This is a genomic window from Ureibacillus yapensis (genome assembly GCF_003515775.1).
Taxonomy (GTDB): Bacteria; Bacillota; Bacilli; order Bacillales_A; family Planococcaceae; genus Ureibacillus; species Ureibacillus yapensis.
In genome coordinates this window covers 1-115343 of the sequence record NZ_QWEI01000007.1, presented here as the reverse complement: position 1 = coordinate 115343, position 115343 = coordinate 1, and the positions used below count along the sequence as shown (strand labels likewise).

Below are 115343 nucleotides of genomic sequence, written 5' to 3'. Positions count from 1 at the left end.
GATGATATTGATTAAATCTTCTTTATAAAAGTACATGGATTTTCCTCCCTTAAAAGTGGCTCAAGGGACAGTATTGGTTTAATTTTGATTTCTATTCGGCAAAAATCAGGAAGGGAAACAAGGTAAGAGAATATTATTTATTCGATTAACATCAATTACACAGTACATACTACTAGTACCTATGTGAATTCAGAAAGAGGTGTTTCTCTTTGCCTTTCATCACGATAGACAAGATCAGGATGTTTTATGAAATAAAGGGAAAGGGGATTCCAATTGTATTCATTCATCCGCCCTTATTAACAAGTGCAAACTTTAGGTACCAAATGGAGCACCTATCCAAGAAATATCAAGTCATTACGTTTGATATTCGGGGGCACGGAGGAAGCAGTCCCTCTATGGAACCAATCACATTTCCGTTGATTGCACAAGATATCCTAGCTTTAATAGACCATTTAAAGATTAATAAGATTTTCTTGTGCGGATATTCAGCAGGAGGGAATATTGCACTGGATTTTTTGCAGCGTTATTCCGAAAGAGCATTTGGAGGCATTGTAATCAGTGCATTGTCCGAAGAAAAAGATTTCTACTTGAAGCTAAGATTAAAAGCGGCTAAAGCCCTTTCGAATCCAACAACCATGAATATTCTCAGTTCCATGGTTTCAAAAAGCAATTCGGAGTCCAAGTCTAGCTTTGATCAAATTCGTAAAACTTCTCGTCAGGGAACGGCACAAAATATAAAGCAATACTATGACTATACTTTGAATGGGAATTTTGGCAAGGAGCTTCGTTCAATAGAAGCGCCTGTACTGCTTCTATATGGGGCGAAAAATACAACATTCCACAAACATGCTTATGAGCTGCATGCGCATTTGGCGAATAGTGAACTTATTTTCCTGGAAAGTGCGAAACACCAAATCCCTACAAAGGAGCCGCAAAAATTGCATGATGCCATCCATAAGTTTATACAATCGTATAAAAGGGAAAATCCTTTTATGATCTGAATGTTGCTAATAATGAAAGGATTAAGTCCGATGATTTATTTTATAGGAATAACAAATGATAACCATTTAGAAAAAAACATTTCAATCCATAATGCAGTTTTGTCCGATTATAAATGGTTCTGGGTGGATTTTAGTGAGCCTACGGATGAAGAATTAAATCTTCTTTCGGATAAGTTTCATTTTCATCCGCTTGCAATTGAAGACTGTGTGCAAGAATTCCAGCGGCCGAAACTGGATTATTATAAAACGTATACTTTCTATGTTACCCACATTTTGCACGAAGAGAATGAAGCGATTTTTAAAGATGAGCTTGATTTTTTTGTTGGGGAATCGTGTATCGTCACTTTTCATAAAGTACCTTTGATGGAAGTTAACATCGTATGGGAACGGCTGGTGGCACAAGATTCACTCACAGACTGGGATCCCTATTATGTTTTTTATGAAATTTTGGATAAAATCGTCGATAACTATTTTCCCCTCATTTATACAATAGAAGACAAACTGGAAAAAATGATCGACAATACAAGGAAGAAAGCCATGAATCAACTAATGGATGAATTATTTGAAACAAGAAATCGTTTGTTGGCCCTATTGCATTCAGTAAATCCCATGCGTGATTTGCTTTATCGCATGCTGAATTCCCATCATCTCAATCTAAACCGAATCAGTGAAAGAAGAGAGTATTTTTCGGATATATATGATCACCTTTTAAAGCTTTCCGAGATGGTGATGAGCAACCGGGAAGTAACGGCTGATATCAGGGATAGTTACTTATCGCTAAATTCCCATCAAACCAATAATGTGATGAAACTATTAACCATCATTACATCCATCTTTGCTCCGTTAACGTTCATTGCTGGGATTTATGGAATGAACTTTGACAATATTCCCGAATTATCATGGAAATATGGCTATTTGTTTTCTCTGGTATTGATGGCAGCCATCGGTGGTTTTATGCTTCTATGGTTCAGGCGGAAAGGTTGGTTTAGATAGGGTGAGGTTGGTTCATTTCATTTTTAAACTCAATAATATTAAAATAATGCCGCCGAAAAGACAAAGCATCTTTGAATAGGAGATTTTGTCTCCGAGGCCCGCTATACCCAAACTTGTTGTGACAATCAGGATGGTTGGCCCCACTAAAGCCAGCATGGAATTGATGGCCAGCGCTTTTTCAAGGTCATGGGATTTGAACATCAATCCTGCAGCGGTAATCTCAATTGTTCCGGAAAGCAGCCGCAATAAAACCATATAAAGTAAAGCGGATTCCAAAGCATTCTCCCTCTCATTTCAGATATAGGAGTTTATGTTTGTCCCGCCTAAAATATAGCTGACATAAAAAGAGCCGCCCGATTTAATGGAGCGACTCTTTTATAACTATAATTTGTTGATAACACCGTGTAGAGTTTCTGTCAACTCTTCATCGTAATCAGCAAGCTCGATCAAGTTTGCTAAACGTTCACGTAAAATGTGGCGTTCGATTACTAATGCTTCATCTAGTACATTTACCAATAATTCGATAATCATGTTATTGCGAATAGCCAATGCTTCACTCTCACGCTCTGGAGCAATTTTGGCATTTGGTTTTAATACTGAACTACCCATAATATATTCCCCCCTAATGTTTATCCTGCAAAAGTTGCTGCTTGCAGGTTCACTTCATCCACTTGATTTTATCATATAATGTTTTAATTTTAAATGTTTTGGAAATCCGCGAAAGAGAAGGAAATCGAAAGATGTATTTAAAATATATATTTTAGAATGGAAAATAGAGCAAGAAAAAAGCCGGAGAAACATTCTCTGGCTTAAATCATTTTCAACAATGCATCAATTCCGATTGTTCCTTTTACTATTCCTAATTTTTCTGCTTCATATGTGACGGACTCAAGTGGCGCTTTTAATAATTCATCAATTGTTTTGACCCCAACGGCGCGGCCGGCAATAATTTTACGGTCTGATAATTTGGTGTTTAACAGCCCAACATCCAATGCACCGCACATAATGTAGCCATTTTCGTTCGAAACCGTTAGAAGCGTGGTTTTAGGTAACCGTACAGTAACAGCCGTAAACATATGTCCGCTCAATTCGATTGGCTCAATTGAAACCACATTGATCGCCCCTTTCCTTTATAAAATATGGAAATGGGCAAAAAGTGTTCCTTTACAGTTTGGGTTTATACCAGCAAATGATTGGTCCGTTTCTTGTAGGGAAAATAGGTGGGTATCGTCCGTGAATGATTAACAGCAATTGCGCATCCATTCAATAAATTGAGTTTGTATGATATGAAAAAAATGATTAATACTAAATAGGATTTCACAAAAGAAATCGACCATGATGAACAGGGGTGTGACGAATGGATAAGAAGGGATTGCTTAATCCTCATACTTCAAAGACTCACCATAACTGGGCAAAACCAAAGTTCCAAAAATCTCAAATGAATGGTCAAACAGAGGTCTCTCTCAATAACCAGATTTTGAGAATCAACGCAAAGGCGAGACATTGGTAAATCATCATCTAGATTTCAGTGAATCAAGGCCCGGGCAATCCGGGCTTTTTGTGATGTTCAAAGATTAAAATACAAATGACGTATATGAAAAAAACGAATCGCCATACTAAAGGAGATTTCACTTAACAATTCCGTGTATGTTCGAGGAGGGTGTTGCGTTCATGCAAAACGCGAAAGAAGACCCAAAGTCCGACCATCCGCCCAAACTTTCAAGGAAAAGCATACATTCTTTATTGAAAAATATTGAAGCTGCATGATCCTGAAGTTTAACATCATGTGGAGATAGTGAATATCAACCCGGAGAGCCTTTCTCCGGGCTTTTTTGTGTTGTAGAGAAACAGTTGATTTTTTTAGCTGAATTCCTTCCGATTTCATCATAATCAAAGATTCTCCGCATATATCCTAATGTAAATCAAAATATGAACCGTTGATTGAACTAGGTCTACAGACTGATTGCAGAATATTCCCCGAGCCGGTTAACAAGCCATGGTTGGGACTTTATGATAAATAGTAACAATAAATGAAGGAGTATGCGCCGAATGGAGCGGAAGAATGTTTATTTATTACTGACCGATACAGGCACAATGTTTACAAGGATGATTAAGCTTTATACAAAAAAGCCATATAATCATGCTTCTATTGTTTTTGATAAAAATTTTAATGAAGTATACAGTTTTGGACGCAAAAGACCCCGAAATCCTTTTATAGGCGGATTTGTGAATGAAGACGTAAGGCAAGGATTATTTAAAAATGCAAGATGTGCCATTTACCGGTTTGAAGCAACCGATGCCCAAATTGGAAAGATGAAAATGTTTGTTAGGGAAATTGAAACAGAAAAGCATCTTTACCGGTATAATCTGTTAGGTGTAATAACATTCATGATCAATAAACCATCCAACCGGAAACATGCCTTTTTTTGTTCGGAATTTGTCGCCCATGTATTAAATGAAGGGCAAATCATTCAATTTCAAAAACCGATTTCCTTAGTGGCGCCTTCTGACCTGCAAAACATGGAAAACCTTCATTTGGAATTTGAAGGGCAATTGGCTGATCTGCTGGAAAATAATCCGAAAACGATTTGTCCCGTGACCAATTGAGGGGAGATACACCAGATCGTTGTAAACGGTTTTGGTATTTTTATTTTGGGCAATAAGGAAGTTTAAGTATAAACAAATAAGGAATAGAAAGACTAATAGCAGCGAACGAAAACGAGGTGAACACAGTGGAAAATAGAATGCCGCGCGAGGAAGGGATCGACCATAGTATTAGCCTTTTGAAAGAAGGATATCAATTTATCCTTAATCGAAGTGAACAATTTGACTCCAATGTTTTCGAGACACGCATTTTGGGAAGAAAAGCAATTTGCATGATCGGGGAAGAGGCAGCGCAAATTTTTTACGACCCGTCAAAATTTAAAAGAAACGGTGCTGCGCCAAATCGAGTAAAAGAAACATTGTTCGGCGAGAACAGTGTACAGACGTTGGATGATGAAGAACACCGCAACCGCAAAGCCATGCTGATGTCGGTGATGACCCCGGAGAAACTGGAATCTATGATAGAGCTTACAAAGATGCAGTGGGAAAAGTCGCTCGATCAATGGAGCAAGATGAACAGCATCCTTTTTTACGAAGAGGTCAAAGAGCTCCTGTGCGAAGTGGCATTTAAATGGATTGGATATCCTTTAAATGAACAGCACGTCCCGAAAATGACAAAAGAGCTGTCCGCCATGTTCGAAACTGCTGCAGTAGTCGGTCCGAACCATTGGATGGGAAGAGCCTTGCGAAATAACGTTGAAAAAACAATCCATCAACTTATCATTGATATGCGGGAAGATAAATTGAAAATTTCAAAAGATACTGTGTTGCATCAATTTGCTTTCCATAAAGACGCAAACGGCCATTTATTGGATGAAAAAACGGTTACGGTTGAAATCATCAACATGCTAAGGCCGATTGTCGCAATCTCCATCTATATTAATTTTTCACTTTTGGCATTGCTTCAATTTCCTGAACAGAAGGAAAAACTAAAAACGTTTCCAGATTACTCAAAAATGTTCGTGCAGGAAGTAAGGAGATTTTATCCATTCTTCCCTTTTGTCGCAGCGAAGGTAAAACAAGATTTTACATGGAATGGGTATCAGTTTGCGGAAGGAACGCTAACATTGCTGGATCTTTACGGGACAAATCATGACCCGGTAAAATGGGAAGACCCCTATGTGTTTAACCCGGAACGATTTGCACATTGGAAAGGAACGCCTTTCAGTTTTATCCCTCAAGGGGGAGGAGACTACTATTTGGGACATCGTTGTGCAGGAGAGCAAATCACGATTGATGTAATGAAAGTCAGTCTGGATTTCCTTGTCAACCGAATGGAATACAATGTGCCGGAACAAGATTTGAATTTTAGTTTAGATGATATTCCGAGCATTCCCCAAAGCAAAATCATTCTCGATCAAGTAAAACGAAGCCGAAGTCATTCATGATTTCGGCTTTTTTTATGGTCTTCAAAAGGTCATCCCAATGCCATGGGTATTTACAAAGCATTAATATTCTAGTCATGTTAAATTAACAAAAAAAGCATATTATAGGTAATAATCCCCTTTTTCTAACAAGGAGCTAATATGAATTCAGTACCATACACAAGAGGCTATTCTCTTAATTTATTCTCGTATTTAAGATATTTATATAATAAAAGGCATGACGACATTTTGTATTATAAACGATATAAAGAATTAAAAAAGTTTATGAAAAATGAGTCGATTAATACGTTATTTCAACCGATTGTTAATCTTCAAACGGGAGATACATTTGGTTTTGAGGCATTGAACCGCCCTGGACAGTCACAATTGTTTTCAAGTGTAGATCATTTCTATGAGTTTGTCGGTCAAACCGATATGGTATTCGAGTTTGAAAAATTTTGCAGGAATTTATCATTGAAGCGTTACATTTCCCGGTTAAAGGATTATGCCCAAAAGAAAGATTTTATTCTTTTTCTCAATATCCATCCGCATATCCTGCTGGATAAAAACTATCATTCCGGAGATACTTTGCAGTTTATAAATGAGATTGGCATCCACCCGGAACAAGTGGTGTTTGAGTTGACAGAAAGAAGTGCCTTAACGGATTTTCATGAATTTAAACGCGTTCTATCGCATTATCGATCGCAAGGCTACCGAATTGCGGTGGACGATGTTGGTTCGGGCTATAATAGCTTAAAAACATTGATCTATCTGAAACCGGAATTTATTAAATTAGATCGATCGCTCATTCAATACATTGATGAAACGACGGCTAGCCAACAGCTTGTGTCATTAATTTACGAGTATGCCGAACAATCCAATACCAAGATTATTGCAGAAGGCCTTGAACGAAAAGAAGAAATCAAGTTTCTGAAAGAGATGGGCATTCATTACGCACAAGGCTATGCAATAGGAAGGCCCAATCACGATATATTGTTGGGTGAATTGCCGGATTTATCATAGAAGAGCAGAAAGGTTATGTTTTTTTAAAAGAGTGTCCAGTGCAAGCGTGTTTCGGGCTATCCCGGCGCTTGCGCTTTTCGTGGGACTGTATATAAAACCGAGTCAAATAGGTGAGAAAATGATGACGAAATCAGGTGAAAACGATGTCGAATATTGGACGGATTGCCAAAAAAGTCCCGTATATTTCTCCGTCTTTAAAAAATAAAGAAGTGGACAAATTATTTACCGAAAAACCGAATTTGCGAGGGATTGTAGTCGTACATCAAGAAAAGCCAGTTGCTCATATTACAAGAACACACTTTTATCAAAAAATCGGGACTTTATATGGTTATAATTTGTATATGGGCCGAGAAAGTAATTTGTTGGCAAAAACAAATCCATTGATTGTAGATTTCTACCAACGTATTACAGAGGTCAGTAAGCTTGCAATGGAAAGACAAGAAGAAGATTTATATGATGATGTGATTGTGACAAAGGATGGCAAGTTTTTTGGGGTAGTCAGCATTCGTGCGTTGTTAATGGAATTTGTGGATATCCAGGTACAATTTGCCAGCTTTTTGAATCCTTTAAGCAAATTGCCTGGCAATCACTTGATCGACCAAAAACTTGGCGAAATCTTGTATCTGGATCAGTACAGCATTATCTACTTTGATTTAGATTATTTTAAAACATACAATGACATATATGGATTCAATAAAGGCGATAAAGTCCTTCTGCACTTAAGTGAAATTCTAAAAAGGAATGTGGCGCAGGCCGGTTACTTTTTAGGGCATATCGGAGGAGATGATTTTATGGCTATCCTCCCGCACTACAACATCAACGCCATCTGTGAAAATATCATTCGCGACTTTGATGAAACCATTCCTCGCTTTTATGATACCAAGCATTTGAAAAACCCGGATTTCAAAGTAAAAGGAAGATCGGGAACCATGGAAAACTTTACGATTATGTCTTTATCCATTGCCGTATTGACCAATGCCAAACGAAAATTCAAAAAAGTAGAGGATTTATCCGATGCATTGGCTTCCGTGAAGCGAACCTGCAAAAAAGTGAAAGGCAGCTGTTACATGATTGATGAGGGCGATTGTGCCTCCTCTTTAACAAATGAATAACCTTTATAATCGAATGCAAAAAATGCTCTTTTTTGGTTCGATTTTTTTATTCTTCTGTATAATAAAGACATCATGATCTATTTTTTAAAGGATGTGACGAAATGGCTCAACCGAATGTGCCGCTTACTGGAAAATCCCATGCAAAGCCAATGAATAATGCGGCGATACTTTGTATGGGGTAATGGATTCCATCGCCTAAGGGTTCGTCATGTTATTCATTATCGCTTTGCCCTTCACTTTGAATCAGAAAAGTAAAGGAGCGTTTTTTATGCGTTATATGAATGCACATGATGTTTTGCCAGAGGAATTGTTAAAAGAAGTTCAGAAGTATGTTCAAGGAGATTTAGTCTATATACCAAAGCCGGAAAAGCAACGCCTTCAATGGGGGCTGTTGACCGGTGAACGGCAGCGGCTGCAAGAAAGAAATAAGAGAATCAAGCAACATTTTCTGCAGGGAACATCTCTTCGAGAATTAGCGGAACAATATCATTTATCGATAGAAACAATTAAAAAGATTGTTTACAAAAAGGAATGAGCTAGCCCCGGCTCGCTTTTTTTTATAGGTAAAAAATAATTATAATAATAAACCCCAATTGCTGGTTGCATCACTTTTGTGTATCTTATCCATAGAAGGAGTGGGGAACATGCAATTCATGACGGTAGAGCAGTATCAATTGGTAAAAAAGCAAGCCAAAAAAATATTGAATACGTATACGACAACGAAAGATCAAAAAGTGATACAAGCAATCCAAGCGCTCGTGCAGGAAAAGATAGATGAAAAACTGACTTTCACGGAAATAAGCCAGCAGCTGCAGCTGCAGCCGATCTTTAATATCGAAACAAAAGAACAACTGCATTATTTTTTGAATGACATTAAACCCTATGTGATTCCTTTCCAAGCACCAACTGCAAATGAGCTGAAAAAATTGTTTCCTAAGGAGAAGAAATTAAAGTTGCCAAACCTTGATTCTTACGATTGGAAAGAAACATCATATTTAAGCTGGTTTGATGCGGGAACAAATCGAAAATACATCGTGTACAGAGAAGAAGGAACCCTTAAAGGGGTGCGCGGCGTATTCAGCCATTCGGAGAAAGTGGGAATTTGTACAGTATGCAATCAGCACGCAAAGGTAGGCATGCTGCTCGTAGCGAAAAAAGGAACAGATCTAGGCACCTATACGAAAAAAGGGAACTATCTTTGCCAAGATAGTAAAGCATGCAATGAGGCATTATCCGACTTATCGAAGTTCGAGGATTTTGTTGAGAATTTAACGTAAAGATGAAAAGAATCGAGGTGCGGTTAAAGCGCAGCCTCGATTTTTTGTTTAGGAAAAATAATCATATGTATTTTTGGCAAGCAACAGAATCGTAACTACAATAAATAAAATGCGAACATAATTGCTTCCTCGTTTGATGGCAAATCGAGAACCGCAGATGGCTCCGATGATTTGTGCCACCCCCATAATAAGACCGTAAGCGAAATTGATTTGGCCCAAGAAAAGGAACATAACAAGCGCCCCGATATTGCTGGCGAAGTTTAGAAACTTGGCATTTCCCGCAGCTTTCAGGAAGTCATGGCCAATCATCAAAAAGGCGAAAATCAGGAATGAACCGGTACCGGGTCCTAGAAAGCCATCATAAAATCCAATGATTGAAACCAAAGCAATAAATCCTATGTACTTTTTGGGTGTGAGTTTTTTAAAGGTCGAAATGCTCCCCCAGTCTTTTTTAAATATAGTATAAACAGCTACGGCTGCCAACATGATCAACATTAAGGGCTTCAATAAGTTGGGATCCATTAAATGAACAGTCCAAGCTCCTGCCATTGCGAAGATGAAGACAATCGGGAAAATCTTGGCGATGCTCTTGAAATCAAGCTTGCCGGACCGGTAGAAAGTAATGGTACTTGTTAAAGAACCCATAGTTCCAGCGAGTTTGTTTGTTGCCACGGCAGCGGAAGGACTTAATCCAGTAAACATCAATGCTGGCAGAGAGATTAATCCCCCACCGCCAACCACGGAATCGATAAAGGCTGCCAAAAATCCAAAGACAAATAAGATGATAATCAGAGATGGGTCTAAGTCGAAAAACATATACTGTAACTACCTTTCAAGATGTGATTGAAAATCGATTAAGTAGATCGGCTGCAGATAAAGCTTGAACCTACTAAATGAGAGTCTTCCATATATTAACTTTGTTTTGGGGATTTATCAAGATGTACCGATTCCTGTTCTGATACACACGGCATCACAAAAAATTTACATAAAAGAATTTTTAGTAGCAAAATATTTTTAAAAGAGACTAATAAGTATTTTGAGTAAATGAAAAAGGGGACAAGGAATTATATCAATAGTCAGAAAACAGACGGAATACTTAAAGGGTCCTTTCGCACTAATGCTTTCAGTTGGATTGATTATTTAATTAACCAATTTAATTACTTTAATATTTTAATAAGTTAAAGTAGAAATATTTGTAAATGTTGATATATCAAGGATTATATTAAAATAATTAGTTACTGAAATTTTCGTAGGAAAGTGAATTTTTTGTTTATTTTGTAAATATTATTTGCTATGATGATGATGTTGCTCCTATTTTCAGAAAATAGGGAAAAATCGAAAAACAAGGGGGTCTTGCATTGAAAAAACGAAATCTATTTTTAATGCTTATGTTGCTAGCTTTAACTTTGATACTGGCGGCTTGTAACTTCGGCGCTGAAGAAAAGCCGGCATCTGAAGAGGAAACAACAGAAGGCACAGAAGGCACTGAAAGTCCTGAAGGTACAACAGAAGGCGGTCCAAAAGAACTTAATTTGGTTGTTACATCAGAGCCGCCTTCCATGCATCCGCAATTAGCAACGGATAACACGTCAAGTGCGGTTTTGAAACAAATTTATGAAGGATTAACAACTTATAAAGACGGCGAAGTAATCGCAGGTGCAGCAGAAAAGTGGGAAGTCAGTGAAGATGGCCTAGTATATACATTCACATTACGCGATGCAAAATGGTCAAATGGAGATGCTGTTACTGCTGAAGACTTTGAATATGCTTGGAAATTTGCATTAAACCCAGAAAATGCATCTGAGTATGCTTCAATCCTTTACCCAATTAAAGGGGCACAAGCTTACAATGAAGGTGGAGGTACTGAGGAAGATCTAGGAATTAAGGTTGTTGACGAAAAAACGTTGGAAGTTACGCTTGAAAATCCAACACCTTATTTCTTGGAATTAACAGCATTCAAGACATATTTCCCAATTCACAAAGCAACAGCTGAAGCAAACGAAACTTGGTATGCAGAAGCTGGTGACTTATTCATCACGAATGGACCATTCACTTTAACAGATTGGCAGCACAGTGGTTCCATGACTTTAGAGAAAAACGCAAATTACTGGGATGCAGAAAACGTAGCGTTGGATAAAGTAAATATTGGAATGGTTGAATCCGAGACAACTGCTGCAACAATGTTTGATGCGGGCGAAATCGATTTCGTAGGTTCGCCATTCCAGACTGTAGCACTGGATGTAATTGATCGCTACAAACAAGAGGGCATTTTAAAAATCGCTGATTATTCAGCTATTTACATGTATAAATTCAACACAACGGATAAAATTATGGGCAATGCCAACATCCGTAAAGCGTTGACTCTAGCCATCAACCGTCAAGGGTTGGTCGACAATATTACGAAAGGTGAACAAACGCCTGCTTTAGGTATGGTTCCTTTAGCGGTTAATGGGTTCAATGAAGATCGCGGGTATATTAAAGACAATGATATCGAAGAAGCAAAAAAAGCATTGGAAGCTGGATTGAAAGAACTTGGTTTAAGCGATCCAAGTGAATTGAACCTTAAATTATCCTTCAATACAAGTGAAGCACATGCTGCGATTGCTCAATTTATCCAAGAGGGATGGCGCACAAATCTAGGGATTGAAGTTACTCTTGATAACTCTGAGTGGCAAGTATACTTGGATAAGTTAACGAACCTGGATTACCAAATTGGCCGTTTAGGCTGGATTGCCGATTATAATGATGCTTATACATTCCTGGAACAATATGATTCAGCGAAGAACGGCAACAACGATACTGGATGGGAAAATGCGGAATACACGGCGTTATTGCATCAATCAAATGCTGAAACTGACCAAGAAAAACGGATTGAGTTACTAAAACAGGCAGAAGGAATTTTAATGTCCGAATTCCCTGTTGCACCAATCTACTACTATACAAACCTTTCTGTTAAGAAAGATTATGTAGAAAACATGGAATTGGATCAACTTGGCAACGTCTACCTTAAATATGTGGACATCAACAAATAATCTATACCCTTAGAAAAAGGTGCTATCTAGGCTGCTTATATCGAGTAATCGATTCGAGCAGCCTTTTTCTAATCAACATTCAAAAGAGGAGGGGCTTGAAGTGCTGAGGTATATATGTAAGCGTTTAATTTATATACTCATGGCTTTATTTATCATCGTCACTGCGACATTCTTTCTGATGAGGCTGGCGCCAGGAAGTCCATTTGCCAGCGAACGAGCTTTCCCGCCGAAAATTGAAGCGCAATTGAATGCAAAATATGGATTAGACAACCCTTGGTATATCCAATATAAGGATTATTTAGTGGATACAATTTCCTTTGATTTTGGTGAATCGATGAAATATAAAGGGCGTTCGACAAATGATATTATTTCTGAAAGTTTTCCGATCTCTTTAACGCTGGGAATCGAGGCCATGATTCTGGCCGTTGGAATAGGAATATTGCTCGGTGCCATTGCGGCTCTTTATCATAACAAGCTCCCTGATTATCTAGCGTCTACCATTGCAGTGCTTGGAATTTCCGTTCCCTCCTTTATATTGGCAGGGTTGATGCAGTATTTCCTGGCGTTTAAATTTGGCCATTTCCCTGTAAGTGGGTGGAAAGGGTTTAACTATAGCATTCTGCCTGCGTTGGCGATTGCCATCACGCATGCAGGATTTATTGCAAAGCTTACAAGAGCGAGTATGCTTGAGCAATCCAATAGTGACTATGTCAAGATGGCGCGCTCCAAGGGCCTTGGCAAGTGGACGATTGTGATTCGCCATACGTTGCGGAATGCCCTGATGCCGGTGATTACCTATTTAGGGCCGCTAACAGCCGGTGTAGTTACAGGAAGTTTTATCATTGAACAAATTTTTGCGATTCCGGGATTGGGCAAGCATTTTGTAACAAGTATTACCAATCGTGATTATACAGTCATTATGGGCACAACCGTCTTCTATTCAATTATTCTTTTATTTGCAGTATTGATTGTTGATATTTTATACAGTGTCATTGATCCTCGAATAAAACTGAAAGGAGCGAAAAAATAATGGCAAGGACAGATTGGCAACCACAAAAAATACCGTCCGAAAAGTTCGAGATTGTCGGAATCAAGCAAGAAGAAACCGAAAAACTGGCAGACCAATCCGTCTCTTTCTGGAAGGAAGTATTTCTTCGGTTTTCCCATAACAAGCTTGCGATTTTCGGAATCATTGCATTGGTCATAATTACTTTGCTTGCCATTTTCGTTCCTGTTTTTTCGCCATATAGCTACCGCGAACAATTGGGCATCTACAATGCAGCACCAACTGCCACCCATTGGTTTGGAACGGATGACCTGGGTCGTGATGTGTTCGTGCGTGTTTGGCAGGGAGCGCGCATTTCTCTCTTTATCGGGATTACCGCTGCGATTATTGATTTGATCATTGGTGTGTTATGGGGAAGCATTTCCGGGTTGGCTGGCGGACGAGTCGACAATGTGATGATGCGTATTGCCGACGTATTATCGGCCGTGCCTTATTTGCTTGTTGTAATTATCCTGCTGGTTGTGCTGGAACCGGGGCTGCTTCCGATGATTATTGCCTTATCCATCACGGGATGGATCAATATGGCCCGGATTGTTCGTGGGGAGGTGCTCTCCATAAAGAATCAAGAGTATGTGCTGGCAGCCCGTACACTGGGCGCAAGTACATGGCATTTGATCAAAAGGCATTTGGTTCCCAACGCACTGGGTGCAATCTTGGTCACAATGACTTTAACGATTCCGACGGCCATCTTCACTGAATCTTTTTTGAGTTATTTAGGCCTTGGCGTTCCTGCACCGACAGCGAGCTGGGGAACCATGGCAGCCGAGGGCAATAAAGCGTTGACTTCAGCACCATGGCGACTGTTTTTCCCGGCGTTCTTTATTTCGTTAACCATCTTCTCGTTTAATGCGGTTGGCGATGGATTGCGCGATGCATTGGATCCGAAATTACGAAAATAAAAGAAGGTGAAAACATGACAAGGAAACTGCTGGAAGTCAATGATTTGAAAATTCATTTCAAAACATATGCCGGTGTGGTTCAAGCAGTCCGGGGGGTTAGCTTTGATTTGTATGAAGGTGAAACATTGGCGATTGTAGGAGAGTCGGGATCAGGCAAAAGCGTAACAAGCAATGCCATCATGAAGCTTATCCCCCAGCCACCAGGCATATATGCCGGTGGGGAGATAAAACTCGAGGGCCGTAATCTGCTGCCTTTAAGCGAAAAGCAAATGTCCAAAATCCGGGGAAACGAAATTGCGATGATTTTCCAGGACCCCATGACCGCATTAAATCCTACAATGCGCATTGGCCGCCAAATTACGGAGGTGATATTAAAGCATCAAAAGATCCCGGCAGCAGAAGCAAGGGAAAGAGCGGTAAAATTATTGAATTTAGTTGGCATTCCTATGCCCGAGAAGCGCTTTAAGCAATACCCGTACGAATTTAGCGGAGGAATGCGGCAGCGTGTCGTCATTGCCATTGCCCTGGCGGCAGATCCAAAATTATTGATTGCGGATGAACCGACCACGGCGCTGGATGTGACAATACAGGCTCAAATTTTGGAATTGATGAAGGATATCCAAAAGAAAAGAAAAACTTCCATTATCTTCATTACACATGACTTGGGTGTTGTAGCAAATGTGGCGGATCGTGTAGCGGTAATGTATGCAGGCCAAATTGTTGAATATGGGACCGTGAATGACATTTTCTATAACCCAAAGCATCCGTACACATGGGGGTTGCTGGGTTCAATGCCTGACTTGAGAAATAATGTGAATGAAGAATTGCGCACGATTCCCGGCTCGCCACCCGATTTGATTCACCTGCCAAAAGGGGATGCTTTCGCACCTAGAAATGAATTTGCCATGGCCATTGATTATGAAGAAGAGCCTCCAATGTTTCAGGTTTCCGAAACGCATTTTGCAAAAACATGGCTGCTGCATCCCGATGCCCCGAAAATAGATATTCCGGAAGCAATCTCCCGAAGAATTGAGGGCTATCTGAAGGAGGCGCAGGTCAATGGCTGAAAAATTATTGCAAGTCACCAACCTAACACAGTATTTTGGCACCAAGAATAATCCCATTAAAGCGGTGGACGGAATCAGCTTTGATGTATATGAAGGAGAAACTTTGGGATTGGTGGGAGAGTCGGGTTGCGGAAAGTCAACAACCGGACGTTCCATTATTCGTTTATACGATATTACCGATGGCGAAGTTCTATATAAAGGAAAAAACATCCACGAGACTAAATCCAGAAAAGAAGTAAGGGAATTTAATCGGGAAATGCAAATGATTTTCCAAGATCCCTATGCTTCCTTGAATCCCCGCATGACAGCAGGGGAAGTCATTAGCGAAGGGTTTGATATTCATGGATTGTATAAAGATAAGAGGGAAAGAAAAGAACGAATCGCTGAGTTATTGGAATCGGTTGGCTTAAACCGTGAGCATGCTAACCGCTATGCCCATGAATTTTCCGGCGGTCAGCGCCAAAGGATCGGGATTGCGCGCGCTTTAAGCTTGAATCCCAGCTTTATTATAGCCGATGAACCCATATCGGCTTTGGATGTATCCATTCAAGCGCAGGTCGTAAATTTATTGAAGAAACTCCAAAAGGAACGCAATTTAACTTATCTATTTATTGCCCATGATTTATCAATGGTAAAGTATATCAGTGACCGAATTGCGGTCATGTACAGAGGAAAGATTGTCGAACTGGGGGAAGCGGAAGAAATTTACCATAATCCGATTCATCCTTATACAAAATCATTGCTGTCAGCCGTGCCTTTGCCGGATCCTTTGTCGGAAAGAATACGGCAAAGAATTCCGTATCGTCATGAGGAAACGGATCATACCGCTAAATTGCATGAAGTGTTGCCGGCCCATTTTGTCTACGGATCGGATAGTCAAATAAAATCATGGTTGTAAAATAGAAGGAAATTAGATGGTAATTTGCCCTGCAAGAGGGGAGATTATCATCTTTTTTGTTCCGAATATAGCTTTCTATACTTTAAAAACCAGACAATTCAATAAAATGGATATTGGATTCATTTATTATATTCATAAAATAAAATTAGCTATCTTGTTTGTTACATACAGTAAATAATTTACAATTAATTTAAAAAATGGAATAGTTATTAAGGCGTTTATGGACAAAATTTAAAATTTAGTGTCAAATATAAATTTTGTATTTATTTCGGGAAAACTTTTTGTTAATATAGTAAACGTTAGCTAAAATATTTTCAGAAAAATGAAAAATAGAAGCGAAGTTTTCTGAAAAATGGGAAATATATTACAAAATAATGTTAGGAGGATATTTATGAAGAAAAATAATTTTCTGCTTCTTTCATTGTTATTGGCTCTATCGGTAGTATTAGCAGCTTGTAACTTTGGAGGAGAAGAGGGTGGCTCTACATCAGAAGATGGTACAAGCGCTAAAGAACTAAACTTGGTCATTCCTTCTGAACCGCCATCATTGCACCCGCAATTAGCAACGGATAGTACTTCCAATGCGATTTTGCAAAACGTTTTTGAAGGTTTAACAACGATTAAAGATGGAGAACCAGTAAACGCTGCTGCAGAAAACGTGGAAGTTAGCGAAGATGGTTTAGTTTATACATTTACTTTACGTGATGCAACATGGTCAAATGGTGATCCAGTCACTGCCGAAGACTTTGCATATGCTTGGACATTCGCATTGAATCCGGAAAATGCATCAGAATATGCATCTATTCTTTACCCAATTAAAGGGGCAGAGGCTTTCAACTTAGGTGAAGGCACTGAAGAAGATCTAGGAATTAATGTAATTGACGAAAAAACATTGGAAGTTACGTTGGAAAATCCGACTCCTTACTTCCTGGAATTAACAGCATTCAAAACATATTTCCCAATTCACAAAGCAACTGCAGAAGCTAACGAAACTTGGTATTCAGAAGCTGGTGAAACTTACGTAACAAACGGTCCTTTCACATTAGCTGATTGGCAGCATTCAGGATCGATTACTTTGGAGAAAAACGATACTTACTGGGATGCTGAAAATGTAGCGTTGGACAAAGTTAATATCGCGATGGTAGAAAATGAAGCAACTGCTTCTACAATGTTTGATGCAGGGGAAATTGATTTCCTAGGAGCTCCATACCAAACTATAGGTTTAGATGTGATTGATCGCTACAAAGAAGAAGGCATTTTGAATGTTGAGGACTTTGCAGCAATTTATGTTTACAAGTTCAACACTACGGGTGAATTTACTTCAAACGCTAACATCCGTAAAGCATTAACGCTTGCAATTGATCGCCAAGGGTTAATCGACAATGTTGTAAAAGGTGAGCAAACGCCTGCTTTAGGTATGGTACCTCCCGCAATTAAAGGCTTTGAAGATGCTGAAGGTTATTTCAAAGATAATGATATCGAGGGAGCAAAGGCTGCTCTAGAAGCTGGTATGGCTGAACTTGGTATTACTGACCCAAGTGAAATCTCGATTGGACTTTCTATTAATACAAGCGAAGCGCATGCTGCGATTGCTCAATTTGTACAAGAAAGCTGGCACAAAAACTTGGGTATCGAAGTGACAATCGACAACTCTGAATGGCAAGTATACTTGGATAAAGTCAATTCTTTAGACTATGATGCTGCTCGTATGGGTTGGGTTGCTGATTACAACGATGCTTCTACATTCCTGGAACAATATGATTCTGCGGAAAATGGCAACAATGATACTGGTTGGGAAAATCCAGAATACGCAAAACTGATGGAACAAACAACTACAGAAACGGATGCAGATGCTCGTACCGATTTATTTAAACAAGCTGAAGCAATTGCAATGGAGGAATTCCCAATTGCACCGATTTACTATTACACAAATCTTTACGTTAAAAAAGACTACGTTGAAAACATGCAACCAGATGCATTAGGAAACGTACATCTTAAATATGTAGATATTAACAAATAATATACTAACATCAATTTAAACAAGTTGCTGTTTACCCGTAATAGTACATAGGCTGCCTCATTCGGATTTATACGATGACAAGCAGCTCTATGTACTGTTATTTTTTTCTATTAATCCAAAAGGAGGGAATGCAAATGGTTACATATATATTAAAAAGATTGGTCTATATCTTGATTGCGCTCTATTTCATTGTCACAGCTACATTTTTCTTGATGCAGATAGCACCAGGTAGTCCTTTCGCAAGTGAACGAGACTTTCCGCCGCAAATTGAAGCGCAGTTAAATGCAAAATATGGATTAGATAATCCTTGGTACATTCAATATAAGGATTATTTAATCGATACTGTGACGTTTGATTTCGGGGAATCGATGAAATACAAAGGTCGCTCAACGAATGATATGATTGCAGAAAGTTTCCCTATTTCATTGACGCTGGGAATCGAAGCGATGTTGTTGGCAGTGGGATTCGGTATTTTATTGGGAGTTATTGCCGCGCTTTACCACAATAAGTTCCCTGATTATCTATCTTCTACTATTGCGGTATTGGGGATTTCCGTCCCATCCTTCATCTTGGCTGGTTTGATGCAATATTTCTTGGCATTCAAACTGGGAATGTTCCCTGTAAGTGGTTGGAGAGGCTTCATCTACAGTATCCTGCCTGCTCTTGCCATTGCGATTTCGCATATGGGATTCATTGCAAAACTAACGCGTTCAAGCATGTTGGAACAAAGCAGCAGCGATTATGTAAAAATGGCTCGCGCCAAAGGCCTTGGAAAATGGACAACTGTTTTTAAGCACACATTAAGAAATGCTCTGCTTCCGGTCATTACATACTTAGGACCACTAACTGCAGGTGTTGTGACAGGTAGTTTCATTATTGAACAGATTTTTGCGATTCCGGGTCTCGGGAAGCACTTCGTAACAAGTATTACAAACCGTGACTATACGGTTATTATGGGGACCACTGTTTTCTATTCAATTATCTTGCTATTCGCAGTATTGATTGTTGATATTTTATACAGTGTGATTGACCCACGAATTAAATTGAAAGGAGCGAAAAAATAATGGCGCAAAACAAGTTGGATAAGATTTCGCCGGATCAGTTTAAATTTGTAGGCATCCGTCAGGGCGAAAGCGAAAAGTTGGCTGATAAATCTGTATCGTTTTGGAAAGAAGTTATTCTTCGCTTCTCTCAAAACAAGTTGGCTATTTTTGGGATCATCGCATTGATCATCGTTATTTTGGCAGCGATTTTTGTACCTATTTTTAGCCCATACAGTTATCGCGAACAACTGGGCATCTACAATGCAGCGCCATCAGCAGCGCATTGGTTCGGAACGGATGATTTGGGCCGTGATGTCTTCGTCCGTGTATGGCAAGGGGCACGAATTTCGTTATTTATCGGGATTACGGCTGCTATCATTGACTTGATCATCGGTGTTTTATGGGGCAGTATTTCAGGTCTGGCAGGCGGACGCTTGGATAATATCATGATGCGTATTGCAGATATTTTATCGGCTGTTCCATACCTGCTGGTCGTAATTATCTTGCTGGTAGTATTGGAACCGGGATTATTGCCGATGATTCTTGCGTTATCGATTACAGGCTGGGTGAACATGGCCCGTATCGTCCGCGGTGAAGTATTATCCATTAAAAATCAAGAATACGTATTGGCTGCAAGAACATTGGGGGCAAATACGTGGCATTTAATCATGAAACATATTGTGCCAAACGCACTCGGCGCTATTTTAGTGACAATGACCTTAACCATTCCGACGGCTATTTTTACAGAATCGTTTTTAAGTTATTTGGGACTGGGTGTGCCTGCTCCGACAGCAAGTTGGGGTACGATGGCTTCTGAAGGAAATAAAGCACTGACTTCGGCACCGTGGCGCCTATTCTTCCCGGCGTTCTTTATCTCGTTGACGATTTTTGCATTCAATGCTGTTGGCGACGGATTGCGAGATGCCCTGGATCCAAAACTACGTAAATAGAAGAAGGTGAGAAAAAATGAGAAAAAAATTGTTGGAGGTTAATGATTTAAAAATTAACTTTAAAACATATGCAGGAATCGTCCAAGCTGTTCGTGGAGTGAGCTTTGAACTGTATGAAGGCGAAACGTTGGCGATTGTTGGCGAATCGGGTTCGGGAAAAAGTGTAACGAGCAACTCGATTATGAAATTGATTCCTCAGCCACCCGGTATTTATGCCGGTGGGGAAATTCTATTTGAAGGCCGCGATTTGATTCCATTGACGGAAAAGGAAATGTCAAAGGTGCGAGGAAATGATATCGCGATGATCTTCCAGGATCCGATGACGGCCCTAAATCCGACAATGCGTGTTGGACGTCAAATTACGGAAGTAATCTTGAAGCATAATAAAAAAGTTTCAAAAGAGGAAGCAAAGCAGCGTGCCATTAAATTGCTGGATCTTGTTGGCATCCCAATGCCGGAAAAACGCTTCAAACAATATCCGCATGAATTCAGTGGCGGGATGCGACAACGTGTCGTTATAGCAATTGCTCTTGCGGCAGATCCAAAATTATTGATCGCCGATGAGCCGACAACAGCCTTGGACGTAACGATTCAAGCTCAAATTTTGGAGCTGATGAAAGATATTCAAAAGAAAAGCAATACGTCTATTATCTTTATTACTCATGATTTGGGAGTCGTTGCAAACGTTGCAGACCGAGTGGCGGTTATGTATGCCGGACAAATCGTAGAATACGGGACGGTCAATGATATCTTCTATAATCCAAGACATCCCTACACATGGGGATTGTTGGGATCCATGCCTGATTTGAAAAATGATGCCGAAGAAGAATTGCGCACGATTCCAGGTTCACCGCCGGATCTTATTCACCCGCCAATCGGGGATGCGTTTGCTGCGCGCAATGAATTCGCGATGGCAATTGATTATGAACAAGAGCCGCCAATGTTTAAAGTATCCGAAACGCATTATGCAAAAACGTGGCTGTTGCACCCGGATGCACCGGAAGTTCCGATTCCTGATGTGATTCAACAAAGAATTGAAGGTTATTTGAAGGAGGCTGGAGAAAATGCCTAATAAGTTGTTGGAAGTAAAAAACTTAAAACAATATTTCGGCTCTCCGTCCAATCCGATTAAGGCGGTTGATGGAATCAGCTTCGATGTTTATGAAGGAGAAACACTTGGTCTCGTAGGGGAGTCGGGTTGCGGTAAATCGACAACCGGCCGCTCGGTGATCCGCCTTTATGACATTACGGATGGGGAAGTCATTTTCAAAGGAAAAAATATTCACGCAAGCAAATCACGCAAAGAATTGAAAGAATTCAATCGTGAAATGCAAATGATATTCCAGGATCCCTATGCATCACTAAATCCACGTATGACAGCTGGCGAGATTATTAGTGAAGGCTTTGACATACATGGTTTGCATAAAGATAAAAAAGAACGACGCGAACACATCGGAAACTTATTGGAAGCAGTTGGCTTAAACCGCGAGCATGCCAACCGCTATGCGCATGAGTTCTCCGGCGGTCAGCGCCAGCGTATCGGAATTGCACGTGCTTTAAGCTTGGATCCAAGCTTTATCATTGCCGATGAACCGATTTCCGCATTGGACGTATCGATCCAGGCGCAAGTGGTTAACTTGTTGAAGAAACTTCAAAAAGAGCGCAACTTAACCTATTTGTTTATCGCCCATGATTTATCCATGGTAAAGTATATTAGTGATCGCATCGCTGTTATGTACCGAGGGAAAATTGTTGAACTTGGCGAAGCAAATGAGATCTACAACAATCCGATTCACCCGTATACAAAATCGTTGCTTTCAGCTGTACCGCTTCCAGATCCGCTTACGGAAAGAAAGCGCCAAAGAATACCTTATGTTCATGAAGAAACAACGGAACAAGCAAGTGTTCATGAGGTTGTGCCAAATCATTTTGTATATGGATCGGATAATCAAATTAAAAAATGGACAAAATAAGATTGTAAATATGCGAGTATAACAATGAAATACATCCATTTATAGGAGGGCCATTCTTTTTAGAAATGGTTCCTCCTAAATTTTTGCGAAAAATAGGCAGCAACAAATCCTTTGGAACCTAATTCGTTCAATAGCAGTCAAATGATAGTAAGTTATTTGCTTATATTGGGGCAACATTTTTATGCATGTGCAAAACATTATTTGAATAGGTTAAAATAATAGAGTAGCATTAGAATGAATAAAGCAAGTGATTGATTTTACGGATTTTATTTTTTTACATAAGGAGAATATGAATGGAAACCTGGATTACTAGCGTCATGGAGGATTTTGGATACATCGGTGTGTTTCTGCTGATTATGCTTGAAAATTTATTTCCTCCAATCCCTTCTGAAGTCATTTTAACTTTTGGCGGCTTTATGACAACTCATACCGATTTGACGGTGACAGGCGTTGTCATTGCTTCAACTTTAGGTTCGGTTGCTGGAGCAATCATTCTTTATGGCGTCGGGGCTGTTGTTGGCATACGCCGCATTGAACGGTTTGTGGACAAGTGGGGGAAATTCTTGCGTTTAACAAGCAACGACATTCATAAAGCCAATTCATGGTTCGAAAAATATGAAGTTTGGACAGTTTTCTTCTGCCGATTCATTCCCTTAATTCGAAGTTTAATTTCATTGCCGGCTGGACTAGCCAAAATGAATTTCTGGATATTCCTATTGCTTACAACCTTGGGTACATTAATCTGGAATATGGTGCTGGTCAATGTAGGAGCGGCCGTTGGAGAATCGTGGGAAACGATTGTCGGCTACATGGATGTATATTCTAATTTCGCCTATACAGCAATCGTCATTGTCTTTTTGATTATTGTCATTCGATTTTACCGTAAAAAGAAAAGAAGTTAATGGAAAAGGAGGGGTCTCATAAGTGTTGAGACCCCTCTCTTTCTTAAGGACAGCTTATTTTTTATGATGAACTCTTTTCAACATGATCTTTTGGCAGTAAAAATGCGACAATCAATAAGATTGGCAATAAGGAAACGATTTTGATGGTCGTATCTATACCAATAGAATCCAACAGGAAACCGATTACCACTGCCCCGATTGCCCCCATTCCAAAAGCAAATCCGGTAGTTAAGCCGGCCATCGTCCCAATTTTGCTTGGCACCAATTCCTGTGCATACACCACAGTTACGGAGAAACTAATCATGATTAACGTACCGATGATAATCAGGAAAACCAACACCAGCCAGATAGGCATGTAAGGCAAAAGCAAGCAAAATGGAAGCGGGCCTACTACTGATAGCAGGATCACATTTTTTCTTCCAATGCGATCCGATAGCGAACCCCCAAAGAAAGTACCTACCACACCAAAAGCCATAAAGAGAAATATAAATACTTGGCCCATCTTTAATGTTAAATCATAGTGATCCATTAGATAAAAAACATAGAAATTGGTAATGTTTGTTGTGTAAAACGATCTTGCGAAAATAATGATCAGCAATAGGGTTAACGCAATCCCAACCTGTTTTTTTGTTAACGGAGGCAATGAGGAAACGAGTATCTTCTTCTTTTTTTGCTCTGATTTTTCCTCACGCAGCTGCTCTGCATACCATCTTGAAATCTTCAACAATATTGCAATTCCAATTGAGGTTAATAGCAAGATGATTGCGGCACCATGCTGTCCATAAACATCCAGTATAAAGGCGCTGATTAAAGGGGCCAGCGCTTGGCCTGAATTTCCGCCCACTTGGTAAATGGATTGTGCAAGACCTCTTCTATTTCCCGAAGACATAAAGGAAACTCTTGAGCCTTCTGGGTGAAAGATGGCAGAGCCAAAGCCCAAAAATAGAACGGCGATTAAAATAAGCCAATAAGATTGAGCCAATACAAGCATCAGTATTCCAATAAAGGAACTCATCATTCCGATTGGCAATGCATACGGCATTGGTTTCTTATCGCTGACAAACCCTACGACTGGCTGCAGGGTAGAAGAGAACATATTTAATACAAAGGAAATCATCCCTAGTTCCGTAAAAGATAATCCCAGGTCGCGCTCCAAAAGAGGGAACATCGCCGGAACAACGGATTGCATGGTATCGTTGATTAAATGGGCTACACCAATCGCAATCATCACAGGGTAGATTGGATTGTTTAGCGCAGATTTTGCATCACTCATGTCGAAGTTTCCCTCCTTTATCCATAGCTTGTAGTTTCAATTATACCCTTTTATTTACAAAATCAAAGAGGGATTTAGCAAGGGGGCAATAAGGAGCAGAGCATGGAAGGGAAAACAAAAAAAGATTTCGGTGCTTGACCGAAATCTTTTTTTAAAATTAGTATGCTAATCCATATAATGCTTTGATGTGTGTTAAGTAACGGATATGGCTAGCTTCTTTCATTAATGATGCAGGAAGCCCTTTTAATGGAATGTTGTTGCCGCCAACCGTTGCTACACCGTCTTTGCGTCCAAGACTTGCAAGTGTTCCGGAGTTGATTGGGTTGAACTCTTCAAGTTTTTGGCCTTCGATTGTTGCGAATAAGTTGTATCCGCAAGTTTCTCCCATTTGCCAAGCGTTTTGAGCAGTTGGCGCATATAGAGGACGGCCTCCATCCGGTGGAAGAGCGACAGAAGCATCACCCACAACGAATACGTCAGAATGAGAAGTAGAACGCAAGTATTCATCAATGATTGCTTTTCCGCGGTCACATGCAAGACCTGATTCTTGTACCAATGGCAATGCCGCAACACCGCCAGTCCAGATGAATGTATTGGATTCGATTACAGAACCGTCTTTAAGCGAGATTTTGTTGCCTTCAACGCCTGTTACAGGAAGTCCTGTCAAGAATTCCACGCCGCGTTTAGACAAGCTTTCAGAAGCGCGGGAGATTAAATCATCAGGCAATACCGGCAAGATTTTTGGACCAGCTTCAACTAGTTTGATGTTCAGGTCTTTAAAGTCAACGCCATATTTTCTGGCAACTTCAGGGAAGTGGTCAACGATTTCGCCAACTAGTTCCACACCAGTTAAACCACCGCCGCCAATAACGATAGTGCCATCAGCCGGATCTTTTGTTTTAGCAAAAGCCGCGATTTTATTTTCGATATGCGTGTAAATGCGATTCGCATCTTCAACAGATTTCAGTACGAAACTATTTTCTTCAAGGCCTGGGATGCCGAAGAAACCAGTTTGGCTTCCAAGTGCAACTACCAAGTAGTCATACTCAAGTACAGAGCCATCATTTAAGTAAACTTCTTTATTATCGACCGAGAAAGATTTTACTTCATTGATGATCACATTTACGTCTTTGTTTTTAAACAGTTTTGTTAATGGGAAAGAAATTGCGCGTTCAGTAGTTGTCCCACCCGCAAGGCGGTGCAATTCTGTAATCAGTTGGTGAGTTGGGTATTTATTCACTACTGTAACATTTGCATCTTCTTTTTTTAGATATTTACGCAACGTTAGCGCAGTGAGCAAACCACCATACCCTGCGCCTAAGATGACGATTTTTTTTGACATGATAAATCCTCCGTCCATACTAATTATATAAAGGGATATTATTTTTGATTATTATGTTGTGCTTGTACTTCTAAATATGCGTTAGCAAAACGTAGAAGTTTTTGCGTTTCAGGATTTTTCAATATTTTCAGCATACCGAAAATGCCGATTGATTCATTTGAAGCTTCAGCGCGATCTTTTGCTTCAATTGCCGTTTGGGCGATTCCTTTAACAGAACCAACAACAGGGTCGGCCATTTCTTTAATGGCACTTACTGTATCGCCTTTCAATACATCATCCGTTGCCACTAATTGTGCCAAGTCATAAGTTTTTGTTAACAAATTTACCACTTCAGTTAACTTTGGCAATTGTTCCACTAAAGTAGTTAGTGATTCTTGAACTTCAGGCTTTAATAATTGATCAAGTAGATCTTGTCTTCCTGTGTCCACAGATTGTTGAGCTTGAGTCAATTCTTCTGACATATCCAATTCTCCTTTACTTGTGCATCTTGTGCATACTAATAGGTTTGATAAATAATTCACAAATAGCTACACTATAATAATGAAATTCAGTCGAACTTCTCATTGGTGTGAAGTTTATACACTTACCATGATAAACTATATACGCTTCTAATCCTATACTTCTTTATAAAAAGATATGGGAATAAAGAAGGTCCAAAAGTTTTTTAAATAAAAACGTTTTTAAAATTACCGAAAGTGAAAACGAAATGTATAACTTTAGATGCTATTAATAGAATTATACGCCTAACTCTTCATTATTTCTAATAAATCTATATAAGACGAAATTTAATAAATGTTCTGAATTTAGTCGTGTGTTTTTGTATAATTTACGGCCCTTATTCGACAATGTCGGAAGTTTTCCCTTTTTTAAATTGCATTCTGTAATTTGTGGCCTCCTCCAATGCTTTTTCTTCCGTTGGAATACGGACGGCAAGCATGGCAAAGTTCAGTATTGTAAAAACGATCGCCGTAAAATAAGCCTGGAACATCAACGGCAGGAGCAGTATTTCAGTGCAAACCACAAAGTAGTTTGGATGGCGAATGATTTTGTAAGGCCCTTTCTTAACTACGTTCGCTCCCGGCAAAATAATGATCTTTGTATTCCAGAATGGTCCCAGGGAAGCCAGGCACCAAACTCTTAATCCCTGGACTAGAAGAAATAACATAAAGAGCCATAAAAACCAGGGAGAAATGGGTCGCTCAAAAAGCATCACTTCCGCAATTAAACTAATAAAAAAAGCAACATGCAGAGCAATCATAACAGGATAATGGGAGGCTCCCGCCTCATAGGCACCGGCAGCCAACATTCTTTTTTCATTTTTCTTGGCAATGGCCACTTCTCTGATGCGTTGCAACATTACAATTGATACAAACAGCAAAAAGAACATTATTTATCCCTCCACTGCAGTAAAACTGCCTCACCGCTAAAGCCCGGGCCCAGTGCCAGCATTAGCCCGTAGACTTTAGGAGCGGATTTCCTTTTCATGAATTGTTCCAGTACATAATGGACTGTAGGCGAAGACATATTTCCGTGATCCTGGAGAACCTCTCTTGATATAGCTGTATGCTCTTTGGTCATCATTAATGTTTCTTCATAAGCGGATAGCACTTTTTTTCCTCCAGGATGGGCAATTAAATAATCGATTTTCTCCTTTGTTAGGCTTTCTTCCCCGAGAAAGTCATCTATAAACGGACCTAGCCACTTACCAATAATGGTCGGTATATCACGCGAAAAAATAACGTGAAGTCCATCATTTTTCACGTCCCATCCCATCACATCCTCGGAATCCGGCATCCATTTCGAAGCGGTATTCACGATATAGGGGACAGGCTTCACATTTTGAAGATCAACTTGATCACCGCATACCAATAGGCAAGAAACGCCATCGGCAAAGAGGGAGGCACCCACTAAATTGCTTTTCGAATAGTCGTTTTGCTGGAAGGTCAGACTGCAAAGTTCAACGCAAACAACCAATACTTTTTCCTGGGGGTGTGCTAGACAATAATCAAAAGCGCGACTCACACCAGAAGCCCCTCCTGCACATCCAAGGCCCCAAATCGGCATTCTTTTCAGACGATCCGAAAAAGGGAGCTTATTCATAATGCGAGCATCGAGGCTTGGGGTGGAAATTCCTGTACTTGATACAAAAATAATCGCATCTATCTCACCTGGAGCGATTGCGCGGTCCAGGAATTCTGTATTGGATAGGCAAGCCTCAATCGCTTTGACGCTATAATTAACGGCTAATTCAATATACAAATTATTACGTTCTTCAAAAGTATGCTCCTCGCGATGCCATTCTAACGGGACGCAAAAATGGCGCTGCTTGATTTCACCATTTTCAAAGACTTTTAGCAGGCGTTCTAATTGTGGGATTTTATTGTCAAAGAGTTCTTTTGTTAATTGTTCAATATTTGCTTGTTCTAGCGTGTACGGAGGATTGTAAGTACTGACGGAAGCGATTTTCGGCATGGCGAAACATCCTTTTTTTGAATTATATTCCCCGTTTGTTAGCAAAGTATGCAACATGAAAAAGAAGCAAAGAAATTAAAAAAACCCAACGCGATCTTTTGGCGTTGGGTCACTTTCTAGGATTGATTGACATATAGGTGAATGGCATCTCTTAGGAATTCCGCGCCGCCTTTAACTGCTTTTTCATAGTAGGCTTTAAAGCGTTCGTCATTCACATACATATCGGCAAGCCCTTTATGCGCTTCTTTTGAATAGGATGGCCAAGTAAAGGTTAGCCATTCTTTATGCTTGTTTGCCACTTCTTGTGCAAGAGGGGATGCAGGATCTCCTGTTTGCAAAGCCTGGGGCAGAAGTTCAAGAATTTCTTCTCCCAGCTGAGTCATCTTCTCGAACTGCTCTTTGGACATGTTTTTAAATTTGGCGTTAGATTCGTTAATCGTTTTTTCGCCGTATTTTTCTCGCGTTTCCTCTCCGTATTTTGCCTCATTCTCTGCAAGTAGATTATCCTTAAACGCTTCGAATTTTTCATCATTCTTCATTTGTATTTCCCCTTTCTCGTGGGCGATTGTTTTTTTCACCATTTCAATTAATCGATCCAGGCGGTCACGTTTTCGTACAAGTTCCTGATAATGATGGGATAGAGCTTCTATGTGATTGAAGTTTGTGTCATTTATAATGGAAGCGATCGTTTCCAAATCAACATCAAGCTCCCTGAAAAAAAGAATTTGCTGCAGCCGATCGATTTCTTTTTGTCCATATATTCGGTAACCTGCACTATTTACTCGTGAAGGCTTGAGTAAATTGATTTCATCGTAGTAGCGTAATGTACGTGTGCTCACACCGGCTATGTTGGCGAATCTGCTAATCGTGTACTCCATCGTCATCCCTCCCGATAAATTCATCATACAGATTGACGCAACGTCAATGTCAACCCTATATAAATTTTTTTGCAAAGCACAATACTGTTTATGTTAAAAGGCTACCGGCATTCTTGCTTCGGGGCTGGCTTGTCTTTTGCTGAAACAAAAGCATTAGCGTTATGTATGGACATGGTTTAAGATAATCATAATGAAGAAAGAATTAACTTCATTTAGTATAAGTTTTCCAACTCATCAAATGTATGAGACTATTTATGTTATTGAAAGGTAGTAATACTGTGGAAAATAAGCAAATGCAAGTAAAACAGCCGAAGTATCAAAAAATAGCGGCCGATATTGCAGCTAAAATTGTGGAGAAAAAATATTTGGTAGGGGAGAAAATCTACGCAAGGTCTTCCTTGGCAAGCCAGTACGGTGTATCCTCGGAAACGGCCAGAAGAGCCATTGCAGTACTTCAAGATCTTGAAATCGTAGAGACGACAAAAGGCAGCGGCGTTATGATTAAATCGTATGAAAAAGCCGCGCAGTTTGCACATCAATTTTTGGAAGTACAGTCCGTCTACCAAGTGCAGCTGGAAATGCTTGAAAGCATCAAAAGGCAAAAGGCGGAATTAAGTGTGTTGGAAGAAACAACGAAAAGGCTCGTGAATCGAACGGAAAGGTTTAAATCGGTGAATCCTTTTGTTCCCTTTCAAGTGGAAATTCGCCAAGAGTCGCCCTTTATTTCCCAATCCATTGGTTCCATAAACTTTTGGCAAAATACAATGGCCACAATTGTGGGCATAAGAAAAGGGGTAGAACTTATTATTTCCCCTGGTCCTTACGCTACTTTTGAGCAAAATGACATCGTTTACTTTATTGGAAATGATGAATGCCTGGAGCGCGTACAAAACTTTTTATATCCGAATCAGTAAAGGTTATAGATACCCTTAACAAGGTGTCTATAACCTTTTTTATTAGAAAAATAAGCATAAGTCTTTTACTGGAATCATAAAATTGAAAGTTGACACAAGTAACAACCCTTTGTTAACATTAAGTTGTTGCTTTGTTGTTATCTAATAAGAAACAGAAATGGGAATTAAAGGGAAGGGGAATGGTATGGAGAAAATAAAAGTAGAACATGTTACTAAAATATTCGGTAAGCATATTGGGAGTGCCCTGAAGCTTGTCGAAGAGAATAAAAGCAAAACGGAAATATTGGAGAAAACAGGTGCCACCATTGGTGTGTATGATGCAAGTTTTACTGTAAACGAAGGTGAAATTTTCGTCATCATGGGTTTATCAGGAAGTGGCAAGTCTACGCTAGTCCGCCTATTAAATCACCTCATTGAGCCTACAAATGGAAGTATCTACATTGATGGAGAGAACATCTCACAAATGAATAAGCAGCAGCTTAGAAAAATAAGACGTGAAAAAATGAGTATGGTGTTTCAAAACTTCGGTTTATTTCCCCAACGAACAGTTCTAGCAAATACTGAATACGGATTAGAAGTGCGCGGCATTTCAAAGGAAGAACGAAGATTGAAAGCAGAAAAGGCTTTAGAAAACGCGGGATTATTACCGTATAAAGACCAGTATCCAAGTCAGCTTTCGGGTGGGATGCAGCAGCGTGTCGGGTTGGCGCGTGCCCTAGCTAACGATCCGGATATTTTACTGATGGATGAAGCTTTTTCTGCCCTCGATCCATTAATCCGTAAAGATATGCAGGATGAACTGCTGGAATTACAACAAAAAGTAAGAAAAACAATCATCTTTATTACCCATGACTTAAACGAAGCATTACGTATCGGAGACCGAATTGCCTTAATGAAGGATGGCAAAATCATTCAAATTGGTACTGGTGAAGAAATTTTGACCAATCCAGCAAATGATTACGTTAAAACCTTCTTGGAAGACGTAGACCGCTCAAAAGTAATTACGGTGGAGAATGCCATGATTCGCCCAATTACGGTAAATATTGAATTGGATGGACCCAAAGTGGCGCTGCAGCGTATGCGGGAAGAAGAAGTTAGTGTATTGCTAGCTGTAGACAAAAAGAAAGAATTTAAAGGGTATATCACAGCTGATGACGCCCTGGAAGCTTCAAAGCGCGGAGAAAAAAATGTATTAAGTTCCATAAGAACAGATATGCCAACTGTACAGCCGGATATGCTCATTCAGGATGTATTGGGAATGATCTCGGAATCCCCAACACCGATTGCCGTTGTACAGGAAAACAGATTGTTGGGTGTATTAATTCGTGGAGTGGTAATCCAGTCGCTTACTACACAACCGGAAGGGGTGACTGCACATGAGTAAAATACTAGATAGCATCCCAAGTTTGCCCGTAGCAGAGTCAGTTGAAAAGTTGATGGATTGGGTAACGGGCAATTTCTCCGCTTTGTTTGACTTTATACAAACCGGCGGCAAAAATTCGATGGACTTTATCACGGATATGCTAATTGCCATTCCTCCGGTGATTTTTATTTTACTTGTAGCAATCGCTGCATTTTTTGCAACAAGAAAGAAGTTTGGTCTTGCCATTTTCTCACTTGTTGGATTGCTGTTTATCTATAATCAAGGTTTATGGGAAGAGTTCATGAATACAATAACGCTTGTCATTTTTGCAAGTATTATTGCCATAATCATTGGTATTCCATTGGGAATCTTGATGTCAAAAAGCCAGGTTGCGGAAAACATCATCAAACCGATATTGGACTTTATGCAAACAATGCCTGGGTTCGTTTATCTGATTCCAGCGGTTGCGTTCTTTGGTATAGGTGTTGTTCCGGGTGTATTTGCATCCGTCATCTTTGCTCTGCCTCCAACGGTGCGGTTTACAAACCTGGGAATTCGCCAAGTTCCTAGAGAGTTGGTAGAGGCAGCTGACTCGTATGGCAGTACAGGGAGACAAAAACTTTTTAAAGTTGAATTGCCTTTGGCGAAATCAACAATCATGGCAGGGATCAACCAAACGGTTCTGCTTTCCTTATCGATGGTTGTCATTGCATCGATGATTGGCGCGCCTGGATTAGGCCGTGAAGTATTGTCCGCATTGCAGCGCGCACAAGTAGGGAACGGTTTTGTTGCGGGGCTTAGCCTTGTTATCTTTGCCATTATCGTGGATCGTTTAACACAAAGTTTAAATAAAAAACAATAAGGGAATAGGAGAGATTCTGATGAATTTCAAAAAGTTAAAAATGACAGGCTTGGCCCTCGGAATGGGCGCAATATTGGCTGCGTGCGGCAGTTCAGACGAAGGTCAAACTTCCGGCGATTCCAATAATTCGGCAACAAATGAAGAATCCAAAGAAGTGAATCTGGCATATGTAGAGTGGGATACTGAAGTTGCTTCAACACATGTCGTCGGCAAGGTTCTGGAAGATCTGGGGTACGATGTAAATTTAACGCCATTGGATAACGCCATCATGTGGGAAGCTGTATCCACTGGTGAAGCAGATGCCATGGTGGCCGGCTGGTTGCCAAATACGCATGGTACTCAATATGAACAGTACAAAGATAGTTTAGTAGAATTGGGAGAAAACTTGACAGGCGCTAAAATTGGGTTGGTTGTCCCTGAATATATGGATGTTGATTCGATTGATGAGCTAGCGGAAGAAGCGGATATGACCATAACAGGCATCGAATCTGGAGCGGGAGTCATGGCTGCAACAGAACAAGCTCTAACGGATTATGAAAATCTGGAAGGGTGGGAATTGCTGCCTTCATCTTCAGGAGCGATGACGGTTGCATTAGGCCAAGCAATTGCCAATGAGGAAGAGATAGTAATCACAGGTTGGTCTCCACACTGGATGTTCTCATCTTATGATCTTAAGTACCTGGAAGATCCGAAAGGCGTTTATGGTGGGGAAGAGACGATTAATACATTTGCACGCCAAGGGTTAGACGAAGATATGCCGGAAGTATACAAAGTACTTGATGCATTCAATTGGACGGTCGAAGATATTGAAAGTGTGATGCTTGAAATTAACGCCGGTACAGATCCAGCTAAAGCTGCCGCAGACTGGGTTGATGCAAATCCGGAAAAAGTGGCTGAATGGACAGAGGGTATAGAATAATTTCTCGGAAGCTTAAATTGGATTTCAAATAAATTTTATTACAGCTATTTAGAATTACTATCAGCAAAAATAAAAAAGGGAGTTATCTAAACTATGGATAACTCCTTAAATTTTAAGGAGAGCAAAATGGTAAAACTAAAATCATTTGGAATTACTCTAGGCCTTGCTGGTTCATTAATATTAGCCGGGTGTGGAAATGAAGAAGGAAATCAAGATGCAGCAGCAGAGAATGTTAGTTTAGGTGAGCAATTGGATTATACGATTACAGGTATTGAACCAGGAGCGGGAATTACTGGTCTTTCACACAAAGCTTTAGAGGAATACGAAAACTTGGAAGGTTGGGAACTTCTAGAGAGTTCAACAGCAGGTATGATAGGTTCACTGGAAGAGGCAATAAATAATGAAGAACCTATTATCGTAACAGGCTGGACGCCGCATTGGAAATTCTCGGCATATGATTTGAAATTTCTAGAAGATCCCAAAGGCATATTAGGCGGAAGTGAAAACATCAATACAATAGCAAGAAAAGGCTTAGAAGAAGACATGCCTGGCGCATACCAAATTCTTGATCGTTTCTATTGGGAAACTGCAGATATGGAAGAGGTAATGTTAAATGCACAAAAGTCTTCTTATGAGGAAGCAGCCATGAATTGGATCGAAGATAACTCCGATAAAGTTAATGAATGGACTGACGGTGTAGAGAAAGTTGATGGAGAAGAAATAGAATTAGTATCGACCCAATGGGATACAGAACTTGCTTCAGGCTATGTAATGAAGGCAGTATTGGAACAGCTGGGGTATGTGGTAACATTGACGCCGGTTGATCCAGCAATTGTATTCCAAGCAATTGCTACCGGTGAAGCGGATGCATCATTAGCACCATGGCTGCCGACGACACACGCATCTTTTTATGAACAACACAAGGAAGATATTGTGGATTTAGGCGAGAATTTGGAAGGTACGCAAAATGGCTTTGTAGTACCAGCCTATATGGACATTGATTCAATTGAAGATCTGCAGCCAAAAGAATAAAATTGGTCATATTGAAAAGGAGAATCCCCTAGTGGGAGTTCTCCTTTTTAATTGAGTATTAGATTTTACAGTCGCATTCGATTTCGAGAAAAGGTGTTTAATCCGATTATTTTAGTTTTTTGACAAATCATGCGGTTCCTCTACTTGTGGATTGAAATCGTATTCTTTTGCCTGAACCGGGAAGATTATATTGTTATAGATGTCTGGCGATTCAAGCTCCATTTGCAGCTGGGTCGATTCGAGAAATGCCGGAATTGCATTTGCTTCAATAATGTCCACAGTAAAAACCTCCGTCTTTATTAGGGATTGTTAAGACATTACCGTTATTATTTACAAAAGATATTTTTTTACACGTATAAGAGAGATTAATTTTTTAAAAAACAAAGAGGACATCATTTTTCGTGATAAAACGTGTTTAATTATGAACACTGGTTAATATTAAAATTTCTCTATAAAATCCAATGGTTGTGGAATTGAAAATTTTATGTTGGATGGTGTCACAATATATTCAAATCGTCCAACTAAATTTCCCAGGAAATTGTACATCTCCCCAAAGTTCGTTTGGATTCGACCAGTTTTACTTTTTATAAAGGTTCAAGTTGGATTGAAATTACTTGAACCTTAGCGCCATTCATCAATTATTTGATAGGAATCCAAATTTCAGAGTAGTAATCGGGACTTGAAGGATTGCCGTTTGTGTAAACTTCCAACTCGGCAGTGCCAGCCGGTTTGTAGGGATTGGACGGAAACCATTCTGAATAGATTTTTTTCCAAGTTTGCTGCATGGCATCCGGCATCGCTCCGTGAACTTCAAAAACAACCCATTTTGATGCGGGGATTTCTCTAGTTTCCAGCCCCTCCGGCACCACACCTTCATAGGCGCACGCAATCCAATAATCCATCAGACCTTCACTTTTTTGATTTTCCTCGACAATGCATACGCCAAGAATACCAGCTGCTTCACTGTTATTTAGGCCAACTAAGCGATTATTGGTTCCGTCAAGATGCGCTTCTTCCCAAAACTTTGGAATACCGCTTAAATTCTCACCGATTTGGCAATTGTAAGTTCTTTTAACTCCCACCACTTGAAAAGCATCTTTTTCGATAATTTTATAATTTATCGGTATTGCTCCTTCCAATTTAATTTGAATAACGAGGCGATTATAGGATTGAAGCGGACCCCTTTTTTTGCGTGCATCCCGCGGGGCGATTTGATGTTGTTTGCGAAAGGCCTTTGTGAATGCTTCAGGTGTTTCATAACCGTATTTATAGGCAATATCAATGATTTTATGATCCGTATTCACTAATTCTTCTGCGGCCAAAGTTAAACGCCTTCTACGTATATAATCGCCAACAGTCATATCGGTTAAAATAGAAAACGTGCGTTGAAAGTGGAAAACGGAAGAATTGCAAGCTTTGGCAACATGTTCAACGGATAAATCCTGGTTCAATAAATTTCTTTCAATATAATCAATGGCTCTTTGAAGGGATTCCACCCAACTCATAATCATCACCTCTATCGTTATCATAATTGGTAGCAAAGCCGATTTCCTGTCATCGTGTGCTTTCATTGGACAGTTTTCATGTCCGAAAGAAGCTTTCTGGAATGTTCATCCTTTTTGAACTTTGGTAGAATAAAATTACGATTATGTAATTGGGAGGCAGCTTTGTGATGATGTTAATCCTTTTCTTCTTAGTGCTGATGGGAATACTTTTTGCCATCGCGCTTTATGTATATGAGAATAGTCCATTCAGCAGATTAACAGGAAATTCCTTTAGTACAATCTGGACAGATCAAGAAATTCGTTTTTTATATAGAGTGTCTCAAAAACTTAAAAAAATCAATGGACAATATGAGGTATTATTTAATATTGCGTTTCCGCATAGCGATCGAAAAATAGATGCACTGCTCATTCTTCGGTCCGGGCTGTATATCATTGAAGCCAAAAGAATGAGGGGATGGATTTATGGGAAAGAGACAGACGTTCAGTGGGCCGAGGCATTAGAGCGTGGGGGCATGACTAAGTTTCAAAATCCTGTTGTTGAAAGCAAGCTGGAAATCATGCGGCTAAAAGACCACCTTCCTGAGGTAAGCAAGGAACTCTTTCATTCGTTGATTGTTTTCAATGACCAATGTTCTTTTAAAAATATTGAAATCCATTCCAGCGATGTTGACGTCATCAAGCTGAATGAATTACCCGAGTATTTTAGTAATATAGGCCATATAAAGGATGATTTACTGACAACAGAAGAAATGAAAGGGATTGCGAATACGTTGAAGCCCTTTATGGAAAAGAATCCAAAAGAAAAAGCTTCCGTAAATAACGTCACTTCGCTTTGAATTGCCAAAGATTATCTCATAGAATCGAGGTAGTCTTTTTTTCTTTTTCCTGAGCAATGCAGTATGTGAAGGAAGAAAGGCGATGATAATCTTCTATGAATATTACAAGCTTCCTTGTACAATATAGAAAAAGAAGTTGGGGAAGAGAAATGCGGAAAATTCATTATAGCTGGGTTGTGCTGTCGGTTACTTTTATTGCCATCATAGTAGCCGGTATTATTCGTTCCTCTTCCGGGGTGTTTATAGCTCCCTTTGAAATGGAGTTTGGATGGGAGAGGCCAACGATTTCCTTTGCTTTTGCAGTATGTCTCTTGTTATATGGTCTTTCGGGGCCGTTTATGGCTGCTTTTGTAGAAGTGTTCGGATTAAAGCGAATGATGCTTTATTCGATGGGCATCATGACGGTAGGTCTCGGTTTAACGTTTGCCATGAAGGAAGAATGGCAGTTGGTCTTGATTTGGGGCGTAATGCTTGGCATTGGTTCCGGCCTTTTCCTGACCGTCCTAAGTACACAAGTAGCCAATCGGTGGTTTGTTAAAAGAAGGGGACTTGCGGTTGGAATATTGACTGCAGCCACGGCAACGGGCCAATTAATCTTGCTGCCGGTTTTAGCCGGGATTGTAGAAAATTATTCATGGCGAATGGCTATAGGCTTAATATTTCTCCTAAGCATAATAATGCTTGTCGTAATAGGAATCTTTATGAAAAGTTGGCCGAAAGATATTAACCTTGCACCGTACGGACAGGAAGAAATGGCTGCAGAAGAGAATTCTTTCGAGGGAAGCCGCAATCCTTTTAAAATAGCCATCTCCTCATTGGTTGAAGGGGTAAGAGTAAAGGAGTTTTGGCTGCTGGCAGGCAGCTTCTTCATCTGCGGATTATCTACAAGCGGCCTCATTGGTACGCACTTTATCTCCTATTGCATCAGTTTTGGAATTCCATTGGTAACAGCGGCATCCTTATTATCCTTTATGGGGATATTTGATTTGATCGGAACAACGGTCTCAGGGTGGCTTTCCGATCGATTTGACAATCGTTGGCTATTGTTCTGGTATTACCTGTTAAGGGGAATATCGCTTGTTTTTTTACCTTTTGCATTGGCGCAAGGTTCTTATACATGGCTGGTCATTTTTTCGATTTTTTACGGACTTGACTGGATTGCAACAGTCCCACCAACCATAGGATTGGCAAGGCAGAGATTCGGGCTCCAAAAAAGTGCCATGATGTATGGCTGGATTACGGCGGCTCACCAGGTTGGAGCAGGAGTAGCGGCCTATTCGGGCGGTGTCGTTTACAAAGTCTTTGATTCTTACATGTGGGCTTTCCTTTTCGCGGGAGGTTTTTGTTTATTGGCAAGTTTGTTCGTCATTCTGATAAAGAAACAAAACTGACAATATAAAAATTGTTCCGTTTCTCATTCCAGAAGATAGATGATATGATATTTTTAGCAAATATAAAGGAGCATCAGTGTGGGCAAACTATCCAAAAGAGCGGCAAGTATAATATACATGAAAGAATATGAATCGCTGTTTTCCTGTCCGCTTTGCAAAGAAAAGATGCATGTCAGCGAGGATGGCCAAATAACATGCGGCAATCTTCATACATTTAATATTGCCAAACAAGGGTACGTGAACTTCATGATTAAACCTTCTAATTCGATGTATAGCAAGAGTTTATTTGAATCACGTCAGGAAGTTATCAATAGTGGGTTGTATAACCCGCTTCAACAAAAAATTGCAAAATCGATCGGACCTCATGTAAAGACCGTATTGGATACAGGTTGTGGAGAAGGGTCCCATTTAGAGCGAATCGGCAATTTGCTGGAACACGAGGTAGTTGGTGTCGGAATTGACATCTCCAAGGAAGGCATTCAGGCTGCTGCAAAGTTTTATGAGCACAAAATCTGGTGTGTGGGTGATTTGGCAAACAGCCCTTACCAGGAACAATCGTTTGACTGCATTTTAAATATATTATCGCCGGCAAATTACGAGGAGTTCAGCAGGCTGCTTAAACCTGGCGGGATGGTCATTAAAGTGGTTCCTCAATCGGGCTATTTGAAGGAAATACGAAAACAGGCTTTTGCGAATTCCGAGAAAGAGAGTTATAGGAATGATGGGACAGTCAATCGTTTCAAAGAACATTTTGCGAATGTCAAACAAGAACGGATTACATACACGGTTCCACTAAACACAGATCTTGTACCCAAGCTGCTTGAAATGACGCCGCTTGGCTGGCATATAGAGAAAAACGTGTCTTTCAGCAATATTACGATAGATTTGGATGTTTTAATTGGAGAAAATACAAAATAATAATGCAGGGTAAATAAAATAGAACAATATAAAAGGTAGGAATGTAGCAGTGTTATATGATTTTGGTGCAAACTTAGTTAATGTTTTTTTAACACTAAATGGCTCAAAGGCAAAAGTATTCGGGAAAGAAAACTTGCCAAAAGAAGGCGGTTATGTTATCGCATGTACCCATAATGGATATGTGGATATCTTGAACCTCGGGGTATCCTTGCATCCACGGCCAATTCATTTTATGGCGAAGAAACAATTATTTGAAGGGAAGATTCTTGGACCGCTGCTTCCTGGGTTGAATGCATTTCCTGTAGACCGGGATAATCCAGGCCCAAGTGTCATCAAGATTCCCCGCCAGCTGATAAAGGAAGGAAAAGTGGTAGGAATTTTCCCGAGCGGTACACGTTCTACTGAAAATGCGGAGTTAAAGCAAGGGGCCATTACTATTGCCCAGCTTTCAAAGGCGCCAATCGTACCGGCAGCTTATGTGGGTCCGCGCAATGTAGGAGAAGTGCTAAAACGCCAAAAAGGATATCTGATCTACGGGGAGCCTTTCAATGTGGGCGCCGGAAAAGAAGCGCGCGATGAAGCGGCAATCTTCCTCGAAAAGGAATTGTCGCGCTTAACGGAAGAGCTGAAACAAAAAATAAAGTAATCGATTGACACTTTCCTGAAAATTGGAAAGTGTTTTTTCAAAGGGAGGAACACCTTGGAGATAATTGATGTAAAGAATTTGACAGGGCGATTTGATGAAGCGGTCGATCTTTTTTGGGGATATTGGGGAACAGAAAACAACCGTCCGTTTTATGAACAATGCATGAGAAATGCACACGGTCCTGATGGAATTCCAAGTTTTCATGTTGCCGTGATAGAGGGTGAGCTTGTTGGCACCTATGCATTATTAAGAAACGATATTAATAGTAGACATGATTTGTATCCGTGGTTTGCATGTCTTTATGTAAAAGAGGAATACCGAGGAAAAGGATTAGCCTCAAAACTTCTGGGGCATGGTGTAGAACAAGCAAAAAAGCTTGGTTTCAAGACCTTGTATTTAGAAAGTAATTTAAACGGATTTTACGAAAAACTGGGATGGGTGGAAGAGGGAGTGACCTACGATCCATTCGGGAAACACGCCAAAATCTATAAAATTGGTTTGGAGGAGTAAAGATGGTACAAGTACTTTTTGTTTGTCTCGGGAATATTTGCAGATCGCCAATGGCCGAAGCGGTCATGCGTGATTTAGTAGAGAAAAAGGGACTGGAAAGCAGGATTAAGGTAGACTCTGCAGCAACAAGTTCCTGGCATATAGGAGAGCCGCCGCATAAAGGTACGCTGGCAAAATTAAAAGAAGTTGGAATTGCAACAACTGGCATGAAAGGACGCCAGCTTGCCCGGGAAGATTTCGAGGAATTCGATTATATTGTTGGGATGGATAGCAGCAATGTGCAAAACATACGTCAAATGCTTGGACAGCCGGATCATCCTAAAATTTTCAGGTTCCTGGATTTAACTGATCATCGAAAAGATGTGCCGGATCCATATTATACTGGCGATTTCCAGGAAACATACGATTTGGTCATGGAAGGATGCGCTGCATTGCTCGATAAAATTCTTGGTGATTTAGAGGAAGTTTCTTTTAGGTAAACTTCTCTCTTCTCAGGTAAATCTTTCTGAAAAAAACGGGTAATAATGAAGAAACGGTATTTTTTCAGGAGGAGACTTATGCGCATAAATGGAAGAAGAAAGAGCAGCAATGTGGAAGACCGCCGAGGAATGAGCAAGGGAGCAATCGGCGGAGGCATCGGAGGAATTGGAATTATAATCGCCATTGTTTTTGCATTTTTAAGCGGCGGCAATATGGGGGATATATTCAACCAGGTCAGCCAATTGGAAATCCAGGATGGAAGTGGTGCTGAGTACGTGCCAACAGCCGAGGAAGAGGAGCTGGCAGAGTTCGTTTCGGTTGTGCTGGCGGATACCGAGGATGTCTGGCAGCAGCTATTTGAGGAAAACGGGCTAACCTACGAAAACCCGACACTTGTCCTATTCACGGACAGCGTGCAATCGGGCTGCGGTGTTGCCGGTTCGGCTGTAGGTCCATTTTATTGTCCTGCAGACCATAAATTATATATAGATCTAAGTTTTTATAATGAGCTAAGAGATCGGTTTGGTGCACCGGGAGATTTTGCAATGGCCTATGTTGTTGCCCATGAAGTGGGGCATCATGTCCAAACTTTGCTGGGCACCTCACAGAAGGTTCATGCATTAAACGGAAAGGTGAGTCCGGCGCAATATAACAAAGCGACCGTAAAGCATGAACTGCAAGCAGACTATTATGCCGGTGTTTGGGCCAACCATGTACAGGATTTGGGGTATCTGGAAGCCGGCGATATTGAAGAAGCATTGACGGCGGCGAACGCCATTGGGGATGATACGCTTCAGCTGAGGGCAAGAGGATATGTTGTTCCCGATACTTTTACCCATGGTACAAGTGAGCAGCGAATGAGATGGTTTAAAAAAGGATTTAACACCGGAACTATTGAAGGTGGAGACACCTTTAATGCGAAGCAGCTGTAATTTTTTTCAATTCGTTGCTTCTTGCATCTTTTTCTTTCGTGATAGAATGGTGTATAATATTACAGTCTTGTTTACTTTATAGGGTTATGGGAGCTCTAGCTTTCAGACCTTTATTTTAATATATGCATATTATCGAAAGAGAGTGGAACTAATGGGTCGTAAATGGAATAATATTAAAGATAAAAAAGCCGAAAAAGACAAAAATACCAGTCGTATTTATGCAAAATTCGGTACGGAAATCTATGTGGCAGCCAAAAAAGGCGAACCGGATCCAGAATCAAATACAGCATTGAAACAAGTATTGGAACGTGCGAAAACTTATAACGTCCCAAAACATATCATCGACAAAGCGATCGATAAAGCGAAGGGTGCAGGCGGGGAAGATTACGATGAGCTGCGCTATGAAGGATTTGGCGTAGGCGGAACGATGGTCATCGTGGATGCATTAACAAACAATGTAAACCGTACAGCATCGGATGTACGCGCGGCTTTCGGCAAAAATGGCGGAAATATGGGCGTAACAGGTTCTGTTTCATATATGTTCGACTCAACAGCGGTATTCGGGATTGAAGGGAAAACGGCTGACGAGGTATTGGAACTATTATTGGAAGCAGACGTGGATGCGCGCGATGTTTTTGAAGAAGAAGGTACAACGATTGTGTATGCTGAACCAGATCAGTTCCATGCGGCACAGGAAGCCTTTAAAACAGCTGGCATTACCGAATTTACGGTGGCGGAGTTAACGATGCTCCCACAAACGGAAGTATCTTTATCGGAAGAAGATAAAGCAAAATTCGAAAAAATGGTCGATGCGCTAGAAGACCTGGACGATGTTCAACGCGTCTACCACAATGCGGATCTTGGCGAGTAAACCCATAAAAACATTATTGCAGAAAACCCGGCAGTGTCTATCGCTGCCGGGTTTTTATGTGCTTAATTTCCATTTTTTAATTAGTTATACAATTTTGCTGTCCAACATGCTTTTCTCTATTGAAATGCGGAGTAATTTGCCGATATATGGAATTGGATAGAACATAACGGTAAAGGAGTCCTCGTAAGTGAATAAAGAAAAAAAGTTATCCAGACAGATTCTTTCAATTATTGCAGTCATTTTTATTCTTCTAATGGGTATATACGTTTTTTCGATGCATTATAATTCCAAAGAATCCGTTAAGGAAACGATTGGGGAAAGAACGGTTGAAATAGCCGAGAATATGATCAATTTCATCGATGTGGAACAATATAAAGAGTTGGCTGAAAATCCCGTGGAAGATGAGCTGTATTGGGAACTAAGAGATCAATTAAATGAACTGAGGGAGATCAATGGCGTTTTGTATGCCTATACCTATGCAGTTCCAAAAGAAGGAGAAGACGTTACGTTTTTAGTAGATGGGATGCCGGCAGATGACACCGAAAATGCCGCTGCTTTAGGTGAAACTTCGGGTTCCACAACTTATGAACATCTCCAAAATGTACTAAATGATGGTTTCTATTATTCGGATTTATTAAGCAGTGATTTCGGCGAATATATCTCGGGTACAATTCCAATGAAAGATGCCAATGGTGAAGTGGTTGCTTTTTTGGGAGTTGATATTGATGCTTCTTATGTCGATGAAGTTAGTTCAAACGTTGCAAGTAACATTGTTCCGAAAGTTAGCATTGGCTTCTTGATTATTGTAATCATCGGATTGTATTTGACATATCGCTATTTAAATAACTCGTTAAGACCGCTGCAGGTGTTAAAAATGGCTTCGGAGCAATTAGCCGATGGAGATTTAAAAGGAGTAAACGAATCCCTCTCTTCCCTGGAGTTGAAAAATCGAAATGAAATCGCATTATTCGTACAAACATTCTCCAAAGCGCTTCATAGTTTAACAAATTCCTTATCGAACTTACATACAAAATCTAAAAATTTAGAGCATGCTGTAACAGATATAGAGCGTGCTGCCGTTGGAGTAGGGGAATCCAACCAGATTATTGTTTCAAGTATTATCGATATTGCTTCGAGCAGTGAGGAACAGGAAGCGAGCAACAATGAAGTAACTCAAGCAATGACGGAAATGTCTGCAGGTATTCAGCGATTGGCTGATACAACATCGGGAATGGCAGAAGCTTCATCCGATATGAATAACTTGGTGGAAATTAGTGTGGATGATGCCAAAAACGTTGTCTCCCAAATTCAAAACGTTGAGAATTCCGTTTTGCATACAGAAGAATATGTGCGTGAAATGGGAGAAAAGTTCAAGTCTATTCGTGAGATGGTAATGGTTATTACAAACATTGCGGATCAAACAAACCTATTGGCTTTGAATGCGGCAATCGAAGCTGCACGTGCTGGGGAGGCCGGAAAAGGGTTTGCGGTTGTGGCGGATGAAGTTCGTAAACTTGCGGAAATGTCCAGAAGCTCTGCGAATGAAATACAAAGCTACCTGGATAACTTCTTGTTAATTAGCGATAAAGCGCTGGAGGAAATGCGGAAAAGTTCCGAAGAAGTAAAGGTAGGCACAAGAGCTGTTATGGACATTGGGGACAAGCTGCATCAAATTTTAACCGTAGTTGAGGATGTAAACGCTAAAATTCAAGATGATTCAGCGGTTATTGAGCAAATGTCTGCAAGTTCCGAGGAAATCCTGGCACAAACAGAAGCGATGAACAAGCTTGTAATGGACACAACAGGCCAAACAAATGAAGTAGCCAGTTCTTCGGATGTTCAAGTAGAGATGGTTCACCAATTGGAGGAAGTTGTGAAGCTGCTTGATGCCACATCCAAAGAGATGATTGAAGAAATAAATAAATTTAAATATTAGACATCATAAAATGCGCATTCATCATCTTGCATGGTGTATGCGCTTTTTTATTTCCTCCGCTTTAATAGAGTTGCCAAAAGGTAGGTTAAACACAGAAAGAGCGCTTTCAAGCAGAAAGTTATTTCAAAACTATTAAAAAGGTGCTATATAATTTGTAAAATGTGGTATAAAATTGTAGGAAAAGAGGCATCTAGAAGGGGTGGGGTTTATTGAAGAATTCAATAAGGGGAAAACTATTTTTGCATTCTTTTATACTATTGCTGGTACCAACCATTGTAATTGGGCTAGTTAGTTATTTTGAAGCTAAAAATAGTATGGATGATTTAGGGGAACAAGTTATAAAAAATAGTGTGGAATCAGCCATGCAATTGATTGATTCCGTTAACAATGAAGTGGAGAATGGGGCACTTTCACTTGAAGAAGCGCAAGAACAAGTGAAATCCACTTTAATTGGACCCAGAAATGAAGATGGTACACGTAAAATCTCTTATCCAGGCGACCTTGGGGAAAATGGATATATCTATATTTTAGGGCATGACGGAACCTTGCTTGGGCATCCCACTAGAGAAGGGGACAGCCTTTGGAATGACCAAGACAGCTCGGGGCAGTATTTTATTCGGGAAGTTAAAGATAGGGCATTGGAAGGTGGGGGATTTACCTACTATGAATTCGAACTTCCTGGACAGGATGTTGTTGCACCCAAGCTCATTTATTCCAAAGTTGATCCAAATTGGAACTGGATTGTCGCATCGGGTACATACACTCAAGACTTTAATGCACCGGCGAATGATTTATTAACCGTGATCATCATTACACTTGTGGCATCCATATTGATCGGTGCCTTGGTAACCATCGCATTTTCAAGGCATCTAGCATTTCCGTTAATAAGATTATCGAAGAGGGTTCGTGAAGTAGCAAAAGGCAATTTAACGGTGGAAATTGAGGAATTGCCGCGGAAAGATGAAGTCGGACATTTGAATAATGGGTTTAATGATATGGTTCAGCAGCTCAAAAATGTCATTACAGGGGTTGAATCTACCATTGTCGAAATTCAAACGACCTCTTCAAATCTTTCGGCCGTAGCGGAAGAAACAACCGCATATGGTGAAGACATCGTAAAAGCAGTTTCTGAGGTAGCAAATGGCGCGACACAGCAAGCATCAGATGCAGAAGAAACCAACCAAACCACCATCGAATTGGCAAGAGAAATTGAAATGCTTCATGAGCAGAACGAATCCATGCTGCAATCTTCCAAAGCCATGAAGTCCTCAAATGAACAAGGGCTTGAAAACCTTTCAATATTAAAAGAACGTTCAAATGACTCATATGAATTAATCATGAAAGTTCAAACGGTCATCGATAGTTTAATCTTAAAAGTGAGGGAAATAGAAGGAATCGTTGGAACCATTAATGAAATATCCAATCAGACGAACTTGCTTGCATTAAATGCTTCAATCGAGGCAGCCAGAGCCGGGGAACATGGGAAAGGATTTGCTGTGGTGGCTGAAGAAGTTCGAAAGTTGGCAGACCAAACGAATGCAGCAACGGAATTGGTTCGCAACACGTTGCGCGGGATCGTCAACGAAACAGATATTGTGACAAGTGAAATGTCACGGACAAATTCGATTGTTCAAGATCAAAATAAATCAGTTTCGGAAACGGAAAGCTCCTTTAAAGAAATCGACTCCGCTGTGGAACATATCATTCAAACAATCGAAGTGGTTACGGCGGGTGTCAACCAATTGAATCGTTCCAAGGATGCCATGACACTTGCCATCAAAAATATAGCGCAAATCAGCGAACGCAATGCTGCTGCGACAGAAGAAGTAACAGCTTCAGTCGAAGAACAGCAAAAAGCGATTGGGCTTGTTGCCGAGGCGTCCAGTGACTTATCGGAAGAAATTGCAGCACTTCAAGATTCAATCCAGCAATTTACGGTAAGGTAGGAATAGTGCTGGGGGACCCTAAAAGGCTTGTTTTTCTAGTCGATTCATTATCGGAATAGTTGTGCTATAGAGTATAATCATTAATAATGATAGTATCATTTCGATATCCGAAAAATTAGAGAGGTGTGCGAGAATGATTACATTTAAAGATTATGAATATAAAAGGCCAAATCTCGAGGAGCTGAAAGTGAAGGTCAGAGAGCTCATTAAACAGTTTAAAGAGTCAGATTCAGTTGAGAAACAAAGTGAATCAATTGAAAAGATTAATAGCTGCCGCAATGACTTTTCCACACAAGCCAATATTGTCTATATTCGCGCTTCGATTGATACAAATGATGAATTCTATCAAAAGGAAAGAGATTATTTGGATGAAGTAGAGCCGCAATTTGAAGAACTTCTCTTTGAATATTATCAAGAACTTGTAAAGTCGCCTTTCAGAACGCAATTGGAGGATAAATGGGGAACGCAGCTATTCGCATTAGCCGAAAATCAAATTAAAGCCTTTTCTCCTGAAGTAATAGAGTTAATGCAACAGGAAAACAAACTTGTTTCCGAATACAACAAGCTTGTCGCTTCCGCCCAAATTGAATTTGACGGCAAAACATTGACGCTTGCACAGCTTGCTCCATATGGAGAATCAACGGATCGCGAAGTCCGCAAAAACGCGATGATTGCACGCTTTGATTTCTTTAGTGAAAATGGCGGGAAGTTTGATGAAATTTTTGATAAGTTAGTAAAGCTCCGCCATAAGATCGCAACCACTTTAGGGTATAAAAACTATGTTGAATTGGGCTATGTCAATATGAATCGGATTGATTATAATGCCGAAATGGTTGCAAATTACCGCAACCAAGTACAAAAGCTAATTGTACCGATTGCGACGAAGCTATATGAACGACAAGCTAGACGCATTGGAATTAATGATTTTAAGTACTACGATGAAGGATTGAACTACCTGTCGGGAAATGCAAAGCCAAAAGGGGAGCCGGAATGGATTGTGGCAAACGGGTTAAAAATGTATGAAGAACTGTCTGCTGAAACAGGCGAATTTTTCAATTACATGATTGACCGTGAGCTAATGGACCTGGTCGCGAAAAAAGGAAAAGAAAGCGGCGGCTATTGTACATTTATCGAAAATTATGATTCACCATTTATTTTCTCCAACTTTAATGGAACTTCCGGTGATATCGATGTGCTGACACATGAAGCGGGCCACGCTTTCCAGGTCTACTCAAGCCGCAGCATCGGGATTCCGGAATATTTATGGCCAACCTATGAATCTGCCGAAATCCATTCCATGAGCATGGAATTTTTCACATGGCCTTGGATGGAGCTCTTCTTTAAAGAAGAAACAGACAAATATAAATTCTCCCACCTAAGCAACGCCTTGCAGTTCTTGCCATATGGTGTGGCCGTGGATGAGTTCCAGCATGTGGTATATGAAAAAACATCAATGACACCTGATGAGCGCAAACGAGCTTGGAAAGAAATTGAAAAGAAGTATTTGCCGCACCGTGATTATGATGGCTATGAATATTTAGAAGCGGGCGGTTTCTGGCAACGACAAGGCCATATTTATGCTAGTCCATTCTATTATATCGACTATACGCTGGCTCAAGTCTGTGCTTTCCAATTCTGGAAGCGTTCAAGAGAAGACTTTGAGGGAGCATGGAAAGACTATATTCATCTATGTCAGTTGGGTGGATCGTTATCCTTTACGAAGCTTGTAAAAGAGGCGGGGCTAATTTCTCCGTTCGAAGATGGCTGCCTTGCATCCGTCATCGATGCGATTGAAGATTATTTAAATTCTGTCGACGATGCAAAGTACTGAGTGCAAATCTCCCGGGATAAAAATTCCGGGAGGTTTTTTATATACGTATATGCTTGCAAACATGTAAAATGAAAATTAGTTATAGTTGAATAGGAAATAGTTAACAAAGGAATAATGTGGTAAGAGGTGAGCTCAGGAGTGACCAAGAAAGTATGGTTCCAGGCGGGAATCGGAACAATCATTGTACTATTAATAATTAAATATGCGATTGAAATACACTGGATTTTGAATCCAATCTTTATTATCATTACCACCATTTTCATCCCATTGCTGCTTGGTGGCGTGCTTTATTATATTTCCGAACCGCTGCAAAGATGGATGGAGAAAAAAGGCGTCCCCAGATGGGCAAGCATCTCGACCATTGTCCTATTGCTGGCAGGCATTGTGACAGGCATTTTGCTTTTAATCGGCAACCCGATCTTGAATCAGGTGAATAATTTAGTGGAAAATGCACCTTATATTGAGGATAAAATTATGGATGCCGCCGACTTCGTATTGGAAAACAAAGACAATTTACCGCCTCAAGTGGAGAATTTTATCGACTCCGTTTCTACATCCATTCAAGATGTAGCAATGAAAGGGAGCAAATTTATTGTAAGTTTTGTGAGCGGAACTGTGACGGCAACATTTACGTTAATCCTCGTTCCCTTTTTCTTTATCTACATGCTGAAAGATCATGAAAAGTTTGCACCGAACATATACAATATTTTTAGTGGTGAAAGACGCACTTGGGTAAAAAATACATTGGCGGATATCGATGAAGTTTTGCGAAACTATGTGCAAGGACAAGTGTTAATTAGTTTTATCTTGGCCAGCATGATGTATATTGGATATTTGATCATCGGTTTGGAATACTCGTTATTGCTTGCGATTTTTGCATTTTTCATGAACATGATTCCGTTTATAGGTCCGTGGATCTCTTTGGCTCCGGCACTTGTTGTTGCCATTATACAAGACCCGATTTTGGTTGTTTGGGTGGCTGTGATTACTTTAGTTGCCCAACAGCTTGAAAGCAACTTGATTACCCCGAATATTATGGGGAAATCACTGGACGTTCACCCATTAACGGTCATCACCATTGTATTGGCTGCAGGAAATATCGGCGGATTTCTCTTTATTATCATCGCCATTCCTACGTATGCAGTGATCAAAGTAATTGTGAAGAACATTTATGAAGAACGGAAAAAGATAAAAGAGGCTGCCACCAAAACAGTTTGACAGATTTGAAGCAAGCGCAGTATGCCATAGTGGTGTACTGTGCTTCGCTTTTGCGATAACCAGGCTATTATGAAGGTAAAAGGAGAATATAAATAACATGTTATCATTTGAAGAAAAACAAGCGATTATTGAATCGTTTCCACAACTAAGCAAAAAGGAAATCTCGTTGAATCGTGTGAACTATCATTTCGAAGATAGTTTATATGAAAAAACCATCGTGGTTGAAAAACTTCATCCAAATGGAAACGGCTTTGTGTATGTGGGGGATTTATTAAAGTACGATAGCCTCTCAAATGATAAAGGATTAGTAAATATCCGGGACTTCGATGAACGAGCTTTAAGAGAAATCGTACAAGATGCCATCGATTATTTATCCGAAGATTTGGAAACACCCATCGAGGAAACATGGATTGGCCAAGATGGTGTGATTATTGAATTAAGACACGATCAGCGTGATTGGAATATCTATTTTAATAACAATTTGGAAGAATCTTTTGGTACACGTGAAGCTGCGGTAAGTTACTTGAAAGAAGAAGGATTCAAGATTAAAAAGTAAAAAATGAAATGCCGGACGATATTGTTTGTCCGGCATTTCATTTTATTTAAAAGAACAAATCCAGGATAAAGAAGAAAATGCCCGCCATAACAGCCGAGATCGGCATTGTAATGAGCCATGTCAGGACGATCCTTCGAGCAACGCCCCATCTAACGCCTTTCACCCGTTGTGCAGAACCTACCCCCATAATGGCCGAAGAAATGACATGGGTTGTCGATACTGGCAGGTGAATGAGCGTTGCCCCGAAAATGATGGAGGCAGAAGCCAAGTCGGCAGCAGCGCCGTTTACTGGACGGATTTTCATGATTTTCCCGCCGACCGTTTTAATGATTTTATAACCGCCGATGGAAGTGCCAAGACCCATCGCAATGGCGCAGGCGACTCGCACCCAATCCTGTACCTCGTCATCGCCTTGCAACCCTGCGGCAATCAATGCCATTGTGATGATTCCCATTGCTTTTTGGGCATCGTTCGTTCCATGGGTAAAAGATTGAATCGCCGCCGTAAGAATTTGCAAAGTACGAAAACCTTTGTTCGTTCGATATAAGTTCATGTTTTTGAATAAGGCCTTAAAAATTGACATAAACAGAAAACCAACAGCAAGCGCCAAGAAAGGCGAAAGTATCAAACCCAAAATAATGCTGCTAAACCCGTTGTAATTCAGAATTCCAAAGCCTGCAGCGGCAATAGCAGCGCCGGCGATGGAGCCGATTAATGTATGGGAGGAACTTGATGGAATCCCAAAGTACCATGTCAGCAGGTTCCAAGTAATCGCAGATAATAACGCCGCCAAAATGACAACACTACCCGTCGTGTCGTCCGCCGTAACATTTAATGAAAAAGGATCGACAATATCTTTGGCGATTGCCTTTGCTACCCCTACAAAAGTAATCGCTCCTAAAAAGTTCATTACCGCAGCCATTAATACAGCAACGCGCGGCGGCAATGCACGGGTGGAAACGGATGTCGCAATGGCATTGGCTGTATCATGAAAACCATTGATAAAGTCGAATGCTAAAGCAAATATCACAACTAAAATAGTAAGTATTAATAGAATATCCATTTTAAAATCCCCGTTCTTACTCTTACGCGTTACGCATAATAATAGTTTCTAGTGTATTTGCTACATCTTGGCATGAATCGGCAATTTCCTCCAGTTGATCATAGATGTCGCGAAATTTAATTAGACGGATCGGGTCTTTTTCATGCAAGAAAAGTTGTTTTGTTGAGGAACGGGAAATTTCATCGCACTGACGCTCGTAATCTTTGATTAGAATAATATGTTTGCGCATGGCAATTAAATCTTTCCGGTTCAATAAATCCGTCGCAGCAACAATTTCATCTGCACTTTTTGAGATATAATCAAAGAATTTCCTCATCGATTCGTTAATTTCAGTGAAAGAGAACATTTCAAAACGTGCGACGCAATGTTCGGCACCGTCCAGAACATCATCCATTTTATTCGCCAATGCCAATATATCTTCACGTTCAATCGGTGTCATGAAGGATTTATTCAACATAACGATTAATTCATGAATTAAGTCATCGCCATCTGTTTCATACTTTTTCATTTTGACGCTTAGCTCTTTTAAGTCAGCAATGGTTTCGATCCGGAAATCTCTGGCGTAATGAACCGCTTCTTTCATATTTTCTGCAATCTTGTGCAAAGAAAGGAAAAACGGATCTGGTTTTCTTGAACTAAACATGAAATTGCCCCCTGATATACGTAATCTATAATTTAAACCTAAATTATCATAACAAAACATTTTACAAATCTATACAGAAAAATTAACTTTAATTCACATTATTTTTATTGTGGAAAAGGTCTGAAATTAGCTGAAATTGTAAAAAAAGCAAGTATAGTAGAATAAGTGTCGATTCTTATCGCATATACTTGCTTATGACTCCATTTTATGACTGATGCTTTCGTCGCCATTATAAATGCTTAATGAAGTTAAATGTATTCTTTTAGTTCATTTTCCAGGAACGGTTGGGCAGATAAAAAACGAGTAAATGCCGTGTAGCGATCGCGTTGAGCCGGTGTAGGTTTTTCACCTGTAAAGTAAGCTCTGATTAAAATGTTTTTGGGTGTATGCTCAATGTCGATGAATTCCAGAATTTGCGTTTCATACCCAACCAATGACAGGATTTCTGCTCGAATTGCGTCGGTAGCGAGCGAAGCAAAACGTTCTTTTATCAAGCCATGCTGCGTCATGATTTCAAGAGAGGGTGAATTCAGTTGTCGATTTAATTCATGCTGGCAGCAAGGAACACTTAAAATGACCTTGGCTCCCCATTTTACTGCCCTGGCCAATGCCATATCCGTTGCAACATCACATGCATGGAGCGTAACCACCATATCGACGGACTGTTCCTCGTTAAAGTCATTAATATCGCCTACCAAAAATTCCAGCTGATCGTAATTCAAATCTTGCGCAATCCGATTGCATTCCTCGATTACTTCCTTCTTTAAATCAAGCCCTGTTACCCGAATATCCAACCCTTTTTCGATTTTTAAATAATGGTAAAGGGCAAACGTAAGATAAGACTTCCCGGACCCAAAGTCGAGGATGCGAATTTGGCGATTTTTCGGCAAATGGCCGAGTGAGTCATCGATGAACTCAACGAAACGATTGATTTGGCGAAACTTATCGTATTTTTGCTTTTTTACTTTTCCTTCTTCTGTTTGGACGCCAAGACGTATTAAAAAAGGATAAGGTTTTTGATCATCCAATAAGTATTGTTTTTTTCGGTTGTGTGAAAGGATTATTTCTTTTGATTGTTTCGTTTGTTCCAGTTTCCATGTCACTTTGTTTTTTTTGGAAAGCTGAATCTGGATATTTTCATTTTTGAATTCGGAATAAATTTGGCGGAATTGCGTTAATAAGTTATTGAAGATCTCCTCAAAATGTTCAAGTTCTATATTTTCGTGTTTAAGAATTCGCTCGTATTGATATTCAAGATGTAAATGATAGACTCCTTTTAGCTCGATGGGTTTGATTTTGACGCGCTTTAAGTCGTTCGATTTCTGCCGCGGTTGGCTAATTGTTGCAGCAATTAAATCCTTATTATGAATACGATCTAAAAATTCAATTTTCATTCTTTCGAAATCCATTTTATCAACCTTTTCTATAACAATTATTTGGCATTAGTGTACCACAGCCATTTTATAAAGTGTTAAATTCCTGTTCTTGGTATAATCCAACTCAGAAACTATTATTATATTTTTCTAAATTATTAAACAACATCTCTTGAAAATATGATAAATTAAAGTCGAATATGGTATTATAGGAGTTTAATTTCAATAAATAATGGGAAGGGGAGTTTGGATGTCGGATCATGCTTTTCAATTGCTGGCAATTGTTATTTATATGCTGGCGATGATAGTTATAGGATGGTATGCATACAAAAGAACAACGAATTTAAATGATTATATGTTGGGTGGCCGTGATTTAGGTCCAGCTGTTACCGCCCTGAGTGCCGGGGCAGCCGATATGTCCGGTTGGCTGCTGATGGGATTGCCGGGTGCAATCTATGCTGCAGGGCTGGTCGAAGCTTGGATTGCAATTGGATTAACAGTAGGGGCATGGTTAAACTGGTTTTTAGTTGCACCTCGTTTGCGTGTCTATACGCAAGTGTCAAAAAACTCGATCACGATTCCAAGTTTCTTGGATAATCGTCTCCGAGATGATACCAAATTATTGCGTATCGTGTCAGGAATTGTTATTTTAGTGTTTTTCACTTTCTATGTCTCCTCCGGAATGGTTTCGGGAGGGAAATTTTTTGAAAGTTCTTTTGGCTTTGACTATCATACAGGATTACTCATTGTAGCAATCGTCACGGTAGGATATACATTGTTCGGCGGGTTCCTGGCTGTAAGTTATACGGACTTTTTGCAGGGCCTAATCATGTTTTTGGCGTTAATTCTCGTACCGATAGTGGGTATCTTTTTCACGGGGGGCCTTGGAGAAACGATGGAATCGATTCAAGCCGTGAACCCGGAACACTTTAGTTTATTTGCCTCAACTGCGACAGCTGCGGGTATTATTTCTTCTGTAGCTTGGGGTCTTGGTTATTTCGGGCAGCCTCATATAATTGTAAGGTTTATGGCGATTAAATCCGTCCAGGAAACGAAGCAAGCCCGCCGCATTGGAATAGGCTGGATGATTTTAAGTTTAGCTGGTGCGATTGGTACCGCGCTTATAGGAGTTGCGTACTTTCAACAACATGGAGCAACCATCGATGACCCGGAAACCATCTTCATCGTAATGGGGCAAACTTTATTCCATCCATTCATTGCAGGGATTATGTTGGCGGCAATTCTGGCAGCGGTCATGAGTACGATTTCTTCCCAATTAATTGTTACATCTTCCGCATTGGTCGAAGATATGTACAAGGCATTATTCAAAAAAGATGCAACTGACAAACATTATGTAATGGCAGGGCGTTTAGCGGTATTGGTTGTATCGGTTATTGCTGCGATTTTGGGATGGGATCCGGATAGCTCGATTTTGGATTTGGTCGGCTTTGCATGGGCTGGTTTTGGAGCGGCATTTGGACCAACCATTTTGCTGGCCTTGTATTGGAGAAAGCTAACAAATATTGGAGCGTTGACAGGCATGATTGCCGGGGCGGTTGTTGCCTATGTATGGGGACAGAGTGAAACCCTTTCCGGCATGTTGTACGAAATTGTTCCAGGCTTTATCATCAACTTGATTCTAGCTGTAATAGTAAGTTTAGTAACCTATAAACATAATCCAGAAATCGAAAAGGAATTTAATGAAACATTAGGGCTCCTAAAAGTTGAAAAAAAGGATGAATAATGCCATTTTTAAGACCTATGACGTTTTGTTGTAGGTCTTTTTTAAATGCATAAAGATTGACTTCGTTAAGCAGGAGGATTTTTGGGAAAAGAAAACTAGCGTAATTGAAATAGTCATTAAGCATATAATAAAGCAGTGAGATGAAATAATTTATAGTTTGCAAATAGAGGAACATGAATGCAGTAAAAATAACAATAATTTGTTAATAACTCTATATGTTATCTCTTTTAATAGGGAGGAATTTTTAGTGACCAATATGCAAGAGGTAGAAGTAATCATTGAAAAAGCCATTTTAGTGGGTGTAAATCTTCAAAATGACAAAAACTTCGACTATTCCATGGAAGAACTTGAGAACTTGGCCCAAGCCCTGGATGTAGAAGTAATTGGCAGTGTCATACAAAACCTGGAACGAGTTAACCCTTCCCATTATGTCGGGACAGGCAAAATAGAAGAAATTAAGCGTTTTCTGGATGAATCGCAAGCAAATCTTGTCATCTTCAATGATGAGCTCTCACCTTCCCAAATTAGAAATCTTGAGCGTGATCTGGAGTGCAAGGTAATCGACCGGACAATGCTGATACTTGATATTTTTGACCGTCGGGCGAAAACAAAAGAAGCGCAAATGCAGGTTGAACTGGCGCAGCTTCAATATATGCTGCCACGCTTGGTAGGTTTGCATGCGTCCCTATCAAGGCAAGGCGGCGGCACTGGCGGAGGATTCAGAAACCGTGGTGCCGGGGAGACGAAACTCGAGTTGGATCGAAGAAAAATCGAAGACCAAATTGCCAGACTTCGCAGAGAATTGGAAGGTGTGAAAGAGCAGCGGGAAACGCAAAGAAAAAAACGCCGCAAGAATGAAGTGCCTGTTGTTTCCCTCGTAGGTTATACCAATGCAGGGAAATCTACAATCATGAACAGACTTTTAACAAAACTGGGGCAGGAAGACAACAAACAGGTATTTGAAAAGGACATGCTATTTGCGACGCTGGATACTTCGGTTCGAAATATTAAATTGCCTGATAAAAAAACATTCCTGTTGACCGATACGGTAGGATTTGTCAGCAAACTTCCACATCACTTGGTAAAAGCGTTCCGATCCACATTGGAAGAAGCAAGAGACGCGGACCTTTTGCTTCATGTTGTGGATGTCTCGAACGAGGAACATCCCTTCATGATGGAAGTGACGAACAAGACTTTGGCAGAAGTGGATATCGAAGACATACCAACCATTTATATTTACAATAAGTCAGATTTGGCAGATGTGAACTATCCATTGGTAAGCGGTGATAACATTTGGATTTCAGCGCATGAAGGAAAAGGATTGGACGAGTTGATTGAATTAATACGCCAGCATATTTTCTCCGATTATGTAGAATGCGAGATGTTGGTGCCATTTGACCGGGGAGATATAGTTTCCTACCTAAATTCAAATGCGCAAATAAAGGAAACGGATTACGAAGAGCAAGGTACAAAGCTTGTGGTTGAACTGAAAGAATCGGAGTTAAAAAAATTTGAACAATATGTAATTAATTAATGGAAATGGGTAACGATGAATATGTCGTTATCCTTTTTTTATTCGCTTTATTATTTGAATATAGTAAAAGTGGAGGGTATTAAGGTCCTATTTATCATTAGTATTAAGAAAATACAAAAGAGAGTGAACTTTCTAACTTTTAATCAATATATTGAAAAAGCATTTATAATGCTTTAAGGTAATAAAATGTAGTTTTCAGACAGTTGAATTTCAAGCAATGTCTTGTCAGAAAATATAAAAAACTAACGGAAGAAGGTATATCTTTATGTATAGTAAAGAAGAAATCGTCAAATCCGTTCCTCAAAAAGGGTTTTTTGGCCACCCAAGGGGATTATTTACTTTATTCTTTACAGAGTTTTGGGAACGGTTTTCTTATTATGGAATGCGCGCGATCCTTATCCTTTATATGTACTATGAGCTGCATGAAGGTGGATTAGGATTAGATCGCGGAACTGCGAACTCCATTATGGCTATATACGGTTCATTAATATATATGTCCAGCATTATTGGTGGATGGTTCGCTGACCGAGTATGGGGTACACGCAGAACGGTATTCTATGGCGGAATCTTGATTATGATCGGCCACTTTGTGCTGGCATTGCCATTTGGTCTTACAGCATTGCTGATCTCAATGGCCTTTATCATTATTGGGACAGGCTTATTGAAATCAAATGTATCCACTATTGTGGGTGACATTTATGCAGAAGGAGATGTTCGACGCGATTCAGGGTTCAGTATCTTCTATATGGGAATCAATATGGGTGCCTTCATCGCACCATTCATTATCGGAACAGTTGGAGAAAAATACAATTTCCATTTAGGTTTCGGTTTGGCTGCAATAGGGATGTTAATAGGGTTAATTGTTTATTATGTTACCCAGAAGAAATATTTGGGACTGGCAGGTCTTGAAATACCCAATCCCCTAACGGAAGCCGATAAAAAGAAAGCGATTCGAAATTTTGTAATCGGAATAATTGCCATCCTTATTATTGGGGCAATTTTATATGCTACCGGCAATCTAACGATGGCTGTATTCAGTTTAATCATCACAACATTGGGTGTTTTGATTCCAACTGTTTTCTTCATTGTGATGTATCGCAGTCCGAAAACAACGAAAGATGAAAAATCGCGTGTATTGGCCTATATACCATTATTTATTGCGGCCGTTATGTTCTGGGCCATTCAAGAGCAAGGGGCAACCATTTTGGCAACGTATGCAGATACACGTACGGATTTAATGGTAGGAGACTTTAAAATTCCTGCTTCTTGGTTCCAATCCCTAAATCCATTGTTCATTATCATGCTTGCTCCTTTATTTGCCTGGATGTGGTTAAAACTAGGGAATCGCCAACCTTCAACGCCGAAGAAATTTGCCGTTTCTTTATTCTTTGCAGGGGCATCCTTCCTGGTCATGATTATTCCGGCGCAAATGTCTGGCGGTACAGAGCTTGTTAGTCCATGGTGGCTGGTATTATCGTTCTTCTTGGTAGTGATAGGGGAATTGCTGTTATCACCGGTCGGCTTATCGGCAACAACGAAACTGGCACCCGCGGCATTCGCTGCGCAAACCATGTCTTTATGGTTCCTGACAAGTGCGGCAGCTCAAGCCATTAACGCCCAACTTGTACGAATTTATGAAGCAGTTACAGAAATCACGTACTTTGGTACACTTGGCGCTATTTCCATTGTTTTAGGTATAATTCTATTAGTGTTTACGCCTATTATTTCAAAAGCAATGCGCGGTATTAACTAATATAAAGAACGGAGTATGATTATTCATGCTTCGTTTTTATTTTGTATGAATTTAAAAAATGACAAGTTCCCCTAGTCCATCCGGTTTGTAACGGAACCAGTTGTACGGATATAAATACGGAAACAAAGTTCAAAGCCAGGCTCTTAGAGGAGCTTGGCTTTTTAATTAAGATATGAAGTGATTCATTCCATAGAAGTCGGCGATTGCTTAATAAACAAGACCTATTGCCTAATGTTGGAACAAGTCATTTTATATTTAAATCACTGAATTAGTAGGACCTTCTCTTTATTTTTCGATATTTTTCCCAGAAATGTGTTTTATCTTTAGAAGCGGAGGGAATAAAGAAATGCATTGAGATTCGAAATGAAAAACATGGAGGAGAATGAGTTGTTTAAGAAAAGATTGCTGTTTTCATTGATGGCTGTTTTGCTCGTCCTTTCAGGCTGTGCCGGCTTCCAGACAGGTAAAGAAAATGAAGTCGCAGCTGAAGCGGATGCAGAAGGCAAAGTAGTCGTTGATTTTTGGACATTCTGGGGATCAGAAATTAGACGCCCCGTAATTGAGAAGATTGTTGAAGATTTCAATAAGTCACAGGACGAAATTGTGGTGAAACATACTTTTGTGCCGTGGGGAGATATTTGGACGAAAGAACTTGCCGCGATAGCAGCAGGGGATCCGCCTGACGTGGTCATCAACGATATAAACGCAACGGCTCTTCGCGGACAGAAAAAACAAGCGATGAATTTATCGGAGTTCTTGGAGAAAGATGATATTTCAGCCCGCTTCTATCCAGAGCTTTGGGAAGCAACGCTATACGAGGGAGATTCTTACGGGATTCCGTTCAACACGGATACGCGCATCCTTTACTACAATAAAGATGCTTTTGAAGAAGTAGGTTTAAATCCGGAACAACCGCCAAAAACCTGGGATGAACTGAAAGAATACGCAGCAAAACTGGACAAGAAGAATGGCGATACATATGAACGTTTAGGATTCTATCCATTGTTTGGCGTTAACTATGATGTCTGGATGTTAAATGGAAGTGGACATAACTTTGTGAGTCCGGAAGGGGAAGTCCAAATCGATACAGAGACGAACCTTGAAACATTAAATTGGTTACTGGAGTGGAAAAATCATTACGGGGAAAATGTCGTCAATTCGGTCAAGTCCCAGATTGACAGCCAACAGGCCAATCCGTTCTTTACTGGCAAGTTAGCAATGTTTGTCAACACACCTACGTTCTATACGCAAATCCGCGATTATGCACCAGATCTCAATTTCGGTGTAGCGATGCTTCCTGAAAAAGAGGAAGGCAGCGGCCATACGAGCTGGGGCGGCGGTTTCGTAGCGGAAATCCCTGAAGGATCCAGCCATCCGGAAGAGGCGTGGGAGTTCATCAAGCATTTGACGGATAAAGAAGCGCAGGAATACTGGGCTGTTAAAAACTATGACAATGTAGCGAATACTGAAGCGGCAGAAGCAGCTGCGAAGAGTCCAGATATGCCGGAAAAAGATCAGGTCGTATATCAGACGGCCGTAGACAATATGCAGAATACATTATTGACGCCATTCCCGCTTGCGGCACCTGATTTTCCGACTTTACTGAATCCGGAAATTGATAACGTCCTTCTAGGTAAAAAGACGCCTGAGCAGGCATTGAAGGATGCACAGGCTGCTGTTGAGCAGCTGGTAGAAGAAAACAAGTCTAAGTAAATGGAGAGCAGTGCTTCTCTGGTTCGGAGCCGGAGGAGCATGATGCTCTCTATTCTTATACTTTAAAATCAAAGTGTTGCCAATCTATTGATTGTTTAAAAGATAGCAAATAATTAGGGGAGTTTGAGAAATGAAAAGGAAAAAGTTCAATTATAAGCGACAGGAAGGGCTTGTCGGCTATGTGTTCATCCTTCCGTGGATCATTGGCTTCCTATTATTCACGGCAGGCCCGCTCTTATTTTCATTAGTCGCGAGTTTTACAAATTACAATATTACTTCTCAGATGGATTTTGTCGGATTCCGTAATTATGAAAAGTTGTTGTTCGATGACCAGCTATTTTGGACATCCCTCTGGAACACCCTTTATTACGTAGCTTTTTCAGTTCCTCTCACCACAATCGGAGCAATTTTCCTTTCCGTCCTCCTCAATCAGGACGTCCCAGGCCTCCGGTTTTTCCGAACGATCTATTATTTGCCGGCCGTTCTATCGGGGGTCGGAGTATATCTTCTTTGGATGCAACTTTTAGATCCGAGTACGGGGTTAGTCAATTTGGTACTGGGGTGGTTCGGCATTGATGGTCCGAATTGGCTTTTCGATCCGGAGTGGACGAAACCATCGCTCATTCTGATGAAGCTCTGGGGAGTGGGCGGGGGAATGCTCCTATACATGGCAAGCCTCCAAGGCGTTTCAAAGTCGCTCTATGAAGCGGCGCAAATCGATGGGGCGAGCAAGTGGCAGCAATTCCGCTATATTACGCTTCCGATGATTACGCCTGTTATCTTTTTTGACGTCGTCACAAGCCTGATTGGCGGCTTCCAGATATTCCAGGAAGCTTACGTCATGTCGAACGGCACAGGCGGACCCGTAAATTCACTGCTTTTCTATAACTACTATATGTGGAATAAAGCATTCAAAGTATTCGACATGGGCTATGCCATGGCTATGTCATGGATTTTATTCATCATCGTTTTCATTCTGACGATGATCAATCTCAAGCTCGCTCCTCGATGGGTGCATTACGAAGGGGAGGCGAAACGATGAAACAATCTTACTTTGATAGTATGAAGAATCGCGAAAAGGTATTAAAGGCTGTAAACTTCATCTTGCTTTGTTTTGGGAGCCTACTCTTTTTATCACCGCTTTGGTGGATGATTTCAACCTCATTGAAAACGATGAAGGAAGTCATGAGTTTTCCGCCGACCTTCTTCCCGAAAGAATGGAATTGGGACAACTATATAAAAACATGGGAAGCGGCCCCTTTTGATTTATATACGATCAACACGGTTACCATCACAATTTTGGTGGTGGTGGGCCAAGTGTTGGTAAATTCCTTTGTTGCCTATGGGTTTGCAAAAATTCCGTTTAAAGGGCGTGAAGTCTTGTTTGCCATCGTCCTTTCAACGATGATGATCCCGGGGTTCGTTACGCTGATTCCCCAATATGTGCTATTTGCCAATTTAGGTTGGCTGAATACCTATTATCCACTCGTTGTACCGGCATTTTTCGGCAGCGCCTTCAACATCTTTTTGTTAAGGCAGTTCTACATGACGGTTCCGAATGAAATGATTGAGGCGGCACGGATGGAAGGGGCAAGTCACTTTTATATTTGGCGCAAAATCGGCATTCCATTGACGAAGCCGGCCCTCGCAACGGTTGCGATTTTCTCTTTTAACGGGGCGTGGAATGATTTCCTTGGACCTCTACTCTACGTGAATGATGAGAATCTGTATACATTACAGCTCGGACTTCAAGTATTTAAAGGCGAAATGAGTACACAGTGGAATTACCTAATGGCAGGTTCCCTTATAGTCTTACTGCCGGTTATACTCTTGTTCTTCTTTTTCCAGAAATACTTCATTAAAGGAATCAATTTGCAGTCGGGTGGAAAATGATGATTGGAGGATGCAATATGGCAAAGTTAATCTTGAAAAATATCAACAAACAATATGATAAAGCAGTAAACACCAATGCAGTCACCGATTTTAACCTTCAAGTCAAGGACGGGGAATTCATCGTGCTTGTCGGACCTTCCGGCTGTGGGAAATCAACGATGCTCCGGATGATTGCAGGTTTAGAGGAAATTACTTCGGGCGAGTTCTATTTGGATGGCAAGCTGATGAATGACGTACCTCCATCCAATCGGAATATCTCGATGGTGTTCCAAAACTATGCACTCTATCCGCATATGACGGTTTATGACAACATGGCATTCGGCTTAAAAATCCGAAAGACGAACAAGAAAGAAATTGATCGTCGTGTTCGGGAAGCTGCGGAGATTTTGGGGCTGCAAGATTTATTGAACCGGAAACCGAAAGCGTTGTCTGGCGGACAGAAACAGCGTGTTGCGCTCGGTCGTGCAATAGTCAGGGAAGCTGAATTGTTCCTTATGGATGAGCCATTATCGAATTTAGACGCCAAATTACGTTTCCAAATGCGCGCTGAAATTGCCAAACTGCACCAACGATTGGGAACTACATCAATTTACGTCACACATGACCAGACAGAAGCAATGACGATGGCTAGCCGGATCGTCATTATGAAAGACGGTGTCATCCAGCAGGTCGGCACTCCCAAAGAAGTATATGATTTTCCTGAGAATGTATTTGTCGGCGGATTTATCGGATCGCCTTCCATGAATTTCTTCAATGGGGAGATTGTCGATGGCCGCTTCATTTCAGAAGGATTCGATATGAAGGTTCCCGATGAAAAGCTGGCAATGCTAAAGGCGATGGGGTACGTAAACAAAAAAGTGGTAATGGGAATCCGTCCGGAGCATATTGAATTGCAAAACGGGGAGGTTGGGGCCTGTTATGAGCTGCTCCGTGCTAAAATCATTGTATCGGAGTTGACGGGCTCAGATATGCTTCTTTACTCTTCCATCGGTCCACAAGAGTTCATCGCCCAAGTGGGATCGAGAACAATTGTCTCACCGGGTGAGGAAGTATTGCTCGGTTTTGAAATGGATCGTGCCCATTTCTTCGACTTTGAAAGCGGAAAGCGCATTAAAGCATACGATAGCAAGCAATTGGCAGACGCACCTGAAAAAGCTTATGCTGCGGAACCGGTTTTGCGCTACGTCTAATGGAGGAATTAGAACAAATGAAACATTACGAAGCAATTATTCCTGGGGAAGTAATTGATGGTGCGATGGAAGTTCAATATTTAATAGAAAGAGCCTGACACACTTTTGAAAGGGTTCATCTATCCTATGGCAATAAAATATTATATGCAGAAATTGATTGGAGTGAAGGGGCGACTCCTGCGGGAACAGCCCGAGCCTCGAGAGCCCGCAGGAGCAAAGCGACGAGGAGGCTCGATCCGGGCCCGCGGAAAGCGTCCCCGTAACGAAAATCAATTTCCTATATATCAGAAAAATGACGGTTTTTTTGTAACCAAAATCCCAATGTAGATTATCTATATACTAATATATTATAATTTTCGCAAATTTAAGTGAGAATATTCTCAATTGATTATTGGACTAGTAAAGTACCTGTGTTATAATTAGTTTGGTAGGAAATGATAATCATTTTCAATGACCATAACTATTCTAAATTATTGGGGATTTAAAATGAGACTTTGGATTTTAATAGTAGCGGCTATCGTATTGTCGGCTATTTCATTATTTCTTGGCGCAACCGATATTTCACCAAAGGACTTATTGGACTTTAACTCTGTTGAGGCCGAAATTTTTTACATAAGCCGAATTCCCCGGCTGGCTGCAATTATTTTAGCTGGAATCGGAATGAGTGTAGCAGGGCTGATCATGCAAAGCCTAAGCAGAAATAAATTTGTGTCCCCAACAACAGCAGGGACATTGGACGCTGCTAAATTAGGGATATTAATTTCAATGCTTTTATTTACGGGGGCAAGCTATACACAACAAATCATTTTTAGTTTTGTATTTGCATTGGCAGGTACATTTGTCTTTATGCAAATTTTGAATCGCATTAAGTTTAAGGATGCTATCTTTATTCCGTTAATCGGAATTATGTATGGAAATATTCTATCTTCTATCACGGTCTTCTTTGCATATGAAGCGGACTTGCTTCAAAATATCGATGCCTGGTTGATGGGGGACTTTTCACTAATCATCAAAGGACGTTATGAGCTTTTATATCTTAGCGTGCCCGTAATTATTATCGCGTATTTATACGCAAACCGGTTTACTGTTGCCGGTATGGGTGAAGACTTTGCCAAAAATCTGGGCGTTCATTACAAATTTGTTTTGAATCTGGGATTGGCGCTGGTAGCATTGATTTCAACCACTGTTCTTCTGACGGTAGGGGTTATTCCATTTTTAGGCTTGATTGTGCCGAATCTTGTTTCCATATTTAAAGGAGATAATTTAGCGAAGACGCTGCCTCATACAGCTGTTTTAGGGGTTGTATTTTTATTGGCATGCGACATTATTGGCCGTATCATTATTTATCCGTATGAAATTCCAATTAATTTAACAGTCGGGGTAATCGGAAGTGCGATCTTCTTAATGTTGTTGTTTAGGGGGAGAGCATATGCGAAATAGAACGAAATTAATCATCTTGGCTGTTATTTCCGTCATTTGCATGCTGCTGTATGCATTTTATGATATTAATGGCGGGTTTAGTTATGCATTCCCTAGAAGGCTGATCAAAATTTTGGCCATGACGATTACGGGAGTTGCGATTGCCTATTCGACTGTTGTATTCCAGACGATTACGCATAATCGAATTTTGACGCCTTCTGTTATGGGGCTTGATTCGATGTATATGGTTGTACAAACGTTTATTTACTTTTTCCTGGGCTCCACATCAATCCTGGTGATCAATAAATATTTAAACTTTAGTATTTCCATTATTGCGATGGTGGCATTTGCATTGCTTTTATACCGTTTCTTATTCAGAGCGGATAAATTCCCGATTTATCTCTTATTGCTTATTGGGATGATTTTAGGGACGCTTTTGGGCAGTGCGACAACATTTTTGCAAGTATTAATCGATCCAAATGAGTATTTAAATTTGCAAAGCAAGATGTTTGCAAGCTTTACAAAAGTAAATGCAGATCTGGTGTGGGTTGCGCTGGCCATCCTGGCGGCTGCATTCTTATACGGTTTTAAAATGATGAGCAAGCTGGATGTCATGTCCCTGGGACGTGAAAATGCCATTAATCTTGGAGTTAACTATGATAAGGTCGTCATGAATATGCTGGTGTTATCATCAATCCTGATTGCAACCTCAACGGCACTCGTTGGACCGATTACATTCTTTGGACTCATTGTCGCTAATTTGTCATACCAGTTCTTATCAACTTATAAACACTCAATTTTGATTACCGGCGCTAGTTTGATCAGTATTATTGCTTTAGTTGGCGGCCAGTTCATCATTGAACATTTATTCGAATTAAACACAACACTTAGTGTCATTATCAACTTTGTCGGTGGAATATACTTTATTTATTTATTATTAAGAGAAAGTAGGTCTGCAGGGTGATAAAAGTAAAAGGTTTGAGCAAATTCTTCGGAAAAAAAGCAGTGATTGACAATGTATCGGTAACAATCGAACCAGGCAAGATTACGTCGTTTATTGGTCCCAATGGGGCAGGAAAATCTACGCTGCTATCCATGGTAAGCCGTTTGTTAAATGCTGATACAGGAGAAGTCCTCCTTGAAACAAATGATATTCGCACCATTAAATCAGATGAATTTGCAAAACGCGTCTCCATCTTGAAACAGTCCAACTTCATGAATGTACGTTTAACGATTCGTGAACTCGTTTCATTTGGCAGATATCCTTATTCAAAAGGGCGTTTAACGAAAGAAGATCTAAAATTCGTGGACCAAGCACTTGAATATATGAACCTTACGGATATGCAGGACCGTTATTTGGATGAGTTATCAGGCGGTCAGCGCCAGCGTGCTTTTATCGCGATGGTCATTGCGCAAGATACAGAATACGTATTACTGGATGAACCGCTGAATAACCTGGATATGAAACATTCTGTCCAAATCATGAAAATTTTGCGAAAGCTTGTAGACGAGCTGGGAAAAACAGTGGTGATTGTACTTCATGATATTAATTTTGCGTCAGTTTATTCAGATCGCATCGTTGCCCTCAAAGATGGCCGTGTGATTAAAGAAGGCACTACAGATGAAATTATCAATTCTGCTGCACTAAAACAGATTTATGATATGGATATACCTGTTCAAGAGCAAAATGGATGCCGTATTTGTGTATATTTTAATTCCCATTCATAATGCAAGTGATTTAGGAGAGTATGAATTACTTTTCTAAATCATTTTTTTTAAAAAAGATTCACAGAATCATAAAAAATAGATTGACGAAAAATGTAGACATGATATAATTTCAATTAGTTGATAATGATTATCAGTATCGATATACAAGATGGGAGAGGTAATAATGAAGAATTTTAAATTGCTAACGATTGTTATGGCAATGTTACTTTTAGTTTTAACAGCTTGCAGCGCTAAGGAAGAAGAAACAACAGGGAGCACTTCTGAAACTTCAGAGGAAAATTCAGCTTTCCCAATGACAATTAAATCTACGGTTGAAGGCTATGCCGATGTTACATTTGAAAAAACGCCGGAAAAAATCGTCGTATTTGATTATGGTTTTTTAGATACACTAGATGCTTTGGGTGTTGATGTTATGGCAGTGGCAAAGGGGAAAACTTTCCCTGAGCATTTAGAAAAATATGCTGGAGAAGAATATTTAAATGCCGGTACATTAAAAGAGCCTTTACTTGAAGATATTGCTGCAATGGAGCCAGATGCAATTTTCATCTCTGCTCGTCAAGCAGATTTCTATGATCAATTAAGCGAAATTGCTCCGGTCGTATACACAGCACCGGATACAGCAAATTACTGGGATTCATTTAAAGAGTCAGTGAATATTGCTGCTCAACTATTCAATAAACAAGAAGAAGCCGATAAAAAGTTAGCTGAAATTGAAACTGCTCTAGAAGAAGTAAATGCAGTTGCTGCGGAAAGCGGAAGAGCTTTAGTAACACTTTACAATGAACAACTTTCTGCATTTGGTCCAAGTGAGGGGTCTCGTTATGGACATGTACACAGCGTCTACGGTTTTGAAGCAGCGGATGATTCACTTGAGAATTCTACACACGGTGCACAAGTTAGCTATGAACAAGTGCTTGAAATCAATCCGGATGTATTATTTGTAATCGATCGATTAGCAGCTACTGGTGTCGAATCCAATGTAAAAGAAGCAATTGAGAATGACATTATAAACAAAACAACAGCAGCTCAAAATGGAAACATCATCTACTTGAATGGTGCCCTTTGGTACTTATCAGGTGGGGGCTTAGAGTCTGAATTGCTAAAAATTCAAGAAATCATCGATGCTTTAAAATAATGAACAATAAGCTGTCCGCATAGGGCAGCTTTTTATGTATACGCCTCGTGGAAAAACCTGATATTTTGTCAGGTTTTTTTCTTTGTGTATGGTAAGATGGCATGGGGTTTAGAATAAACAATAAGGTGGAATCTGTATTGAAGGCATGGAACTATGTATTGGCTTGCGTTACTCTCTTGATTTTTCTAGTATGCTTATTTAGTTATGAAACTTCGCTTGGAAGAAAGATTGACGGATTTTTTGATGAATTACTTGGCGGCAATTCTTTTTTGATTGCTTTCCACTACATAGGGGATACAACAGTGATAATTGCCGTAGGGTTAATTTTATTGGTGATTTTATGGCTGGGACAACGGAATTATCGTGCCATGGTTTTGGTTTTATTAACATTGGCAATGGGAAGGGTATTGAATCAATTCCTAAAGAATTGGATCGATCGCCCAAGACCTGACATTGCCGAACAATTGGCTTCATTTAGTTTTCCGTCGGGCCATGCCATGTTGTCCTTGCTTTATTTATTTACAATTGCTTATTTGTTGTCCGAGGTATTGGAGAGTAACAAAAAAGCGTTGCTCATTTGGATTGTTGCCATTATATTAGCCCTCCTGACCGGGTTATCTCGCATCGCGGAAAGCCGCCACTTTGCAACTGATGTAATTGCCGGCTGGAGTATAGGGTACACATGGTTTATGATTTCTGTATTTTGGTATGAACAAAGAAAGCGGAAATTTAATAAGTTAAAGAATAACGCCTTAGATTAGGTGTTATTTTTTTGTTCATTCAGGCAAAGGTGCAAGTGCCTATTCAATGATTGGAAGAAGTTTTCCAAGTGCACAATATATAACTCTAGCTAAAAAAGTTGTACAAAGGAAACTTTCAGGTATATAATACTACTATTAAAATAAAAGAGGAGACTAAAACTAAATGGAAGGTAATGTACTTTTGGCTTTAGGTTTAACGCTGTTTGCGGGCTTGGCTACCGGAGTAGGGGCTTTGATTGCATTTTTTACTTCACGAACGAATAAAAAGTTTCTTTCTGTTGCATTGGGCTTTTCTGCAGGTGTTATGATTTATGTCTCTCTGGTTGAAATTTTTGTGAAGGCAAAAGCGTCCCTGATAGCGGCCACCGATGAAACGCAAGGATATTGGCTGACTGTCATTGGCTTTTTTGCAGGGATAATCTTTATTGCGCTAATTGACCGTTTTATACCCCAAAAAAATAATCCTCATGAAGTAAAGACAGTAGAGGATGTCCATGAAGCAGAATTAGGTGGGCATAAAATCGATGAAGATAAATTAATGAAAATGGGTATTTTCACGGCTCTCGCCATTGCGATTCATAATTTTCCGGAAGGGATTGCCACATTTATGTCTGCCATTCAAGATCCCAATGTCGGTATTGCGATTGCCATTGCGGTAGCCATACACAATATTCCGGAAGGCATTGCAGTCGCCATTCCCATCTTTTTTGCAACGGGCATTCGCAAAAAAGCCTTTAAGCTCTCATTCTTGTCTGGATTGGCTGAGCCAGTGGGAGCAGTGGTTGCTTATTTGATTTTGATGCCATTCTTGACGGATACAATGTTCGGTATGATATTTGCGGCTGTAGCAGGGATTATGGTATTTATCTCCTTGGATGAACTGTTGCCGGCCGCTCAAAAATACGATGAAACCCACCTGTCGATTTACGGATTGGTTGCCGGCATGGCCGTAATGGCATTAAGCTTGTTGTTACTGGCTTAAAGAAAAGCGCAAGCGCCCAGCTAGCCGCTAAAGCAATAACGCCACAACTTGTTTCTGCGATTACTCGAATAAAATGCCCTTAAAGCCATGAAAGCTCTAAGGGCATTTTTTATTGGTATTATGAACTGCTTGTTGCATTTTCGGAAGCAACCGTAAATCGTTCGTTTACATGTTTCGGGTTTTCAATTTCATCTAATACGGCTACCGCATAATCTGCGTAGCTAACATAACTAATTTCTTGGGAGTTTAATAATAGACGGTCTTTGCCGATAGAATAATGGCCAGTTCTTGGACCATCGGCATCGAACATGGCAGCTGGACTTAAAAACGTCCAGTTGATGGAGGAGTTTTGCAAATCCATTAAATTTTGAGATTGCTGGCTTGCCACTTCCTTGAATTGTTCCGGAAAGTCCGGGGTATCGATTAACTGAGTATCATCATTAATCCAAAGGCTTCCTGCTCCTCCGACTACAAATAACTTCGTTTGGCTTCCTTCCAATAGGGAAATCAGAAAACGGCCAAATTCCACGTGCAAATGTTCTTCTCCTGGGTGCGAGCCAAATGCATTCACCACAACATCAAATTGTTCTAAATCTTCACGTGTCAAATCAAAAACTTCTTTTTCAATTATATCAACATGGTTATGTGTAATTTTCTCACGGTTGCGTACGATGGCTGTGACATCATGATGTCTCAGTCTTGCTTCGACTAGAATGTTATTGCCGGCTTTTCCGGTTGCGCCAATAATCCCAATTTTCATTTACATACCCCTTTTCTGTCGACTTAATAAACCTTCCCCATGATGTTTATCCCCTGGAAAGTTTAGGATGAAACCAAAACCTTTCTAAAATTTTGGACAAAAAAAGATGTCCAATAGTTATGTATATGAACTATTGGACATCTATATTAATCGTTGATATTAAGTAAGGATATTTGGCACTGCCGTAACCGAAACTCCTTTATGGTCTGTTTTTGTCAAAAGAATCTCATGAGAAGGGAAGCGCACTTTCATCTTTGATACAAACGCTTCTCCCAAGTTATTCGGAATGATGGAAATAACGGTTGGACCTGCTCCGCTAAGGGCCGTACCATAGGCGCCTGCTTCTTTTGCAGCACAATGTATTTCATCAAACTGAGGAATGAGCTTGGAGCGAAACGGTTCATGAAATAAATCCGACTCCATGTAACGGCCGATTCGTTCATAATCTTTTAAAACGAATGAAGCCGCCAACATATTTGCGTTGGCACTTGCACGAACGGCATATCCCCGATCAAACTGTTCAGGCAAAACTTTGCGGGCTTCAGATGTTTTTAACTCAACATGCGGGATAAAAACAACAAAAGAAGCGTCTAAATCTTGTACATGAATGGTATCGACATTTCCCTCTTCGTCCATCTGGGAAATGGTTAGGCCGCCTAAAACGGAAGCAGTGGCATTGTCTGGATGCCCTTCAATTTGTGAAGAGAGATTCAACTTATCTTGTGTCGTTAAATTCAAATCACAAACAAGGTTTGCTAGCTCAATTGCAGCTACGATAGCTGCTGCACTGCTGCCCAAGCCCCGTGCAAATGGCAACTCGCTTCGCATTTCGATACGGCAGGGAGGCAAGCTTTTTTGATAGCGTTCCGCAGTTTCTTTGGCAATGGTGAAAATTAAGTGATCTTCAATTTTGAAATCTTGCGGAAGATGTTCTGAAACATGTATGATTTCCCATTGATCTGCTAATGTCACGGTTAGTTCTAAATATAAGGACAAACTAAGTCCAATGGAATCAAATCCAGGTCCTAAGTTAGCAGTGCTTCCAGGGACAGTGATTTGCCATTTTTTGCTCATAGAATTCCCTCGATGTATTTTCGAATTTCTTCTTCATCATTTTGAAGTGATACTAAGTCTACTTTTGATACATTCATGGCAGTATCCGGGTCTTTTAATCCGTTGCCCGTAAATACTGTTACAACACGGCTGCCTTTTTCAATTTTGCCGCTATTAACAGACTTAATAACACCGGCTAAAGAAGCGGCAGAACCTGGTTCAACGAAAACGCCTTCTGTGCGGGCGATTAGTTGGTAAGCTGCCAGGATCTCCTCATCCGTCACTGAATCAATGATACCGCCGGACTCATCACGAGCCGCTTCCGCCAATTTCCAGCTTGCAGGATTCCCGATTCGAATCGCTGTAGCCACTGTTTCAGGATTGGCAATCGGTTCACCTTTGACGATAGCTGCTGCACCTTCCGCTTCGAAACCATACATTTTTGGCAAGCCTGTATTTTTTGCTTCGTTATATTCTATAAACCCTTTCCAGTATGCTGTAATGTTCCCGGCATTTCCTACTGGAATACATAAATAATCAGGAGCTTGTCCTAAACTATCGACAATTTCGAAGGCAGCCGTTTTTTGGCCTTCGATTCGATATGGATTGACAGAGTTTACCAGTTTGACTGGAGTTGTTTCGCTAACTTGGCGAACGATGGCAAGGGCATCATCAAAATTCCCATCAATTTCGATAATTTTCGCACCATACATACATGCTTGCGCTAATTTGCCAAGTGCCACCTTTCCTTTTGGAATGACAACGATCGATTGAATTCCTGCACGTGCAGCATATGCAGAGGCTGCAGCGGAAGTATTTCCTGTAGATGCACAAATCACGCATTTTGCGCCATCTTCAATTGCTTTTGCGACAGCAAAAACCATTCCGCGATCTTTAAAAGAACCTGTTGGATTGGCACCTTCGATTTTTCCGTATAATTCAATGCCTAATTCTTTTGACAGGTTTACTAAATGAATCAAAGGGGTATTTCCTTCATTCAAAGTAAGAGCAGGTGTATTTTCATTAACAGGTAAAAATTCTTTATATTCTTCGATAAGACCTTTCCACATAACAGATTAGCTCCTTTTGTTCTCACGAGATGAACAGTTGTTTGTATATAAGAGACATTTTACGCAAATTTGTCTTATATTTCAATAGCATTTGCTAAATTAACAGAATATACATATAAATTTTGCCTTGTCAACAAACTAAATTAATAGTATTGTTAGTAGTGAAATTACAAGTGTAAAGACAGGAGTAGAGTTGATGAGTAAAAAACAAAAGACTTCAGATATATCGCGCAAAAAGCTCTTAGGTGTCGCTGGTGTTGGATGGATGTTCGATGCGATGGATGTGGGGATTTTATCTTTTGTAATCGCTGCACTAGCGGTAGATTGGAATTTAACGTCTTCCCAAATGGGGTGGATAGGAAGCGTCAACTCGATCGGAATGGCGGTTGGTGCATTGGTATTTGGTGTGCTGGCAGACAAAGTGGGAAGAAAGAAAATCTTTATGTGGACATTGATTTTATTCTCAATTGCGAGCGGCTTATCTGCCATTACAACGACATTGGCTGTATTTTTAATCTTGAGATTCTTTGTTGGAATGGGGCTCGGCGGAGAGCTGCCGGTCGCTTCAACTTTGGTATCCGAAAGTGTGGAAGCAAAGGAACGCGGAAGAGTGGTCGTTCTTCTGGAAAGTTTCTGGGCTGGGGGTTGGCTGATTGCAGCGCTTATCTCTTATTTTGTCATCCCATCTGATATCTGGCCGATTGAAGGTTGGCGTGTTGCGCTCATCTTGACGGCAATCCCGGCATTTTATGCAGTATATATAAGAATGCATTTGCCTGATTCACCGCAATTCTCAGCAAAACCGGAGGCGAAAAACAGGTCAATCATGAAAAATATAGCAGGGGTTTGGCAAAAGAAATACTCCCGGGCTACCTTGATGCTATGGATTCTTTGGTTTACGGTCGTATTTTCGTATTATGGGATGTTCCTTTGGCTGCCAAGTGTGATGGTCGGAAAGGGCTTTGATTTAATTACGAGCTTTAAGTATGTACTCATTATGACGCTTGCTCAGCTTCCGGGATACTTTACGGCAGCTTGGTTCATTGAAAAGTGGGGAAGAAAGTTTGTATTGATCACGTATTTAATCGGAACTGCAGTCAGTGCATTTGTTTTCGGGAATGCAGAGTCGGTTTCCGTATTGTTGGGGGCGGGCATTTTGCTTTCTTTCTTTAATTTAGGAGCATGGGGTGCGCTATATGCTTATACACCCGAACAATACCCAACAGTCATTAGAGGGACTGGTGCAGGAATGGCCGCGGCAGTTGGACGAATAGGGGGCATTCTTGGACCGCTTTTAGTTGGCTATTTATTAAAGGCTGAGTATGACATTGGCTATATTTTTGGCATCTTCTGCGTTTCTATAATCATCGGGGCTTTCTCCGTATTGCTCTTGGGAAAAGAGACGAAACAAATAGAATTGGAATAAAAACAAATACATGATTCAAGTTGGGATGGGACCCAGCTTGAGTCTTTTTTTACTTTGTCGAAAAGAAAATTATGAGCTTCTTATCTAATTTTGCATGTTTGTCGAAATTTCTAGCATTTTGACAAATTTTCGACTTTTTTGTTCTAACGTGTTGAAGTTTTTTCTGAAAACTCATTGTATTCAATTTATATTAGTGTTAATATCAATTATCAAATTATTTTGTATACATTTATTATAGAATTGGGGGAGCTAGGAATGAGCTATTGCGATCAGATAAAGAAGCGATTTATCCGTTTGTCGAGAGGACAGCGAAAAGTAGCACAATTTGTAATTGATAATCCAAATGTGATAGCGACTCATATTGCTTCTGACGTTGGAAAGCTAATAGGGGTTAGTGAATCGACCGTAATCCGATTTTGTTATGCGATGGAGTTATCAGGATTTTCTGAGCTTCAAGAAAAAATCAAGCAAGATTTGATGGGGGCCGGGGAAACGAAAAAAGACCGTCCACATCCATTAATCTCCAAGAAACAGGTGAACCTTCTCATTGATGTCATGAACCGAGATGTTACAAGTATTCTGAATACAATGAATATTATCGGTGAAGAGCAATTTGAACATGCAGTAAAATTGATGCATGAAAGCAGTTCTTTATTTGTTTTAGGGTTCAGACAATCATCTCCATCAGCAAGTTTTTTAACTTGCACATTAAGCAACTACCGAAAACATGTAAAGCAAATCCAGCACGATGTGGAAAGTATCGTTCAGCAAATCAGCCACATGGACGAAAATTCTTTACTATTTGTGATTGCACTGGAACATCTGCAAGAAGATACAATCACAATTTCAAAATTAGCGAAAGATAAAAATGTGAAAGTCATTGCAATTACACATTCAAGCATTTCACCGTTACGAGATTATGCAGATATACTGTTTACAGTAGGTACTCAAAAGACAGCGTCAGCGGAAACAATCACCGCCGCCCACTCCTTGATCCATGCTTTGGTAGAAGGCATGCTCGCTCAAAACAGAAAGCATTATATAAATTTCCAGAAAACCAATGCAAACATAGAAAGCAACTTCCCATACCTGGAAAAAGCCCAATATATCTAAATAATCCAACGAGAGCGTATTCGTAAATTGCGGGGGCATTTACGAATACGCTTTTTTGATATAAAAGCGGAGGCGGCTTGCCAGCTCCGACAAGCATTGGAGACTCTGACAAGAAGGCGCTCTTTGCCTTCGTCGGAAGAGTCGAAACGCTCGAGGAGCTAGCCGCCGGAGCTGGACAACAGGAAAGGTGGAGGCGGCTCGCAAGCTCCATTGCTCAATCGACTAGCGTTCGCAAACAGGAAAGCGGAGAAAAAGGAATTTACAGGATTATTAGATAAGTTCCTTTTTCTATTCGTTCGTTTGTATGATAAAATTAATGTCGAAATTATTGAATATTATAGGAGGCCCATTTTATGAGCAAAGTATTGGTTTTTGGACATAAAAGTCCAGATACAGACACAATTACTTCCGCAATTGTATATGCCTATTTAAAACAGCAATTAGGTGTAGATGCAGAAGCAGTCCGTTTAGGTGAAGTAAATAATGAAACACAATTCGCATTGGACAAGTTCGGCTTTGAAGCACCACGCTTAATTGGCAATGTAGCGGAGGAAGCGGCTGACGTTATTTTGGTAGACCACAACGAAAGACAGCAATCCGCAGACGGTATTGAATTAGTAAAAGTTACTGAAGTAATCGATCACCACCGTATTGCGAACTTCGAGACTTCTGATCCGCTTTACTACCGTGCAGAACCAGTTGGATGTACAGCTACGATTTTAAATAAAATTTTCAAAGAAAATAACGTTGAAATTCCTGCAAATATCGCAGGCTTAATGTTATCCGCAATTGTTTCGGATACATTGTTATTCAAATCTCCTACTTGCACGGAACAAGATGTAAAAGCAGGAAAAGAACTTGCTGAAATCGCGGGCGTTAATGCAGACGAATATGGACTGGCTATGTTGAAAGCCGGCGCGGATCTTTCAGACAAATCTTTGGAAGACTTGCTATCTCTAGATGCAAAAGAATTTACATTTGGCGAAGCAAAAGCGGTTATTGCTCAAGTGAATGCAGTAGATGTAAATGATGTATTGGGTCGCAAGGATGAGCTATTAAACTTAATTAATGAGTATGTAGCGGATAATGGCTTGAATTTATACTTCTTTGTGGTAACAGACATTTTAAATAATGACTCAACGGCAATTGTCGTAGGTAGCGTAGCAGAGGAAGCGGCGCGAAGCTTCGGCAAAGAATTAGCGGATCATGTAGTTGAGCTGCCAGGTGTCGTTTCACGCAAAAAACAAATTATCCCGGTATTGACTGAAGGATTGCAATAATACGAAATGGAAAAAAGTACAATTCGTTGTGAATTGTACTTTTTTCATTTATGCCAGCGGATGAATTGCCATGTTCTATAAACCCGTTTAACTGAGATTGGTGCCAAAACAGTCTAATAGAAACCGTCTAAAAGCCCGTTTAACGGCAAACAGCATCAAAACAGTCGAATAGAAGTCGTCTAAAAACCCGTTTAACGGCAAACAGCATCAAAACGGTCGAATAGCAGCTGTCTAAAAGCCCATTTAACGACAAACAGCACCAAAACAGTCGAATAGCAGCTGTCTAAAAGCCCGTTTAACACCAACCAGCACTAAAGTAGTCCAATAGAAATTCCCATACCATCCAATTCCACTGCCGCTATTCTCTCGTGGGAACCTGGCGCAAAAGTTCATCCTACTTTTTTAATTTTAGAGGATAGACTGCCGGCCCTTCGATGACATTTCCGTTTTTATCGTAACGGGAACCGTGACAAGGGCAATCCCATGTTTCATCTCCATCATTCCAGCGGGTCTTGCATCCCAAATGTGTACACTTTGGTGCCTCTGTTCGCGTTAAATAGCCTTCCGCTAAATTGGCAGTGACAAATCCAATCGTGCTTAGCCCCCTTAAAAGATTTTTTCCGAATTGATCGCGTGTAGGCGAGTATAGCTTGGCTGCTGGATGATTTTCATGTGTAATGCTGCATGAAATGATTTCACCTGCCACGAGCGAATTCGAAAGACCCCATTTACGATAGCCGGTAGCGATATAAAGATCTGGCGTATCATCCGAAATCACTCCGATGTATGGAATCTTATCGGGTGTATTTGGATCCTGGGCACTCCACATGAAGGATGGCTCCTCCAAATTGAATGTTGACATCATTTCTTCTTTAAGTTCTTCATAATACGTTTGTGTCTCTTCCACTTCCCCAGCTATGTGGCTGCCGCCGCCATAGATGAAATAAGGCGCATCCGATACAAGACCGGTACGGATTGTCCGGCTCGCGTTTTCAACCGAAAGATATTGCCCCTTCCATAATTCTTTCGTAGGGGATGCAAGAAGATAAGAGCGGTCAATTGATAGTTTGGTTGTAATTAGTCCTTTGATTGATTCAATGGGATAGTGCGTACATAAAACCAATTTTTTATAAGAGACTTTTACATCGTAATCCGTCAAAACAAATTTTTCATCAATTTCTACCTTTGTTACACGGGTATTCGTATAAAGAGCGGCGCCTTCTTTTAAGGCAAGATTTACGAAATGTGCCGCAAACTTTGGAGGGTGAATTTGAGCAGTGTCTTCCATTTTAAGAGCACCAGTTATATCAAAGGGAAGTTCGGTTTCTTTTGTTCCATAACCGGCAATATTCGCCTCTTTATAGGCATACAGTTCGTTTTCAATTGTTTGCAGTCCAGAAATTGTCGTTGCATACAAATAAGAATCCACTTTTTGGAAGGTATCTTTTGAGGCGACTTGTAAAGCGGATTCTATCGCCTTTTTATTTGCTTGATAATAAGTTGCCACTTCATCGATTGAAAAATTTTTGATTAGCTTTGAAAAAACTACTCCGTGCTGAGGAGTTAATTTACCTGTAGAGTGGCCGGTTGTGCCAATGGCAAAGGAAGGTTTCGCCTCAAGCAACACAACTTTCAATCCCTTTTTTGCAAGCAGGTAGGCGGTATAGATACCTGAAAGTCCTCCTCCAACAATACAAACATCACAATCTACAGAAGTATCTAAAGTAGGAAATGCCATCGCATTTTCCAGATCTTTTAACCATAATGAATTTTGCATAATTGCCCCCAGTTATACTCATTTTTTAAAAGTATTGCTAAAATAGAAAGACAATATTCAGTACGTGAGCACATTTATTGTAGGAAGATGCTTTCAGCCATACAATTGAAAAAAAGGAGGAGTGACAATGAAAGTAGAAGTATGGTCAGATTACGTCTGCCCGTTTTGTTATATCGGTAAACGCCAATTGGAAAAAGCAATCAGTGAGTCAGGTTACGAGGGTCAAATCGAGGTAGAATTAAAAAGCTTTTTGCTGGACCCAACAACCCCTGTAGATTCAGAACAATCGGTAATTGCTTCATTGGCTAAAAAGTATAATATGTCAGAAGAACAAGCAAAAGGCATGACGAATAACGTGGCAGAACGGGCAAAAGAAGTTGGGCTAAATTACAATTTCGATATCATGAAAGAAGCCAATACCTCAGCTGCACATCGATTGGCAAAATGGGCCGAGACGAAAGGAAAGGGAGCAGAGCTTAGTGAACGCTTGCTGCAATGCTACTTCCTGGAAGGCGGCGCCATCGGGAAAAAAGAGGTTTTATTGGATTTGGTAAAAGAAGTTGGACTGGATGCGAATGAAGCACAAGAAATTTTAGCGAGCGACCAATATGCCAAAGAGGTAGAAGAAGATATTGCCCAGGCACAAGCTTTGGGTGTAAGAGGCGTGCCATTCTTTGTCATCGACCAAAAGTATGGCATTTCGGGTGCGCAGCCGCAGCCGCTCTTTAACCAAACAATTGAGAAAGCTGCCAAAGAAGCCGGATTAAAGCCAGCATTAAAGATGGTTGGAGATGAAGGCTCAGTTTGTGCAGATGGGCAGTGCGACATATAAGAATTTCGGTCAAAAGTACGAGCCATCTACTCTTGAAATCATAGTCCAACTTCATTAAAATAGATTTATATCTCGATTTCAAGATATAAAATGTTAGAGTAAAAAGGGAGTTAAAATATATAATGACAAACGTATTAGTAATTAAAGCAAACAACAGACCAGATGGAGTTTCTACTAAAATGTATGAAACTTATGTAGAAGAGGCGAAAAAAGTAGAAGGCCTTAATATTACAACTTATGATGTATTCGAAGAAGATACTCCTTATTTCGGACAAGACGTATTCAATGCATTCGGTAAAACACAAAATGGTGAAGAGTTAACGGATCTTGAAGCGCGTCTTTTGGCTGCTAAACAAAAAGCAATGGATGCTATTGCAGCTGCGGAAGTAGTGGTGCTTGCATTCCCATTATGGAACTTGACAATCCCTGCTAAATTGCACACTTTCATTGATTATGTTTACTCTGCAGGATTCTTCTTTAAATACACTGAAGAAGGGCAACCAGTTCAATTAATGACAGACAAAAAGTTCGTTGTATTGAACGCTCGCGGCGGCAACTACTCATCGCCGGAAGCACAACCAATGGAAATGGCAGTTAACTACGTTAAAAACGTATTTGGCGGCGTAGCGGGTATGCAACTTTTAGATGAAGTAATCATCGAAGGACATAACGCAGAACCGAACCGTGCAGAAGAAATTATTGCAGAAGGGTTAGAGCGCGTTAAAGCTTCTGCTCAAAAATTAGCTACTGTAAAAGCATAAGAATAAGATAATGAAAATCCCAACACGAGAATGTTCGAGTTGGGGTTTTCTGCTTTCTCAAAGTGAATATAACCCAACGTTCATTCATAAAATAATACACTGTACGGCCCTTTCAGGTTTGAAGCGGAATTATGGAACAACCTTGCTAAAATAGGGCAATGTATCACTTGTCAAAAAGCTTAAAATTACCCATACTAATAAAGAGTATGACGTTAGAAAGGAAATGCTTTTATGACAATTCAGAAATGGGCGGAAGACTTAGCCCAAGTAGTGAACCCTAGCAATATTAAAATCAATGAATCATTAAAAATATATACAATGACAAAACTTGGGGGCAGTGCAGATGTGCTTGTCCTCCCCGAAACAGAAGAAGAGGCGGCAGCGGTTATTAAATATGCCCATGACCATCACGTACCTATGTTGATGTTGGGAAATGGATCGAATATGGTAGTGCGGGATGGAGGTGTTCGCGGAATAGTCATCTCCTTTGCAAAATTGGATGAAATCCGTCGTGAGGGAGATAAAATTTATGCACAAAGCGGTGCGCTTATTAAAGATGTATCCCGTTGTGCGCAGGCTTCCAGTTTAACGGGTTTTGAATTTGCATGCGGCATACCGGGGTCGGTAGGCGGTGCAATGGCCATGAATGCCGGAGCATATGGCGGGGAGATTAAAGACATTATTATCGATTGTACGGTGTTGACAAAAGAAGGGGAAAGAATTGTTCTGTCGAAAGAAGAACTTGAGTTAGGCTATCGCAAAAGCATTATCGCGCAAAAAGGCTATCTTGTTCTTTCTTCGAACTTCCAGCTGGCAAAAGGAAATCAGCAAGACATAGATGAAAAAGTAGCAGATTTAACCTACCAGCGCGAATCAAAACAGCCGTTGGAATATCCTTCTGCGGGAAGCGTGTTTAAACGTCCGCCAGGATATTTTGCAGGTAAATTAATTCAGGATAGCGGGCTGCAGGGGAAAGGTGTAGGCGGTGCCGAAGTTTCTACGAAGCATGCAGGCTTTATAGTGAACAAGGGAAATGCAACGGCAACAGACTATATCCAAACCATCGAAATGGTGCAGCGCGTGGTTAAAGAGAAATTTGATGTAGAACTTGAACTCGAAGTGAAAATTGTCGGTGAAGATGCAACAAATTAAAGGTTTGAAAAGCGCCTCTCAAATGAAGGGCGCTTTTCTTTATCATGACTAGCTCTAGCGCCCAGCCCGTTCTGAGTCGCGGTCTGTCCTCGGTCGAAAGCTGAAAAAGCTTCGCGATTCGGGCCTTCCAGCGCTTGAGGCTCACACGATGTGAGTCATGCCGACGATGCAACACGACGTTTCGTTTTCTTCGGCGCGGGGCTAACCAGGGCGCTTGCGCTTTTCTTTATACATAGAGAGGGTAAAAAATGAAATTTATATCATGGAATGTCAATGGAATACGTGCTTGCGTGAAAAAAGGATTTTTGGATTATTTCAAAGAAATGGATGCAGATTTTTTCTGTATTCAAGAAACAAAATGCCAAGCGGGCCAAATTGAATTGCTGCTTGAAGGTTATCATCAATACTGGAATTATGCGGAGAAAAAAGGGTATTCAGGAACGGCTATATTTACAAAGCATAAACCCCTAGCGGTAAAATATGGCATAGGGGAAGAAGAAAGTGAATCAGAAGGCCGAATCATTACACTCGAATATGATTCCTTTTATTTGGTAAATGTGTATGTTCCAAACGCCCAGCGGGATTTAGCGCGGTTGCCCAAACGATTGCTATGGGAAGATCAGCTGCTGCACTATTTAAAGGAGCTGGATGGGCTTAAACCGGTCATCTATTGCGGAGACCTAAATGTGGCCCATGAAACGATTGATTTAAAAAATCCAAAAACGAATATTGGAAATTCAGGCTTTACTTACGAAGAACGGGGCAAAATGACAAAGTTGCTTCATTCCGGCTTTACGGATACTTTCCGCCACTTTAACCCGGATAAAGTAGATGCTTTTACTTGGTGGAGTTATATGAATAAAGTCCGTGAACGGAATATTGGCTGGAGAATCGATTATTTTATCGTCTCCGACCGTTTGGTTGACTATGTTCGCGATACGGATATCCATGCCCATATATTAGGCAGCGACCATTGCCCGATTTTATTGGAAATCGATTTATAGACACCACTTATAAAGTCTCCAATCAACCTGCATAGCCAGTGGATAATGTAGTGCATCACTCCACTGAATTCCTAGTTTTTCGTAATATGGTTTTAAGTTACCTTTTTGGGAGTGTTGTAGTAAAATTAAAGTGATATTTGAAAGTGAGGAGACTTGTTATGCCAACACCTAGTATGGAGGATCATATCGAACAAATTTATTTATTAATCGAAACAAAAGGATATGCGAGGGTGTCTGACATAGCGGAAGCCTTATCTGTACTTCCTTCCTCCGTTACAAAAATGGTGCAAAAATTAGATAAAGACGGTTATTTGGTATATGAAAAATATAGAGGACTCACTTTAACATCGAAGGGCGAAAAACTAGGTAAGCGTCTTGTGAAAAGGCATGAATTGCTGGAGCAGTTTTTACGGCTTATCGGTGTTGATGAAGGGCGAATATATGAGGATGTTGAAGGGATTGAGCACCATTTAAGCTGGAATTCAATCGATCGTATAGCAGACTTGGTACAAGTTTTAGAAGAAGATAAAGAATTAGTGAAAAAACTTGCGGAAATGAAGGAACAATAAGCAAAAAGCAATGTTCAGGAAAGGAAAGACAAAATTTGAGCGAATTACAATCAGGTCAAGTTGTTGAATTAACGGTATTAGAGGAGCAAGGTTCAAAATGGGTATTGACGGATGGACGTTCAGAAATTCCTTTGAACCGTTCTGATGTTCAAACTGCATTGACGCCAGGAGATCGTATAAATGTTTTTCTTTATACAGATCGCCGCGGGAACCTGCAAGCAACTACTGCAATTCCTGCCATTCTGCAAGGCGAATACGGTTGGGCCCGCGTTCTAAAAGTTACAAATGAGGGCGCATTTGTCGATATCGGATCATCAAGGGAAGTTTTGGTGAAAGCGGAAGATCTGCCGCCGTTGAAAAGTGTATGGCCGGAAGTTGGGGACCATCTTTATATGACGCTCCGAACAGATCGCAATGGTGACCTGTTCGGTCGCTTGGCAACAGAAGAAAAAGTTAACGAACTTTATGAAGGTGCATTTGATGAAATGCACAATAAAAATCTAAAAGCCCGTCCATATCGCCTTTTGCCTGTAGGTTCCTTCTTGCTTGGCACGGAAATTCCTTACCGGATTTTTGTCCACAATACTGAGATGGCGGAAGAACCGAGACTCGGCCAGGAAGTCGAGGTACGAATTATTGCCGTTAAAGAAGATGGCACTTTAAATGGCTCGTTGCTTCCTCGAAAGCATGAACGGCTTGGACAAGATGCGGAGAAAGTTCTGGCTTATTTGCAGAGCGTTGGAGGGAAAATGCCGTTTGGCGATAAATCCACTCCGGAAGAAATTTCGGAGATGTTCCAAATGAGTAAAGGTTCGTTTAAAAGAGCGCTTGGTACGCTAATGAAAGAAAGAAAAGTAAAGCAAGTTGACGGTTGGACCGAATTGATATAAGCAACTAACAAACCCAGAGAGCTGTGACGATGAATTTTACTTGTCACAGCTTTGTTTATAAAGAAAAATGTTAGGACGTCGAAAATCACGGGAAGATACAAATGGAACCTTTTGTATGATTTTACGTACTAATTGGTGAACAACCAATTACAGGGATGTTTGAAAGGGGAAAAAAGCAATGAAACAAAAATGGTTATCCATAGTAGCGGTGCTGATGTTACTCGTTGCCGTAATGGTTCCGGTAAATGCATATGCCGCTACGAATGATTCAAGTGGCAGTACTCAGAATGCCATAAATGAAAAATTGGGTGTTCCAATCGTTGTTTACGGGGCAAACTTAACAGATGAAGAAAAAGCAACGGTCAAAGTAGCTCTTCAAGTAGATCAAGAACCGGAAGTGGATGAAATTACTGTATCCGGTCAAGACTTAGTAAAATATATTAGCGACAGCAACCCAAGTTCCAGAATGTATTCTTCAGCAAAAATTACGCGCGAAGAAGCAGGAGAAGGACTCATTATTAGTATTGTAACGCCGGAAAACATCACGCAAGTAACTTCGGAAATGTATGCCAATGCCATGCTGACTGCGGGGATTGAAGATGCAACGGTTGAAATCGCGGCACCTAAACCGGTAACTGGCCACTCTGCTCTTGTTGGAATTTATAAAGCATATGAAGCGAAAACGGGTGAAACTTTAGATACGGAGAGAACGGATGTAGCAAATGATGAACTTTCCGTTGCCACACAAATTGCCGAAAACGCGAATGTTAGCGATGAGCAAATCGCAGAATTATTGACGGGCATTAAGCAGCAAATTGCTGAATTAAATCCGGCAACAAAAGAAGAAGTGGAACAAATAGTACAAGATCAGCTCGCACAATTAAATATTCAGCTAAGCGAACAGGATCGCCAGATGTTGGTCGATTTGATGAATCGAATTAGCCAACTTGACATTGATTTTTCAAAGTTATCCGATCAGCTAAGTGATCTGACAACAAAGTTTCAAGAGGAATATGGCGATTTACTTCAGGATGAAGGTTTCTGGAATGGTGTAAAGAACTTCTTTAATAACTTGATTGATACGATTTCTTCTTGGTTTAAATAACGCAATATTGGAAAATAAGTAAGCAAACCAATTCCTTCAATTTTCCGAATTGTGATATTCTAGAGAAAGGAAAGGGAGGGATTAAGATGAATTTCACACTAGTAGAAAAAGGTCCAAAACATTTTGCTTTTGAATATAAAGAAGGGGAAACACTAGCAGAAATTGAATGGACACAGCAAGACCAAGTTATGGATATGACGCATACGTATGTATCAGGTGATTTGCGCGGTAAAGGGGTTGCAAAAAAATTGCTTGATCAGGCAGCGGACTACGCAAGACAAAATGGATTGAAAATGAATCCAATCTGCTCTTATGTTGTTGCAGCATTTGCAAGTGGAGAATATGACGATATAAAAGCATAAAAATAAAGGGTGTTCAAAGTAGTAAAATTTTGGACACCCTTTTCATGTAGAGCAAAAATGAGTACAGATTTTTAAAAAAGGAATGTAAAACCATAGACAATTAAAGTTACAACCGCTGATGCGATGATAATGGAGATAACTTCTTTTTTGTCAAATGTCGCTTCTTTTTCGTCTATCATTGTCTGTTCCTCCTCTTCAATTCGGGGTGTTTATTAATAAAAAGTGATAAAGTCGGGAATGATGGATTGAAAGTGAAATGATTTTAAGTAGATAGAAGTTTTTATCTAGTTACCAATTGCTGTTATATCTCTCTTCCACAATATGAAAAAAGATAAACAAAAAATGAAAAGTTTATTTAAATGAAAGTGGGGAAAAGTAAATACATACAAATTATTGGAGGGGATTAACAATGGCAAAATTAAAAGGTAAAGGCTTTGTAGTTTCGGCATTGGTAGCGGGAGCTGCATCGTACTTAAGCAAAAAAGAAAACCGCGATAAAACGATGAAGTTCATTAATGATATGAAGGATCAATATTTTGGTTCACAAAAGGAAAGAGCGGGTACCCAATCGTTGCAAGAGATTGCTGAAACGCCTGCTGGAACAACAGATACAAAAATTGGCGAAAATCATTTCATCTCTGAAGGTGGAGCGCAAACTGCTCTTGCCTACTACAACGAAGGTGACCAAAAAGAACAAATCAATTAATTGATCAAACTCAATGAAAAAAGGGAAGTTCCACAATCTGTGGAGCTTCCCTTTTTTTGAATCGAACCGAATTATCCAATTCTTAAGCGTTCGTTACTTCTTTTTTCATTGTTTTGTTTTTTGCAAGGTTTACATGCCAAGAAAGAGCTTCCTCCAAGATGTGAGGAGTTTGGCTGTTGCCAGTTGCTTCTACAGCACGGTTGTAGTAATCACGCAGTTGTTCTTTGAAGTCTGGGTGAGCACAGTTTTCGATAATTAGTGCAGCACGTTCTTTTGGAGCAAGACCACGTAAGTCTGCAATACCTTGCTCTGTTACGATCACGTCTACATCATGTTCTGTATGGTCTACGTGAGATACCATTGGCACGATTGACGAAATAGCGCCACCTTTAGCGTATGATTTCGTTACAAAGATACCAAGACGGGCGTTGCGGGCAAAGTCACCGGAACCACCGATCCCGTTCATCATTTTTGTACCGCTAACATGTGTAGAGTTTACATTTCCGTAAATATCCAACTCTAGAGCGGTATTAATGGAAATTAATCCGAGACGGCGAATCAACTCAGGATGGTTGGAAATCTCTTGAGGACGCAAACATAATTTGTCTGCATAACGCTCTAGGTTTCCATAAACCTTTTTCTGCAATTCTTCAGAAAGTGTAATGGATGTAGCAGCTGCAAAGCTTACTTTACCTGCATCAATCAAGTTGAATACTGCATCTTGCAGTACTTCTGAAGCGACAACCAAGTTTTCAAACTCAGAGTCCGCAAAACCATCCAATACAGCGTTAGCTACTGAACCAACACCGGATTGTAAAGGCATCAAGCTGTTTGTTAAACGACCGGCTTTAATTTCAGAACGGAAGAAATCAAGTAAAATGTTTGCCATATTTTGTGTTTCTTCGTCTGGCGGTACGATTAATGAAGGTGCATCCGGCTCTTCAGAAACAACAATTGCCTTGATTTTTTCCGGTGCAACGCGGATACCGATTTCACCTAGACGTTCTTTGACATTTGTCATTGGGATTGGTTCACGCTCACCTTGTTGGGCAGGTACATAAATATCATGAATTCCAATAAGGCTTTCAGGGTGAGAAAGGTTTAGCTCGATAATAATATTTTCTGCATATTGTGCAAAGATTGGAGAGTTGCCTACAGATGTTGTAGGGATGATCAATCCATCTTCAGTAATAGCGGCAGCTTCCATAATTAAATATTTAATAGGGCCAATGATTCCTTGGCGCACTAATTCAGCATTGTGTGAAAGGTGGGCATCTACATATGTAACCTCACCAGAGTTGATTAAGTTGCGAATGCCTGGGTCGCCAATGAAAGGCCCACGTTTGCGAATAGCACCAGCTTCAGCTAAATACTTGTCCACTTCCGGACCAAGTGATGCGCCAGTGTATATGTCAATTTTGAATTTTTCGTTTTTTGCGCGTTCTGCCAATGCCATCGGTACTACTTTCGCATCTCCGGCACGAGTAAATCCACTCATACCTACTACATCACCATCGCTGATCAGAGCAGCAGCTTCGTCGGCAGATACAACTTTATCTACTAATTGTTTTAAACCTAAGCGTTTCTCAATTCTTGGATCCATAAAAAAATCCTCCCCTATATTTAATATGTAGACTATTAATAGAAAAAAAGAAATTTTTTGTTTATTAGGTTGAAAAATAATCCAACTTGTATAGATATAATAGCACCGAAATGTCACAAAATCTTCAAAAAACGCATGAAAGTGCTTAAAAAACGTTTTTTCGAGAATAATAATGTGGTTTCGAATGAAAAATGATTTTAATAGAGAATAATAGGTGGATGTAACTTGCATAAAAATACAATCGGACTTTGCACAATGTACAAAGACCGATATAATAAAGGGTTAATAAATTTTAGAATTTGTTTTTTAGAATCCTAAAGAACGGCGGAAGTAGCTTGCGTATCTTTGGCTAACAGGGATTCTGGTTCCGTCTTTCATGATCAATAAGAAAGTCGAATGGGAATCTGGCTGGATTTCTTCGATAAAGTCAATATTCACTATATAAGAACGATGGCAGCGAATAAATGAATCAGGTGCCAGGAATAATTCCAGATCACTCAGATTCAAGCGATGATATCCTTCGCGATTCATGGTTTTTACAAATGTTTTACGCAGTTGAGTTTCAAGATATATAACTTGGTTGTGTTTGATTGGGTACCAGCAATCATCGATTTTAATCGTGATATAGTTTGTTAAAAACGGCGAAGGCTTTTGTGGGAAGATCGCTGTAACGGCACCTTTCGTTTCTCCTTCTTCAATTAAAGGAATGCTCATCCCATAGTAAGGAACCCCAAAAACATCCGATTCGATGTAAGTATTGATTTTTTGGCCATATGTAAGAGCTTTGTGCGCAGCTGAACCTTCTTTAACCGGGTCGCCTGGTTTAATTTTTAAATCAACTTTTTTGCTGGGTTGATAATATAAGTACTCATTTGTATCCGATATAGCGATTGACGTATTTTCAGGGAAGAAATCCTTGATTATATCCATAATTTCTTCGATTTGTTTTGGTTCCACTTATGACACCTCATTTATATACATTTATAAATATATAATATCATTTTACTACAGTTTTTAATAAATATAATAGAGAAGATTTTTGAATAAGTTAGGATTTTTCAGTTAATTTGAAAATTTTCTTCTTATTTTTGTCACTTTTTATTATTTTCGGCAAAAATAGTGTATAACAGGATACATCAAGGTTTGCATAGTATATGTAAAGCAAGAAGGAGTATTCTAAAACTGCGTTTGCCTTATAAAATACAGTTTGAAAAAAAACAAAATTATGGTAATATTCATTTTAGTTACAAATATTTAATTCTTTATTCTCATTTATTTTATATTTTCAGTTAATTTTTTAGCATTTTTTTATTAATAAATCATTTATATCATAAAAGAAAAGATGTACATACTTAAAAATATATTTCAAATGATGCAAAATTGTCTGGTTATAAACCCGTACAATTCGCAAACTAAGAAAGATGGGGTAATCTATGCAGCTACATCCACATTCAATATCAGAAACAATTTCAAAACGATACTTTCAGGAAATTGACAGTATAAATTTATATAACGGAATTGAAGATTTTTATAATATTGAATCCAAGCTGTTATTTGAAATCTTTCATTTGGAGTCGGCTAAAGCAAAGAAATCGTTGCATGAAATTATTGATATTTTGTCAATTCGTTTCGGCAAACAGGTCATTAAGGTAGTAAGGAACTATTTTGTTATTCTTTCGTCCATTATTGCGCGCAAACTTCTTGATAATCAAGTGCCGTCCAAGAAAGCATTTGCCTTTAATTTAGCATGTGCCGATATGGTCGAAAATAAGATGAAAGATGCCGAGTTTCTCCAATTTGCCGATGATTTAATCGATTTCTATGTTTATTTTATTGCAGATCGCAAGCAACCTACGTTTAGACATCAAACAGTCAATAAAGTAATCATGTACATAAACGATGAACTTGAAAGTGATTTAACAGTTGAAAGCATTGCTCAAAAATTTCACATAAGTACCAGCCATTTATCTAGAATTTTTAGAGAGCATGTTGGCATAACTTTAGTAGAATATTTAAATGTTAGAAGAGTGGAAGAGTCGCAATATTATTTGAGACATACCAATAAAAGCATTACCTCTATATCTAAACAATTTCATTTCTGCAACCAAAGTTACTTTACAAGAATCTTTAAAAAATATACAAGTGTCACACCGAAGCATTTCAGGGATGAGCTGCACCATGAATTTTATCGATTTGATGTACCGGAAGTTGAACTGGAAAACGTTTGACTTCATTCGGTAGAACTCTCCTAATTCTATAGGCGTTGTGATGAACTCGAAATGCAATTAATTCATCGGGGGTTAAACTCTAACTGTAAGGCGCATATGATTATATACAGTTGGCAAGAACGGCCAACTGTATTTGGCTTTTCTTTCTATCTGTCATTTGATATTCATAAAGTTTATACTGTATACTTCAACTAGCGAATCTAAATAGTAGGTGGAAAAATGAAAAAACTGAAACTATTTTCGATGTTGGGTTTGATGCTGCTTGTATTAACAGGGTGTCAAGCGGTCGAAAATCAAGAAGGATTCTTCTATGATACATTCGTCAAACCGATGAATTGGTTGCTGCATTTTTTGGGGAATGATATTTTTAATGGCAGTTATGGTTTGGCAATTATTGCGATTACTGTAGTTATTCGTTTAATCTTAATGCCATTTATGCTGAAAAATTACCGTCGACAATCTCAAATGAAATCAAAAATGGATGTTGTCAAACCAAAGATGGATGAGATTCAAGAGAGATTAAAAGCTGCTCAAACAAAAGAAGAGCAAATGGCGATTCAACAAGAAATGCTGGGTCTGTATCGAGAACATGGCATCAATCCATTGAATATGGGGTGCTTGCCGATTGTCATTCAAATGCCAGTCATCATGGGGTTATACTTTGCGATTCTTTATTCCCAAGATGTAAAGACGCATGAATTCCTTTGGTTCGACCTTGGAACACCGGATATAGTGATGACAATCATCGCAGGGATTGTGTATTTTGTTCAGGCGAAAGTTTCGCTTTGGACAGTGCCTGAAGCCCAACAAGCCCAAATGAAGTTAATGATTTATATTTCACCAATTATGATCGTATTCATTTCCTTCACTTCTATGGCTGCGTTGCCTCTATATTGGTCGGTGAGTGGATTATTGTTAATCATTCAAACGTATATAGGCAGAAAATATTATTCCGAACATCCGGAAGCGGCAGCAAAACCATAAAAACAAAGTCGAGGTTATTTTGTACCTCGGCTCTTTTTATTTGTAGGAAGAATAACGCGGATTATTACATCCTTAAAATATTAATTTTTTATACTAAATTACCCAGATTATTTTACAATAAAAAACGAATATATAGTGAAGTAAATTGGGAGAAACAGTGCTAAAATAAAAACATTGTATAAGAAAGAGGTAAATTTGATTATGAAAAGAACTACCTATTACGGCAGTGCCAAAAAAAGCAAAAAGAGCTTTATTTGGATTGGCGTGGGTATTGCCGTCGTTATAGCGATTATAATAGCGATGTTTTTCTATTGGAACCAAAAGAATCTGCACGATAACGATGCAGGTCAGACGCCGGTTGAAGAAAATAAAGGTGAGCAAGAAAATCAACCTGAAAACAACACTCAGGAACAGAAAACAACGGAGGAACCCAAGGAAAACGGTGAGGAACAAACCGAGCCGCAGGAGCCTCTCACAAATGGCGGCTATATTGAAGGGCAGCCATTGCCAAGTGAACCTGTCTATGTTGAAGGGGTTTTAATTGCCAATAAGAAATATCCTTTGCCAAGCGATTTTGCACCTGGAGAGAGCAAAGAAGCCAGATCTGCCTTTGAGAAAATGGCGGGAGATGCGAAAGTGGCGGGATTCGAACTTGTTGCTTTCAGTACATATCGTTCTTTTGAATATCAACAAACACTATACAATAATTATGTGGATCGGGATGGCCAGGAAAACGCAGACCGCTATAGCGCAAGACCTGGGTACTCGGAACACCAAACAGGGCTTGCCTTTGATATAGGAGAAAAGGGAAAAGAGGATCTATGGTTGACCGAAGAGTTCGGTGAAACGGAAGCGGGAAAATGGTTAGTTGAAAATGCACATAACTATGGATTTATCTTGCGCTACCCTCCAGGAAAAGAAAACATAACAGGGTATATGTACGAATCGTGGCATTTCCGTTATTTAGGTGTAGATTTAGCAACAAAGGTGAAAAACGCAAAGGTCACACTGGAAGAATATTTGGGGATAGAGTAGAAAAGATGGCGTTTTCGAACGCCATCTTTTAATTTTCTTATAAAATTGGGGTTAGCAGTCTGGAAATCGACTCTTTAAATTTAGTAAAGAAGGATCGATTATTATACTTCTCAAGCGTTAACTCCGTACAATCGAAGATATCTTTTTCGAATATTTCAGCAAGCTCATGGGAAATCGCGCGATCATAAATAAAGGCGTTTACCTCGAAATTTAAACTAAAGCTGCGCACATCAATATTCGCTGTTCCGACGGTGGAAGCTTCATCATCAATGACAATCGTTTTCGCATGAATAAATCCTTTTTCATAAATAAAGATTTTCACTCCCGCCTGCAGCAATCTGCCGACGTAAGAATAGGTAGCCCAATAAACAAACATATGATCCGGTTTATTTGGAATCATGATGCGGACATCAATGCCGGACAACGCGGCAATTTCAATGACATTTAGAAAACTGCTATCCGGAATTAAATAAGGCGTCTGTATATAAATATAGCGTTTAGCACTCATTAATAACTTTAAATACCCGTTTTTAATAGCCGGGAACTCAAGATCCGGGCCACTGGAAACGATTTGCATCGCAATTTCGCCCTTTTGGGGGATAGCCGGAAAATAACGTTCGGAATAGTTGACGTTATTATTGCTTGCCTGATTCCAATCCAGCAAGAAACGTGTTTGCAAAGGGTGTACTGAACTGCCCTCCACCCTAATATGGGTATCACGCCAATAGCCGAATTTTTTGCTTAACCCTAAATATTCATCCCCTACATTGAAGCCGCCGATATAACCGATGCGGCCATCGATCACTACAATTTTGCGGTGGTTTCTGAAGTTTAGGCGAGGATTTATAAGGGGCAAGATGGAAGGGAAAAAAACTTCTACTTCTCCGCCTGCTTCCAACAATTCTTTAAAGTGTCTCTTTTTTACCCCTCTTGAGCCCATTTCATCATAATGGAGGCGAACCGTGACACCTTGCTGCGCTTTCTTTTTTAAGACGGCCAAAATTCTCTTTCCCAGATTATCCAATTTGAAAATATAATATTGAATGTGAATATGGTCTTTTGCATTTTCAATATCCTCGATTAAAGCTTCAAATTTCTTTGTACCATCGTCGTATATGTCGATATGATTATCTTGGGTCAAAACAGAATCGCTCGTGATTAAGTTCATGTGGATCAAATTTTTGTATTTGCCTACTTCTTCAGAGCGAAATTCAAGAGAATTTTTTTCAAGCGCCTCGATTTGGTAACTAATCAGCTTGTCGATTCCGATATCCTTTTGCCCATCCCAACGGAAGAGGTGTTTTTTGCGCATGGGTCGACCAAGCAATAAATACATAATGAATCCTGCCAAAGGAAGGAAAAACAACACCAAGATCCAAGCCCAGGTTGAGCTTGGGTCTTTTCTTTCGAGGAAAATGACTGCAATGGCCAAAAGAATATTTATAACCATGATAATAAGGAAAATAGTATTAGAATCAACATTGATCAGCACATTCATAGGACAGCACCTACTTATCTTTGATTAACCCAATTATAGCTTAATTAGTTAGTTTGTAGCATTTAAACACATCTTATTTTATAAAGGCGGAAAACGTGCCATTTCAATTATAGAAAAAACAAGATAAGCAGATTTCCATGAAGCTCCCTTATATCTCTATGGTGAAAAAGAATCATACTGTTCCGCTATAAAGTATACAGAGGAGAAGTCACCTTCCCGCAAACTTTTTTTATTGATGAAAAATTTCAAGATTCCTGAGTCGCCATACATAATCCCTTGCTCATCATTCGATACAATTTGAAGCAATAAGGTATCAAATTTTTTTAGCAGGGCAGAATCTTTTCTGGTATCTTGTTCGATAAAATAAGGATAGCCGCCGAGTTTATGATCAGCTGCTAAAAAAGCTTCGTTGTAAATTTCCTCAAAAGTCCGACCGTCCTCACTGATGACATGATCCTTCGAAAAAGAAGGATGAAGTAAATATTTTCTTCTGTAATCCGAAGAGGAAACCGGTTCCAACCCACGTGTGAAATCAACCTTCATTTCTTTTTGAATCGGGAAAGTACAGCTTGTTTTTAAAAAAGAAAAATCATCGACGAGTTGGGACTCGGGTAAAATTGACGGGAAATATCGAACTTTAAAATCTTGCTGAAAAAGCCTTTCTTCTTTTTTCTCCCTTGAATAACTGAATTGTTCCGAAATAAAAAATTGCAGCAGCCCTTTAGCTGGGAAATCCGGCAGGGAGGGCATTTGTTCTAAATTAAATTGTGCCAATAACGGCATATATTGACCATCAGAATCTTTAGGATATAAGTGGGATTTTGGCAAATAAGGTTTCCCGGCAAATTTGCTATCGGTTAAACCAAGCTTTTGCTGAACGGGAGTAAGCCATAAAGCATCGCTTGCCGAGGACTCAATGCTTTTGCGGAAACCTTCTAGTGGGTTCGGTAAATGAAAAGAATAATCTGTTGGCATTAAAATTCCTCCTATTGCTTATTGCTTTATGCTTTTCTAATTCTCCAAATTTTAAAACATAAAACATTATTCTGCTCATATATGGAACCAATAGAAGCGTCTTGATGGTTTTTGAGGATAAAGTAAAAAAAACGGGATGCATTTAACTATACGTAGTCTCATCATTTTTCATGTCCTGAACCAACTTGTTTATTTAAAAGTGAACAATTTATGAATTTCCGTAAATGAAGTTTAATTTCATGAATGGTTGGCTATAATCCTTAAGTAATCATAATCAGCGGCATAATCGGAGTTTGGTTTTCAAAAATGGGTGTTAATTAGTTGACAAATTAAAATTGTAACAGAAATGAAAAATTATAATACAGCTTAACATGTTATGATAAAATGGAGAAGAATGGTCAGACATCTTATAAAAATGGAAACTTTTAGAGTGAGCGTACGTTAGACATATTAGGAAGGTTAGGTGGACAACATGGCGAAGGAAGTAGACTTAAAGAAAATCGTTTCGAATTTATCCAAATTAGGTGTAACCGCAACAGTTACAAAGTCGCGTCTTGAAATATTGAAAGTATTAACACCACCAACACAAACTCCACAAGTATAGACTGATGAAAAACTAAAAAATCCCGATCCTTAGTGGTCGGGATTTTTCGCGTTTTAATCATCGTCGTCGTTAGTGGAGAACATATAGGATTTATAATGGTATTTCATACTGAAAACCAAACCAATCGCCAAGGCATTACCCATAAGGGAACTTCCACCGTAGCTAATAAAAGGCAAGGGAATACCGGTAATCGGCAGCAGCTGGATTGTCATTCCGATATTTTCGAATACATGGAAAGTAATCATCGCAATAATTCCTGCACAAACATAGGTGCTGAAAGGATCTTTTAAAGTTAAAGTCAATTTTGTTAAATGATAGATTAACAGGAAGTATAAACAGATGACGAAGCTTGCACCAATGAACCCCCACTCTTCGCCTATAACGGTAAAGATAAAGTCGGTATGATTTTCGGCAACATAAACTTCTCTTCCCATATAGCCCTTTCCAAAAATTTCACCGGAACCAATCGCATTAAGCGATGTAATAAGATGATACCCGGAGTCCGAGGAATAGGAGTATGGATCAAGCCATGAGTAAATTCGAGCAAATTGATATGCGCTAAACCCGAATTTTTCTTCAAGGAAATCTTGCATATATAAAGCCATCCAAAGCAACGAGCCGCCAACTACAACAGATGCAGCAAAAACAGGCAAAATAATTTTCCATGAAATCCCTGCAACAATAATTAATGCAGCTGTAATTGCAAAGAACACTAATGCAGATCCCAAGTCGGGTTGCATCATGATAAATGCGAGTGGAACAGCCAAAGTTATTCCGATTTTGCCCAATAACAGAAAATCCGTTTTTATGTTTTTTAGCGGATTTTTTTCATGATGCTTGCTTATCAGCAATGCAGTGGCCAATATATAAAAAGTTTTCATAAATTCGGAAGGCTGCATACTGCCCAGGGGTGTTGAAAACCAACTTTTTGCCCCATTCCGTTCAATGACAAATCCGCCTTCCGATGCGGGAATGATTGCCAGAATAATCAGCAGCAACAATCCAAAACCATATAAATACCATGCCATTTTTTTATATTGATCGGGATCAAAATAAATAACAATTGCAATGATAACAGCAGCAACTACATAATTGATTAATTGCTTTAATACGAAATTTTCACCATATTGGCCGGTTGTCTGGGCAGAAGAAATGGCCAGCAGACTGACGACCAGGAATGTGAAAAGAATAAAAGCAAGCTTCCAATCGAATCGACTTGCAAAATTCGTGTTATTGTTCATTTATTTCACCTAATTAGAATTGAAGATTTATAGTATTTTCTTGCACTAGCACATTTTACTTTATCATAGAAAGGATTAAAAGGGGATAATCGTTTGTGACGGAAAAGATTATTTTTGCAACAAAGTGATAAAATCCCCATTTCAGATTCGAGCTGCAAAAGTGCAGGCAAATAATACGCAAACTTACGACGAAAACAAAGATGAAAATGTTTCAAATTTTAGAAATACATCATATAATAACTAATGTATTGAAATGTTGGAGAGTGATCGTATGGGGAAAAGACAAAAAACTGCGGATGATTTTATACATCATTTGTATGTTCATATGAATGATGTGGATCATTTCGTGATTTATAGTGGCTTGACATTTAAGCAGTTTGTTAGCTCGGTCGATCCAATACCCAACTTGCTGTTGCTTAAGCACAACTACGATGACGGATCATTTAATATGCATACACAATTTGATTTTGTATCGAACGATGAATTGGCGAATTTTGCGAAGAAAGCAGACGATGCTGGCGGTGATCTGTGTTGGATTGATTTTATTCATGAAAAAGATCTTAACCAGCTCATGCCGACAGAACAAGCGGAATTGCTTTATATTAGCCACAAAAGAGAACCGATTTATTCTCCATTCTTTTCAAAACTGCAAAATCGCTATATTTACTATTCATCGGAAAATGACAAGATGACTAAGATTTATTTTCGATATTTAAATGATTCGGAATACCTTGTTTCAAATTTATTTAATCGGTTCATTAAGGAAAAAGAAGGGAATGTCGGTTTTTGGCGCAGAAAATCAAAAGATGCGATTCCTGCCTTGGATCCGATTATCCTGAAGGCTTACCGCCCTTTTGCCAAAGAAGGTGTTCTTTTATCTTTATATAAGCTGGAAAAACAGAATAATTCCTATGGTGTTGAACTTCGAACTCTTTCCGATTATGATTATCCCGATGAAGTGTGGGATGATTTAAACGCTATATTAAAACAAAGTTACGATGAACTCATCAAAATCACTTAAACTTTCTGTCATAGCAATTTTTTGACAGGGAGTTTTTTATCTTTACGATGCAAAATCATGTTAAACTAAAAATACTCAATATTTTGGAGGTCTAAAAATGAAAAAGCGCGTTGGTTTATTATATGGGGGGAAATCTGCTGAGCATGAAGTATCTCTATCAACAGCGGCAGCAGTGACAAAAGCAATCAATTATGACAAGTATGAAGTATATCCAATTTTCATCACATTGGATGGTCAGTGGCTTAGAGGACCTCAAATAACAAAACCCGTCGAATCAATTGAAGAGCTGCAATTCAAACGAAATGGCAGCTCCCCGAATAATATTACAGAATTTATATTAGATCAAAACACTCAAGCTCAATTTGATGTTGTTTTCCCTTTGCTGCATGGTACAAATGGGGAGGATGGCACGGTCCAAGGTTTGCTGGAAGTGTTGAATTTCCCTTATGTAGGAAACGGCGTACTGGCATCGGCAGCCGGGATGGATAAAGTAACAATGAAACAATTGTTTAGTGTTGCCGGTTTAAACCAGGTTCCTTATGTTCACTTTATCCGAAAAGAGTGGAATCAAAATCAAACTGAGCTTGTAGAAAAATGCGAAAACGAATTAACATGGCCTATGTTCGTTAAACCTGCTAATTTAGGGTCGAGTGTTGGAATTAGCAAGGCGTCAAATCGTGAAGAACTAATTCAAGCGATTCAACTAGCCTTCCAATATGACCGTAAAGTGCTTGTGGAACAAGGGGTTAAAGCGCGGGAAATTGAAATGGCAGTATTGGGAAATGACGCCCCGAAAGTATCTGTTGCCGGAGAAATCAAACCGATGACCGAGTTTTATGACTATGACTCCAAATATAAAGATGGCTCTACAGCTTTGATCATTCCTGCTGAAATCACTTCAGAGGTGGAAAGTGCAATGAAAGATATGGCTGTTCGCGCTTTCAAAATATTGGATTGTTCAGGTCTTGTACGTTCGGATTTCTTTGTAACGGATAATAATGAAGTCTTGATTAATGAAGTCAACACGATGCCTGGTTTTACGCCTGTCAGCATGTATCCTTTGTTATGGCAGCATACCGGCATAGAATATCCTCAATTAATTGATGCATTAATTGAGTTGGCAATTGAACGCCACACAGAAAAACAACAACTACAATACAATCGAGATTAGAGTGAAGAATCATGAAAAGAACGATAAAAGAAATTGCCAATTGGCTTCATATTGAACATACGGATTTCCCTGATGTAGTGGTGGAAGGTGTTTCGATTGATACAAGAACCATCCGGAAAGGAGACTTATTTATTCCTTTCCGCGGGGAAGCGGTCAATGGCCACAAATATGTAGAACAGGCATTTGAAAAAGGTGCAGCTGCCGCACTTTGGCTAAAGGATGAACCCAATCCTCCAAAAGATCGGCCAATTTTATTGGTCGACGATGCAGAGCATGCTTTGCAACAATTGGCGCGTGCCTATCGACGCAGACATGGAGCGAAATTTATCGGTGTGACAGGATCAAACGGAAAAACATCCTCAAAAGATATAATGGCCAGTATGTTGTCTCCTTATTTTAAAGTGCAAAAAACAATCGGCAATTATAATAATCAGTTAGGGTTGCCGATCACCCTCCTGAATCTGGATGAAGATACGGAGATTGCAGTATTGGAAATGGGAATGAGCGGATTTGGCGAAATCGAGTTTTTAACGAAGCTTGCTGAACCTCATTTGGCAATCATTACGAATATCGGCGAAGCGCACATGCAGGACTTGGGTTCGCGTGAAGGAATCGCCCAAGCGAAATTTGAGATTATTCAAGGGTTAAACTCGGATGGCGTTCTATTTTATGATGGCGACGAACCGCTTCTGCTCAATTTAGTAGAAAAGCAATCCCAACTGAAGTCAAAATCCTTTGGGTTCCAGGAAGGAAACGATTTAACAGTAACTTCGATTGAAACAACTGAAAAGGGAAGCCGATTTACCGTTAATGGAGAGTTGGAAGGGGACTTCTTCATTCCTGTGTTAGGGAAGCATCAAGTGAAAAACGCGCTAAATGCCATGTTGGCCGGAAAAGCCCTTGGACTGGACGAAGAGCAAATTCGCCATGGGTTGTCTCAAGTTTTTTTAACGGATATGCGCATGCAATTAGTGCCTACGAAAAAAGGAATTCTCTTTATTAATGATGCTTATAACGCAGCACCAACCTCCATGACGGCCGCGATTCAGTTTGTCCAATCAACATCTCTGCGCGAAGATAAGTGGTTGGTGCTGGGCGATATGCTGGAATTGGGCGAAAACGAAAAGCCGTTTCATGAGCAGATTGCAACGGTCATCGATTCTGAAAACATTTCGAGGGTCTGTATGTTTGGACCGCGAATGAAATGGTTATATGAACAATTGAAGTACCAATTCTCCGAAGAGCGTTTGCTTTATACGGAGAACCATTACGATGAAATTGTTGCTTATATAAATGAACATGCAAAGGCGGATAAAACCTTGATTTTGCTTAAGGGTTCGCGTGGCATGAAACTGGAAACAATTTTAGAATCGTTTTTATAAGGAAAAAGGTACTTTTAAGACAATGTCAGTCTTATTAGTGCCTTTTTTTAGAGGGAAAAGAAGATGTGGAGTTTTTGAGTTTGAACAGTATCCAGCTGCGAACGCCAGCTCCTCGACAACTTCGGAACTGCCTAAAAGGGCAAAGAGCGCCCTTTTGTCAGCCCCTCCGACGCACATGGATGTGCTAGTGCCGACAATGCTGCTGTCGCTTCGCTTTCGCGCAAAAAACATCTGCCACACGACGTGGCGTTATTGTCGGCCAGTTGTTGGGGCGCTCGCGTTGTGAGTCATGTCGGCGATGCTGCTGTCGCTTTGCTTTCGCGCAAAAAAACATCTGCAACACGACGTTGCGTTTTCGCCGACGCGGAGCTAACGGGCGTTCTCCGCTTTTCTTTTGTCCAGCTCCGGCGGCTAGCTCCTCGAGCGTTTCGACTCCTCCTACGAAGGCAAAAAGCGCCTTCTTGTCGGAGTCTCCGAAGCACAGGATGTGCAAGTGCCGACAGTGCCACACGACGTGGCGTTGTTGTCGGCCAACGCTTGTCTGAGCTAATCGAGCCGCCTTCGCTTTTCTTATTAGGAGGGAAATCAATGAGCATTGGGGTTTTGATGATTCATGGATTTTCTGGCGGTCCGTATGAAATCGATCCACTGGCTTTTTACATACAAAAAAATACAGATTGGGTGATTGAAAAACCAACGCTTGCCGGTCATGGCGAGGTTGAAGCTCTCGCATTAAAAGGCTATAAAGCGGAACACTGGTTGATGGATGCTGAAATCGCCTACAGAAAATTATCAAAAAAAGCAGATGAAATTTATATTGTCGGCTTTTCAATGGGTGGAATCATCGCTATGTATTTAGCTATCCGCTATAAAGTAAAAAAGCTTGTTTTATTAAGTGCGGCAGCTAAATATATAGCACCGGCGCAAATTCTGGCAGACCTTAAAAAGGTGTCAAAAGATGCAATTCGTGGGCAATTGAGCGACAACGAATTATTTAAACGATACGAGAGCAAAATAAAAAATGTACCGGTGAGCAGCACCTTCCAATTTATGAATATCGTCCGTCAAGTGGAGCCTTATTTGAAGAAAATCACAGCACCAACTTTTTTAGTGCAAGGGCAATTGGATGGGATTGTCCCTTACACAACAGCTCAATATTTATATGACCAACTTGCTGCGCAGCAAAAGGAGTTATACATTTCGCCAATTGGTAAGCATCATATTTGCTATAGTAATGATTGTGACATATGGTTTCCGAAAGTTTTAAATTTCTTGAAAAGCTAGCACGAATATTAAAAATATTATAACAAGAGCAATATCGTTGCAATGTGGTCAAGAGCCGTGATAGACTAATTTTAGCAATGGATACATTTTGTGCGAAGGCTCTTCAAGAAAACAGATGAAGAGTGCTTTTTTTTGAATTTAAACGGTTTTATTCTATTTATTAGAAAACAAGAAATGTGTAGAATTGAACCGCTCGGCAAAGACCGGGCTTTCCTTTTCATATAAATCGCTCCCTGACAATAATCAGGGAATTATTAAGTATCGGAAACGTTCCAAACTTAGGCTCAAAGTTTGCCGACATTTCATCTGAAAATGTAACCATTTGTCAACTTTAAGGAAAAAAGGAGATTGAAGAGTTTGACAAATTTTTCAGAATTAAATATTAGCGAATCGACATTACGTTCATTAAAACGTATGGGATTTGAAGAAGCCACACCCATCCAGGAAGGTACGATTAAGTTTGCAATGGAAGGCCGCGACGTATTGGGCCAAGCTCAAACTGGTACAGGTAAAACAGCAGCATTCGGTATTCCACTAATTGAAAGAATTGACCCAAAAAACCCGGCGATTCAAGCATTGATCATCGCTCCTACTCGTGAATTAGCTATCCAGGTATCGGAAGAACTTTATAAAATCGGTTATGATAAACGTATAAAACTTTTATCTGTTTATGGTGGTCAAGATATTAGCCGTCAAATCCGTGCACTGAAAAACAAACCACAAATCATCGTTGGTACTCCAGGCCGTATCCAAGACCATATTAATCGCCGTACATTAAAGCTTGATCAAGTACAAACGCTTGTATTGGACGAAGCGGATGAAATGCTAAACATGGGCTTTATCGATGATATCAATGCGATCCTGGAAAATGTTCCAGAGAATCGTCAAACGTTATTATTCTCGGCAACAATGCCGCCTGCAATTCGTAAAATTGCATCAACATTCATGAAAAACCCTGAAGAGGTTAAAATTAAATCCAAAGAAATGACAGTTGAAAATATCGAGCAATTTTTCGTAAAAGCTCAAGAACGCGAAAAGTTCGATGTGTTAACTCGAATTTTAAATGTACACCAACCGGAGCTAGCGATTATCTTTGGCCGTACAAAACGCCGTGTTGATGAATTATCACAAGCGTTAAGCATCCGCGGTTACGTGGCAGAAGGAATCCACGGTGACTTAAGCCAAGCAAAACGTATGTCGGTGTTGCGTCAATTCAAAGAAAATAAAATCGACATTCTAGTTGCGACAGATGTTGCTGCTCGTGGTCTTGATATTTCTGGTGTTACGCACGTTTATAACTTTGATATTCCTCAAGATCCAGAGAGCTATGTTCACCGTATCGGCCGTACTGGTCGTGCCGGTAAATCGGGTCTTGCCGTTACTTTTGTAACACCACGCGAGATGGGTTACCTGCGCATCGTGGAAGAAACTACGAAAAAACGCATGACACCACTTCGCCCGCCATCAGAATCTGAAGCACTTGCTGGCCAACAAAAAGTAGCTATGGAGAAGTTGGTTGAAATCGTTCAAGCGAATGAGTTAAATGACTACCGTATTTTAGCGAATGAATTGCTTGAAGAACATAATGCGGTGGATTTAGTTGCAGCGGCAATTAAGTCCATGACAAAAGAGCCGGACGATACACCGGTGACAATTAGCGAAGAGCGCCCATTGCCTGCACGTAGAGAACGTTCTGGTGGTGGTGGCCGTGGTCGCGGTGGCGATTCCCGCGGTGGACGTCGTGACTTTGGTCGTGGCGGACGCAGCGGAGGAGGAGCTCGTCGTGATGGAGGACGTCGTGATGGTCGCCGAGAAGGCGGACGCAAAGACGGAGACCGTCGTCGCAGCAGTTCCCCACGCCGACGTGAAGACTAATTTAGTATATGAAAGTGCCCTATTTATTAGGGCGCTTTTTTTATATAATGATACATATAAAGACAATGGAATGGGGTGGAATGCGTGCGTAAACAATTGATGTTCCAAATTCCGAAAAAAGGATTGACGGTTTGGCGTCTATATGGATTTCTCAATACGATGATTATCGGCATTCTTGCGGCAGTCGTTTGCTTTGTTACTTATTTTTTTGAGTGGCCATCGTTTATTTATCTTATAGGGTTTGCACTTATTGTACTTGTCGGCCTCGCTTCAATTTGGTGGTTTCCGAATATTCGCTGGAACCATTGGAGATATGAAGTGCGGGAACATGAAATTGAAATACAAAATGGGTTGTTTATCATTAAACGTACATTAATTCCGATGGTGCGTGTTCAACATGTCGATACATCGCAAGGACCTATTTTAAAAAAGTATGACCTAGCAAATATCTCTATTTCTACAGCGGCCACAACACATGTTATTCCTATGTTGATAACAGAAGATGCAGATCAACTAAGGGGACGCATTTCAATACTGGCAAGGGTGGCTGAAGATGATGTCTGATCAACGTTATAAGCTGCATCCCATATCGGCAGTCATTAATTTTGTAAAAGGGTTGAAAGAGCTGATTCTTCCATTTGTTGTACTCTTTTTTGCTAATGGCTTTAACCTAAAGGAGAATTCCGGACAAAATGATTTTTGGCTAAGCCTTATTCCAGTGGGGATTTTTCTGCTCATTACGATAGGCCTTTTAATCAGCGGCATAATCAAATGGTGGACGTATGAATATTGGTTTGAAGAGGGAGAGCTTCGAGTGGAGTATGGGCTTTTCGTGAAGAAAAAACGATATATTCCCTTCGATCGAATTCAAAGTTTCAACTACAAAGAAGGTATTTTTCATCGGGTTTTTGGCCTGGTGCAAGTGATGGTGGAAACAGCCAGCAGTACAAGCGGAGAGGCTGAAGTCATTTTAACGGCTATCTCAAAAGAAGCCGCAAATAGAATTGAAATAGTGACCAGAAAACAAAAAGAAGAAATCCGGCATGCTGATTTGCAAGATTCTCCATTAATCGTTGAAGAAATCGCAGAACCTTTATCCCGGGTGATTCATAAAATGACAACCAAAGAATTGATTATTCTTGCAACAACATCCAGCAGTATGGGGGTAGTGATTGCCGGGACAGCTGCAGTTCTTTCTCAATTCGCGGAATTTATTCCATTTGAACGTATCTTTGAAGAACTGTCAGCTTTCATAAAATTTGGTTTTGTTATTGTGGCTTTATCAATCATGGCTGGATTGTTCATAACATGGCTGGCTGCTGTAGTTGTTACCTTTATAAACTATTATGATTTTACTGTATGGGAAGAAAACGATCGGCTTATCATAACAAGGGGGCTGCTCGAAAAGAAGCGGGTGACCATCCCTTTAAACCGGATACAAGCGGTGAAAATCGTCGAAAATCCATTAAGACAGCTATTTGGCTTTGCAACTGTGGCTGTTGAAAGTGCAAGTGGCGGGTTTGGGGGAGATGATAAAAAAATCACGCTATTTCCTCTTATTCGCAAAAAAGAGTTGTTGAGTCCATTGGAAGAGCTTTTTCCTCGGTTCAACTGGGAACCGTCGTTTACAAAGCCGCCCAAAAAAGCTAAACCATTCTTTTATCGAATCGATTTTATTTGGTTGGCTCCTGTGATTTTAGCTAGTTCGTATTGGTTGTTCCCTTATGGATTGCTTTCTTTCCTGGTGATTATTCCAGCCGTTTTGATTGGTTTGTGGCAATATAAAACAACCGGTTTTGCGATTAATGAGCAACAATTAACGATTGTCTACCGCGTATTCAGCCGGGTAACCTTTCATGTGGAGAAAAAGCGAATTCAAGCTTTGGAAAGCAGGCAAAGCTACTTCCAAAAAAGAAGGGAAATTGCAACTGTGCAAGTGAGGGTAATGTCCGGAATGACGGGAGCGTCCGCCAAAGCGGCAAACCTCGAAAATGAGAATATAGAAGAAATTATGAAATGGTTTGAAAAATCGAACCCGACCATTGAATAACATAAAAACGGCTGTCCAGAATCTTTCCGGACAGCCACTTTTCTCTTATAGCACTTTTATCGCTGTGGCGGACACATCAAAAGCCGCCTTCTTGGCCGCAAAGGAGTGCCGTAAAATAATTTTAGACGGCCTTGGTTGTATTATTTCTTTCTCCAGCGAAGGATATTCTTTGGCGAGAAATAGGACAAACCAAGCAGGAATCCGGTAATCAATCCACCTAAATGACCGGCAACATTAATGTTGGGCGTAACAAACGTTAGAATGACACTAATAATAATCAACGGCAAAATTACTTGCTTCAGTTGAGGCATGGTACGGCGAGTATAGTAGACAAGCGCTGCAAAGGCTCCAAAAATTCCGTAGATGGCACCACTTGCACCTACACTTGCATAGATCCCTTCTTGGCTTACATAAGTAGCGACATTGCCGAAAATGCCTGCTAGGAAATAGATCGTTAAAAACCTCGCCTTGCCGGCAATTTTCTCAAGCTCTGGCCCAAACAAGAATAACGAGAACATATTAAATAACACATGCATAAAGTTGGCGTGAAGAAATAAAGATGTAATCAGGCGCCACCATTCTCCATTACCGATTAAATAATTCACGCTCATCCCTGCATAAAACACTTTCTCGCCGATAGAAGGCATCATTGTTATGATATAGACAACGAGATTCATCGCGATAATCGTTGACACAACGGGATAAAGCTTTAGGAATTGCCGAAAATTCTCTCTACGAATAAACATATATCCACCTCAATAAGTTCAAATACGCCTTGGCGTATTTACGTCCAGATTATATCCAATTGCTCGATAAACTTCCTTAGAAAATCTGTGACATCCGCCGGGAGGCTTACTTCATTCATTCGGGATGAGACCCTATAAAAGCAATATACTTTTTTATTCATCTTAGCATGTATTGAATCAGAAGTTTTCTAATGAATGAAGTTAAGTTAATTATACATTGTATTTTATTAATAATAAAAGGAGAATACCCATATGATAAAAGGAATTGGACTAGATATAGCAGAAATCGCACGAATAAAGAAAGCCATGGAACGTTCGGAAAAATTTCAGCAACGAATATTATCTGAACGGGAATTGACGTTATTCACTCAATTATCAGAACAAAGAAAGCTTGAATTTCTGGCAGGGAGATTTGCGGCAAAGGAGGCATTTTCGAAGGCAAATGGTACAGGTATAGGAAAGGGCTGTGAGTTTCATCAAATTGAAGTGCTAAGAGATGCTGCGGGAAAACCAGTTTTATATTTTGATGGAGATCTAGTGAGTGGACATGTCAGCATAACGCATACAAAAGAATATGCAGCAGCTCAAGTGATTCTATTGAAAGAAGTCTAGAAAAAATTCTATGAGAAGAAATGTTCATTATTGGCGGTGACAGTGAAAGAGAAGCCAGTGTAGAGAATTATTTTGCGGGCTTGTCCAAAATCGATAGCATAAAGTTAGTTTTTCGCTCATATATTTTGACATCAGAGCTGAAAGTAGAAGAAAGGATGGAGTTTTGCGACAGAAATTAACCTTAGTATTTGTCTTGTTGTTAGGTGTGCTAATGCTTGCAGCTTGTGGGGAGGATTCACAGGAGGATGTTCTGCAAAATCTTAATGATAAGTGGAACGATGTAAAAGGATATGAACTAGATGCCACAATGGAAATCAAGACTGGTGCTGAACCAAGAATCTATGATGTAAACGTATGGCATACGAATCCGGAATTTTACCGAGTGAAAGTTACGCAGCAGGGTGAAGATGTCACTCAAATGATTATCCGCAATAAAGAAGGGGTATTTGTAGTAACACCTTCATTAAGAAAAACGTACAAGTTCCAAAGCGAATGGCCGAAACAAAATAGCCAAGCCTACCTCATTGGCGCTTTGGCAGAAGACTTATTGGCCGATAGTAATGTGACGATGGAAGAAGACGAGAAGAATTATGTCTTCACGGCAGCTACAAGAAATAATCACAAAAGCATTATGCCTACACAAAAAATCGTTGTGAATAAGAAAACGATGCTTCCAACTTCAGTATCTGTTTTAAATGAAGCGCAAGAAGAGCAAATGTTGATTTCATTCAAGAATATTGATCTTGGCATGCAGCATAAAGAGAGTGAATATGCAGTTGAGAACTTCTCGCCTTCCAATGGAGATGAAAAAGCCAGTGCAAGCGCAGAAGTAGCGACTACCGAGTTCCAGACATACTATCCTTCATTAAATTGGGATAATACAAAACTGGTAGACGAGGAAGCGGTCTTGAATGACGGAGTAGAACGGAGAATTCTGACGTTCGAAGGCGAGAAATCATTCACGCTTGTTCAACAGCCAATCGTTTATGAAGAAAACTCGACGCTTCCGGTTTATGCTCCGGGCGATCCAGCAGATTTAGGATTTACAATCGGCGCGATTACTGAAAACTCAATCAGCTGGGAAAAAGATGGTTTATCCTTCTTTATCGCCTCCGATAATTTAACGCAAGAAGAAATGATGGAAGTTGCTGCCTCAGTTACAACGGGTGGATTGAAATAAATTTGACAGTGTGCGACGAGTAATCGCAGGGGCAGGACGTTGCGTTTTCGTTGGCGCGAGGCTAACCAGGGCGCTTGCGCTTTTGATCAGATGGCTGGGAAGTGGACGAGTGGCACTTCCCAAGCCAACATCTTATCTAACGCTTTATAGGTTTATGATGGACAATCATAGAAATAAAAAATAAAATAAATATTATAAATGCCAATTAATTGAAGTTTAATATCAGTAAAAGAGGGAATACCTGAAATGCAAAACAATAACTACTTCCGTCCAACAAAAGCGATCATAGATTTAGAGGCAATTCGAAATAATGTAAGACGTTTAAAAGAATACTTAAAACCTGGTGTGCAAATTATTGCTGTTGTGAAGGCAAATGCTTATGGACATGGGGATGTGGAAGTTGCCGGAGCGGCTATCCAATCCGGAGCGACCATGTTGGCGGTGGCAACACCGGACGAAGCGCTTCATCTTCGCCAATATTTCCATGACATTGACATTCTGGTCTTGGGTTATGCTCCAGTTTCATTTGCACCATATGCAGCATCCGAAAATATTATTTTAACTGTCTATTCATCGGATTGGGTAGAACAAGTAAACACTTTGGCACTTTCGCAGCCTATAAAAGTGCACATAAAAATCGACACAGGTATGGGGAGAATTGGGGTTAAGAGGATAGGTGATTTTCATAACCTATATCAACAAATCAACTCTTCTTCGAATTTATTGGTCGATGGAGTGTTTACACACTTTGCAACTGCAGATGAGGAAGATAGTCAGTACTTTGATTATCAAGCTGCCAAGTTTGAAGAATTTATAAGTTCTTTGCCTGAAAAACCGCGACTGGTACATGCCGCCAATACGGCTGCCATGTTGATGAAAGATCCGTCGGTTTACTATGATGCAGTCCGGTTTGGAATTTCGATGTATGGTCTTGCACCCTCCACCTATGTAAAAACCAAATTACCGTTTCCTTTAGAGCCTGCATTTTCTTTGGAAACAGAGCTCATTGAAGTAAAGAAAATCCAGCCTGGTGAATCGGTTGGTTATGGAGCAGCTTTTACTGCCGAGGAACCGTCGTACATAGGAACAATTCCCATTGGCTATGCTGACGGAATCATTCGAAAGTATAGTGGCCAACAGGTTTTAATAGATGGAATACGTGTACCAATCATCGGAAGAATTTGTATGGACCAATGTATGATATTGTTACCGAGTGCATATAATATAGGTGAAAAAGTAATTTTAATCGGAAAACAAAAAAACGAAGAAATTACAATTGACGAATGGGCAACGAAAGCAGATACAATTAACTACGAAGTTCCTTGTATCATCACAGCTAGAGTTCCCCGAATCTACTAAATAATAATTTGCGACAAAATCTTCACCAAAAACCGAAAAAACTACATAGATAGCCATAATTTTTAATAATCATCTTTTCATCTACTCATTTCGGTGATAGAATTAGAAAAGAATTTGAATGGTACGGTTTTTGTGGAGGTGCTTGTTTTGTACGCGAAAAAAGTAGAAGAGGTAAAGGAAGTGTTAGAACTTCCTCAAGAAATGTTGAAAGCATTTAATACACTTGAGCAAAAATCTCGAGAAAATGAAAATTTTGTTTATATTTCATCTCGCAGATTATCTACGCACAAGCAACCAAATCAAATACGGGAAGCTTTAATGAAAGGCTATGTGGAAATGTCGCAAATCAACCTGACTATTTGTAGCGAATGTCTACATGCAGAGTATGAAGCGGAACATATGGTAGAGCGTCTCGTAAGCGGGGGATGACATTTTGATTGTGAAAAGAGGGGACGTCTTTTTTGCGGATCTGTCACCAGTGGTGGGATCCGAACAAGGCGGTACAAGGCCTGTATTAATCCTTCAGAACGATATCGGTAATCGTTTTAGCCCAACTGTAATCATCGCGGCGATTACTGCACAAATTCAAAAAGCAAAATTGCCAACTCACGTCGAAATCGATGCGAAAAAGTATGGATTCGAACGTAATTCGGTAATTTTGCTTGAACAAGTGCGTACGATAGATAAGTCAAGGCTGACGGACCGTATTACCCAATTAGACGATGAACTTATGGAAAAAGTTGATGTCGCATTGGAAATAAGCTTAGGTTTAATGAAATTTTAATACATAATTGATATGAAATGACCCAAGAGAATCTTTTGGGTCATTTCTTTTTTTTATACGCCAAAAGGCATAAGAAGTTTTGGTAAAAAATAGGATTATTGGTTGAAAAGTTTGAATATTTAACTCCGCCATTTGAAGTTAATGTATACAATCGGTATAGTAGTGTTATCTAGGTATATTCAGAATCGGTAAATTACAAGAAAACTTTTTATCATTGGGGGGGTGCAGTGATGAATAAGAAGACCATTGAGATTATAACAGAATTAGATATTATAACTGCACGTAAATTAGGTCGAAATGAAGCGAAAAGAATTGGGTTCGACAAAGTTGATCAAGCAAGGATTACAACAGCTATTGGCGAATTGGCTAAAAATATATTTTTCTATGCCCAGACAGGGAAGATTGTAATAGAAGAAACAATAAGGGAAGGGATAAAAGGCATTGCGATAACCTCAATTGATAAGGGGCAAGGAATCGGTGATGTCCAAAAGGTGCTGGAAGGAGAGCATTCGCCGACAAGTACCGGGGCTGGACTTCCTGCTGTAAAGAGATTGGTAGACTCCATTAACATAGAGTCGGAAATTGGAAAAGGGACAATCGTAAAGATTGTTAAATGGCTAAGTTAGGAAGTGTTTTGATTGCAACAATTAAAAAAGCTGTATAAACAAATTTTATCAGATTATATATGTAATCAAAATGAAAGCGATTTATATATCGGGCAAAACTTAATCAAGCAAATGATCCAGAAAAATGTTTCCCCGGAAGATGTAATAAGCATTCACAAGCAAGCGCTCGAAGAGTTTTATGGGGAATTGCCGGAGACCGTCATACATGCCTATGATTTTTTGATTGAAGTAATGGTGCACTATGGCTTGAAAGTGAAGGAGCATCAAAGTTTGCTGGTAAAACAAGAAGAAATGCGGATTGAGATGGATATTGCAGCGCAAATCCAAAATCAATTGCTGGAAAATGAAGTGCCGAAAACCAAATGTACAGATATCGGAATGATCTCCGTTCCCCTACGCAAAATGAATGGGGATTATGTGCACTTTAAGTATGATTCCGCGAATTACTTGGGCGTTGCCGTTACGGATGTGGTCGGAAAAGGAGTACCGGCCGCGCTTTGCATGTCGATGGTGAAATATGGCTTGGATACTTTGGAGTACGCAAACAGCAATCCTTCCTATGTACTGGAAGTATTAAATCAACTAATCGAAAAAAGTGTGGATGACAGTATGTTTGTCTCGCTTTTCTATGCGCGATATAATCTTCATTCAAATATTTTTACGTGGAGTTCTGCCGGCCATGAACCATCCTTATATTATAATGCTGCAGAACATACTTTTTATGACTTGGAAGCAAAAGGCTTACTTCTCGGCATTTTACCGGAAGTAAAATATTCACAGCAAGAACTCGAACTGAAGGAAAATGATTTTATCATCATCATGACAGATGGCGTAACGGACTTTCGTAAAAACGAAGGATTTGATGCGCGGGAAAAAATAAAAGAACTCGCTCTATCATTTCAACATTTAAATGCCCAGGAAATGTGCAATACTATATACCAAGAGCTGCTCAAACTGCAAGATTTTAAATTGTACGATGATTTTACGGTCGTTATAATAAAAAAAAATAAACTTTTTTAAAGAGATAGGTTTAAGCTTTTTAAAAAGGGGAATATATCGAATAGCAATTATGGAGGTGCCCTAAATGAACGTTAATATACAGTTTCGTGAAGATGGAGATTTATTGGTAGGGTTTATTGAAGGAGAGATCGATACTTACACAGCTCCGGTATTAAGGGAAGAACTGGAAGTGATTAATTTATCCGAGGGATTAACAATAGAGTTGGATTTATCAAACGTTAATTATATGGATAGTACTGGTCTGGGAGTATTTGTTGCCTTTTATAAGAAAGTTGTGAAAGAGAACGCTGCCTTGAAATTGGTCAACCTTTCTGGACGACTAACTAGATTGTTTGAAATTACAGGCCTGAGTGAATTAATGGAGATAGAAAAGGGTGGGGCAACAAATGCGAGCATTTGATTATATTGAGATTAGAGTTCCAGCGAAGCCGCAATACGTTAGCGTAATTAGATTAACGGTTTCTGGCTTGGCATCGCGAGTGGGCTTTTCATATGACGAAATTGAAGATTTAAAGATAGCTGTAAGTGAAGCTGTGACAAATGTGGTTCAACATGCTTATAAAGATCATGAGGAAGGAGAAATTGTAATTGGTAACGCATTATATCATGACAAAATCGAAGTAATGGTCTCCGATTATGGCACTAGTTTCGATTTTCAAGAAGTAAAATCGCAAATCGGACCTTACCAAGAAAATGAAAATGTTGCGTTATTACGTGAAGGCGGACTTGGCCTCTACTTAATGGAAACGTTAATGGACGAGGTAAGAGTGAACAACAATGAAGGTGGAGTCACTGTTTTCATGACAAAGTATGTCACGAGAGAGCAGGTGAATTCAAATGTCCAATCAATCACCACATAATCGAAGTTCAGCCGAAGATATTTTGAAGCTGATTGACGAATATCAGCAAAAGGAAGATTCTTCGGCTCTGGATCAATTAGTTCTTCATTATAAGAATTTGGTTGAATCCATAGCGAAAAAGTATTCTTACGGCAAGTCCAATCATGAAGATATTGTACAAGTAGGAATGCTTGGATTACTGGGAGCAGTTAGACGTTTTGATACATCCTTGGGGAAAAGTTTCGAGGCTTTTGCCGTTCCAACGATTGTCGGAGAAATCAAGCGGTTTTTGCGTGACAAAACTTGGGACGTTCATGTACCTAGACGCATCAAGGAACTAGGTCCAAAAATCAAATCCGCTGCTGAAGTTTTAACAACACAACTTCAATACTCACCTTCCATCGCGGAAATTGCCCAGTATTTAGAGGTGGAAGAAGAAGATGTGTTAGAGGCAATGGAAATGAGCAAAAGCTACCATGCCCTTTCAATGGACCATTCTATCGAGGCGGATGCAGATGGCGGTACGGTAACGTTGATGGATGTAATTGGTAAAGAAGATGAAGGCTATGAAAGAACCAATCGTCGAATTGTTGTTAGTGAAGCACTGGAAGTATTGGAAGAACGTGAAAAAGAAATTTTGAAATTGACATATTATGACCAGCTCAGCCAAAAAGAAGCTGGGGAAAGATTAGGGATTTCTCAAATGCATGTTTCTCGGATACAAAGAAAAGCAATTAAAAAGCTGCAAGAGGCCATTACAGCTGACAGTGTTTTGGAACAGCTTTGAAGATTCTATTACATAGAAATAAAATCATCAAACACTGTGTGTCAAAGTTCCATGGAATTTCCACTATTGCAAGCGTGAAAATATAAAGTACCCATTCTGAAAGGTCGATTTTCAGGATGGGTTCTTTTTGTTTAAGAAGAGTTGCTGAAAAGGATTGGCAGGGTCCGGAATAGAAGATAATAAGCAGGGAGTGTTAAAATATGAAATAGATGTAACTTGGAAAGGCAGTGGAATGATGGAAGCAAAAAAAATGCTGCAAATGATTGCAAGCGATACAAATGTGAAACCGCATCAGGCAGAAGCGGTCATTAAATTATTGGAAGATGGGAATACCGTACCCTTTATTGCCCGCTACCGAAAAGAAGCAACAGGTTCCTTGGATGAAGTGCAAATAAAATCAGTTGAAGACCGCTATCACTACATACAACAATTGGAACAAAGAAAAGAAGAAGTAACTCGGTTAATTGATGAGCAAGGAAAGTTGACTGAAGAGTTGCAAGCATCGATTCAAGCAGCCACTGTATTGCAACGAGTGGAAGATTTATATAGACCTTTCAAGCAAAAGCGCCGAACTAAAGCAACGATAGCAAAAGAGAAGGGGCTGGAGCCTTTAGCTGAGGCTTTAATGAGTTTTCCGCATGAAGACATTGAGAATATGGCTTCTTCTTATTTGGATAATGAAAAAGGCGTTGAAACGGTGGAGGAGGCTATCTCCGGTGCACAAGATATTCTGGCCGAAAGATTTGCCGATGACGCAGCGGTACGTGATCAACTTCGCAAGTTTTCATGGAGAGAGGGGAAAATCGCTACTTCGGTAAAAGATGAAGAAAAAGACGAGAAGAAAGTGTTTGAAATGTACTATGAATACGAAGAACCGGTCAAACACATTGTCCCACATCGTATATTGGCGATTAATCGCGGTGAAAAGGAAGACATTCTAAAAGTGTCCATTCAAGTACCTTTGGATAAAGTTCTGCAAATCATGGAAAAAACGTGGATTCCCATGAAATCCGATTCCCCTGCCATTCCATATGTCAGAGAAGCGATAGAGGATGGATATAAACGTTTAATTCAGCCTTCAATCGAACGGGAATTGCGGAATGAACTAACGGAAAAAGCAGAAGCGCAAGCCATTCATATTTTTGCCGAAAATTTAAAGAGCCTTCTATTGCAGCCGCCTATGCGCGGCAAAATGGTGCTGGGTGTAGACCCCGCCTACAGAACGGGTTGTAAATTGGCTGTAGTCGATGAAACCGGTAAAATGCTGGAAGTAACGGCCATTTACCCACATCCGCCAAAACCGGATGTTGCTAAATCCAAAGCAGCGGTAAAAGCTATATTAAATAAATATCCGATTTCAATCATTGCAATCGGCAACGGCACAGCATCACGCGAAACAGAACAGTTTATTGCCGATGTCCTAAAGGAAGTCGAGAATGATGTGGCCTATGTGATTGTGAACGAAGCGGGGGCATCCGTTTATTCGGCTTCAGAAGTGGCTCGTAATGAGTTTCCGGATTTGCAAGTAGAACAAAGAAGTGCAGTCTCGATTGCGCGTCGTTTGCAGGATCCATTATCTGAACTTGTTAAGATTGAGCCCAAAGCGGTAGGTGTTGGTCAATATCAACATGATGTTTCCCAAAAGAAATTGGCCGAGTCTTTGACATTTATCGTAGAAACAGCAGTTAACCAAGTTGGGGTAGATGTTAATACAGCTTCTTCTTCTTTATTGCAATATGTATCCGGTTTGTCGAAAACGGTAGCGGAAAACATCGTAAATGCCCGAAGCGAAGGGGGAAGATTTACTTCACGAGCACAATTGAAGAAAATTCCTCGACTAGGGGCAAAAACTTATGAACAAGCCATTGGATTCTTGCGGATTCCAGAAGCCAAAAATCCATTGGACGCAACAGGAATCCACCCGGAAAGCTACAAATTAGCTGAAGAAATCTTAACGTATGTTGGCTTATCCAAAAAGGATGTTGGGTCCAAGCAATGTGAAGAAGCCCTTGCTTCTGTCGATATCGCCGCTTTAAGCCAGCAGCTAAGTGTTGGAGACGTTACGGTAAAAGATATTGTAGATGCTTTGATAAAGCCAGGTCGAGATCCCCGTGACGCTTTCCCGCAGCCATTGTTAAAGACGGATATTTTAAAGATGGAAGACTTGCAGGTGGGAATGGAATTGCAGGGAACTGTTCGAAATGTCGTTGATTTTGGTGCCTTTGTAGACGTAGGAGTAAAACAAGATGGGCTTGTCCATATCTCAAAACTGCAAAAACGTCGTGTCAAGCACCCTCTAGAGGTAGTTTCATTGGGCGATATTGTAACTGTCTGGGTCGATAAAGTGGAAGTTAATAAAGGCCGTATTTCTCTCACGATGATTGCTCCGGAAAAACAAGTAGAACTGATACAATAAATTCTATAGTAGCGAAGAAACACTTTGGTCCATTGCCAAGGTGTTTTTTCTTCGCTATGAACTGTTTTGTATTATATGATAGATTATTGCTTGGGGGGATTTAAATGACGGATCAACAACTTCAGCTATTGGTGGAAGAACTCTCGCAGCAATATTTCGGACAGCCCTTTTTACATAAAGCTTATTTCAATAATCGATTGCGGACGACTGGTGGACGATATCTGCTAAGAAGCCATAATATTGAGTTTAATAAAAAGTCATACGAAATCTTTGGGATTGGTGAATTGCGCGGCATCATACTGCACGAACTATGCCACTATCACCTTCATATAAGAGGAATGGGATATAAACACCGTGATGCGGATTTCCGGGCACTTCTAAAAAAAGTTGGAGCCCCACGCTTTTGTTCAACAATCGAAGAAAACAAAAGGCAGACAAATGCTAAGCAATATATCTACGAGTGCAAGCAATGCAAACAAAGGTACCCAAGAAAGAGAAGGATGAACCTCCAGAAATATCGTTGCGGTAAATGCAGGGGACAACTAATTGAATGGAATGTAGAATTATGAAAAAAGGACGTATTTTTCTTAAAAAAATTGACCATTCTATTTTAGCTGCAACATTTTATCTGCTAGAAAGCCTTGATAAATAAGGATTTCTAAGCCTTTTAAGAAATGATGAAAAAACTTTTGTTAAAAGTGTTGACTTTATTTAAAACTATCTCTATAATAGTAAAAGTCGACAAGATAAGTCGCGAAACATTCCGAAGTAGCTCAGTGGTAGAGCAACCGGCTGTTAACCGGTTGGTCGTAGGTTCGAGTCCTACCTTCGGAGCCATGGCCCGTTGGTCAAGTGGTTAAGACACCGCCCTTTCACGGCGGTAACACGGGTTCGAATCCCGTACGGGTCACCACTTATTATTTTATTCTATAATAAAACAAGTAAATTGGTTTGCAATTTGGTCCCGTGGTGTAGCGGTTAACATGCCTGCCTGTCACGCAGGAGATCGCCGGTTCGATCCCGGTCGGGACCGCCATTGTTGGGGTATAGCCAAGCGGTAAGGCAGCGGATTTTGATTCCGTCATGCCCAGGTTCGAATCCTGGTACCCCAGCCATTTATTTGAGCCATTAGCTCAGTGGTAGAGCATCTGACTTTTAATCAGAGGGTCGAAGGTTCAAGTCCTTCATGGCTCACCAGTTTTTTATTGACAATAACTTAAAAAAGTTATATACTTATAAAAGTCTTCATTGAATGCGGTCGTGGCGGAATGGCAGACGCGCTAGGTTGAGGGCCTAGTGGGGGCAACCCCGTGGAGGTTCAAGTCCTCTCGGCCGCACCAAGCAGCACATTCGGATATGCGCCCGTAGCTCAATTGG

At 40.0% G+C, this 115343-nt stretch carries 112 protein-coding genes and 6 tRNA genes (1 of these 118 running past the window's edge); 92 read left to right on the top strand and 26 right to left on the bottom strand.

Features of this window, described 5'->3' with window-relative positions; translation table 11 throughout:
* Positions 1-36, bottom strand: partial view of a manganese catalase family protein gene (locus D1B33_RS13135; protein WP_118876857.1) — the beginning only. Its footprint begins 819 nt before the window's first position; the window shows 36 of its 855 coding nt (coding positions 1-36); the start codon lies at positions 34-36; the stop codon falls past the left edge of the window.
* 203 nt (positions 37-239) lie between these two features.
* Here D1B33_RS13135 and D1B33_RS13130 point away from each other — a divergent pair, with 203 nt between their 5' ends.
* Positions 240-1001, top strand: coding sequence for an alpha/beta fold hydrolase (locus D1B33_RS13130; protein ID WP_118876916.1), 762 nt, complete (start codon positions 240-242; stop codon positions 999-1001).
* A 30-nt stretch (positions 1002-1031) separates the two neighbouring features.
* Positions 1032-1994 carry a magnesium/cobalt transporter CorA gene (gene corA / locus D1B33_RS13125; RefSeq protein WP_118876915.1) on the top strand — a complete coding sequence of 321 codons (963 nt, stop codon included), beginning with the start codon at positions 1032-1034 and terminating at the stop codon, positions 1992-1994.
* A gap of 12 nt (positions 1995-2006) precedes the next feature.
* On the opposite strand, the gene D1B33_RS13120 is transcribed toward corA, so the two are convergent.
* From D1B33_RS13120 to D1B33_RS13110, 3 genes are all read right to left on the bottom strand, one after another.
* Positions 2007-2270 (bottom strand): YqhV family protein, encoded by a 264-nt coding sequence (locus tag D1B33_RS13120; RefSeq protein ID WP_407656733.1) that lies wholly within the window; start codon positions 2268-2270, stop codon positions 2007-2009.
* A 105-nt stretch (positions 2271-2375) separates the two neighbouring features.
* Positions 2376-2603: a phosphate-starvation-inducible protein PsiE gene (locus tag D1B33_RS13115; protein ID WP_118876856.1), complete on the bottom strand. Its 228-nt coding sequence runs from the start codon at positions 2601-2603 to the stop codon at positions 2376-2378.
* A gap of 200 nt (positions 2604-2803) precedes the next feature.
* Positions 2804-3106, bottom strand: a complete 303-nt coding sequence (locus tag D1B33_RS13110) for a YunC family protein (protein ID WP_118876855.1) — start codon at positions 3104-3106, stop codon at positions 2804-2806.
* A gap of 245 nt (positions 3107-3351) precedes the next feature.
* Here D1B33_RS13110 and D1B33_RS13105 point away from each other — a divergent pair, with 245 nt between their 5' ends.
* The 7 genes from D1B33_RS13105 to D1B33_RS13075 all read left to right on the top strand — a co-directional run bounded on the left by D1B33_RS13105 (position 3352) and on the right by D1B33_RS13075 (position 9374).
* Positions 3352-3504 (top strand): YpzG family protein, encoded by a 153-nt coding sequence (locus tag D1B33_RS13105; RefSeq protein WP_118876854.1) that lies wholly within the window; start codon positions 3352-3354, stop codon positions 3502-3504.
* 539 nt (positions 3505-4043) lie between these two features.
* Complete coding sequence (locus D1B33_RS13100; RefSeq protein ID WP_118876853.1) at positions 4044-4601, top strand: hypothetical protein; 558 nt, start codon at positions 4044-4046, stop codon at positions 4599-4601.
* A 125-nt stretch (positions 4602-4726) separates the two neighbouring features.
* On the top strand, positions 4727-5986 hold the full coding sequence (locus D1B33_RS13095; RefSeq protein ID WP_118876852.1) for a CYP152 family fatty-acid peroxygenase CypC: 1260 nt from the start codon (positions 4727-4729) through the stop codon (positions 5984-5986).
* A 138-nt stretch (positions 5987-6124) separates the two neighbouring features.
* Positions 6125-6985, top strand: coding sequence for an EAL domain-containing protein (locus tag D1B33_RS13090; protein WP_118876851.1), 861 nt, complete (start codon positions 6125-6127; stop codon positions 6983-6985).
* Positions 6986-7128: 143 nt separating this feature from the next.
* Positions 7129-8097 carry a GGDEF domain-containing protein gene (locus D1B33_RS13085; protein ID WP_118876850.1) on the top strand — a complete coding sequence of 323 codons (969 nt, stop codon included), beginning with the start codon at positions 7129-7131 and terminating at the stop codon, positions 8095-8097.
* 268 nt (positions 8098-8365) lie between these two features.
* A complete protein-coding gene (locus D1B33_RS13080; RefSeq protein ID WP_118876849.1) occupies positions 8366-8632 on the top strand; it encodes a CD3324 family protein in 267 nt (88 codons plus the stop codon).
* Between the two features lie 109 nt (positions 8633-8741).
* Positions 8742-9374: a FusB/FusC family EF-G-binding protein gene (locus D1B33_RS13075; RefSeq protein ID WP_118876848.1), complete on the top strand. Its 633-nt coding sequence runs from the start codon at positions 8742-8744 to the stop codon at positions 9372-9374.
* Positions 9375-9422: 48 nt separating this feature from the next.
* Here D1B33_RS13075 and D1B33_RS13070 read toward each other — a convergent pair whose 3' ends face one another.
* Positions 9423-10190, bottom strand: coding sequence for a TSUP family transporter (locus D1B33_RS13070; RefSeq protein WP_118876847.1), 768 nt, complete (start codon positions 10188-10190; stop codon positions 9423-9425).
* A 542-nt stretch (positions 10191-10732) separates the two neighbouring features.
* Here D1B33_RS13070 and D1B33_RS13065 point away from each other — a divergent pair.
* The 11 genes from D1B33_RS13065 (at position 10733) to D1B33_RS13015 (ending at position 23224) form a co-directional block, all read left to right on the top strand.
* The gene (locus D1B33_RS13065) at positions 10733-12406 is read left to right on the top strand and encodes a peptide ABC transporter substrate-binding protein (RefSeq protein WP_199677414.1); all 1674 of its coding nucleotides are present in this window, start codon (positions 10733-10735) and stop codon (positions 12404-12406) included.
* A 100-nt stretch (positions 12407-12506) separates the two neighbouring features.
* A complete protein-coding gene (locus D1B33_RS13060; protein WP_118876846.1) occupies positions 12507-13436 on the top strand; it encodes an ABC transporter permease in 930 nt (309 codons plus the stop codon).
* A complete protein-coding gene (locus D1B33_RS13055) occupies positions 13436-14371 on the top strand; it encodes an ABC transporter permease (protein ID WP_118876845.1) in 936 nt (311 codons plus the stop codon). The genes D1B33_RS13060 and D1B33_RS13055 overlap by 1 nt, the downstream gene beginning before the upstream one ends.
* Positions 14372-14385: 14 nt before the next feature.
* On the top strand, positions 14386-15438 hold the full coding sequence (locus D1B33_RS13050) for an ABC transporter ATP-binding protein (RefSeq protein ID WP_118876844.1): 1053 nt from the start codon (positions 14386-14388) through the stop codon (positions 15436-15438).
* Positions 15431-16336 (top strand): ABC transporter ATP-binding protein, encoded by a 906-nt coding sequence (locus D1B33_RS13045; protein WP_118876843.1) that lies wholly within the window; start codon positions 15431-15433, stop codon positions 16334-16336. Before D1B33_RS13050 ends, D1B33_RS13045 begins: the two co-directional genes overlap by 8 nt.
* 391 nt (positions 16337-16727) lie before the next feature.
* Positions 16728-18356 carry a peptide ABC transporter substrate-binding protein gene (locus tag D1B33_RS13040; RefSeq protein ID WP_118876842.1) on the top strand — a complete coding sequence of 543 codons (1629 nt, stop codon included), beginning with the start codon at positions 16728-16730 and terminating at the stop codon, positions 18354-18356.
* Between the two features lie 134 nt (positions 18357-18490).
* Entirely contained in the window at positions 18491-19420 is a 930-nt protein-coding gene (locus D1B33_RS13035; protein WP_118876841.1) for an ABC transporter permease, read from the top strand.
* Positions 19420-20349, top strand: coding sequence for an ABC transporter permease (locus D1B33_RS13030; RefSeq protein WP_118876840.1), 930 nt, complete (start codon positions 19420-19422; stop codon positions 20347-20349). The genes D1B33_RS13035 and D1B33_RS13030 overlap by 1 nt, the downstream gene beginning before the upstream one ends.
* Before the next feature lie 16 nt (positions 20350-20365).
* Complete coding sequence (locus tag D1B33_RS13025) at positions 20366-21421, top strand: ABC transporter ATP-binding protein (protein WP_118876839.1); 1056 nt, start codon at positions 20366-20368, stop codon at positions 21419-21421.
* Positions 21414-22322 (top strand): ABC transporter ATP-binding protein, encoded by a 909-nt coding sequence (locus D1B33_RS13020; RefSeq protein ID WP_118876838.1) that lies wholly within the window; start codon positions 21414-21416, stop codon positions 22320-22322. Before D1B33_RS13025 ends, D1B33_RS13020 begins: the two co-directional genes overlap by 8 nt.
* Positions 22323-22615: 293 nt before the next feature.
* A complete protein-coding gene (locus D1B33_RS13015; protein ID WP_118876837.1) occupies positions 22616-23224 on the top strand; it encodes a DedA family protein in 609 nt (202 codons plus the stop codon).
* Between the two features lie 61 nt (positions 23225-23285).
* Here D1B33_RS13015 and D1B33_RS13010 read toward each other — a convergent pair whose 3' ends face one another.
* From D1B33_RS13010 to D1B33_RS12985, 6 genes are all read right to left on the bottom strand, one after another.
* Positions 23286-24497: an MFS transporter gene (locus D1B33_RS13010; RefSeq protein WP_118876836.1), complete on the bottom strand. Its 1212-nt coding sequence runs from the start codon at positions 24495-24497 to the stop codon at positions 23286-23288.
* 157 nt (positions 24498-24654) lie between these two features.
* Entirely contained in the window at positions 24655-25839 is a 1185-nt protein-coding gene (locus tag D1B33_RS13005; RefSeq protein WP_118876835.1) for an NAD(P)/FAD-dependent oxidoreductase, read from the bottom strand.
* Between the two features lie 38 nt (positions 25840-25877).
* A complete protein-coding gene (locus D1B33_RS13000; protein WP_118876834.1) occupies positions 25878-26300 on the bottom strand; it encodes a helical membrane plugin domain-containing protein in 423 nt (140 codons plus the stop codon).
* Between the two features lie 374 nt (positions 26301-26674).
* Entirely contained in the window at positions 26675-27226 is a 552-nt protein-coding gene (locus tag D1B33_RS12995) for an isoprenylcysteine carboxyl methyltransferase family protein (RefSeq protein ID WP_158582975.1), read from the bottom strand.
* Positions 27226-28311, bottom strand: a complete 1086-nt coding sequence (locus D1B33_RS12990; protein ID WP_118876832.1) for a type III polyketide synthase — start codon at positions 28309-28311, stop codon at positions 27226-27228. Before D1B33_RS12990 ends, D1B33_RS12995 begins: the two co-directional genes overlap by 1 nt.
* A 116-nt stretch (positions 28312-28427) precedes the next feature.
* Positions 28428-29189: a MerR family transcriptional regulator gene (locus D1B33_RS12985; protein ID WP_118876831.1), complete on the bottom strand. Its 762-nt coding sequence runs from the start codon at positions 29187-29189 to the stop codon at positions 28428-28430.
* Positions 29190-29467: 278 nt separating this feature from the next.
* On the opposite strand from D1B33_RS12985, the gene D1B33_RS12980 reads away from it, so the two are divergent.
* The 5 genes from D1B33_RS12980 to D1B33_RS12960 all read left to right on the top strand — a co-directional run bounded on the left by D1B33_RS12980 (position 29468) and on the right by D1B33_RS12960 (position 34279).
* Positions 29468-30103, top strand: a complete 636-nt coding sequence (locus D1B33_RS12980; protein WP_233549479.1) for a GntR family transcriptional regulator — start codon at positions 29468-29470, stop codon at positions 30101-30103.
* Positions 30104-30287: 184 nt separating this feature from the next.
* Positions 30288-31487, top strand: a complete 1200-nt coding sequence (locus D1B33_RS12975) for a quaternary amine ABC transporter ATP-binding protein (protein ID WP_118876829.1) — start codon at positions 30288-30290, stop codon at positions 31485-31487.
* Positions 31480-32328 carry an ABC transporter permease gene (locus D1B33_RS12970; protein WP_118876828.1) on the top strand — a complete coding sequence of 283 codons (849 nt, stop codon included), beginning with the start codon at positions 31480-31482 and terminating at the stop codon, positions 32326-32328. The genes D1B33_RS12975 and D1B33_RS12970 overlap by 8 nt, the downstream gene beginning before the upstream one ends.
* Before the next feature lie 19 nt (positions 32329-32347).
* Complete coding sequence (locus tag D1B33_RS12965) at positions 32348-33247, top strand: glycine betaine ABC transporter substrate-binding protein (protein ID WP_118876827.1); 900 nt, start codon at positions 32348-32350, stop codon at positions 33245-33247.
* A gap of 126 nt (positions 33248-33373) precedes the next feature.
* Positions 33374-34279 carry a glycine betaine ABC transporter substrate-binding protein gene (locus tag D1B33_RS12960; RefSeq protein ID WP_118876826.1) on the top strand — a complete coding sequence of 302 codons (906 nt, stop codon included), beginning with the start codon at positions 33374-33376 and terminating at the stop codon, positions 34277-34279.
* A gap of 111 nt (positions 34280-34390) precedes the next feature.
* Here D1B33_RS12960 and D1B33_RS18480 read toward each other — a convergent pair whose 3' ends face one another.
* Positions 34391-34558 (bottom strand): hypothetical protein, encoded by a 168-nt coding sequence (locus D1B33_RS18480; protein WP_158582974.1) that lies wholly within the window; start codon positions 34556-34558, stop codon positions 34391-34393.
* A 359-nt stretch (positions 34559-34917) separates the two neighbouring features.
* A complete protein-coding gene (locus tag D1B33_RS12955) occupies positions 34918-35784 on the bottom strand; it encodes an AraC family transcriptional regulator (protein WP_118876825.1) in 867 nt (288 codons plus the stop codon).
* A gap of 167 nt (positions 35785-35951) precedes the next feature.
* Here D1B33_RS12955 and D1B33_RS12950 point away from each other — a divergent pair, with 167 nt between their 5' ends.
* The 13 genes from D1B33_RS12950 (at position 35952) to D1B33_RS12890 (ending at position 49855) form a co-directional block, all read left to right on the top strand.
* On the top strand, positions 35952-36620 hold the full coding sequence (locus tag D1B33_RS12950) for a nuclease-related domain-containing protein (protein WP_118876824.1): 669 nt from the start codon (positions 35952-35954) through the stop codon (positions 36618-36620).
* A gap of 149 nt (positions 36621-36769) precedes the next feature.
* On the top strand, positions 36770-38011 hold the full coding sequence (locus D1B33_RS12945) for an MFS transporter (protein ID WP_118876823.1): 1242 nt from the start codon (positions 36770-36772) through the stop codon (positions 38009-38011).
* A 78-nt stretch (positions 38012-38089) separates the two neighbouring features.
* Positions 38090-38929, top strand: a complete 840-nt coding sequence (locus tag D1B33_RS12940) for a methyltransferase domain-containing protein (RefSeq protein ID WP_118876822.1) — start codon at positions 38090-38092, stop codon at positions 38927-38929.
* A 49-nt stretch (positions 38930-38978) separates the two neighbouring features.
* A complete protein-coding gene (locus tag D1B33_RS12935; protein WP_118876821.1) occupies positions 38979-39575 on the top strand; it encodes a lysophospholipid acyltransferase family protein in 597 nt (198 codons plus the stop codon).
* Positions 39576-39629: 54 nt separating this feature from the next.
* Positions 39630-40085, top strand: a complete 456-nt coding sequence (locus D1B33_RS12930) for a GNAT family N-acetyltransferase (RefSeq protein ID WP_118876820.1) — start codon at positions 39630-39632, stop codon at positions 40083-40085.
* Between the two features lie 2 nt (positions 40086-40087).
* The gene (locus D1B33_RS12925) at positions 40088-40564 is read left to right on the top strand and encodes a low molecular weight protein-tyrosine-phosphatase (protein ID WP_118876819.1); all 477 of its coding nucleotides are present in this window, start codon (positions 40088-40090) and stop codon (positions 40562-40564) included.
* 78 nt (positions 40565-40642) lie between these two features.
* Positions 40643-41497, top strand: coding sequence for a KPN_02809 family neutral zinc metallopeptidase (gene ypfJ / locus D1B33_RS12920; protein WP_118876818.1), 855 nt, complete (start codon positions 40643-40645; stop codon positions 41495-41497).
* Positions 41498-41648: 151 nt separating this feature from the next.
* Positions 41649-42368: a YebC/PmpR family DNA-binding transcriptional regulator gene (locus D1B33_RS12915; RefSeq protein WP_118876817.1), complete on the top strand. Its 720-nt coding sequence runs from the start codon at positions 41649-41651 to the stop codon at positions 42366-42368.
* 187 nt (positions 42369-42555) lie between these two features.
* Positions 42556-44304, top strand: coding sequence for a methyl-accepting chemotaxis protein (locus D1B33_RS12910; RefSeq protein ID WP_233549478.1), 1749 nt, complete (start codon positions 42556-42558; stop codon positions 44302-44304).
* Positions 44305-44513: 209 nt separating this feature from the next.
* On the top strand, positions 44514-46250 hold the full coding sequence (locus D1B33_RS12905) for a methyl-accepting chemotaxis protein (RefSeq protein WP_118876816.1): 1737 nt from the start codon (positions 44514-44516) through the stop codon (positions 46248-46250).
* A 133-nt stretch (positions 46251-46383) separates the two neighbouring features.
* Positions 46384-48081 (top strand): M3 family oligoendopeptidase, encoded by a 1698-nt coding sequence (locus D1B33_RS12900; RefSeq protein ID WP_118876815.1) that lies wholly within the window; start codon positions 46384-46386, stop codon positions 48079-48081.
* A gap of 138 nt (positions 48082-48219) precedes the next feature.
* The gene (locus D1B33_RS12895; protein WP_118876814.1) at positions 48220-49299 is read left to right on the top strand and encodes an AI-2E family transporter; all 1080 of its coding nucleotides are present in this window, start codon (positions 48220-48222) and stop codon (positions 49297-49299) included.
* A 97-nt stretch (positions 49300-49396) separates the two neighbouring features.
* Complete coding sequence (locus D1B33_RS12890) at positions 49397-49855, top strand: hypothetical protein (RefSeq protein WP_118876813.1); 459 nt, start codon at positions 49397-49399, stop codon at positions 49853-49855.
* A 46-nt stretch (positions 49856-49901) separates the two neighbouring features.
* Here D1B33_RS12890 and D1B33_RS12885 read toward each other — a convergent pair whose 3' ends face one another.
* The 3 genes from D1B33_RS12885 to D1B33_RS12875 form a co-directional block, all read right to left on the bottom strand.
* The gene (locus D1B33_RS12885; RefSeq protein WP_118876812.1) at positions 49902-50918 is read right to left on the bottom strand and encodes an inorganic phosphate transporter; all 1017 of its coding nucleotides are present in this window, start codon (positions 50916-50918) and stop codon (positions 49902-49904) included.
* Between the two features lie 22 nt (positions 50919-50940).
* On the bottom strand, positions 50941-51561 hold the full coding sequence (locus D1B33_RS12880; RefSeq protein ID WP_118876811.1) for a DUF47 domain-containing protein: 621 nt from the start codon (positions 51559-51561) through the stop codon (positions 50941-50943).
* Positions 51562-51809: 248 nt separating this feature from the next.
* Entirely contained in the window at positions 51810-52970 is a 1161-nt protein-coding gene (locus D1B33_RS12875) for a class I SAM-dependent methyltransferase (protein WP_118876810.1), read from the bottom strand.
* A 214-nt stretch (positions 52971-53184) separates the two neighbouring features.
* Here D1B33_RS12875 and putP point away from each other — a divergent pair, with 214 nt between their 5' ends.
* From putP to zupT, 13 genes are all read left to right on the top strand, one after another.
* Entirely contained in the window at positions 53185-54678 is a 1494-nt protein-coding gene (putP, locus tag D1B33_RS12870) for a sodium/proline symporter PutP (protein ID WP_118876809.1), read from the top strand.
* Positions 54679-54934: 256 nt separating this feature from the next.
* On the top strand, positions 54935-56212 hold the full coding sequence (hflX, locus tag D1B33_RS12865; protein ID WP_118876911.1) for a GTPase HflX: 1278 nt from the start codon (positions 54935-54937) through the stop codon (positions 56210-56212).
* A 265-nt stretch (positions 56213-56477) separates the two neighbouring features.
* On the top strand, positions 56478-57965 hold the full coding sequence (locus D1B33_RS12860; RefSeq protein ID WP_118876808.1) for a peptide MFS transporter: 1488 nt from the start codon (positions 56478-56480) through the stop codon (positions 57963-57965).
* Positions 57966-58352: 387 nt separating this feature from the next.
* Positions 58353-59678, top strand: a complete 1326-nt coding sequence (locus D1B33_RS12855) for an ABC transporter substrate-binding protein (protein ID WP_233549477.1) — start codon at positions 58353-58355, stop codon at positions 59676-59678.
* Positions 59679-59808: 130 nt separating this feature from the next.
* Complete coding sequence (locus D1B33_RS12850) at positions 59809-60720, top strand: carbohydrate ABC transporter permease (protein WP_118876807.1); 912 nt, start codon at positions 59809-59811, stop codon at positions 60718-60720.
* Positions 60717-61571, top strand: coding sequence for a carbohydrate ABC transporter permease (locus D1B33_RS12845; RefSeq protein ID WP_118876806.1), 855 nt, complete (start codon positions 60717-60719; stop codon positions 61569-61571). Before D1B33_RS12850 ends, D1B33_RS12845 begins: the two co-directional genes overlap by 4 nt.
* A 17-nt stretch (positions 61572-61588) precedes the next feature.
* On the top strand, positions 61589-62761 hold the full coding sequence (locus D1B33_RS12840) for an ABC transporter ATP-binding protein (protein ID WP_118876805.1): 1173 nt from the start codon (positions 61589-61591) through the stop codon (positions 62759-62761).
* 486 nt (positions 62762-63247) lie between these two features.
* A complete protein-coding gene (locus tag D1B33_RS12830) occupies positions 63248-64201 on the top strand; it encodes an ABC transporter permease (RefSeq protein WP_118876803.1) in 954 nt (317 codons plus the stop codon).
* Entirely contained in the window at positions 64191-65144 is a 954-nt protein-coding gene (locus D1B33_RS12825) for an iron chelate uptake ABC transporter family permease subunit (protein ID WP_118876802.1), read from the top strand. Before D1B33_RS12830 ends, D1B33_RS12825 begins: the two co-directional genes overlap by 11 nt.
* Positions 65141-65908 (top strand): iron ABC transporter ATP-binding protein, encoded by a 768-nt coding sequence (locus D1B33_RS12820; protein WP_118876801.1) that lies wholly within the window; start codon positions 65141-65143, stop codon positions 65906-65908. The genes D1B33_RS12825 and D1B33_RS12820 overlap by 4 nt, the downstream gene beginning before the upstream one ends.
* A gap of 163 nt (positions 65909-66071) precedes the next feature.
* Entirely contained in the window at positions 66072-67043 is a 972-nt protein-coding gene (locus tag D1B33_RS12815) for a siderophore ABC transporter substrate-binding protein (RefSeq protein WP_118876800.1), read from the top strand.
* A gap of 137 nt (positions 67044-67180) precedes the next feature.
* Positions 67181-67804 (top strand): phosphatase PAP2 family protein, encoded by a 624-nt coding sequence (locus D1B33_RS12810; RefSeq protein ID WP_118876799.1) that lies wholly within the window; start codon positions 67181-67183, stop codon positions 67802-67804.
* A 163-nt stretch (positions 67805-67967) separates the two neighbouring features.
* Positions 67968-68786 (top strand): zinc transporter ZupT, encoded by an 819-nt coding sequence (gene zupT, locus D1B33_RS12805; protein WP_118876798.1) that lies wholly within the window; start codon positions 67968-67970, stop codon positions 68784-68786.
* Between the two features lie 118 nt (positions 68787-68904).
* On the opposite strand, the gene D1B33_RS12800 is transcribed toward zupT, so the two are convergent.
* From D1B33_RS12800 to thrC, 3 genes are all read right to left on the bottom strand, one after another.
* Positions 68905-69546 carry an NAD(P)-dependent oxidoreductase gene (locus D1B33_RS12800; protein WP_118876797.1) on the bottom strand — a complete coding sequence of 214 codons (642 nt, stop codon included), beginning with the start codon at positions 69544-69546 and terminating at the stop codon, positions 68905-68907.
* 159 nt (positions 69547-69705) lie between these two features.
* Positions 69706-70620, bottom strand: coding sequence for a homoserine kinase (gene thrB, locus D1B33_RS12795; protein WP_118876796.1), 915 nt, complete (start codon positions 70618-70620; stop codon positions 69706-69708).
* Positions 70617-71669 carry a threonine synthase gene (thrC, locus tag D1B33_RS12790; protein ID WP_118876795.1) on the bottom strand — a complete coding sequence of 351 codons (1053 nt, stop codon included), beginning with the start codon at positions 71667-71669 and terminating at the stop codon, positions 70617-70619. The genes thrB and thrC overlap by 4 nt, the downstream gene beginning before the upstream one ends.
* Positions 71670-71865: 196 nt before the next feature.
* Between thrC and D1B33_RS12785 the strand changes: the two genes are divergently transcribed.
* The 3 genes from D1B33_RS12785 to D1B33_RS12770 all read left to right on the top strand — a co-directional run bounded on the left by D1B33_RS12785 (position 71866) and on the right by D1B33_RS12770 (position 75488).
* On the top strand, positions 71866-73095 hold the full coding sequence (locus D1B33_RS12785) for an MFS transporter (RefSeq protein ID WP_118876794.1): 1230 nt from the start codon (positions 71866-71868) through the stop codon (positions 73093-73095).
* A 255-nt stretch (positions 73096-73350) separates the two neighbouring features.
* Positions 73351-74208 (top strand): MurR/RpiR family transcriptional regulator, encoded by an 858-nt coding sequence (locus D1B33_RS12780; protein WP_118876793.1) that lies wholly within the window; start codon positions 73351-73353, stop codon positions 74206-74208.
* A gap of 353 nt (positions 74209-74561) precedes the next feature.
* Positions 74562-75488: a manganese-dependent inorganic pyrophosphatase gene (locus D1B33_RS12770; RefSeq protein ID WP_118876791.1), complete on the top strand. Its 927-nt coding sequence runs from the start codon at positions 74562-74564 to the stop codon at positions 75486-75488.
* Positions 75489-75882: 394 nt separating this feature from the next.
* On the opposite strand, the gene D1B33_RS12765 is transcribed toward D1B33_RS12770, so the two are convergent.
* On the bottom strand, positions 75883-77265 hold the full coding sequence (locus D1B33_RS12765; protein WP_118876790.1) for an FAD-dependent oxidoreductase: 1383 nt from the start codon (positions 77263-77265) through the stop codon (positions 75883-75885).
* A 127-nt stretch (positions 77266-77392) separates the two neighbouring features.
* Here D1B33_RS12765 and D1B33_RS12760 point away from each other — a divergent pair, with 127 nt between their 5' ends.
* From D1B33_RS12760 to D1B33_RS12720, 9 genes are all read left to right on the top strand, one after another.
* Positions 77393-78097, top strand: coding sequence for a DsbA family oxidoreductase (locus tag D1B33_RS12760; protein WP_118876789.1), 705 nt, complete (start codon positions 77393-77395; stop codon positions 78095-78097).
* Between the two features lie 122 nt (positions 78098-78219).
* Positions 78220-78858: an FMN-dependent NADH-azoreductase gene (locus D1B33_RS12755; protein WP_118876788.1), complete on the top strand. Its 639-nt coding sequence runs from the start codon at positions 78220-78222 to the stop codon at positions 78856-78858.
* A gap of 231 nt (positions 78859-79089) precedes the next feature.
* Positions 79090-80010 (top strand): UDP-N-acetylmuramate dehydrogenase, encoded by a 921-nt coding sequence (murB, locus tag D1B33_RS12750; RefSeq protein ID WP_118876787.1) that lies wholly within the window; start codon positions 79090-79092, stop codon positions 80008-80010.
* Between the two features lie 248 nt (positions 80011-80258).
* Positions 80259-81014, top strand: coding sequence for an exodeoxyribonuclease III (locus D1B33_RS12745; RefSeq protein ID WP_118876786.1), 756 nt, complete (start codon positions 80259-80261; stop codon positions 81012-81014).
* Positions 81015-81172: 158 nt separating this feature from the next.
* Positions 81173-81583, top strand: coding sequence for a transcriptional regulator MntR (gene mntR / locus D1B33_RS12740; RefSeq protein WP_118876785.1), 411 nt, complete (start codon positions 81173-81175; stop codon positions 81581-81583).
* Positions 81584-81618: 35 nt separating this feature from the next.
* Positions 81619-82473: a CvfB family protein gene (locus D1B33_RS12735; RefSeq protein WP_118876784.1), complete on the top strand. Its 855-nt coding sequence runs from the start codon at positions 81619-81621 to the stop codon at positions 82471-82473.
* Positions 82474-82651: 178 nt separating this feature from the next.
* Positions 82652-83578, top strand: a complete 927-nt coding sequence (locus D1B33_RS12730) for a DUF1002 domain-containing protein (RefSeq protein ID WP_118876783.1) — start codon at positions 82652-82654, stop codon at positions 83576-83578.
* Positions 83579-83664: 86 nt separating this feature from the next.
* Positions 83665-83940 (top strand): GNAT family N-acetyltransferase, encoded by a 276-nt coding sequence (locus D1B33_RS12725; RefSeq protein WP_118876782.1) that lies wholly within the window; start codon positions 83665-83667, stop codon positions 83938-83940.
* A 409-nt stretch (positions 83941-84349) separates the two neighbouring features.
* Positions 84350-84646 carry a hypothetical protein gene (locus D1B33_RS12720; RefSeq protein ID WP_118876781.1) on the top strand — a complete coding sequence of 99 codons (297 nt, stop codon included), beginning with the start codon at positions 84350-84352 and terminating at the stop codon, positions 84644-84646.
* Between the two features lie 82 nt (positions 84647-84728).
* Here D1B33_RS12720 and D1B33_RS12715 read toward each other — a convergent pair whose 3' ends face one another.
* Both D1B33_RS12715 and D1B33_RS12710 read right to left on the bottom strand, forming a co-directional pair.
* Complete coding sequence (locus tag D1B33_RS12715; RefSeq protein WP_118876780.1) at positions 84729-86249, bottom strand: succinate CoA transferase; 1521 nt, start codon at positions 86247-86249, stop codon at positions 84729-84731.
* A gap of 306 nt (positions 86250-86555) precedes the next feature.
* Positions 86556-87206, bottom strand: a complete 651-nt coding sequence (locus D1B33_RS12710; RefSeq protein ID WP_118876779.1) for a LytTR family DNA-binding domain-containing protein — start codon at positions 87204-87206, stop codon at positions 86556-86558.
* A gap of 476 nt (positions 87207-87682) precedes the next feature.
* On the opposite strand from D1B33_RS12710, the gene D1B33_RS12705 reads away from it, so the two are divergent.
* The 3 genes from D1B33_RS12705 (at position 87683) to D1B33_RS12695 (ending at position 90496) form a co-directional block, all read left to right on the top strand.
* The gene (locus D1B33_RS12705; RefSeq protein ID WP_118876778.1) at positions 87683-88477 is read left to right on the top strand and encodes a helix-turn-helix transcriptional regulator; all 795 of its coding nucleotides are present in this window, start codon (positions 87683-87685) and stop codon (positions 88475-88477) included.
* Positions 88478-88696: 219 nt separating this feature from the next.
* The gene (yidC, locus tag D1B33_RS12700; protein ID WP_118876777.1) at positions 88697-89461 is read left to right on the top strand and encodes a membrane protein insertase YidC; all 765 of its coding nucleotides are present in this window, start codon (positions 88697-88699) and stop codon (positions 89459-89461) included.
* Positions 89462-89662: 201 nt separating this feature from the next.
* Complete coding sequence (locus D1B33_RS12695; RefSeq protein ID WP_118876776.1) at positions 89663-90496, top strand: M15 family metallopeptidase; 834 nt, start codon at positions 89663-89665, stop codon at positions 90494-90496.
* A gap of 37 nt (positions 90497-90533) precedes the next feature.
* Here D1B33_RS12695 and cls read toward each other — a convergent pair whose 3' ends face one another.
* Together cls and D1B33_RS12685 are read right to left on the bottom strand one after the other, a co-directional pair.
* On the bottom strand, positions 90534-91994 hold the full coding sequence (cls, locus tag D1B33_RS12690; protein ID WP_118876775.1) for a cardiolipin synthase: 1461 nt from the start codon (positions 91992-91994) through the stop codon (positions 90534-90536).
* Between the two features lie 156 nt (positions 91995-92150).
* Positions 92151-92969, bottom strand: a complete 819-nt coding sequence (locus tag D1B33_RS12685) for a YwqG family protein (RefSeq protein WP_118876774.1) — start codon at positions 92967-92969, stop codon at positions 92151-92153.
* A gap of 472 nt (positions 92970-93441) precedes the next feature.
* On the opposite strand from D1B33_RS12685, the gene D1B33_RS18780 reads away from it, so the two are divergent.
* Positions 93442-93573 (top strand): Lmo0850 family protein, encoded by a 132-nt coding sequence (locus tag D1B33_RS18780; RefSeq protein ID WP_267897053.1) that lies wholly within the window; start codon positions 93442-93444, stop codon positions 93571-93573.
* Between the two features lie 53 nt (positions 93574-93626).
* Here the strand turns inward: D1B33_RS18780 and D1B33_RS12680 are convergent, their stop codons facing one another.
* The gene (locus D1B33_RS12680) at positions 93627-94814 is read right to left on the bottom strand and encodes an FtsW/RodA/SpoVE family cell cycle protein (protein WP_118876773.1); all 1188 of its coding nucleotides are present in this window, start codon (positions 94812-94814) and stop codon (positions 93627-93629) included.
* Positions 94815-95085: 271 nt separating this feature from the next.
* Here D1B33_RS12680 and D1B33_RS12675 point away from each other — a divergent pair, with 271 nt between their 5' ends.
* The 7 genes from D1B33_RS12675 (at position 95086) to D1B33_RS12645 (ending at position 103597) form a co-directional block, all read left to right on the top strand.
* Positions 95086-95835 carry a hypothetical protein gene (locus D1B33_RS12675; protein ID WP_118876772.1) on the top strand — a complete coding sequence of 250 codons (750 nt, stop codon included), beginning with the start codon at positions 95086-95088 and terminating at the stop codon, positions 95833-95835.
* Between the two features lie 97 nt (positions 95836-95932).
* Positions 95933-97006 (top strand): D-alanine--D-alanine ligase, encoded by a 1074-nt coding sequence (locus tag D1B33_RS12670; RefSeq protein WP_118876771.1) that lies wholly within the window; start codon positions 95933-95935, stop codon positions 97004-97006.
* 11 nt (positions 97007-97017) lie between these two features.
* The gene (locus D1B33_RS12665) at positions 97018-98388 is read left to right on the top strand and encodes a UDP-N-acetylmuramoyl-tripeptide--D-alanyl-D-alanine ligase (RefSeq protein ID WP_118876770.1); all 1371 of its coding nucleotides are present in this window, start codon (positions 97018-97020) and stop codon (positions 98386-98388) included.
* Between the two features lie 588 nt (positions 98389-98976).
* Entirely contained in the window at positions 98977-99672 is a 696-nt protein-coding gene (locus tag D1B33_RS12660) for an alpha/beta hydrolase (protein ID WP_118876769.1), read from the top strand.
* 357 nt (positions 99673-100029) lie between these two features.
* Positions 100030-101547 carry a degradosome RNA helicase CshA gene (cshA, locus tag D1B33_RS12655; RefSeq protein ID WP_118876768.1) on the top strand — a complete coding sequence of 506 codons (1518 nt, stop codon included), beginning with the start codon at positions 100030-100032 and terminating at the stop codon, positions 101545-101547.
* An 84-nt stretch (positions 101548-101631) separates the two neighbouring features.
* Positions 101632-102111, top strand: coding sequence for a PH domain-containing protein (locus D1B33_RS12650; RefSeq protein ID WP_118876767.1), 480 nt, complete (start codon positions 101632-101634; stop codon positions 102109-102111).
* A complete protein-coding gene (locus D1B33_RS12645) occupies positions 102101-103597 on the top strand; it encodes a PH domain-containing protein (RefSeq protein WP_325049472.1) in 1497 nt (498 codons plus the stop codon). The genes D1B33_RS12650 and D1B33_RS12645 overlap by 11 nt, the downstream gene beginning before the upstream one ends.
* A gap of 140 nt (positions 103598-103737) precedes the next feature.
* On the opposite strand, the gene D1B33_RS12640 is transcribed toward D1B33_RS12645, so the two are convergent.
* Positions 103738-104343 carry a rhomboid family intramembrane serine protease gene (locus D1B33_RS12640; protein WP_118876765.1) on the bottom strand — a complete coding sequence of 202 codons (606 nt, stop codon included), beginning with the start codon at positions 104341-104343 and terminating at the stop codon, positions 103738-103740.
* Positions 104344-104595: 252 nt separating this feature from the next.
* On the opposite strand from D1B33_RS12640, the gene acpS reads away from it, so the two are divergent.
* The 18 genes from acpS (at position 104596) to D1B33_RS12550 (ending at position 115306) form a co-directional block, all read left to right on the top strand.
* Positions 104596-104955: a holo-ACP synthase gene (gene acpS, locus D1B33_RS12635; protein ID WP_118876764.1), complete on the top strand. Its 360-nt coding sequence runs from the start codon at positions 104596-104598 to the stop codon at positions 104953-104955.
* A 211-nt stretch (positions 104956-105166) separates the two neighbouring features.
* A complete protein-coding gene (locus D1B33_RS12630) occupies positions 105167-106135 on the top strand; it encodes a LolA family protein (RefSeq protein ID WP_118876909.1) in 969 nt (322 codons plus the stop codon).
* A gap of 246 nt (positions 106136-106381) precedes the next feature.
* A complete protein-coding gene (gene alr / locus D1B33_RS12625; RefSeq protein ID WP_118876763.1) occupies positions 106382-107494 on the top strand; it encodes an alanine racemase in 1113 nt (370 codons plus the stop codon).
* Between the two features lie 201 nt (positions 107495-107695).
* Positions 107696-107923, top strand: a complete 228-nt coding sequence (locus tag D1B33_RS12620; protein ID WP_407656735.1) for a hypothetical protein — start codon at positions 107696-107698, stop codon at positions 107921-107923.
* 4 nt (positions 107924-107927) lie between these two features.
* The gene (locus D1B33_RS12615) at positions 107928-108278 is read left to right on the top strand and encodes a type II toxin-antitoxin system PemK/MazF family toxin (protein WP_118876761.1); all 351 of its coding nucleotides are present in this window, start codon (positions 107928-107930) and stop codon (positions 108276-108278) included.
* Between the two features lie 230 nt (positions 108279-108508).
* On the top strand, positions 108509-108904 hold the full coding sequence (locus D1B33_RS12610) for an ATP-binding protein (RefSeq protein ID WP_118876760.1): 396 nt from the start codon (positions 108509-108511) through the stop codon (positions 108902-108904).
* Positions 108905-108916: 12 nt separating this feature from the next.
* Entirely contained in the window at positions 108917-109924 is a 1008-nt protein-coding gene (locus tag D1B33_RS12605) for a PP2C family protein-serine/threonine phosphatase (RefSeq protein WP_118876759.1), read from the top strand.
* A 64-nt stretch (positions 109925-109988) separates the two neighbouring features.
* On the top strand, positions 109989-110324 hold the full coding sequence (locus tag D1B33_RS12600; protein ID WP_118876758.1) for an STAS domain-containing protein: 336 nt from the start codon (positions 109989-109991) through the stop codon (positions 110322-110324).
* Positions 110311-110784 (top strand): anti-sigma B factor RsbW, encoded by a 474-nt coding sequence (rsbW, locus tag D1B33_RS12595; RefSeq protein ID WP_118876757.1) that lies wholly within the window; start codon positions 110311-110313, stop codon positions 110782-110784. The genes D1B33_RS12600 and rsbW overlap by 14 nt, the downstream gene beginning before the upstream one ends.
* Positions 110762-111550 carry an RNA polymerase sigma factor SigB gene (gene sigB, locus D1B33_RS12590; RefSeq protein ID WP_118876756.1) on the top strand — a complete coding sequence of 263 codons (789 nt, stop codon included), beginning with the start codon at positions 110762-110764 and terminating at the stop codon, positions 111548-111550. The genes rsbW and sigB overlap by 23 nt, the downstream gene beginning before the upstream one ends.
* A 235-nt stretch (positions 111551-111785) precedes the next feature.
* Positions 111786-113966 carry a Tex family protein gene (locus D1B33_RS12585; protein WP_118876908.1) on the top strand — a complete coding sequence of 727 codons (2181 nt, stop codon included), beginning with the start codon at positions 111786-111788 and terminating at the stop codon, positions 113964-113966.
* A 104-nt stretch (positions 113967-114070) separates the two neighbouring features.
* The gene (locus D1B33_RS12580; RefSeq protein WP_118876755.1) at positions 114071-114535 is read left to right on the top strand and encodes a SprT family protein; all 465 of its coding nucleotides are present in this window, start codon (positions 114071-114073) and stop codon (positions 114533-114535) included.
* A 193-nt stretch (positions 114536-114728) separates the two neighbouring features.
* Positions 114729-114803, top strand: a tRNA-Asn gene (locus tag D1B33_RS12575).
* 1 nt (position 114804) lies between these two features.
* Positions 114805-114879, top strand: a tRNA-Glu gene (locus D1B33_RS12570).
* Positions 114880-114926: 47 nt separating this feature from the next.
* Positions 114927-115002 (top strand) — tRNA-Asp (locus tag D1B33_RS12565).
* Positions 115003-115006: 4 nt separating this feature from the next.
* Positions 115007-115081, top strand: a tRNA-Gln gene (locus D1B33_RS12560).
* 7 nt (positions 115082-115088) lie between these two features.
* Positions 115089-115163, top strand: a tRNA-Lys gene (locus D1B33_RS12555).
* Positions 115164-115220: 57 nt separating this feature from the next.
* Positions 115221-115306, top strand: a tRNA-Leu gene (locus D1B33_RS12550).
* Positions 115307-115343: the final 37 nt, after the last annotated feature.

Coding starts and splice junctions, on each gene's coding strand:
- D1B33_RS13100 (WP_118876853.1), top strand. CDS start 4,044: ATGGAGCGGAAGAATGTTTATTTATTACTGACCGATACAGGCACAATG.
- D1B33_RS12640 (WP_118876765.1), bottom strand. CDS start 104,343: ATGTTTATTCGTAGAGAGAATTTTCGGCAATTCCTAAAGCTTTATCCC.
- D1B33_RS12770 (WP_118876791.1), top strand. CDS start 74,562: ATGAGCAAAGTATTGGTTTTTGGACATAAAAGTCCAGATACAGACACA.
- D1B33_RS13070 (WP_118876847.1), bottom strand. CDS start 10,190: ATGTTTTTCGACTTAGACCCATCTCTGATTATCATCTTATTTGTCTTT.
- D1B33_RS12585 (WP_118876908.1), top strand. CDS start 111,786: ATGGAAGCAAAAAAAATGCTGCAAATGATTGCAAGCGATACAAATGTG.
- D1B33_RS12645 (WP_325049472.1), top strand. CDS start 102,101: ATGATGTCTGATCAACGTTATAAGCTGCATCCCATATCGGCAGTCATT.
- D1B33_RS12665 (WP_118876770.1), top strand. CDS start 97,018: ATGAAAAGAACGATAAAAGAAATTGCCAATTGGCTTCATATTGAACAT.
- rsbW (WP_118876757.1), top strand. CDS start 110,311: ATGCGAGCATTTGATTATATTGAGATTAGAGTTCCAGCGAAGCCGCAA.
- D1B33_RS12925 (WP_118876819.1), top strand. CDS start 40,088: ATGGTACAAGTACTTTTTGTTTGTCTCGGGAATATTTGCAGATCGCCA.
- D1B33_RS12815 (WP_118876800.1), top strand. CDS start 66,072: ATGAAGAATTTTAAATTGCTAACGATTGTTATGGCAATGTTACTTTTA.
- D1B33_RS12950 (WP_118876824.1), top strand. CDS start 35,952: ATGATGTTAATCCTTTTCTTCTTAGTGCTGATGGGAATACTTTTTGCC.
- D1B33_RS12875 (WP_118876810.1), bottom strand. CDS start 52,970: ATGGATTTCGAAAGAATGAAAATTGAATTTTTAGATCGTATTCATAAT.
- D1B33_RS12915 (WP_118876817.1), top strand. CDS start 41,649: ATGGGTCGTAAATGGAATAATATTAAAGATAAAAAAGCCGAAAAAGAC.
- D1B33_RS12760 (WP_118876789.1), top strand. CDS start 77,393: ATGAAAGTAGAAGTATGGTCAGATTACGTCTGCCCGTTTTGTTATATC.
- D1B33_RS12960 (WP_118876826.1), top strand. CDS start 33,374: ATGGTAAAACTAAAATCATTTGGAATTACTCTAGGCCTTGCTGGTTCA.
- sigB (WP_118876756.1), top strand. CDS start 110,762: ATGTCCAATCAATCACCACATAATCGAAGTTCAGCCGAAGATATTTTG.
- D1B33_RS12845 (WP_118876806.1), top strand. CDS start 60,717: ATGAAACAATCTTACTTTGATAGTATGAAGAATCGCGAAAAGGTATTA.
- D1B33_RS12725 (WP_118876782.1), top strand. CDS start 83,665: ATGAATTTCACACTAGTAGAAAAAGGTCCAAAACATTTTGCTTTTGAA.
- D1B33_RS12850 (WP_118876807.1), top strand. CDS start 59,809: ATGAAAAGGAAAAAGTTCAATTATAAGCGACAGGAAGGGCTTGTCGGC.
- D1B33_RS12720 (WP_118876781.1), top strand. CDS start 84,350: ATGGCAAAATTAAAAGGTAAAGGCTTTGTAGTTTCGGCATTGGTAGCG.
- D1B33_RS12970 (WP_118876828.1), top strand. CDS start 31,480: ATGAGTAAAATACTAGATAGCATCCCAAGTTTGCCCGTAGCAGAGTCA.
- D1B33_RS13025 (WP_118876839.1), top strand. CDS start 20,366: ATGAGAAAAAAATTGTTGGAGGTTAATGATTTAAAAATTAACTTTAAA.
- D1B33_RS12890 (WP_118876813.1), top strand. CDS start 49,397: ATGTTATCATTTGAAGAAAAACAAGCGATTATTGAATCGTTTCCACAA.
- D1B33_RS12800 (WP_118876797.1), bottom strand. CDS start 69,546: ATGAAAATTGGGATTATTGGCGCAACCGGAAAAGCCGGCAATAACATT.
- D1B33_RS12965 (WP_118876827.1), top strand. CDS start 32,348: ATGAATTTCAAAAAGTTAAAAATGACAGGCTTGGCCCTCGGAATGGGC.
- D1B33_RS13075 (WP_118876848.1), top strand. CDS start 8,742: ATGCAATTCATGACGGTAGAGCAGTATCAATTGGTAAAAAAGCAAGCC.
- D1B33_RS12755 (WP_118876788.1), top strand. CDS start 78,220: ATGACAAACGTATTAGTAATTAAAGCAAACAACAGACCAGATGGAGTT.
- D1B33_RS12620 (WP_407656735.1), top strand. CDS start 107,696: ATGTTGAAAGCATTTAATACACTTGAGCAAAAATCTCGAGAAAATGAA.
- putP (WP_118876809.1), top strand. CDS start 53,185: ATGTCGGATCATGCTTTTCAATTGCTGGCAATTGTTATTTATATGCTG.
- D1B33_RS13040 (WP_118876842.1), top strand. CDS start 16,728: ATGAAGAAAAATAATTTTCTGCTTCTTTCATTGTTATTGGCTCTATCG.
- D1B33_RS13050 (WP_118876844.1), top strand. CDS start 14,386: ATGACAAGGAAACTGCTGGAAGTCAATGATTTGAAAATTCATTTCAAA.
- murB (WP_118876787.1), top strand. CDS start 79,090: ATGACAATTCAGAAATGGGCGGAAGACTTAGCCCAAGTAGTGAACCCT.
- D1B33_RS13015 (WP_118876837.1), top strand. CDS start 22,616: ATGGAAACCTGGATTACTAGCGTCATGGAGGATTTTGGATACATCGGT.
- D1B33_RS12780 (WP_118876793.1), top strand. CDS start 73,351: ATGAGCTATTGCGATCAGATAAAGAAGCGATTTATCCGTTTGTCGAGA.
- D1B33_RS12860 (WP_118876808.1), top strand. CDS start 56,478: ATGTATAGTAAAGAAGAAATCGTCAAATCCGTTCCTCAAAAAGGGTTT.
- mntR (WP_118876785.1), top strand. CDS start 81,173: ATGCCAACACCTAGTATGGAGGATCATATCGAACAAATTTATTTATTA.
- D1B33_RS12685 (WP_118876774.1), bottom strand. CDS start 92,969: ATGCCAACAGATTATTCTTTTCATTTACCGAACCCACTAGAAGGTTTC.
- D1B33_RS12610 (WP_118876760.1), top strand. CDS start 108,509: ATGAATAAGAAGACCATTGAGATTATAACAGAATTAGATATTATAACT.
- D1B33_RS12765 (WP_118876790.1), bottom strand. CDS start 77,265: ATGCAAAATTCATTATGGTTAAAAGATCTGGAAAATGCGATGGCATTT.
- acpS (WP_118876764.1), top strand. CDS start 104,596: ATGATAAAAGGAATTGGACTAGATATAGCAGAAATCGCACGAATAAAG.
- thrC (WP_118876795.1), bottom strand. CDS start 71,669: ATGTGGAAAGGTCTTATCGAAGAATATAAAGAATTTTTACCTGTTAAT.
- D1B33_RS12955 (WP_118876825.1), bottom strand. CDS start 35,784: ATGAGTTGGGTGGAATCCCTTCAAAGAGCCATTGATTATATTGAAAGA.
- D1B33_RS13115 (WP_118876856.1), bottom strand. CDS start 2,603: ATGGGTAGTTCAGTATTAAAACCAAATGCCAAAATTGCTCCAGAGCGT.
- D1B33_RS12680 (WP_118876773.1), bottom strand. CDS start 94,814: ATGAACAATAACACGAATTTTGCAAGTCGATTCGATTGGAAGCTTGCT.
- D1B33_RS12580 (WP_118876755.1), top strand. CDS start 114,071: ATGACGGATCAACAACTTCAGCTATTGGTGGAAGAACTCTCGCAGCAA.
- D1B33_RS13085 (WP_118876850.1), top strand. CDS start 7,129: ATGTCGAATATTGGACGGATTGCCAAAAAAGTCCCGTATATTTCTCCG.
- D1B33_RS13105 (WP_118876854.1), top strand. CDS start 3,352: ATGGATAAGAAGGGATTGCTTAATCCTCATACTTCAAAGACTCACCAT.
- yidC (WP_118876777.1), top strand. CDS start 88,697: ATGAAAAAACTGAAACTATTTTCGATGTTGGGTTTGATGCTGCTTGTA.
- hflX (WP_118876911.1), top strand. CDS start 54,935: ATGCAAGAGGTAGAAGTAATCATTGAAAAAGCCATTTTAGTGGGTGTA.
- corA (WP_118876915.1), top strand. CDS start 1,032: ATGATTTATTTTATAGGAATAACAAATGATAACCATTTAGAAAAAAAC.
- D1B33_RS12840 (WP_118876805.1), top strand. CDS start 61,589: ATGGCAAAGTTAATCTTGAAAAATATCAACAAACAATATGATAAAGCA.
- D1B33_RS12830 (WP_118876803.1), top strand. CDS start 63,248: ATGAGACTTTGGATTTTAATAGTAGCGGCTATCGTATTGTCGGCTATT.
- D1B33_RS12695 (WP_118876776.1), top strand. CDS start 89,663: ATGAAAAGAACTACCTATTACGGCAGTGCCAAAAAAAGCAAAAAGAGC.
- D1B33_RS12675 (WP_118876772.1), top strand. CDS start 95,086: ATGGGGAAAAGACAAAAAACTGCGGATGATTTTATACATCATTTGTAT.
- D1B33_RS12995 (WP_158582975.1), bottom strand. CDS start 27,226: ATGTTCTTTTTGCTGTTTGTATCAATTGTAATGTTGCAACGCATCAGA.
- D1B33_RS12660 (WP_118876769.1), top strand. CDS start 98,977: ATGAGCATTGGGGTTTTGATGATTCATGGATTTTCTGGCGGTCCGTAT.
- D1B33_RS13000 (WP_118876834.1), bottom strand. CDS start 26,300: ATGTCAGAAGAATTGACTCAAGCTCAACAATCTGTGGACACAGGAAGA.
- cls (WP_118876775.1), bottom strand. CDS start 91,994: ATGAATGTGCTGATCAATGTTGATTCTAATACTATTTTCCTTATTATC.
- D1B33_RS12785 (WP_118876794.1), top strand. CDS start 71,866: ATGAGTAAAAAACAAAAGACTTCAGATATATCGCGCAAAAAGCTCTTA.
- D1B33_RS13055 (WP_118876845.1), top strand. CDS start 13,436: ATGGCAAGGACAGATTGGCAACCACAAAAAATACCGTCCGAAAAGTTC.
- D1B33_RS12730 (WP_118876783.1), top strand. CDS start 82,652: ATGAAACAAAAATGGTTATCCATAGTAGCGGTGCTGATGTTACTCGTT.
- D1B33_RS12600 (WP_118876758.1), top strand. CDS start 109,989: ATGAACGTTAATATACAGTTTCGTGAAGATGGAGATTTATTGGTAGGG.
- D1B33_RS12825 (WP_118876802.1), top strand. CDS start 64,191: ATGCGAAATAGAACGAAATTAATCATCTTGGCTGTTATTTCCGTCATT.
- D1B33_RS13080 (WP_118876849.1), top strand. CDS start 8,366: ATGCGTTATATGAATGCACATGATGTTTTGCCAGAGGAATTGTTAAAA.
- ypfJ (WP_118876818.1), top strand. CDS start 40,643: ATGCGCATAAATGGAAGAAGAAAGAGCAGCAATGTGGAAGACCGCCGA.
- D1B33_RS12705 (WP_118876778.1), top strand. CDS start 87,683: ATGCAGCTACATCCACATTCAATATCAGAAACAATTTCAAAACGATAC.
- D1B33_RS18780 (WP_267897053.1), top strand. CDS start 93,442: ATGGCGAAGGAAGTAGACTTAAAGAAAATCGTTTCGAATTTATCCAAA.
- D1B33_RS12630 (WP_118876909.1), top strand. CDS start 105,167: ATGCTTGCAGCTTGTGGGGAGGATTCACAGGAGGATGTTCTGCAAAAT.
- D1B33_RS13090 (WP_118876851.1), top strand. CDS start 6,125: ATGAATTCAGTACCATACACAAGAGGCTATTCTCTTAATTTATTCTCG.
- D1B33_RS13045 (WP_118876843.1), top strand. CDS start 15,431: ATGGCTGAAAAATTATTGCAAGTCACCAACCTAACACAGTATTTTGGC.
- D1B33_RS12745 (WP_118876786.1), top strand. CDS start 80,259: ATGAAATTTATATCATGGAATGTCAATGGAATACGTGCTTGCGTGAAA.
- D1B33_RS12880 (WP_118876811.1), bottom strand. CDS start 51,561: ATGTTTAGTTCAAGAAAACCAGATCCGTTTTTCCTTTCTTTGCACAAG.
- D1B33_RS13010 (WP_118876836.1), bottom strand. CDS start 24,497: ATGAGTGATGCAAAATCTGCGCTAAACAATCCAATCTACCCTGTGATG.
- D1B33_RS12715 (WP_118876780.1), bottom strand. CDS start 86,249: ATGGATCCAAGAATTGAGAAACGCTTAGGTTTAAAACAATTAGTAGAT.
- D1B33_RS12900 (WP_118876815.1), top strand. CDS start 46,384: ATGATTACATTTAAAGATTATGAATATAAAAGGCCAAATCTCGAGGAG.
- D1B33_RS12885 (WP_118876812.1), bottom strand. CDS start 50,918: ATGGATATTCTATTAATACTTACTATTTTAGTTGTGATATTTGCTTTA.
- D1B33_RS12670 (WP_118876771.1), top strand. CDS start 95,933: ATGAAAAAGCGCGTTGGTTTATTATATGGGGGGAAATCTGCTGAGCAT.
- D1B33_RS13020 (WP_118876838.1), top strand. CDS start 21,414: ATGCCTAATAAGTTGTTGGAAGTAAAAAACTTAAAACAATATTTCGGC.
- D1B33_RS13130 (WP_118876916.1), top strand. CDS start 240: ATGTTTTATGAAATAAAGGGAAAGGGGATTCCAATTGTATTCATTCAT.
- D1B33_RS13005 (WP_118876835.1), bottom strand. CDS start 25,839: ATGTCAAAAAAAATCGTCATCTTAGGCGCAGGGTATGGTGGTTTGCTC.
- D1B33_RS13035 (WP_118876841.1), top strand. CDS start 18,491: ATGGTTACATATATATTAAAAAGATTGGTCTATATCTTGATTGCGCTC.
- thrB (WP_118876796.1), bottom strand. CDS start 70,620: ATGAGCAAAAAATGGCAAATCACTGTCCCTGGAAGCACTGCTAACTTA.
- zupT (WP_118876798.1), top strand. CDS start 67,968: ATGGAAGGTAATGTACTTTTGGCTTTAGGTTTAACGCTGTTTGCGGGC.
- D1B33_RS12985 (WP_118876831.1), bottom strand. CDS start 29,189: ATGGAGTACACGATTAGCAGATTCGCCAACATAGCCGGTGTGAGCACA.
- D1B33_RS12945 (WP_118876823.1), top strand. CDS start 36,770: ATGCGGAAAATTCATTATAGCTGGGTTGTGCTGTCGGTTACTTTTATT.
- D1B33_RS13030 (WP_118876840.1), top strand. CDS start 19,420: ATGGCGCAAAACAAGTTGGATAAGATTTCGCCGGATCAGTTTAAATTT.
- D1B33_RS12975 (WP_118876829.1), top strand. CDS start 30,288: ATGGAGAAAATAAAAGTAGAACATGTTACTAAAATATTCGGTAAGCAT.
- D1B33_RS12990 (WP_118876832.1), bottom strand. CDS start 28,311: ATGCCGAAAATCGCTTCCGTCAGTACTTACAATCCTCCGTACACGCTA.
- alr (WP_118876763.1), top strand. CDS start 106,382: ATGCAAAACAATAACTACTTCCGTCCAACAAAAGCGATCATAGATTTA.